At 64.1% G+C, this 112,565-nt stretch carries 109 protein-coding genes, 1 tRNA gene, 1 other RNA gene and 3 riboswitches (1 of these 114 only partly in view); of the genes, 37 read left to right on the top strand and 74 right to left on the bottom strand.

The genetic code is table 11. The features are described from left to right. A protein-coding gene (gene folD / locus ECTHA_RS0110305) for a bifunctional methylenetetrahydrofolate dehydrogenase/methenyltetrahydrofolate cyclohydrolase FolD (protein WP_025280819.1) crosses the window boundary here: on the bottom strand, window positions 1-695 show its 5' portion. 178 nt of this gene lie to the left of the window's left edge; only the first 695 of its 873 coding nucleotides appear in the window; its start codon is at window positions 693-695; its stop codon lies beyond the left edge, outside the window. 93 nt (window positions 696-788) lie between these two features. Beyond that, on the bottom strand, window positions 789-2,174 hold the full coding sequence (gene cysS / locus ECTHA_RS0110300) for a cysteine--tRNA ligase (RefSeq protein ID WP_025280818.1): 1,386 nt from the start codon (window positions 2,172-2,174) through the stop codon (window positions 789-791). 261 nt (window positions 2,175-2,435) lie between these two features. Here cysS and ECTHA_RS0110295 point away from each other — a divergent pair, with 261 nt between their 5' ends. Then, entirely contained in the window at window positions 2,436-2,948 is a 513-nt protein-coding gene (locus ECTHA_RS0110295; protein WP_274520797.1) for a peptidylprolyl isomerase, read from the top strand. A 9-nt stretch (window positions 2,949-2,957) separates the two neighbouring features. Further along, window positions 2,958-3,677 carry a UDP-2,3-diacylglucosamine diphosphatase gene (locus ECTHA_RS0110290; RefSeq protein ID WP_025280816.1) on the top strand — a complete coding sequence of 240 codons (720 nt, stop codon included), beginning with the start codon at window positions 2,958-2,960 and terminating at the stop codon, window positions 3,675-3,677. A 304-nt stretch (window positions 3,678-3,981) separates the two neighbouring features. Here ECTHA_RS0110290 and ECTHA_RS0110285 read toward each other — a convergent pair whose 3' ends face one another. The 14 genes from ECTHA_RS0110285 to rpsF all read right to left on the bottom strand — a co-directional run bounded on the left by ECTHA_RS0110285 (window position 3,982) and on the right by rpsF (window position 18,752). Further along, window positions 3,982-5,217: a glycerate kinase type-2 family protein gene (locus ECTHA_RS0110285; protein ID WP_025280815.1), complete on the bottom strand. Its 1,236-nt coding sequence runs from the start codon at window positions 5,215-5,217 to the stop codon at window positions 3,982-3,984. Window positions 5,218-5,229: 12 nt separating this feature from the next. Continuing rightward, window positions 5,230-5,829, bottom strand: a complete 600-nt coding sequence (locus tag ECTHA_RS17950; RefSeq protein ID WP_051582636.1) for a nitrogen fixation protein NifQ — start codon at window positions 5,827-5,829, stop codon at window positions 5,230-5,232. Window positions 5,830-5,896: 67 nt separating this feature from the next. Further along, window positions 5,897-6,964 carry a molybdenum ABC transporter ATP-binding protein gene (gene modC / locus ECTHA_RS0110275; RefSeq protein WP_025280813.1) on the bottom strand — a complete coding sequence of 356 codons (1,068 nt, stop codon included), beginning with the start codon at window positions 6,962-6,964 and terminating at the stop codon, window positions 5,897-5,899. Continuing rightward, window positions 6,964-7,653 (bottom strand): molybdate ABC transporter permease subunit, encoded by a 690-nt coding sequence (gene modB, locus ECTHA_RS0110270; protein WP_025280812.1) that lies wholly within the window; start codon window positions 7,651-7,653, stop codon window positions 6,964-6,966. The genes modC and modB overlap by 1 nt, the downstream gene beginning before the upstream one ends. A gap of 21 nt (window positions 7,654-7,674) precedes the next feature. Continuing rightward, window positions 7,675-8,448 (bottom strand): molybdate ABC transporter substrate-binding protein, encoded by a 774-nt coding sequence (modA, locus tag ECTHA_RS0110265; protein WP_025280811.1) that lies wholly within the window; start codon window positions 8,446-8,448, stop codon window positions 7,675-7,677. A 315-nt stretch (window positions 8,449-8,763) separates the two neighbouring features. Further along, the gene (gene katG / locus ECTHA_RS0110260) at window positions 8,764-10,950 is read right to left on the bottom strand and encodes a catalase/peroxidase HPI (protein ID WP_025280810.1); all 2,187 of its coding nucleotides are present in this window, start codon (window positions 10,948-10,950) and stop codon (window positions 8,764-8,766) included. A gap of 263 nt (window positions 10,951-11,213) precedes the next feature. Then, entirely contained in the window at window positions 11,214-12,419 is a 1,206-nt protein-coding gene (locus ECTHA_RS0110255) for an O-succinylhomoserine sulfhydrylase (protein ID WP_084307101.1), read from the bottom strand. 45 nt (window positions 12,420-12,464) lie between these two features. Beyond that, window positions 12,465-12,540, bottom strand: a riboswitch (SAM riboswitch). Window positions 12,541-12,594: 54 nt separating this feature from the next. Then, window positions 12,595-13,833, bottom strand: coding sequence for an EAL and HDOD domain-containing protein (locus tag ECTHA_RS0110250; protein ID WP_025280808.1), 1,239 nt, complete (start codon window positions 13,831-13,833; stop codon window positions 12,595-12,597). Between the two features lie 70 nt (window positions 13,834-13,903). After that, complete coding sequence (gene alr, locus ECTHA_RS0110245) at window positions 13,904-14,986, bottom strand: alanine racemase (protein ID WP_025280807.1); 1,083 nt, start codon at window positions 14,984-14,986, stop codon at window positions 13,904-13,906. Beyond that, window positions 14,983-16,380 carry a replicative DNA helicase gene (gene dnaB, locus ECTHA_RS0110240; protein WP_051582635.1) on the bottom strand — a complete coding sequence of 466 codons (1,398 nt, stop codon included), beginning with the start codon at window positions 16,378-16,380 and terminating at the stop codon, window positions 14,983-14,985. The genes alr and dnaB overlap by 4 nt, the downstream gene beginning before the upstream one ends. Before the next feature lie 234 nt (window positions 16,381-16,614). After that, a complete protein-coding gene (gene rplI / locus ECTHA_RS0110235) occupies window positions 16,615-17,064 on the bottom strand; it encodes a 50S ribosomal protein L9 (protein ID WP_025280805.1) in 450 nt (149 codons plus the stop codon). A gap of 53 nt (window positions 17,065-17,117) precedes the next feature. Further along, window positions 17,118-18,038, bottom strand: coding sequence for a DUF2232 domain-containing protein (locus ECTHA_RS0110230; protein WP_025280804.1), 921 nt, complete (start codon window positions 18,036-18,038; stop codon window positions 17,118-17,120). Window positions 18,039-18,086: 48 nt separating this feature from the next. After that, window positions 18,087-18,311, bottom strand: a complete 225-nt coding sequence (rpsR, locus tag ECTHA_RS0110225) for a 30S ribosomal protein S18 (RefSeq protein ID WP_025280803.1) — start codon at window positions 18,309-18,311, stop codon at window positions 18,087-18,089. A 36-nt stretch (window positions 18,312-18,347) separates the two neighbouring features. Beyond that, window positions 18,348-18,752, bottom strand: a complete 405-nt coding sequence (gene rpsF, locus ECTHA_RS0110220) for a 30S ribosomal protein S6 (RefSeq protein WP_025280802.1) — start codon at window positions 18,750-18,752, stop codon at window positions 18,348-18,350. Window positions 18,753-18,898: 146 nt separating this feature from the next. On the opposite strand from rpsF, the gene ECTHA_RS0110215 reads away from it, so the two are divergent. Next, on the top strand, window positions 18,899-19,582 hold the full coding sequence (locus tag ECTHA_RS0110215) for a rhomboid family intramembrane serine protease (RefSeq protein WP_025280801.1): 684 nt from the start codon (window positions 18,899-18,901) through the stop codon (window positions 19,580-19,582). A 25-nt stretch (window positions 19,583-19,607) separates the two neighbouring features. Here the strand turns inward: ECTHA_RS0110215 and rlmB are convergent, their stop codons facing one another. After that, window positions 19,608-20,354 (bottom strand): 23S rRNA (guanosine(2251)-2'-O)-methyltransferase RlmB, encoded by a 747-nt coding sequence (gene rlmB / locus ECTHA_RS0110210; protein ID WP_025280800.1) that lies wholly within the window; start codon window positions 20,352-20,354, stop codon window positions 19,608-19,610. 4 nt (window positions 20,355-20,358) lie between these two features. Next, on the bottom strand, window positions 20,359-22,722 hold the full coding sequence (rnr, locus tag ECTHA_RS0110205) for a ribonuclease R (protein ID WP_025280799.1): 2,364 nt from the start codon (window positions 22,720-22,722) through the stop codon (window positions 20,359-20,361). Between the two features lie 95 nt (window positions 22,723-22,817). On the opposite strand from rnr, the gene ECTHA_RS0110200 reads away from it, so the two are divergent. Next, a tRNA-Leu gene (locus tag ECTHA_RS0110200) sits at window positions 22,818-22,904 on the top strand. 244 nt (window positions 22,905-23,148) lie between these two features. Here the strand turns inward: ECTHA_RS0110200 and ECTHA_RS0110195 are convergent. The 13 genes from ECTHA_RS0110195 to ECTHA_RS0110135 all read right to left on the bottom strand — a co-directional run bounded on the left by ECTHA_RS0110195 (window position 23,149) and on the right by ECTHA_RS0110135 (window position 38,872). Beyond that, on the bottom strand, window positions 23,149-25,851 hold the full coding sequence (locus ECTHA_RS0110195) for a cation-transporting P-type ATPase (RefSeq protein ID WP_025280798.1): 2,703 nt from the start codon (window positions 25,849-25,851) through the stop codon (window positions 23,149-23,151). A gap of 94 nt (window positions 25,852-25,945) precedes the next feature. Then, window positions 25,946-27,238, bottom strand: a complete 1,293-nt coding sequence (locus ECTHA_RS0110190; protein WP_025280797.1) for an adenylosuccinate synthase — start codon at window positions 27,236-27,238, stop codon at window positions 25,946-25,948. A gap of 2 nt (window positions 27,239-27,240) precedes the next feature. Then, a complete protein-coding gene (locus ECTHA_RS0110185) occupies window positions 27,241-28,425 on the bottom strand; it encodes an ATP phosphoribosyltransferase regulatory subunit (RefSeq protein WP_025280796.1) in 1,185 nt (394 codons plus the stop codon). Between the two features lie 56 nt (window positions 28,426-28,481). Continuing rightward, complete coding sequence (locus ECTHA_RS0110180) at window positions 28,482-28,670, bottom strand: DUF2065 domain-containing protein (protein ID WP_025280795.1); 189 nt, start codon at window positions 28,668-28,670, stop codon at window positions 28,482-28,484. Between the two features lie 27 nt (window positions 28,671-28,697). Next, window positions 28,698-29,576, bottom strand: coding sequence for a protease modulator HflC (gene hflC, locus ECTHA_RS0110175; RefSeq protein ID WP_025280794.1), 879 nt, complete (start codon window positions 29,574-29,576; stop codon window positions 28,698-28,700). Next, complete coding sequence (hflK, locus tag ECTHA_RS0110170) at window positions 29,576-30,754, bottom strand: FtsH protease activity modulator HflK (RefSeq protein WP_025280793.1); 1,179 nt, start codon at window positions 30,752-30,754, stop codon at window positions 29,576-29,578. Before hflK ends, hflC begins: the two co-directional genes overlap by 1 nt. Window positions 30,755-30,844: 90 nt before the next feature. Next, window positions 30,845-32,128: a ribosome rescue GTPase HflX gene (gene hflX, locus ECTHA_RS0110165; protein ID WP_025280792.1), complete on the bottom strand. Its 1,284-nt coding sequence runs from the start codon at window positions 32,126-32,128 to the stop codon at window positions 30,845-30,847. A 66-nt stretch (window positions 32,129-32,194) separates the two neighbouring features. Then, complete coding sequence (gene hfq / locus ECTHA_RS0110160; RefSeq protein WP_025280791.1) at window positions 32,195-32,443, bottom strand: RNA chaperone Hfq; 249 nt, start codon at window positions 32,441-32,443, stop codon at window positions 32,195-32,197. Between the two features lie 103 nt (window positions 32,444-32,546). Next, window positions 32,547-33,458, bottom strand: coding sequence for a tRNA (adenosine(37)-N6)-dimethylallyltransferase MiaA (gene miaA, locus ECTHA_RS17945; RefSeq protein WP_025280790.1), 912 nt, complete (start codon window positions 33,456-33,458; stop codon window positions 32,547-32,549). A gap of 45 nt (window positions 33,459-33,503) precedes the next feature. Then, window positions 33,504-35,441, bottom strand: coding sequence for a DNA mismatch repair endonuclease MutL (gene mutL / locus ECTHA_RS0110150; protein ID WP_025280789.1), 1,938 nt, complete (start codon window positions 35,439-35,441; stop codon window positions 33,504-33,506). 7 nt (window positions 35,442-35,448) lie between these two features. Continuing rightward, window positions 35,449-36,822: an N-acetylmuramoyl-L-alanine amidase gene (locus ECTHA_RS0110145; RefSeq protein ID WP_084306919.1), complete on the bottom strand. Its 1,374-nt coding sequence runs from the start codon at window positions 36,820-36,822 to the stop codon at window positions 35,449-35,451. A gap of 68 nt (window positions 36,823-36,890) precedes the next feature. After that, on the bottom strand, window positions 36,891-37,373 hold the full coding sequence (tsaE, locus tag ECTHA_RS0110140) for a tRNA (adenosine(37)-N6)-threonylcarbamoyltransferase complex ATPase subunit type 1 TsaE (protein WP_128571848.1): 483 nt from the start codon (window positions 37,371-37,373) through the stop codon (window positions 36,891-36,893). Beyond that, complete coding sequence (locus ECTHA_RS0110135) at window positions 37,370-38,872, bottom strand: bifunctional ADP-dependent NAD(P)H-hydrate dehydratase/NAD(P)H-hydrate epimerase (protein ID WP_029762256.1); 1,503 nt, start codon at window positions 38,870-38,872, stop codon at window positions 37,370-37,372. The genes tsaE and ECTHA_RS0110135 overlap by 4 nt, the downstream gene beginning before the upstream one ends. A gap of 125 nt (window positions 38,873-38,997) precedes the next feature. Here ECTHA_RS0110135 and queG point away from each other — a divergent pair, with 125 nt between their 5' ends. Next, window positions 38,998-40,062: a tRNA epoxyqueuosine(34) reductase QueG gene (queG, locus tag ECTHA_RS0110130; protein WP_025280785.1), complete on the top strand. Its 1,065-nt coding sequence runs from the start codon at window positions 38,998-39,000 to the stop codon at window positions 40,060-40,062. Window positions 40,063-40,102: 40 nt separating this feature from the next. Here the strand turns inward: queG and fbp are convergent, their stop codons facing one another. Beyond that, window positions 40,103-41,134: a class 1 fructose-bisphosphatase gene (gene fbp, locus ECTHA_RS0110125; RefSeq protein WP_025280784.1), complete on the bottom strand. Its 1,032-nt coding sequence runs from the start codon at window positions 41,132-41,134 to the stop codon at window positions 40,103-40,105. Window positions 41,135-41,336: 202 nt separating this feature from the next. Between fbp and ECTHA_RS0110120 the strand changes: the two genes are divergently transcribed. Then, the gene (locus ECTHA_RS0110120; protein WP_025280783.1) at window positions 41,337-42,833 is read left to right on the top strand and encodes an SLC13 family permease; all 1,497 of its coding nucleotides are present in this window, start codon (window positions 41,337-41,339) and stop codon (window positions 42,831-42,833) included. A gap of 24 nt (window positions 42,834-42,857) precedes the next feature. On the opposite strand, the gene pgi is transcribed toward ECTHA_RS0110120, so the two are convergent. Beyond that, on the bottom strand, window positions 42,858-44,516 hold the full coding sequence (gene pgi, locus ECTHA_RS0110115; RefSeq protein WP_026623713.1) for a glucose-6-phosphate isomerase: 1,659 nt from the start codon (window positions 44,514-44,516) through the stop codon (window positions 42,858-42,860). A gap of 211 nt (window positions 44,517-44,727) precedes the next feature. Here pgi and glgA point away from each other — a divergent pair, with 211 nt between their 5' ends. The 3 genes from glgA (at window position 44,728) to ECTHA_RS0110100 (ending at window position 49,411) form a co-directional block, all read left to right on the top strand. Next, the gene (gene glgA / locus ECTHA_RS0110110; RefSeq protein WP_025280781.1) at window positions 44,728-46,176 is read left to right on the top strand and encodes a glycogen synthase GlgA; all 1,449 of its coding nucleotides are present in this window, start codon (window positions 44,728-44,730) and stop codon (window positions 46,174-46,176) included. Continuing rightward, window positions 46,176-49,022 carry a phosphoenolpyruvate carboxylase gene (ppc, locus tag ECTHA_RS0110105; RefSeq protein WP_025280780.1) on the top strand — a complete coding sequence of 949 codons (2,847 nt, stop codon included), beginning with the start codon at window positions 46,176-46,178 and terminating at the stop codon, window positions 49,020-49,022. Before glgA ends, ppc begins: the two co-directional genes overlap by 1 nt. A gap of 191 nt (window positions 49,023-49,213) precedes the next feature. Beyond that, a complete protein-coding gene (locus ECTHA_RS0110100; protein ID WP_025280779.1) occupies window positions 49,214-49,411 on the top strand; it encodes a hypothetical protein in 198 nt (65 codons plus the stop codon). A gap of 227 nt (window positions 49,412-49,638) precedes the next feature. Here the strand turns inward: ECTHA_RS0110100 and panD are convergent, their stop codons facing one another. The 7 genes from panD to ECTHA_RS17935 all read right to left on the bottom strand — a co-directional run bounded on the left by panD (window position 49,639) and on the right by ECTHA_RS17935 (window position 55,121). Beyond that, the gene (panD, locus tag ECTHA_RS0110090; protein ID WP_025280770.1) at window positions 49,639-50,019 is read right to left on the bottom strand and encodes an aspartate 1-decarboxylase; all 381 of its coding nucleotides are present in this window, start codon (window positions 50,017-50,019) and stop codon (window positions 49,639-49,641) included. Between the two features lie 67 nt (window positions 50,020-50,086). Then, the gene (gene panC, locus ECTHA_RS0110085) at window positions 50,087-50,947 is read right to left on the bottom strand and encodes a pantoate--beta-alanine ligase (protein ID WP_025280771.1); all 861 of its coding nucleotides are present in this window, start codon (window positions 50,945-50,947) and stop codon (window positions 50,087-50,089) included. A gap of 2 nt (window positions 50,948-50,949) precedes the next feature. After that, a complete protein-coding gene (gene panB, locus ECTHA_RS0110080) occupies window positions 50,950-51,765 on the bottom strand; it encodes a 3-methyl-2-oxobutanoate hydroxymethyltransferase (protein WP_025280772.1) in 816 nt (271 codons plus the stop codon). Between the two features lie 49 nt (window positions 51,766-51,814). Next, window positions 51,815-52,477 (bottom strand): deoxynucleoside kinase, encoded by a 663-nt coding sequence (locus ECTHA_RS0110075; RefSeq protein ID WP_026623712.1) that lies wholly within the window; start codon window positions 52,475-52,477, stop codon window positions 51,815-51,817. Between the two features lie 88 nt (window positions 52,478-52,565). Beyond that, window positions 52,566-53,057, bottom strand: a complete 492-nt coding sequence (folK, locus tag ECTHA_RS0110070) for a 2-amino-4-hydroxy-6-hydroxymethyldihydropteridine diphosphokinase (RefSeq protein ID WP_025280774.1) — start codon at window positions 53,055-53,057, stop codon at window positions 52,566-52,568. Next, on the bottom strand, window positions 53,054-54,406 hold the full coding sequence (gene pcnB / locus ECTHA_RS17940) for a polynucleotide adenylyltransferase PcnB (protein ID WP_025280775.1): 1,353 nt from the start codon (window positions 54,404-54,406) through the stop codon (window positions 53,054-53,056). The genes folK and pcnB overlap by 4 nt, the downstream gene beginning before the upstream one ends. Window positions 54,407-54,497: 91 nt before the next feature. Continuing rightward, window positions 54,498-55,121 (bottom strand): TetR family transcriptional regulator, encoded by a 624-nt coding sequence (locus ECTHA_RS17935; RefSeq protein WP_084306915.1) that lies wholly within the window; start codon window positions 55,119-55,121, stop codon window positions 54,498-54,500. A gap of 107 nt (window positions 55,122-55,228) precedes the next feature. On the opposite strand from ECTHA_RS17935, the gene ECTHA_RS0110055 reads away from it, so the two are divergent. Beyond that, window positions 55,229-56,377, top strand: a complete 1,149-nt coding sequence (locus ECTHA_RS0110055) for an efflux RND transporter periplasmic adaptor subunit (RefSeq protein ID WP_025280777.1) — start codon at window positions 55,229-55,231, stop codon at window positions 56,375-56,377. Between the two features lie 5 nt (window positions 56,378-56,382). Continuing rightward, a complete protein-coding gene (locus ECTHA_RS0110050; RefSeq protein ID WP_025280778.1) occupies window positions 56,383-59,517 on the top strand; it encodes an efflux RND transporter permease subunit in 3,135 nt (1,044 codons plus the stop codon). Window positions 59,518-59,662: 145 nt separating this feature from the next. On the opposite strand, the gene ECTHA_RS0110045 is transcribed toward ECTHA_RS0110050, so the two are convergent. From ECTHA_RS0110045 to ECTHA_RS0110020, 6 genes are all read right to left on the bottom strand, one after another. Next, complete coding sequence (locus ECTHA_RS0110045; RefSeq protein WP_025282520.1) at window positions 59,663-59,953, bottom strand: sll1863 family stress response protein; 291 nt, start codon at window positions 59,951-59,953, stop codon at window positions 59,663-59,665. A gap of 162 nt (window positions 59,954-60,115) precedes the next feature. Then, window positions 60,116-61,621, bottom strand: coding sequence for a peptidoglycan DD-metalloendopeptidase family protein (locus ECTHA_RS0110040; RefSeq protein ID WP_025282521.1), 1,506 nt, complete (start codon window positions 61,619-61,621; stop codon window positions 60,116-60,118). A 434-nt stretch (window positions 61,622-62,055) separates the two neighbouring features. Continuing rightward, complete coding sequence (phbB, locus tag ECTHA_RS0110035; protein WP_025282522.1) at window positions 62,056-62,802, bottom strand: acetoacetyl-CoA reductase; 747 nt, start codon at window positions 62,800-62,802, stop codon at window positions 62,056-62,058. Between the two features lie 56 nt (window positions 62,803-62,858). Further along, window positions 62,859-63,227: a phasin family protein gene (locus ECTHA_RS0110030; protein ID WP_025282523.1), complete on the bottom strand. Its 369-nt coding sequence runs from the start codon at window positions 63,225-63,227 to the stop codon at window positions 62,859-62,861. Window positions 63,228-63,361: 134 nt separating this feature from the next. After that, window positions 63,362-63,934 carry a polyhydroxyalkanoate synthesis repressor PhaR gene (gene phaR, locus ECTHA_RS17930; RefSeq protein WP_025282524.1) on the bottom strand — a complete coding sequence of 191 codons (573 nt, stop codon included), beginning with the start codon at window positions 63,932-63,934 and terminating at the stop codon, window positions 63,362-63,364. Window positions 63,935-64,052: 118 nt separating this feature from the next. Further along, the gene (locus ECTHA_RS0110020) at window positions 64,053-65,240 is read right to left on the bottom strand and encodes an acetyl-CoA C-acetyltransferase (RefSeq protein ID WP_025282525.1); all 1,188 of its coding nucleotides are present in this window, start codon (window positions 65,238-65,240) and stop codon (window positions 64,053-64,055) included. 322 nt (window positions 65,241-65,562) lie between these two features. On the opposite strand from ECTHA_RS0110020, the gene phaE reads away from it, so the two are divergent. Then, window positions 65,563-66,768 carry a class III poly(R)-hydroxyalkanoic acid synthase subunit PhaE gene (gene phaE, locus ECTHA_RS17925; protein WP_025282526.1) on the top strand — a complete coding sequence of 402 codons (1,206 nt, stop codon included), beginning with the start codon at window positions 65,563-65,565 and terminating at the stop codon, window positions 66,766-66,768. Window positions 66,769-66,782: 14 nt separating this feature from the next. Further along, complete coding sequence (locus tag ECTHA_RS0110010) at window positions 66,783-67,856, top strand: class III poly(R)-hydroxyalkanoic acid synthase subunit PhaC (protein WP_025282527.1); 1,074 nt, start codon at window positions 66,783-66,785, stop codon at window positions 67,854-67,856. Window positions 67,857-67,905: 49 nt separating this feature from the next. Here ECTHA_RS0110010 and ECTHA_RS17920 read toward each other — a convergent pair whose 3' ends face one another. Beyond that, window positions 67,906-68,316, bottom strand: coding sequence for an NUDIX domain-containing protein (locus ECTHA_RS17920; RefSeq protein ID WP_029762614.1), 411 nt, complete (start codon window positions 68,314-68,316; stop codon window positions 67,906-67,908). 7 nt (window positions 68,317-68,323) lie between these two features. Beyond that, entirely contained in the window at window positions 68,324-68,716 is a 393-nt protein-coding gene (locus ECTHA_RS0110000; RefSeq protein ID WP_026623709.1) for an RNA-binding S4 domain-containing protein, read from the bottom strand. A gap of 50 nt (window positions 68,717-68,766) precedes the next feature. On the opposite strand from ECTHA_RS0110000, the gene ECTHA_RS0109995 reads away from it, so the two are divergent. After that, a complete protein-coding gene (locus ECTHA_RS0109995) occupies window positions 68,767-69,438 on the top strand; it encodes a glutathione S-transferase family protein (RefSeq protein WP_025282530.1) in 672 nt (223 codons plus the stop codon). A gap of 36 nt (window positions 69,439-69,474) precedes the next feature. On the opposite strand, the gene ECTHA_RS0109990 is transcribed toward ECTHA_RS0109995, so the two are convergent. Further along, window positions 69,475-69,927, bottom strand: a complete 453-nt coding sequence (locus ECTHA_RS0109990) for a YcgN family cysteine cluster protein (protein ID WP_025282531.1) — start codon at window positions 69,925-69,927, stop codon at window positions 69,475-69,477. An 8-nt stretch (window positions 69,928-69,935) separates the two neighbouring features. Then, window positions 69,936-70,616, bottom strand: a complete 681-nt coding sequence (locus tag ECTHA_RS0109985) for a hypothetical protein (RefSeq protein ID WP_025282532.1) — start codon at window positions 70,614-70,616, stop codon at window positions 69,936-69,938. 259 nt (window positions 70,617-70,875) lie between these two features. Here ECTHA_RS0109985 and ECTHA_RS0109980 point away from each other — a divergent pair, with 259 nt between their 5' ends. From ECTHA_RS0109980 to ECTHA_RS0109960, 5 genes are all read left to right on the top strand, one after another. Beyond that, window positions 70,876-71,112, top strand: a complete 237-nt coding sequence (locus ECTHA_RS0109980; RefSeq protein ID WP_025282533.1) for a hypothetical protein — start codon at window positions 70,876-70,878, stop codon at window positions 71,110-71,112. A 16-nt stretch (window positions 71,113-71,128) separates the two neighbouring features. Beyond that, window positions 71,129-71,650 carry a hypothetical protein gene (locus tag ECTHA_RS0109975; RefSeq protein WP_025282534.1) on the top strand — a complete coding sequence of 174 codons (522 nt, stop codon included), beginning with the start codon at window positions 71,129-71,131 and terminating at the stop codon, window positions 71,648-71,650. 109 nt (window positions 71,651-71,759) lie between these two features. Continuing rightward, complete coding sequence (gene apaG, locus ECTHA_RS0109970) at window positions 71,760-72,143, top strand: Co2+/Mg2+ efflux protein ApaG (protein ID WP_025282535.1); 384 nt, start codon at window positions 71,760-71,762, stop codon at window positions 72,141-72,143. Window positions 72,144-72,221: 78 nt separating this feature from the next. Then, window positions 72,222-72,884: a class I SAM-dependent methyltransferase gene (locus ECTHA_RS17915; protein WP_084306913.1), complete on the top strand. Its 663-nt coding sequence runs from the start codon at window positions 72,222-72,224 to the stop codon at window positions 72,882-72,884. Next, window positions 72,884-73,714, top strand: coding sequence for a symmetrical bis(5'-nucleosyl)-tetraphosphatase (locus ECTHA_RS0109960; protein ID WP_025282537.1), 831 nt, complete (start codon window positions 72,884-72,886; stop codon window positions 73,712-73,714). Before ECTHA_RS17915 ends, ECTHA_RS0109960 begins: the two co-directional genes overlap by 1 nt. 9 nt (window positions 73,715-73,723) lie before the next feature. On the opposite strand, the gene ECTHA_RS17910 is transcribed toward ECTHA_RS0109960, so the two are convergent. Next, window positions 73,724-74,527: a lysophospholipid acyltransferase family protein gene (locus ECTHA_RS17910; RefSeq protein ID WP_084306911.1), complete on the bottom strand. Its 804-nt coding sequence runs from the start codon at window positions 74,525-74,527 to the stop codon at window positions 73,724-73,726. Window positions 74,528-74,605: 78 nt separating this feature from the next. Between ECTHA_RS17910 and ECTHA_RS0109950 the strand changes: the two genes are divergently transcribed. The 4 genes from ECTHA_RS0109950 (at window position 74,606) to ECTHA_RS0109935 (ending at window position 77,612) form a co-directional block, all read left to right on the top strand. Next, a complete protein-coding gene (locus ECTHA_RS0109950; protein WP_025282539.1) occupies window positions 74,606-75,121 on the top strand; it encodes a protease complex subunit PrcB family protein in 516 nt (171 codons plus the stop codon). A gap of 363 nt (window positions 75,122-75,484) precedes the next feature. Next, entirely contained in the window at window positions 75,485-76,270 is a 786-nt protein-coding gene (gene lgt / locus ECTHA_RS0109945) for a prolipoprotein diacylglyceryl transferase (protein ID WP_025282540.1), read from the top strand. Then, a complete protein-coding gene (locus ECTHA_RS0109940; protein ID WP_025282541.1) occupies window positions 76,267-77,100 on the top strand; it encodes a thymidylate synthase in 834 nt (277 codons plus the stop codon). Before lgt ends, ECTHA_RS0109940 begins: the two co-directional genes overlap by 4 nt. Beyond that, complete coding sequence (locus ECTHA_RS0109935) at window positions 77,097-77,612, top strand: dihydrofolate reductase (RefSeq protein WP_025282542.1); 516 nt, start codon at window positions 77,097-77,099, stop codon at window positions 77,610-77,612. Before ECTHA_RS0109940 ends, ECTHA_RS0109935 begins: the two co-directional genes overlap by 4 nt. A gap of 31 nt (window positions 77,613-77,643) precedes the next feature. Here ECTHA_RS0109935 and znuB read toward each other — a convergent pair whose 3' ends face one another. Then, window positions 77,644-78,456, bottom strand: a complete 813-nt coding sequence (gene znuB, locus ECTHA_RS0109930; RefSeq protein ID WP_025282543.1) for a zinc ABC transporter permease subunit ZnuB — start codon at window positions 78,454-78,456, stop codon at window positions 77,644-77,646. Beyond that, window positions 78,456-79,259 carry an ATP-binding cassette domain-containing protein gene (locus ECTHA_RS17905; RefSeq protein WP_025282544.1) on the bottom strand — a complete coding sequence of 268 codons (804 nt, stop codon included), beginning with the start codon at window positions 79,257-79,259 and terminating at the stop codon, window positions 78,456-78,458. Before ECTHA_RS17905 ends, znuB begins: the two co-directional genes overlap by 1 nt. A gap of 376 nt (window positions 79,260-79,635) precedes the next feature. On the opposite strand from ECTHA_RS17905, the gene ECTHA_RS0109920 reads away from it, so the two are divergent. Then, window positions 79,636-80,691, top strand: a complete 1,056-nt coding sequence (locus ECTHA_RS0109920) for a zinc ABC transporter substrate-binding protein (protein ID WP_025282545.1) — start codon at window positions 79,636-79,638, stop codon at window positions 80,689-80,691. A 311-nt stretch (window positions 80,692-81,002) separates the two neighbouring features. Here the strand turns inward: ECTHA_RS0109920 and ECTHA_RS0109915 are convergent, their stop codons facing one another. The 13 genes from ECTHA_RS0109915 to ECTHA_RS0109855 form a co-directional block, all read right to left on the bottom strand. Further along, window positions 81,003-81,506: a GlcG/HbpS family heme-binding protein gene (locus tag ECTHA_RS0109915; RefSeq protein WP_025282546.1), complete on the bottom strand. Its 504-nt coding sequence runs from the start codon at window positions 81,504-81,506 to the stop codon at window positions 81,003-81,005. A gap of 116 nt (window positions 81,507-81,622) precedes the next feature. Continuing rightward, entirely contained in the window at window positions 81,623-81,985 is a 363-nt protein-coding gene (locus tag ECTHA_RS0109910; protein ID WP_025282547.1) for a diacylglycerol kinase, read from the bottom strand. After that, window positions 81,985-83,478, bottom strand: coding sequence for an aminomethyl-transferring glycine dehydrogenase subunit GcvPB (gene gcvPB / locus ECTHA_RS0109905; RefSeq protein ID WP_275260085.1), 1,494 nt, complete (start codon window positions 83,476-83,478; stop codon window positions 81,985-81,987). The genes ECTHA_RS0109910 and gcvPB overlap by 1 nt, the downstream gene beginning before the upstream one ends. Before the next feature lie 232 nt (window positions 83,479-83,710). After that, entirely contained in the window at window positions 83,711-84,211 is a 501-nt protein-coding gene (gene tpx, locus ECTHA_RS0109900) for a thiol peroxidase (RefSeq protein WP_026623708.1), read from the bottom strand. Between the two features lie 360 nt (window positions 84,212-84,571). After that, window positions 84,572-85,927, bottom strand: coding sequence for an aminomethyl-transferring glycine dehydrogenase subunit GcvPA (gcvPA, locus tag ECTHA_RS0109895; protein WP_026623707.1), 1,356 nt, complete (start codon window positions 85,925-85,927; stop codon window positions 84,572-84,574). Between the two features lie 66 nt (window positions 85,928-85,993). Then, window positions 85,994-86,386 carry a glycine cleavage system protein GcvH gene (gcvH, locus tag ECTHA_RS0109890; RefSeq protein ID WP_025282552.1) on the bottom strand — a complete coding sequence of 131 codons (393 nt, stop codon included), beginning with the start codon at window positions 86,384-86,386 and terminating at the stop codon, window positions 85,994-85,996. 99 nt (window positions 86,387-86,485) lie between these two features. Beyond that, window positions 86,486-87,595, bottom strand: a complete 1,110-nt coding sequence (gene gcvT / locus ECTHA_RS0109885) for a glycine cleavage system aminomethyltransferase GcvT (protein WP_025282553.1) — start codon at window positions 87,593-87,595, stop codon at window positions 86,486-86,488. 52 nt (window positions 87,596-87,647) lie between these two features. After that, window positions 87,648-87,746: riboswitch (glycine riboswitch) on the bottom strand. Window position 87,747: 1 nt separating this feature from the next. Beyond that, window positions 87,748-87,836: riboswitch (glycine riboswitch) on the bottom strand. Between the two features lie 100 nt (window positions 87,837-87,936). Beyond that, complete coding sequence (locus tag ECTHA_RS0109880) at window positions 87,937-88,539, bottom strand: class I SAM-dependent methyltransferase (RefSeq protein WP_025282554.1); 603 nt, start codon at window positions 88,537-88,539, stop codon at window positions 87,937-87,939. Between the two features lie 238 nt (window positions 88,540-88,777). Beyond that, a complete protein-coding gene (locus tag ECTHA_RS0109875) occupies window positions 88,778-89,977 on the bottom strand; it encodes a UbiH/UbiF/VisC/COQ6 family ubiquinone biosynthesis hydroxylase (RefSeq protein ID WP_025282555.1) in 1,200 nt (399 codons plus the stop codon). A gap of 34 nt (window positions 89,978-90,011) precedes the next feature. Then, a complete protein-coding gene (gene ubiH / locus ECTHA_RS0109870; protein ID WP_026623706.1) occupies window positions 90,012-91,214 on the bottom strand; it encodes a 2-octaprenyl-6-methoxyphenyl hydroxylase in 1,203 nt (400 codons plus the stop codon). Further along, entirely contained in the window at window positions 91,211-92,536 is a 1,326-nt protein-coding gene (gene pepP / locus ECTHA_RS0109865) for a Xaa-Pro aminopeptidase (RefSeq protein WP_084306909.1), read from the bottom strand. Before pepP ends, ubiH begins: the two co-directional genes overlap by 4 nt. A gap of 15 nt (window positions 92,537-92,551) precedes the next feature. Further along, window positions 92,552-93,100, bottom strand: coding sequence for a UPF0149 family protein (locus ECTHA_RS0109860; protein ID WP_025282558.1), 549 nt, complete (start codon window positions 93,098-93,100; stop codon window positions 92,552-92,554). Window positions 93,101-93,204: 104 nt separating this feature from the next. Then, a complete protein-coding gene (locus ECTHA_RS0109855; protein WP_025282559.1) occupies window positions 93,205-93,507 on the bottom strand; it encodes a hypothetical protein in 303 nt (100 codons plus the stop codon). Window positions 93,508-93,675: 168 nt separating this feature from the next. Between ECTHA_RS0109855 and ECTHA_RS0109850 the strand changes: the two genes are divergently transcribed. The 5 genes from ECTHA_RS0109850 (at window position 93,676) to ECTHA_RS0109830 (ending at window position 95,649) form a co-directional block, all read left to right on the top strand. Beyond that, window positions 93,676-93,909, top strand: coding sequence for a TIGR02449 family protein (locus ECTHA_RS0109850; RefSeq protein WP_025282560.1), 234 nt, complete (start codon window positions 93,676-93,678; stop codon window positions 93,907-93,909). Further along, complete coding sequence (locus tag ECTHA_RS0109845; RefSeq protein WP_025282561.1) at window positions 93,906-94,208, top strand: cell division protein ZapA; 303 nt, start codon at window positions 93,906-93,908, stop codon at window positions 94,206-94,208. The genes ECTHA_RS0109850 and ECTHA_RS0109845 overlap by 4 nt, the downstream gene beginning before the upstream one ends. A gap of 92 nt (window positions 94,209-94,300) precedes the next feature. Beyond that, window positions 94,301-94,486, top strand: a non-coding RNA gene (gene ssrS / locus ECTHA_RS19515) — 6S RNA. Window positions 94,487-94,561: 75 nt separating this feature from the next. Then, window positions 94,562-95,173, top strand: a complete 612-nt coding sequence (locus tag ECTHA_RS0109835) for a 5-formyltetrahydrofolate cyclo-ligase (RefSeq protein ID WP_025282563.1) — start codon at window positions 94,562-94,564, stop codon at window positions 95,171-95,173. Between the two features lie 14 nt (window positions 95,174-95,187). Further along, window positions 95,188-95,649 carry an EVE domain-containing protein gene (locus ECTHA_RS0109830; RefSeq protein WP_025282564.1) on the top strand — a complete coding sequence of 154 codons (462 nt, stop codon included), beginning with the start codon at window positions 95,188-95,190 and terminating at the stop codon, window positions 95,647-95,649. Window positions 95,650-95,665: 16 nt separating this feature from the next. Here ECTHA_RS0109830 and ECTHA_RS0109825 read toward each other — a convergent pair whose 3' ends face one another. Then, window positions 95,666-95,947 carry a BrnA antitoxin family protein gene (locus ECTHA_RS0109825; RefSeq protein WP_025282565.1) on the bottom strand — a complete coding sequence of 94 codons (282 nt, stop codon included), beginning with the start codon at window positions 95,945-95,947 and terminating at the stop codon, window positions 95,666-95,668. Further along, window positions 95,925-96,200, bottom strand: a complete 276-nt coding sequence (locus ECTHA_RS0109820) for a BrnT family toxin (RefSeq protein WP_025282566.1) — start codon at window positions 96,198-96,200, stop codon at window positions 95,925-95,927. Before ECTHA_RS0109820 ends, ECTHA_RS0109825 begins: the two co-directional genes overlap by 23 nt. A 132-nt stretch (window positions 96,201-96,332) precedes the next feature. On the opposite strand from ECTHA_RS0109820, the gene ECTHA_RS0109815 reads away from it, so the two are divergent. After that, the gene (locus ECTHA_RS0109815; protein WP_025282567.1) at window positions 96,333-96,656 is read left to right on the top strand and encodes a hypothetical protein; all 324 of its coding nucleotides are present in this window, start codon (window positions 96,333-96,335) and stop codon (window positions 96,654-96,656) included. 120 nt (window positions 96,657-96,776) lie between these two features. Here ECTHA_RS0109815 and ilvA read toward each other — a convergent pair whose 3' ends face one another. Next, complete coding sequence (ilvA, locus tag ECTHA_RS0109810) at window positions 96,777-98,291, bottom strand: threonine ammonia-lyase, biosynthetic (protein ID WP_026623703.1); 1,515 nt, start codon at window positions 98,289-98,291, stop codon at window positions 96,777-96,779. A gap of 104 nt (window positions 98,292-98,395) precedes the next feature. Here ilvA and rpiA point away from each other — a divergent pair, with 104 nt between their 5' ends. Further along, a complete protein-coding gene (gene rpiA, locus ECTHA_RS0109805) occupies window positions 98,396-99,055 on the top strand; it encodes a ribose-5-phosphate isomerase RpiA (RefSeq protein ID WP_025282569.1) in 660 nt (219 codons plus the stop codon). A gap of 10 nt (window positions 99,056-99,065) precedes the next feature. Continuing rightward, entirely contained in the window at window positions 99,066-99,266 is a 201-nt protein-coding gene (locus ECTHA_RS0109800; RefSeq protein ID WP_025282570.1) for a DUF2905 domain-containing protein, read from the top strand. A 9-nt stretch (window positions 99,267-99,275) separates the two neighbouring features. Here ECTHA_RS0109800 and ECTHA_RS0109795 read toward each other — a convergent pair whose 3' ends face one another. From ECTHA_RS0109795 to ECTHA_RS0109780, 4 genes are all read right to left on the bottom strand, one after another. Continuing rightward, window positions 99,276-100,133 carry an undecaprenyl-diphosphate phosphatase gene (locus ECTHA_RS0109795; RefSeq protein ID WP_025282571.1) on the bottom strand — a complete coding sequence of 286 codons (858 nt, stop codon included), beginning with the start codon at window positions 100,131-100,133 and terminating at the stop codon, window positions 99,276-99,278. 156 nt (window positions 100,134-100,289) lie between these two features. Continuing rightward, complete coding sequence (locus ECTHA_RS0109790) at window positions 100,290-104,135, bottom strand: DUF3683 domain-containing protein (RefSeq protein ID WP_025282572.1); 3,846 nt, start codon at window positions 104,133-104,135, stop codon at window positions 100,290-100,292. Between the two features lie 392 nt (window positions 104,136-104,527). Continuing rightward, window positions 104,528-105,574, bottom strand: a complete 1,047-nt coding sequence (locus ECTHA_RS0109785; protein ID WP_026623702.1) for a porin — start codon at window positions 105,572-105,574, stop codon at window positions 104,528-104,530. Window positions 105,575-105,879: 305 nt separating this feature from the next. Next, complete coding sequence (locus tag ECTHA_RS0109780) at window positions 105,880-107,280, bottom strand: sigma-54 interaction domain-containing protein (protein WP_158407572.1); 1,401 nt, start codon at window positions 107,278-107,280, stop codon at window positions 105,880-105,882. Window positions 107,281-107,657: 377 nt separating this feature from the next. Between ECTHA_RS0109780 and ECTHA_RS17900 the strand changes: the two genes are divergently transcribed. From ECTHA_RS17900 to ECTHA_RS19040, 5 genes are all read left to right on the top strand, one after another. Next, entirely contained in the window at window positions 107,658-108,932 is a 1,275-nt protein-coding gene (locus tag ECTHA_RS17900) for a tyrosine-type recombinase/integrase (RefSeq protein WP_025282575.1), read from the top strand. A gap of 417 nt (window positions 108,933-109,349) precedes the next feature. Further along, entirely contained in the window at window positions 109,350-109,547 is a 198-nt protein-coding gene (locus ECTHA_RS0109770; protein WP_025282576.1) for a helix-turn-helix transcriptional regulator, read from the top strand. Between the two features lie 185 nt (window positions 109,548-109,732). Further along, window positions 109,733-110,170 (top strand): hypothetical protein, encoded by a 438-nt coding sequence (locus tag ECTHA_RS0109765; protein WP_025282577.1) that lies wholly within the window; start codon window positions 109,733-109,735, stop codon window positions 110,168-110,170. Beyond that, the gene (locus tag ECTHA_RS0109760; RefSeq protein WP_025282578.1) at window positions 110,160-111,242 is read left to right on the top strand and encodes an AAA family ATPase; all 1,083 of its coding nucleotides are present in this window, start codon (window positions 110,160-110,162) and stop codon (window positions 111,240-111,242) included. The genes ECTHA_RS0109765 and ECTHA_RS0109760 overlap by 11 nt, the downstream gene beginning before the upstream one ends. A gap of 362 nt (window positions 111,243-111,604) precedes the next feature. Next, window positions 111,605-111,937 carry a hypothetical protein gene (locus ECTHA_RS19040; protein ID WP_128571953.1) on the top strand — a complete coding sequence of 111 codons (333 nt, stop codon included), beginning with the start codon at window positions 111,605-111,607 and terminating at the stop codon, window positions 111,935-111,937. Window positions 111,938-112,077: 140 nt separating this feature from the next. On the opposite strand, the gene ECTHA_RS17890 is transcribed toward ECTHA_RS19040, so the two are convergent. After that, window positions 112,078-112,565, bottom strand: a 488-nt coding sequence (locus tag ECTHA_RS17890) for an ATP-binding protein (protein WP_035369563.1), incomplete at its 5' end; no start/stop codon positions are given.

The raw sequence follows: 112,565 nt of genomic DNA, 5'->3' as shown, positions 1-112,565 counted from the left end.
ATACCCACGTCGATCACCGTGGCACCCTCGCGGATCCAGTCGCCCTGAATCAGGCCCGGACGCCCCGCAGCGGCCACCAGGATATCCGCCCGCCCCACATGCAGCTGCATGTCGTGGGTGAAGCGATGACACACCGTGACCGTGGCCCCGGCCAGCATCAGCTCCAGGGCCATGGGGCGACCGACGATGTTGGAGGCCCCGATGATCACGCCGTGACGCCCCTTGTAGGTCTCGCCGGTTTCGTCCAGCAGTCGTTTCACACCATAAGGAGTACAGGGCCGTAACCGGGGCACACGCAGGGCCAGACGGCCCATGTTGTAGGGGTGAAACCCGTCCACGTCCTTGGCGGGGTCGATGCGCTCGATCACCTGCTCGGGGTCGATGTGCCGGGGCAGCGGCAACTGCACCAGAATGCCGTCAATATTGGGATCGGCATTGAGGTCATCGATCACGTCCAGCAGATCGCCCAGCGAAACATTGTCCGGCAACTCGAAGTACTGGGAGACCATGCCAATGGCCTCGCAGGTGCGGCGCTTGTTGCGCACATAGACATGTGAGGCCGGATCCTCCCCCACCAGCACCACCGCGAGGCCGGGTACGCGACGGCCTGCTGCCACGCGCACCTCCACCGCCTGGCGGACCTCTTCTTGAACGGTTTTGGCAATGGCGCGGCCATCGATGATCTGCGCAGGCATCGGGGGTCATCCTGGGGGGTGGGAGTGTTGCTGCGATTTTCCCATTCTATGGCGCTCTAGTCCAACCATCCCGACCCGGGCATCGCGTGCCCATCATTCGCGACGCCAGGTGGTCCCGCCCGGGCCGTCCTCCAGGATGACTCCCTGGGCCTTGAGTTCGTCGCGAATGCGATCCGCCTCGGCAAAATCCTTGCGCTTGCGGGCCTCCAGGCGGGCCTGGATGCGCTCTTCAATCCCGGCCTCGTCGGGACCCTCATCGGAACCGCCCCCCTTGAGGAAGGCCTCCGGGTCCGACTCCAGAATTCCGAGCGTGGCGCCCAGTTCCTTGAGCAGCCCAGCCAGACTGGCCGCCTCATCCAACTGCTCCTGGCGCAGCCGGTTGATCTCATGGGCCAGATCGAACAGCACCGCCAGGGCCACGGGTGTGTTGAAGTCGTCGGCCATGGCCGCATGGAAACGGGCACGGTATTCGGCGCCGCCATCTTCAACCGGCTGGACCGGGACCCCTCTCAGGGCCGTATACAGACGCGACAGGCCGTTGCGGGCGCTTTCCAGGGCCTCGTCGTTGTAGTTCAGCGGACTACGGTAATGGCTGCCCAGGATGAAATACCGCACCACTTCGGGCCGGTAGTGCTCCAGCACCTGGCGCACGGTGAAGAAATTACCCAGGGACTTGGACATCTTCTCTTCGTCCACCCGCACAAAGCCGTTGTGCATCCAGTAGTTGACGAAGTGCTCGCAGGTGGCCGCTTCGCTCTGGGCGATCTCGTTCTCGTGGTGGGGGAACTGCAGGTCCTGCCCGCCGCCGTGGATGTCGAAGTGATTGCCAAGGAAATGTGTGGACATGGCCGAGCACTCGATGTGCCAGCCCGGACGCCCCGCGCCCCAGGGCGAGTCCCAGGCGGGCTCACCGGGTTTCGCCGCCTTCCACAGAACGAAATCCATGGGGTCGCGCTTGGCCTCATCCTGAGCCACCCGCTCGCCAGCGCGCAGGTCTTCCAGGCGCTTGCCGGAGAGCTTGCCGTAATCCTCGAAGCGGGACACGCTGTAGTACACGTCCCGATTATCGCCCTGATAGGCGTAGCCGCGTTCCATGAGGCGCTGGATCATGTGCAGGATCTCGTGCACGTGCTCCGTGGCTCGTGGCTCGGCCGTGGGCCGCAACACCCCCAGGGCCTCGGCGTCCTCGTGCATGGCCTGGATGAACCGATCCGTGAGGGCTTCGATCCCCTCCCCGTTCTCCGCGGCGCGGCGAATGATCTTGTCGTCGATGTCCGTGATGTTGCGGATATAGGTCACCTCATAGCCCAGGGCCTTGAGGTAGCGATAGACGATATCGAAGACCACCAGGACCCGCGCGTGGCCCAGGTGGCAGTAGTCGTACACGGTCATGCCACACACATACATGCGCACCCGGCCCGTTTCCATGGACTTGAAGGGTTCTTTGCGGCGGGTGAGGGTGTTGTATATGTTCAGCATGTCACAGGTCTGGCAGATCAGAATGGGGCAGGCAGCAAAGCATACCAAGCCCCACGATACACCAGAAAGGCCGGCCGCGAAGCCCGGTAAGGACCGCTCCACACCCCGTCAGGGCGGGGCGAACTTTCCCGGGACGCCTGCAACGGCTATCATCACCGAACACCAACGGGTAACCCCGACGGACAAAATCGCATGAAATCAATGATCCGACAGTGTGTAGCGCTCCTGGCGCTGCTGTCCTTAACCATGGGAAACCAAGTGATGGCCGAAACCGACAACCCCAAGGTCCAGATTGAAACGACCAAGGGCACCCTGGTCCTGGAACTCTACGCGGACAAGGCACCCGAAACGGTCGAGAACTTCCTGGCCTATGTGCGCGACGGCTTCTACGACGGCACCATCTTTCACCGGGTGATCCCTGGGTTCATGGTGCAGGGTGGCGGCTTCACCCCGGACATGCAGCAAAAGCCCACCCGCGATCCCATTCGCAACGAGGCCAATAACGGCCTGAGCAACGAGGTGGGCACGCTGGCCATGGCCCGCACCCCCAACCCCCACTCCGCCACGGCGCAGTTCTTCATCAACGTGGAGCACAACCGCTTCCTGGACTTCACCGCCGAGACGCCCCAGGGTTGGGGCTATGCCGTGTTCGGCAAGGTGGTGGAGGGCATGGACGTGGTCGAAAGTATCGTGGCGGTGCCCACCGGCAGTCAGGGTATGCATCAGGACGTGCCCAAGGAGCCCATCGTGCTCAATAGCGTGACCGAGCAGTAAGCCTGCCCGGTGCCTCAAACGCTGTTCATTTCCGATCTGCACCTGGACAGGGATCGTCCACGCACCCTGGAGCAGTTCGCCCGGTTTCTTACCGAGCGGGCTCCCGGGTCTGACGCGCTTTATATACTGGGTGATCTGTTCGAATACTGGATCGGCGATGATGATCCCGCGCCGCACCTGGATAAAATTCTCGACATCCTGCATCGGCTGAGCCGTGAGGGTCTGCCGGTGTATTTCGCCCATGGCAACCGGGATTTCCTGGTGGGCGAGGCCTTTGCCGAGCGTTGCGGCTGCACGCTGCTGGAGACGGAGACCGTCGTGGATCTCTATGGCACTCCCGTGCTGCTGATGCACGGCGACAGCCTGTGCACCGACGATGAGGAATACATGCAATTTCGTCGCATGGTGCGCACCTGTCAGTGGCAGTCGGCCTTTCTGGCCCGCCCACTGGCAGAGCGCCATGCGGAGGCCGAGGCCATGCGCGCCCAGAGCCAGGCCTCCACCCGAAGCAAGTCCGACCGGATCACGGACGTGAATCCGGGCGCAGTCGAGGATGCCCTGCGCCGCAACGGCGTACACACCCTCATCCACGGCCACACCCACCGCCCCGCCGTGCACGATTTCGAACTGGACGGCCACCCGGCCCGCCGCATCGTGCTCCCGGACTGGTACGGCGATGGTGGCGTACTGACCTGCACGCCGCAGGGGATGGCACTGCAGGAAATCTGATACCCCCCGCGCCCCCAATGAGAGCAGCCCCCCGTGGGAGCGGCCCTCGGCCGGGAATGCTGCGGCTCCGGTCACCACCGCCCCCAGGGCTTGGCACCGGGGTGCAGAACCTTGGCGGGGGGTGTGCCTGTCCGCGGGACGCCGTGAATACCTCCCTGTAGGCTTGATCGCCGCATCCATGCGGCGAACACCCGCTCCCAGGCACACCCCCCGCCAAGGTTCGGACGCTTTGATGGCTTTCGGTGGAGAAAGGCATTCGCGGCCGAGGGCCGCTCCCACAAAGGGCGTAAGCTCCCACAAAGGCTCAGGAGATGTGGGCGATCACCAGGTCCATGACGTTGGTGCCGGTGGGACCGGTCTCCAGGAGGTCGCCTGAGGCCTGGAGGCAGGGGTGGGCGTTGGCGGTGGACAGGGCCTGGTCCGGATCAAGGCCGTGAGCGCGGATGCGCTCCCAGGTGCCACCGTCCACCAGGGCGCCGGTGGCACTCGTGACGCCATCAGAGCCATCCGTGCCCGCCGCCAACAGGGTCACATACGGGCAACCGGACAACACCCTTGCCGCCGCCAGGGCCAGGTGCTGATTGCGTCCGCCCTGCCCCGGGTTCTCCGGCAGGGTGACCGTGGTCTCGCCGCCCCAGACATGCACCCCAGGAGTGGCCCTGCCCTCGTGCATCAACCAGTGGGCCAGGGCCGCACCCCGCTCGGCGGCCTCACCCTTCAGGAACTCGCCATGAACGGTGACAGGACAATGCCGCTGGCGTGCTGCATCCCCGGCTGCGCGACAGGCATCCTCCAGTGTGGCCAGCACCCGGGCGGGCACCGAGGGGGCGGAAGGTGACGGCGTGGCATGGGCGGCCATCGCCCGGTGCACCATCTCCGACAGACCGGCGGGCAGGGTGGGCAACGGCGAGGGTTCCCGGGGCGGCGTGAGCAGGCCCGAGCCGATCACCGCGGGGTCATTGCCGGGCACGTCCGAGATCAACCAGACCTCGGCGGGACGCGGCCCCAGATACTCCCGTAAACGGCCGGCCTTGATGCGGGAGAACCCGCTTCGCACCCGGTTCATGGCCTGGATGGCCAGCCCGGATCCCAGTAGCCAGCCATTGAGGCGTTGCAAGTCCGCCAGGGTCATCCCCTCGGGCAACGCCTCCACCAGGCTGGACGTGCCGCCGCTGATGAGAAACAACAGGCATGCATCGGGCGGCGTTTCCTCGATGAACGCCAGCAACCGCCCCCCCGCCGCCAGGCTGGCCTCACCGGGCAGCGGGTGGTCTGATTCCAGGCACAAGAAACGCCCATCACGAGACAGGGCTTCATCACCATGCCCATGACGGGTGATCACCAGTGCTCGCTTGAGTTTGCCACCCAGCCCTGCCCGTGCCCCCTGAGCCATGGCGGCGGCCGCCTTGCCGATGGCCACTGCGTGCACCGCACCCTTCGGCTTGTTGATGACCAACTGCCGCCGCACGACTTCCTCGCCGTTCACGGCCTCCAGGGCCTCGCGGAAACAATGCAGCAGGACGTCTCGATGGGGATTCATGGGAACCTGGGACTACTCATCGCACACAAAACACGCCCGGTAATCCGGGCAATCACCACACACGGGGGACTTGCAGATGGGTATGCCTTCCCGGCCGCATAGCTGACGATAGAAGAACTTCTTCCAGCGCATGTTGTGGATATTCTGTTGTGCCAGGGTAGCAAAATGTCGTGTCATCAACCGGGAGAGCTCCGAGCGCTCGTCAAGCCCCAGACCTTGCCACAGATGGCCTGGCTTGAGGGCGCGACGCGCGACGATATGCGCCAGCCACGTGGTCACCTCGCCCTGATGCGAAGCATGCTCAAGCAGCAAGCAGCGAAGGTCCGCCTCCTCGATGGCGCCCTCGCCCGTATCACCTTCCCGGGTAACCCCTGGCTCCAGTGGCTCCAGGCCGGGAAAACACTGATCCAGCAGGCGGCTCAGGCTGTCGGCATGCAACCCCAGGCTGGCGTGCAGGCAAGGGGCCTGTGCCTGCTCCACGTCTTCCATGGCCACCACCAGGGCACAGGACAACACATGACGGTCGAACGGATCGCCCCGCCCGGGCAATGCCAGCAAGCGGTCACGTCTTTGAGTGTTGGGGCGGGCATGCACTTGAGAGGTTGAAGTCATGACGGAACCTCGTCGGCCCTGGTTGATTCCAGAGCCCCTTCGGTCATGGATAATGGGATCGCGACACTCATGCGACAGCAACCCCCTTGACCATCGCCCACACGGACTGTCCGGGGGACAGGTCCAGTTGCCTGCGAGAGCGCGCGCTGATCCGGGCCAACAACTGATAATCCCCCACCACCAGGTTCAGGATGACATGTCCGGGATGGGGATCGTCACTGATCTGCGTGATCCTGACCGGAATCGGGTTGAGCACACTACTGGAATCCGGGCGATTCAGGGCCACGGACACATCCCTTGCCAGGATGCGCACCCTCAAGGGGGCACCGATGGGCCGGTCCTGCTGGGAGACCAACAGCCGGCCGCCGGAAAAGGCCAGCTCCGTGAGGTGATCATCCGCGTGATGGGCAGCCACCGTGCCCTGGATCACCGCCGAGGCCTGCTCGCTGTGGGCCAGGGGCAGGTCCGTGCGGGTGAGCAGGGTCTGCAACGGTCCCTGTGCCAGGGCGCGCCCATTCTCCATCAGCACCATGTGATCCGCCAGGCGGGCCACCTCCTCGATGGAGTGGCTCACATAAACCACCGGGATGGACAACTCATCCCGCAGCCGCTCCAGATACGGCAGGATCTCCCCCTTGCTGGTCACATCCAGTGAGGCCATGGGCTCATCCATGAGCAACAACCGCGGGCTGGTGAGCAGCGCCCGGCCAATCGAAACTCGCTGACGCTGACCTCCGGAAAGCTCATCCGGATAGCGTGCCAGCAGATCCGCAAGACCCAGCAGGTTCGCCACCTCGTCCAGCTCCAGACGGCGCTGCTCGGGGGCCAGGCGCTTGAAGCCGTAGAGCAGGTTGTCCCGTACCCTGAGATGGGGGAAAAGACTGGCCTCCTGAAAGACATAACCCAGGGGTCGCTTGTGTACGGGCAACCACTGAGTGTCATCCTGCCAGGTCTCGCCGTTGAAGGTGAGTCGGGCCTCACGAATACGTTCCAGACCCGCCAGACAGCGCAGCACCGTGGTCTTGCCGGAACCGGAGCGACCGAACAGGGCGGTCACGCCTCGTCCGGGGATCTCCAGGTCCACATCCAGGGTGAAGTCGCCGCGATCCAGGAAAAATCGTGCATGGATGCTCATCACGCCACCCCCACGACCTTGAAGCGTCGATTAAGCCCATACACGCTCATCAACAGGAGGAACGCCAGCACCACCAACAGCAGGGACAGGGCATGGGCCGAGGCATAGTCCATGGCTTCCACGTGATCGTAGATGGCGATGGAGGCCACTTGCGTCTGGCCAGGGATGTTGCCGCCGATCATCAGGATCATGCCGAATTCCCCAAGAGTATGGGCAAACGAGAGCACCGCTGCGGTGAGGATGCCCCGTCGCGCCAGGGGGAGCACCACCGTCAGAAAACGGTCCAGGGGACTGGCCCTGAGGGTGGCCGCCGTCTCCAGTACGCGCCCCCCGGTGGCAGCAAAGGCATTCTGCAGGGGCTGCACCACGAACGGCAGTGAATAGATCATGGAGCCGATCACCAGACCGGTGAAGGTGAAGGCCAGATGCCCCACCCCGATATCCTCCAGAAAGCCCCCCACGGCGCCCCGCGGCCCCAGCAGAACCAGCAGGTAAAAGCCCATCACCGTGGGCGGCAGCACCAGCGGCATGGCCACCAGCGCCTCGATCATCACCTTGCCCCGCCACCGGGTGTGGGCCAGCCACCAGGCCAGCGGGGCACTCAGCACCATGAGGATACTGGTGCTGATCACCGCCAGCTTGAGGGTGATCCACAGGGCGGTCAGGTCACTGTCGCTGATGCCAAGCATGTGTCCGGGGTTCCCGCTGGATCAGGGGACCGCGTAACCGGCGGCCTCGATGATCCGGGCGGCATCCTCGCCCCGCATCCAGGCCATGAAGTCCCGGGCCACCTCCAGATCGCCCGCCCGCTTCAGGATGACGGCCTGCTGTTCAATGGGATCGAACAGTTCCGCCGGTGGAATCCAGTAGGAACCGGGGATGTTCCCCGAGGCATCCTTGACCTGTGAAAGCGCCAGGAATCCCAGCTCAGCGGCGCCGGATCCGGTCTGGGCGTAGACCTGCGTGAGATTTTGTGCACGGATCAGACGGCCCTCTGCGTTCAACCTGTCCCAGACACCCAGGGTTTCCAGGATCTGCTGAGCCGCAACCCCATAGGGCGCATTACGCGGATTGGGGATGGAAAGAAAACGATACTCTCCCTCCGTCAGTACCGCTTCCGGGTCCTGCAGCCAATCCTGCCGGCTGGACCACAGGACCGGCACCCCCAGAGCATAGGTGAACCGGGAGTCTTCATGCGCCAACCCGTCACTCACCAGGGTTTGGGCACGCAGCACATCGGCGGAGAAGAACAGATCGAAGGGCGCTCCATTGGTGATTTGCGCGTACAGCGCCCCGGATGACCCGCTGCTGATGCTGAAGCGATGCCCGGTCTGTTCCTCGTAGCGGGCGGTGAGTTCCTGAAGCGTGCCCAGAAAGTTGGCGGCGGTGGCAATTCTCAAATCGCTTGCGGTCGCCAAAGGAGAAAGGACAAGCAGACACAGCACCGTAATGAGGCAGTGGGTCAGTCGGATTTTCGTGATCATGTCGTTGCCGGCTCTCGTGTTGTTGCCCCGTATATACCGCATGACGTGCCAACGGGAAAATCCGCTGCCCGCCGCGAATGGATCATGCAGGTTCGGGGCCAGGCCGAACTCTATCGGCTAATCACCTGTTTTCGAATGGGGAACCGGCAGGATTCCACCGGGCGACGCGTGTAGGCTTTGCGACAATCCCGTGCCTGGCGGACAGAAAGACAGGGCACAAAAAAGGGCGGATGAGCTTGCATGGTGCAATCCTCATCCGCTCTTTGATTCGCCCCCTCCCGCCATCGGGAGAGGGTTTTCAGGTAGGAGAACGACTTACTTCAGATCAAAACGATCGCCGTTCATCACCTTGGTCCAGGCCTTCACGAAGTCCTTGACGAACTTCTCCTTCGAATCGTCCTGGGCATACACCTCGGCGTAGGAACGCAGGATGGAGTTGGACCCGAAGACCAGATCCACCCGGGTGGCCGTCCACTTCACGTTGCCGCTCTTGCGATCGACAATCTCGTAGAGGTTGTTGCCCTTGGGCTTCCAGGTGTTGGCCATGTCGGTCAGGTTCACGAAGAAGTCGTTGGTCAGCACCCCTTCCCGATCCGTGAACACACCGTGCTTGGTGCCGCCGTGATTGGTGCCCAGTACCCGCATGCCGCCCACCAGCACGGTCATCTCGGGTGCTGTCAGCCCCATCAGCTGGGTGCGATCCAGCATCATCTCCTCGGCAGAGACCACGTAGTCCTTCTTCAGCCAGTTGCGATAGCCATCGTGCAGGGGTTCGAGCACGTCGAAGGATTCGGCGTCGGTCATCTCCTCGGTGGCATCGCCGCGACCCGGCGCGAAGGGCACCGTGACATCGAAGCCGGCGTCACGGGCAGCCTTTTCCACCGCGGCCGTGCCGCCCAGGACGATCAGGTCGGCCAGGCTCACCGGTTTGCTCAGGCCGGACTGAATGTCTTCCAGCACACCCAGCACCTTCTTCAGTCGCTCGGGCTCATTGCCCTCCCAGTCCTTCTGCGGGGCCAGACGGATGCGGGCACCGTTGGCACCGCCCCGGTAGTCGGAATAACGGAAGGTGCGGGCGCTGTCCCACGCGGTGCTGATCAATTCCGAAGCACTCAGGCCGCTGTTGAGCAGCTTGTCCTTCAGGTCCGCCACCTCGGCATCGCTCAGGGTGTAGTCCACCTTGGGCACCGGATCCTGCCAGATCAGGTCTTCCTGGGGCACTTCAGGGCCAAGATAACGACTCTTGGGTCCCAGGTCACGGTGGGTCAGCTTGAACCAGGCGCGGGCAAAGACCTCGTTGAAATACTCCGGATCGTTGTAGAACCGCTCGGAGATCTTGCGGTACTCCGGATCCTTGATCATGGCCATGTCGGCGTCGGTCATGATGGGGTTGTAGCGGCGGGAAGGATCCTCCACATCCACCGGCTTGTCTTCTTCCTTGATGTTCACCGGCTCCCACTGCCAGGCTCCGGCAGGGCTCTTTTTCAACTGCCAGTCGTGCTCGAAGAGCATCTTGAAGTAGCCGTTGTCCCACTGGGTGGGATGGGTGGTCCAGGCACCTTCGATACCGCTGGTGATGGTGTCGGGTCCACAGCCCTTGCCCTGCGGGTTGCGCCAGCCCAGGCCCTGCTCTTCCACATCGGCGCCTTCCGGGTCGGGGCCCAGCTTGGAGGCATCGCCATTGCCATGGCATTTGCCCACGGTGTGACCGCCGGCGGTGAGGGCCACGGTTTCCTCGTCGTTCATGGCCATGCGCGCAAAGGTGGTGCGCACGTCCTGGGCGGTTCTCAGCGGATCGGGGTTACCGTCCACACCCTCCGGGTTCACATAGATCAGGCCCATCTGCACGGCGGCCAGGGGGTTTTCCAGGCTCTCGCGATCGTCGCTTTCATAGCGGCTGGAACTCTCGGCCAGCCACTCCTTCTCGGAACCCCAGTAAGTGTCCTTTTCCGGATGCCAGATGTCGGCCCGCCCACCGGCGAAACCAAAGGTCTTGAACCCCATGGACTCGTAGGCGACGTTGCCGGCGAGCACGATCAGATCGGCCCAGGACAGCTTGTTGCCATATTTCTTCTTGATGGGCCACAGCAGACGGCGGGCCTTGTCCAGATTGCCGTTGTCCGGCCAGCTGTTGATGGGGGCGAAGCGCTGGTTGCCCGTGCCGGCACCGCCACGACCATCTGCAATGCGGTAGGTGCCCGCGGCATGCCAGGCCATGCGGATCATCAAACCGCCGTAATGGCCCCAGTCCGCCGGCCACCAGTCCCGGCTCTCGGTCATCAGGTTACGCAAGTCCTGCTTGACCGCCGCCAGGTCCAGTTTCTTGAATTCCTCGGCGTAGTCGAAGTCCTCCCCCATTGGGTCGGACTTCGTGTCGTGCTGGTGAAGGATATCCAGGTTCAGTGCGTTGGGCCACCAATCCATGTTGTCGTTACCGGTTGCGGTATTGCCACCATGCATGATGGGGCACTTGCCTGCACTCTTGACGTCATTTCCGCCCATTTTTTCCTCCGTTTATTGCGAGATGGTTGTGTACTGAACCGTCACCCCGGCTGGCCCGCATCGCATCCGACGCCCGGCTCCCGAGGTGCCTGGCAGACACTCCCTTGGAGGGGGAGAGCCTGCCGATCGTTCAACCGCTTGGCCCTTACAGTTATAGGGGATGGGCGTGATAAATTCAAATGGAGGGTATGGATTAATTCAATAGATTATTACTATCATCGACGTGAAAGAACCAAGGTTCAGCTACAACCCCCCCTTCCCCCTCAGGGGAACCGATCGAGCCCGCGTGCCAGATCCCGCTGGATGTCCTCGATGTCCTCAAGCCCCACCGCTACACGGATCAGTGATTCACTGATCCCCTGGCTCTCCCGTTGCTCTGGTTTGATGCGCCCGTGGGTGGTGGTGGCCGGATGGGTGATGGTGGTCTTGGCATCCCCCAGGTTGGCGGTGATGGAGAGCAGGCGTGTACTGTCGATCACCTGCCACGCCTGTTCCCGCCCTCCCTTCACCTCGAAGGCGACGATACCGCCAAAGGCGGCCTGCTGGCGGGTGGCCAGGGCATGCTGCGGGTGGGACGCCAAGCCAGGATAATGGACGCGCGCCACACCCGGCTGCGCCTCCAGCCACTGGGCCAGGGCCAGTGCGGATTCACAGTGGGCCCGCATGCGCAACCGCAGTGTTTCCAGGCCCTTGAGGAACACCCAGGCATTGAAGGGGCTCATGGTGGGGCCGGCGGTGCGCAAGAAGCCGAATACCTCCTTACCCACCCGCTCGGCATCGCCCACCACTGCACCCCCCACGCATCGTCCCTGGCCATCCAGGTACTTGGTGGCGGAGTGAATCACCAGGTCGGCCCCCAGGTCCAGCGGGCGTTGCAGGGCCGGGGTACAAAAGCAATTGTCCATGGCCAGCAGGCAGTCATGGGCGTGCGCCAGGTCCGCCAGGGCGCGGATATCCACCAGTTCCGTGAGGGGGTTGGAGGGGGTTTCCGCGAACAACAGGCGGGTCTCGGGCCGGATGGCGGCCTCCCAGGCCTTAAGGTCTCCCAGCGGGACGTAGGTTACCCGGATACCGAAGCGGGTGAGGTAATTGCTGAACAGGTTGGTGGTGGAACCAAATACCGAGCGCGAAGAGACGATGTGATCACCAGCCTTGAGCAGGGAGAGACAGGTGGACAGGATGGCCGACATGCCAGAGGCCGTCGCCACGCAGGCCTCCCCCCCTTCCAGCGCCGCCAGGCGATCCTGAAAGGTTCGCACCGTGGGGTTGGTGAATCGGGCGTAGATATTGCCTGGCTCGTCACCGGCAAAACGGGCCGCGGCCTCGGCGGCACTGGAGAACACGAAACTGGACGTGGCATAGATGGGGTCGGAATGTTCCTGCTCGGGTCCACGCCGCTGGCCGGCGCGGACGGCCCGGGTATCAAAGCCCTCGGTGGGATCGCCGGGATCGTTCAGGGGATGTTCCATGGTTGTATTGCCCTCACCCGCCCCGTCGGGCACAAAAAAACCCGCCAAAACGGGTCGTCACCCGCTTTAGCCGTATTTTTAAGGCGCCCGCAAGCTGGATCAAATCGGCGCCGTCAGAGTGTCAGCGCCTGGCGCTGACTGACCTTTATCAATTTAAGAGGCTCACATGTTGCTGTCAACGCCGCACCGTGCCGGAGATGGAGACTGACTGAACCTCATCCGCCCACTGACCGGCCTCCAGCATGGCGTTCATGATGTCTTCCCGGAGCAGATCGGCAAAGACCACGCTCTCCACCTGGTCGGTTTCACAGGCCCGGGCACAAGCCACCACCTCACCCAGTTCGCCTTCCCCCTCCAGCAAGGCTCGCTTGATTTCATCGTCCAGGGGCAAGGGGCCGATCACCTGAGGCAAGGGGCGCTCCATCACCAGGTCCAGGGCCGAGAACAGACCGGCCGTGAAATAACGCTCCACCGGGCGACGACCGGCCATGCGGGCGATGCGCTCGCACAGGCCGGCGCGCTGCAGGCACAGGTGCACGAGTCCGGCGGGGCGGTCCTCAAGGCCGCTGAGCACCAGCATACAGGCCCAGGTGACCAGCTTGCGATGCCCCAGGATGAGGATGGCCCGGGCCAGGGAGTCCACCTGCCGGTTGAGGCCGAAGAAGGGAGAGTTGATCAGCTTGAGCAGCTTGAAGGCCAGCCCCGGATCCTGTGCGATCAGATGCTGCAGTTCGTGGACATCCATCTCCGGCTGCTGCAAACGCGCCAGCAGACGAAGCACGGTGAGCTTGCCGGTGGGCAGGTTCACCGCGCGAAACACCCGGGGCCGGCTGAGGAAGTAGCCCTGGAAATAATCGAAACCCAGGTCCCGAAGGAATTCATAATCTTCCAGGGTCTCCACCTTCTTGGCCACTTTTTCCACCTGGGTCGTCTTCAGCCCCCTGAAGATGAGACGCAGTTCATCCGGCCGGGAGCTGGCCGTGTCGATCTTCACCTGATGCACCACGGGCAGCAGGGCATCCCGGGATGTACCGGGGACATAGTCATCCAGGGCCAGCACATAGCCCTGTCCGGAGAGCCCGCGCAGCAATTGCACCGCGTCTTCATCGCAGGGCAACGAGGGCGGGAGGTCCAGGATCATGCGACCCGCAGGGACGGCCAACTCCCGTAATTCCTCCATCAGGCGCCAGGTCATGTTGATGGCAGCCAGGCGACTGCCGACCAGCGCATCCAGGCCGATCTCGCCGAAGGCACTGAGCATCACATGGGAGGTGGCGGCATCACTGGCTGTCGCACTGTCCGGGGAGGTGGCCGTGCGGAATAGCAACTCGTAGGCGTGGACGCCCAGTTGCTGGTTGTAAATCGGTTGCCGGGCGATGTAGGTGCCCGTTTCAAGATGCCGTGCTGGGTCCATGCCTGCCCTCCCCTGGGTGGTCTACAGGCTATCAGCAAGCGGGTCCTCGGAAAAGTCGGATGGCCCCGGTTCAGGGCTGCGTGGTCACCTGCACGCGATCGGCCACGGCGCAAAGCAGATCGTAGCTGATGGTCTCGGCGGCCGCCGCGATCTCATCCACCGGCAGGCCCTCGCCCCACAGGGTGACGGGATCGCCCACCGCCGCCTGGGGATGGTCGGTCAGATCCACGGTGATCATGTCCATGGAAACCCGGCCGATCAACGGGGCACGACTTGCGCCCACAAGGACCGGGGTGCCATTGGGCACATGCCGGGGGTAACCATCGGCATAGCCAATGGCCACCACACCCACCCGGGTAGGCCTCGGGCACTGGAAGGTGGCGCCATAGCCCACGGTATCCCCCAGAGACCGATCCTGTATGGCCACCAGGGGTGCCTGCAGGTGCATCACCGGCTCAAGGCCATGCCGGGCGGGGTCCCGGTCGGCCAGGGGCGACGCCCCATAGAGCATGATGCCGGGGCGTACCCAGTCCCCGTGACTTCGTGGCAGGGCGAGGATGGACGCGGAGTTGGCCAGACTGCGTAGACCTGACAGCCCCTGGGTGGCCGCTTCGAAGCGGTTCAACTGGGCAGCGTTCTCCGGACGTTCGGGCTCATCGGCACAGGCCAGATGAGTCATCCATACCGGTGGTTGCACCACCTGGGCACATCGCTGCAGCCCTCCATGCAAGGCGGCGGCGCGCGTGGCAGAGAAACCCAGGCGCCCCATGCCGGTATCAAGCTTGAGCCAGACCTGCAGTGGGCTGGAAAGCGGCGTGGTTTCCAGGAGGCGAAGCTGGCTCTCGTCGTGGACCACCACGGTGATATCTTCACGCGCGGCCTGGCGCAGTTCCCGGTCATTCTTGAAGCCCTGCATCACCAGCAGAGGCAGACGAAAACCGGCGCCACGCAAGGCCTCCGCCTCGTCCATGCAGGACACGGCAAACCCATCCGCCAGCGGCGCCAGCACATGGGCCACTCGCAGCAGACCGTGCCCATAAGCCTCGGCCTTGATCACGGCCATCACACGCCGTCCCGGCGCAGCCTCCCGCACCCGCCCCAGGTTATGTTCCAGGGCACCCAGCCGCAGATGCGCCCGGGCAGCGCGCTTCACGAAAAGGCCTCGTTGGAATAGATTTCCGGCACGTAGTTCTCGAAACGGGTGTACTGCCCCAGGAAGGTCAGCCGCACCACGCCGATGGGACCGTTACGCTGCTTGGCGATGATGATCTCCGCCGTGCCCTTGTCGGGGCTGTCCTCGTTGTAGACCTCATCCCGATAAATGAAGACGATCAGGTCCGCATCCTGCTCAATGGCGCCTGATTCGCGCAGATCCGACATCACCGGGCGCTTGTTGGGGCGCTGCTCCAGGCTGCGGTTGAGCTGGGAGAGAGCGATCACCGGCACGTTCATTTCCTTGGCCAGAGCCTTGAGCCCGCGGGAGATTTCCGAAATCTCGTTGGTCCGGTTCTCGGCGCTGCCCGGCACCTGCATGAGCTGCAGATAATCCACAACGATGAGCCCCAGCTTCTTGTGCTCGCGCATGAGTCGTCGCGCGCGCGCGCGCAGGTCGTTGGGCGACAGGGCCGGACTGTCGTCAATGTAGAGCTGGGCCTCGGAGAGCATGGACACGGCGCTGGAGAACCGGGGCCAGTCATCATCCTCCAGGCGACCGGTGCGCAGGCGTTGCTGATTGATGCGTCCCAGGGATGACAGCAGCCGCATGGCCAGCTGCTCGCCGGGCATCTCCATGCTGAAAACGGCCACCGGATACTGCTGCTTGAGGGCGGCATATTCGGCCATGTTCATGGCGAAGGAGGTCTTGCCCATGGAGGGACGCCCGGCCATGATGACCAGATCCCCGGGTTGCAGCCCCGAGGTCATCTCGTCGAACTCATCATAGCCGGTGGGCAGACCGGTGATGGGGGTGTCCTGCTCGAAGAGCATCTCGATGTGTTCGACGGTGGACTTGAGCAGGGTGCGCATGCCGCGAAAACCCTGACGGGAACGCTGGCCCTGTTCAGCGATCTTGAAGACCTTCTGTTCCGCCTCATCCAGCAGCTGCTGGCTGTCACGGCCCTCGGGCTTGAAGCCGCTATCGGCAATGCCGGTGCCCACACTGATCAGCTGGCGCACCACCGACCGTTCGCGCACGATCGCCGCATACGCGGAGATATTGGCGGCGCTGGGCGTGTCGCGGGCCAGCAGGCCCAGATAGGCCAGCCCACCCGCCTCCTCAAGCTCGCCGCGGGATTCCAGACGTTCGGAGATGGTCACCACGTCGAAGGGGGCATTGCGGCCCGCCAGCTCGGCGATGGCGCGGAAGATCAGCCGGTGATCGTGTCGATAGAAGTCCACCTCGGCCACGGCGTCGGCCACCGTGTCCCAGGCCTCATTCTCGAGCATGAGGCCGCCGAGAACGGCCTGCTCTGCCTCAATGGAATGGGGTGGAATCTTGAGCGAAGAGGTATCGGTGTCGTAATGGGGCGGTGGGGGTGTTTCGTACATGGAGTTCTACCGGAAGGAGTCGAGCAACCGAAGCACGGATGGGCGGTGCCTCATCGAAACAATAGCATGATTTCGAGGCCACCCCATGTGGGAGCGGCCCCGGACCGCGAAGGCAGCAAACGGCCCCCGGTCGGGGCCAAGCCATCCCTTCGCGGCCCGGGGCCGCTCCCACGCGAGACACTTCCGTCACCACGCCCCTGCCTCAGACACCGGTGGGGCGTGGCATGGCAGTGCTTATTCTTCGCCTGCCACCACGACCTTCAGAGTGGCCTTCACGTCGGTGTGCAGTTGCAGGGCAATCTCGTACTCGCCCACCACCCGCAGCGGGCCATCAGGCATGCGCACTTCGCGCTTTTCCAGTTCACCGCCAGCGGCGGTCACTGCATCGGCGATGTCGGCGGTACCCACGGAGCCGAACAGCTTGCCTTCACCACCCGCCTTGGCCGTCACGGTGACCGTCATGGCCTCCAGCTTGTCACGACGGGACTCGGCGGCAGCCAGCGACTCGGCGGCGGCCTTTTCCAGTTCGGCACGGCGAGCCTCAAACTCGGCCAGGTTGGCTTCGGTGGCAAACTTGGCCTTGCCCTGGGGCAGCAGGTAATTACGGGCATACCCGGCACGCACGCGCACCTTGTCACCCAGGTTGCCCAGGTTTTCCACCTTTTCCAGGAGAATGACTTCCATCGGTTTTTACCTCAATCAAGAATCAAATGCGTTGCCCGCCGAGAGGTCGGGCATCAGGTATCGTCGGACTTGTCTTCGGGCTGGGCCCGGGTCAGTCGGCCGCGCAGGTTCAGGAAGCTGTCCATCACCCCCAGGGTAGCCAGCAGGATCACCATCTGCGGCAGGGCCAGCGCCAGCAACACGTAGGTGAACACCAGCCAGATCCGGCTCAAATTCATCCGGGCATTGGTGCCATGGATGACCGCCAGCCCGTGCAGGAAGAAGGCCATCAAGAACACCAGCGACAACTCGAACAGCAGGTAGGAATCGGCAAGCCACGCCACCAGCAAGAGCCCCACCAGCATCATGGCCGGCACACGGCCCAGGCTCAGGGCATGAAACTCCTCCCTGAAACCACCGGGGTTGTACAACACCGCCTGCCAGTAACGGGCCAGGATGAGTGCCGCGCTCAGGGCCAGCAGCGATACCGCCGCCAGCATGCCGGTCATCAGCGAGGCCGCCTGCAGGAAGGCCTGCTGGCGTTCACTGCCGGTCACCCCCGACTGCTCGAACAACGGACCCACAGCCTGCTCCAGCACCGCCAGCCACATCTGCGGCAGGTTGGGCACGGTCGCGTGCAACAACAGAATGACGCCGCAACCGATGCCGATACCCACCGACAGGGTGATGGCCCAGGAGAACGTCCTGCGCAGCACCTCGGCCAGCACCAGGGCCGGCAGCCATTGCACCAGGGCAGTGATCATCCCCACAGCGGGGTGCAGACCCGCCACCCAGGCGATCAGCGCAAGCACCAGGGCGGCCAGGGCCGCCACGGCCACGCCCTGGGCCGCGCCCAGACGCAAGGTCACCAGGGAGACAGCCGAGCTGCTGACCAGGGCCAGCGGCGGGAGCAACAGACCAGCCACACCGAATCCGGCGGTGGCCGTGGCGGCCCGCAAGCGGCCCTGCATGATGAATGACGCCAAAGGCTTCATGGGATCCTGCCACTGGTACCCAGGGAGGGTACCGGACGGCCAGCCAACTCAGTGGTTGTCGGAGTAAGGCAGCAGTGCCAGGAAGCGCGCCCGCTTGATGGCGGTGGCCAGCTGACGCTGATAACGGGCACTGGTACCGGTGATCCGGCTGGGAACGATCTTGCCGGTTTCGGTGACATAGTTCTTCAGGGTGTTGAGGTCCTTGTAGTCAATGAACTCAACGCCCTCGGCGGTGAAACGGCAATACTTGCGACGGCGGAAGAAACGGGCCATGGTCTTACCTCGGAATACGTTGGAACGGGGAGATGATCAGTCGGCGGAAGCGGAACGGCTGGAGTCGTCGTCGCTGTCGTCGTCGTCAGAGGACCGGGCGCTGCTGTCGCTGTCGTCGTCATCCCGGTTCTTGGCCAGGGGGGAGACGTCGGTGAAGGCACGATCCATGGACATCACCAGGTGACGGATCACGGCATCGTTGAAGCGGAAGGCGCTGACCAGTTCTTCCAGGGCCGCTTCAGGGCATTCCACGTTCATCAGCACATAGTGGGCCTTGTGCAGCTTCTGGATGGGATAGGCCAACTGGCGACGGCCCCAGTCTTCCAGGCGGTGGATCTCACCCTCGGCGGATTCGATGATCCCCCGATAGCGTTCCATCATGGCGGGCACTTGCTCGCTCTGGTCCGGGTGGACCATGAAGACGATTTCGTAATGACGCATTGTGATTTTCCTTTCGGGTATCAGCCTCCCGGCGATCCGGTGAGGCAAGGAGAGACGCCGGGCAGGCCCGGCAAAAGGCGGAATCTTAACCGCTTGGGCGGCTCTAAGCAATCGGCGCGAGCAGTGCATGCAAAAGGGACGGACGGATGATCCCCATCAATGACGAGAATCCCACCGAACGACCGCCGCTGATCACCTGGACCCTGCTGATCGGCTGCGTGCTGGTGTTCTTCTGGCAGCTCACCCTGGACTCCCAGGCCCTGCTCCACGTGGTCTACGGCCTGGGCTTCGTGCCGGCGGTGCTGCTGCAGGGGGCCCGCTTGCCCGAGGACGTGCAGGTGGTGGCCCCCTGGATGACGGTCTTCACCAGCCAGTTCCTGCATGGGGGCTGGCTGCACCTGATCAGCAACATGCTGTTTCTGTATGTGTTTGCCAACAACGTGGAAGACGCCATGGGTCACGGACGTTTTCTGGTGTTCTATCTGCTGGGCGGCGCGGTGGCGGCCCTGGGGCACGGCCTGTTCGCCCCCGGTTCGGAGGTGCCCATGATCGGCGCCAGCGGCGCCATCTCGGCGGTGCTGGGGGCCTATCTGCTGCTGCATCCGTCATCGCGGATCACGGTGCTGATCCCACTGGGCCTGATCCTTTATCCGGCGCGATTGCCAGCGGCGGCCGTGCTGGTGCTGTGGTTCGTGATCCAGCTGTTTCAGGCGCTGCTCACACCGCCGGATCAGCCTGGGGTGGCCTTTCTGGCCCACGTGGCCGGGTTTGCCGCCGGCGTGGCGCTGCTGTTCGTGTTCAAGCGGCGGGATGTCCGGCTGCTGCAATGATCCGGGGCGCGGCGGCCCTCACCCCTCACCCCCGCTGCCGGACCGCCTCGTACAGGCACACCCCCGCCGCCACCGACACGTTCAGGCTCTCCACCTGCCCACGCATGGGCAGACGCACCAGCGCGTCGCAACGCTCGGCGGTGAGGCGGCGCATGCCCTTGCCCTCGGCACCCAGCACCAGGGCCGTGGGGCCCGTCAGGTCCGCGTCATACAAGCCCGTGTCGGCCTCGCCCGTGGTGCCCACCGTCCACACCCCCAGATCCTTGAGCAGATCCAGGGTGCGCGCCAGGTTGGTCACCTGGATGAAGGGCACCGATTCGGCCGCCCCGCAGGCCACCTTGCGCACCACCGGGGTGAGGCCCACGGCCCGGTCCCGGGGGGCGATGACCGCGGTCACGCCGGCGGCATCGGCGGTGCGCAGGCAGGCCCCCAGGTTATGGGGATCGGTCACGCCATCCAGCACCAGCAGGAGCACGGGAGCCCCTTCCCCGGGGGCCATGACCACATCCGGCAGATCCTTCTCCCCCAGGGAGGCCACGGGCTGCGCCCGGGCGATCACCCCCTGGTGAGTGGCGCCGCCGGCCTGGGCATCCAGATCCCGACGGGGCAGGCGCGTGACCGGGATGCCCGCCCGGTCCGCCTGATCCAGGATGGCCTGCATGCGGGCATCCACGCGCCCCGACTGCACCCGCAGGGATTCCACCCGCCCGGGGGACTGGCGCAGCAGGGCCTCCACCGCGTGAAGCCCGAAGACCTCGTCATGAGCCGCCATGACCTCAGGCCTCGCTGCGCTTGCGGCTGCGGCGCCGACCGGAACGACTCTTGCTTTTGCCCTTATCCTTGTCCTTCGACTTACCCTCCTCGTGGGCCGTGGCAGCCGCCTTTTCGGCCTTGTCCTTCCTGCGGCCACGACTCTTGCCGCCTTTGCCGCCTCCCTTGCCATCTCCGGGCTCTTCCTCACCCGGCGCGGGGATGAAGTCGATCTTGCGGTCATCCAGATTGACCTGGGCCAGTTGCACACGAATGGGATCACCCATGCGGTAACGACGGCCGCTGCGTTCACCCTTGAGACAGTGGGTGGCCGGGTCGAAGTGGTAATAGTCGTTGGAGAGGCTCGTCACGTGCACCAGGCCCTCCACGTAGATGTCCTTGAGCTCCACGAACAGACCAAATGAGGTGACGGTCTTGACCACGCCATCGAACGCCTCGCCCACACGGTCCTGCATGTACTCGCACTTGAGCCAGGCCTCCACGTCCCAGGAGGCTTCGTCGGCACGACGCTCTGCCATGGAGCAGTGCTCACCCATGGCGACCATATCCGCCTTGGTATAGGTGAACTCCTTGGGCTTGCCGCCCTGAAGCACATGGCGGATACCCCGGTGCACCAGCAGGTCCGGATACCGGCGAATCGGCGAGGTGAAGTGCAGATAATCCTCGTGGGCCAGACCGAAGTGACCCAGCCGCTCCGGGCTGTACACGGCCTGGGACAGAGAGCGCAGCAGCGCCATCTGCACCAGGTGGGCATCGGGCCGCTCCTTCACCGAGTCCAGCAGTTCGGCAAAGTCTGCCGGGCTGGGTTCATCACCCCCGCCCAGGGACAGACCCAGGCCACCCAGGTATTCACGCAGATCGTTGAGCTTCTGGGCGCGCGGCCCTTCGTGCACCCGGAAAAGTGTGGGCATGCGATGCCGCCGCAGGAACTTCGCCGTGGCCACGTTGGCCGCGATCATGCACTCCTCGATGATCTTGTGGGCGTCGTTGCGCTCGTAGGGCACGATGCGCTCGATCTTGCGATCCTCACCGAAGATGATGCGGGTCTCGGTGCTCTCGAAGTCGATGGTGCCCCGGTTGTCCCTAGCCTTGCGCAGCAGCTTGTAGAGGCCGTAGAGGTTTTCCAGGTGCGGCACCACGGCCTCATGACGCTCCACCGCCTTGGGGTCACGATCCACCAGCACCCGGGCCACGTCGGTATAGGTGAGCCGGGCATGGGAGCGCATCACCGCCTCGTGAAAATCGTAGTCCGTGATGCGGCCACGGGAATTGATGGTCATTTCGCAGACCATGCAGAGACGATCCACATCCGGATTCAGGGAACACAGGCCGTTGGAGAGCACTTCCGGCAACATGGGAATGACCCGATCCGGGAAGTACACGGAAGTGCCCCGGTTATAGGCCTCCTTGTCCAGGGCATCCTCTGCCTGCACGTAGTGAGAGACATCGGCGATGGCCACCCACAGCTTGTAGCCGCGTCGCCCAAGGGATTCGCAATACACGGCATCGTCAAAGTCCCGGGAGTCCTCGCCGTCGATGGTGACCAACGGCATCTCGCGCAGATCCAGACGAGCCTTCTTGGCGGATTCCGCCACCTGGGCGCCGAAGGCATCGGCTGCCTCGGTCACCTCTTCCGGCCATTCAAAGGGCAGACCGTAGTTGCGCACGGCGATGTCGATCTCCATTCCCGGCGCCATGTGCTCGCCCAGCACCTGAACGATCTGGCCGATGGGACGGGTGCGCTTGGAAGGCTGTTCGCGGATATGCACCACGACAATCTGACCCGGCTCGGCACCGCCCAGGCATTCCGGCGGTATCAGGACATCCTGAGGCAGTCGCTTGTTGTCCGGGTCCACAAAGCCGATACCCCCCTCCACCGTGAGACGCCCGACGATCTGCTGGGTGTTGCGCTCCAGCACTTCGATCACAGCCCCTTCCCGGCGGCCGCGGCGGTCGATGCCGATCACCCGGGCCACGGCCCGGTCACCATGCATCAGGGCCCGCATCTGCCGGGGAGAGAGGAACAGATCGTCCTTGCCTTCGTCAGGGATCAGAAAACCGAAGCCGTCCGGGTGAGCGGAGACCCGACCACGTACCAGATCGCACTGGTTCACCGGCAGCCAGCCGCCAGCCCGGTTGCACACCAGCTGGCCATCCCGCTCCATGGCACGCAGACGACGCGTCAGGGCCTCGAGATCCACGTCTTCCTGGAGCTGCAGGCGTTCGGCCAGGGGTTCGAAGTTGATGGGGCCGTCGGCGTCGTCGATCACCTGGAGGATCAGTTCACGGCTGGGGATGGGGCGTTCGTATTTCCTGGCCTCTCTGTCGAAGTTGGGGTCCTGGGGAATCGTTTTTTTCTTTCTTGTCATGTAGTCGCCAAATAATTTTAAGCTGGGGTGTTGACAAACATCCCCGATCGTTTAGAATGCGCGCTCATCTGAAACGCAGGACACACCTGCCTCAGGCCGAGGTGGCGGAATTGGTAGACGCGCTAGTTTCAGGTATTAGTGGGGGAGACCCCGTGGAGGTTCAAGTCCTCTCCTCGGCACCATCTTTGTGATGAAACGGCCCGCGAAAGCGGGCCGTTTTCGTTTGAAGGGGCGAATTGTACGCCTTTTGTCCGGTAATTCCCAGCGCCATGCGGGGCATGCCCGTGCCGGCGCACCCCCCCGCCCTTCCTGTCCGAACCATACGCTTCAGACGCCACCCTGGGTATCCGCCACGTTCCCGAACGCCCCGGACCCGGAATGGGGTCCAGGAGGCAGTCGGAAATCGTCCATTGCGGGAGGCAACACCTAGCTTCTGGATTGGGCGATACGGTTGCGCACCGCCTTCTCCAGTTCCAGGATGATGAAGAGCACCACACCCACGCCGAGCATGATGCCCCAGGCGTACAGACCCACCGCCGTGCTGTCGAAGAAGAACTGCATGAACGGCGCGTAGGTGAAGATCATCTGCAGGGTCACCACCACCAGGATCGCGATGGCCACGGCACGGGTACCGATGAGCCCCTTGAGGGTGAGGGAGCGCACCTTCAGGGAGCGAACGCTGAGCAGGTAGAACACCTCCATGATCACCAGAGTGTTCACTGCATGGGTGCGGGCCGCATCGATGCTGTAGCCGGCCTGGATGGACCACAGGTACATGCCGAAGATACCGGCCAGAAACAGGACCGAGACGAACAGGATGCGCCACACCAGGAACAGGGAGAGTATCGGCTCCCCGGGTTTGCGCGGCGGCCGGCTCATCACATCCTTCTCCGCCGGCTCGAAGGCCAGGGCCATGGCCAGGCCCACCGAACTGACCATGTTCACCCACAGCACCTGCAGGGGCGTGATGGGCAGGGCCATGCCCAGCATGATGGCAGCAATGATGGAACCCGACTCTCCGCCGTTGATGGGCAGCAGGAAGGTGATGGCCTTCTTGAGATTGTCGTAGACCCGCCGCCCTTCGCGCACCGCATGGGCGATGGAGGCAAAATTGTCATCCGCCAGCACCATCTCCGAGGCCTCCTTGGCCGTTTCGGTGCCGTTGCGCCCCATGGCCACACCCACGTCCGCCTGCTTGAGGGCCGGCGCATCGTTGACTCCATCCCCGGTCATGGCCACCACATAGCCGTGCCATTGCAGGGCGCGAACCAGGCGCAGCTTGTGCTCGGGCGCCGCTCGGGCGAACACATCCACCCGAGGCACGGCCTCGCGCAGGGCCTCGTCGTCCATGCTGTCGATATCCCGGCCGGTGAGCACCTCGTCGGCATGGGCCAGGCCCAGCTGCCGGGCGATGGCCTGGGCCGTGCCGGCGTGGTCACCGGTGATCATCTTCACCCGGATACCCGCCTGCTGGCACTCTGCCACCGAGGTGATGGCCTCCTCGCGGGGCGGATCGATCAAGCCGAACAGTCCCAGGAACTCGAACTCAGAGCCCAGCTCGTCGAACTTGATTTCCCGCTGACCGTTATCACTCTTGCGCCGCGCCACCGCCAGGATCCGTTCCCCCCGATTGGCCAGTTCGTCCACCTTGGCCAGCCAGTGATCCTTGTCGAGCGACTCTTCTCCGGACACCCGGGAACACATCTCCAGAATCTGCTCCGGGGCCCCCTTCACATAGATCATGCCGTTGCCGTCATGATCATGGTTCAGGGTGGCCATGAAGCGGTGTTCGGATTCAAAGGGCACCACGTCCGTGCGCGGCCAGTGCTTGTTGAGCTGTTCCATGTTCAGGCCGGCCTTCATGCCGGCGGTGAGCAAGGCCCCCTCCATGGGATCGCCTTCCACCACCCACTGGTCATCGCGCTTGTACAGACTGGAGTCGTTGCACAGGACCATGGCGCGGATGACCTCGCCCAGGGCAGCGTCATCATCCGGGTCCACCTCTGCACCGTCTCGCTCAAAGGCCCCATGGGGGTCGTAACCCACACCCGTGACTTCGTAAAAGCCCCCCGCCAGGGCCAGGGAGCGCACCGTCATCTCGTTACGGGTGAGCGTGCCGGTCTTGTCGGAACAGATGATGGACACCGAGCCCAGGGTCTCCACCGCAGGCAGTCGCCGGATGATGGCATTGCGTGAGGCCATGAGCTGCACGCCAATGGCCAGTGTCACGGTGAGGATGGCCGGCAGCCCCTCGGGGATGGCGGCCACCGCCAGGGCCACGGCGGCCATGAACATCTCCACGGCGCTGTAATCGCGCACCAGCAGACCGAAGCTGAACACCATGGCCGCCAGCATGACGATGGCCAGGGTGAGCCAGCGGGCGAAGGTGTTCATGGCCTTGATCAAGGGGGTGGTGAGGGTCTGCACCTCAGAGAGCATGCCGCTGATGCGACCGATCTGGGTGCGAGCGCCCGTCTCCACAACAACACCGGTGGCTTGTCCGGCCGTGACCAGGGTGCCGGAAAAGGCCATGGACAGCCGGTCACCCAGTTCTGCCTCAGACTCCACCGGATCGACGCCCTTGTCCACGGGCACGGACTCGCCGGTCAGCACCGCCTCCTGAACCTGAAGGCCCTTGACCTTGATCAGGCGCAGGTCCGCCGGCACCTTGTCACCCGGCTCGATCAGCACCAGATCGCCGGGCACCAGCTCCTCGGCCGGCACCGTGGAACGATGACCTGCGCGACGCACCGAGGCATGGGGGGAGAGCATGTCGCGGATGGCGTCCAGGGCCTTTTCCGCCTTGCCCTCCTGCACGAACCCGATGATGGAGTTGAGCAGCACCACCGCCAGGATCACGCCGGTGTCCACCCAGTGGCCCAGCAACGCCGTGACCAGGGCGGCACCCATGAGCACGTAGATCAGCAGGTTATGGAACTGCGCCAGGAAACGGCGCAGCGGACCCCGGGTGCGGGGCGACGGGAGACGGTTGGACCCATGGACCTCGCGTCGCCGCTCCACCTCGTCTTCAGCGAGACCCTCTTCGGGTGTCTCCAGTGTCTTCAGGACGTCTTCCGGCTCCAGATGATGCCAGGAGCGCTGCTCGGGGGATTCCTGTTCCTCGGACATGGCGGGACTCTTTTGAGAATGGGCGGCCCAGGGCCGCACCCACACGACCTCCCGGGGCATGACACCCCGGGAGGCGTGGGACTATACGAAGGAGTTAAGCGAACGGATGGCGCTTGAGGATGGTCTGACCGCGGTCCGGGCCAGTGGAGATCATGTCCACGGGAACTCCTGACACCTCCTGGATACGCTCCAGATAGGTCCGGGCGTTGGCGGGCAATTGGTCATAGTCGGTGACCCCGACGGTGGACTCCTGCCAGCCCGGCAGCTCCTCGTAGATGGCCTCGCATTCGGCGTAGGCATCGGCGCCTGCTGGCGGCTCGGTGTGAACCACGTCACCACAGCGGTAGCCCACGCAGACCTGCAGGGTTTCCAGGCCGTCCAGCACGTCCAGCTTGGTGACGCACAGGCCACTGATGCTGTTGATGGCCACCGCGCGCTTGAGGGCCACGGCATCGAACCAGCCACAACGACGTGGCCGACCCGTAGTGGAACCGAATTCATGGCCACGATGGGCCAGGTGCTCGCCCATGGCATCGAACAGTTCGGTGGGGAACGGACCGGCGCCCACACGGGTGGTATAGGCCTTGGTGATGCCAAGCACGTAATCCAGATCCAGGGGACCCACGCCACTGCCGGTGCACACGCCACCGGCAGTGGTGTTGGAAGAGGTCACGAAGGGATAGGTGCCATGGTCGATGTCCAGCAGGGTGCCCTGGGCCCCCTCGAACATGACCGATGCCCCCTGCTCGCGCAGCTGGCGCAGGCGCTCGGGCACATCCATGATCATCGGGGCCAGCTCTTCGGCCACTGCCAGGGAGTGTTCCAGCACCGCCTGGAAGTCCAGGGTCTCGGCCTTGAAATAGTGCTTGAGCACAAAGTTATGATAGTCGAGCACCTCACCCAGCTTGGCGGCGAAGCGCTCCCGGTGGAACAGATCCCCCAGGCGCAGACCGCGGCGCGCCACCTTGTCCTCGTAGGCCGGGCCGATGCCCCGACCAGTGGTACCGATGGCGGCATTGCCACGGGCTTTTTCACGAGCCTGGTCCAGCATGACATGGTAGGGCAGGATCAACTGGCAGGATTCGGACAGGCGCAGGCGCTCACGCACCGGCACGCCGTTCTTCTCCAGCATGGCCATTTCCTTCATCAGCGCCTCGGGGGAGAGCACCACGCCATTGCCGATCAGGCACTGCACATTGTCGCGCAGGATGCCCGAGGGGATGAGGTGCAGCACCGTCTTGCGACCGTCGATCACCAGGGTATGGCCGGCATTGTGCCCACCCTGAAAACGCACCACGGCAGCGGCTTCCTCGGTGAGCAGATCCACCACCTTGCCCTTGCCTTCATCGCCCCACTGACTGCCCAGGACCACCACGAATTTACTCATGTTCAAGCGTCCACCACTGTCCACTGATTATTGGATTTGACCAGCACCCGGTCACAGCCCATGGCGGCGGCATCCGCCGTCTGACCGGATAAGCCCTGAATCACCCGTTCCCCCTCCCGGCGCAGACGGGTGACCGTCGCTGCCAGGGAGGTATCCGGGTCTGCCGGTGCGAAAATGGCCCGTGCCGGGGTACTCTCCGGCTGCCCGGAGAGCCGCACCAGGGTCTTGAGATCGGCACTGAAACCGGTGGCCGGGCGGGCTCGACCGAACACCCGGCCAATATCGTCATAGCGCCCCCCGCGTGCCACTTCCTGGCCGTTACCGGGCCTGTAAGCGGCGAATACCAGGCCGGTGTGATAATGATAGCCCCGCAATTCGGCCAGATCGAAATGCAGCAGGACGGCCGGATATCGGGCGCGCAGACCCTCGGCCAGTTGCTCCAGGTCGTCCAGGGCACGGCTGACGAGATCCCCTGCCCCGGCCAGCACCTCACGAGCACGCGCCAGGGTCTCGTCGCCCCCATTGAGTTCCGCGAGGGCCGAGAGGCGACGGCGCGGCGCATCCTCCATGGCCAGTCCGCCAAGGTACTCCCGAATCTCCGGCAGTGCCTTGCGTTGGAGCATGTCAAACAGGGTTATTTCCTGGTCCGGGTCCATACCTGCCTGGACTGCCAGTGCCCGATAAATCCCCACATGCCCCAGGTCCACCAGAGGTGTATCCACCTGGCAGACATCCAGGGTCTCCAGCATGAGGCTGAGGATCTCCAGATCCGAGTCCAGGCCCGAGTGGCCGTACAGCTCAGCGCCCACCTGCAGCAGGCTGCGGGAACCGGCAAAGCCGTCGGGTCGAGTGTGCAGCACCGTGCCCATGTAGCACAGGCGAGAGGGGGCTTCACACTTGAGCCGGTGGGCATCAATCCGGGCCACCTGGGGCGTCATGTCTGCCCGCACACCCATCAGCCGACCGTTGAGTTGGTCGGTGAGTTTGAAGGTTTGCAGATCCAGGCCCCGTCCCGTCCCGGTCAGTAACGATTCCAGGTATTCGATGAAGGGCGGCATGACCAGCTGGTAGCCCCAGCCATGGTAGAGATCCAGCAGTTGACGTCGGCAGGTTTCAAGGCGTTCCGCCAGGGGCGGCAGGGCCTCTTCCACACCTTCGGGAAGCAGCCAGCGATTGGAATCGGTCATGTCACTCAATCAAGGTCATTTGAAATTCCGGGTGCGTGCGGCATTGGGGATGACGTTCAGCCACGCACCCACCAAAGCAACAAGGCCCCCAGTACCAGACTGGCGAGACCCACGCCGCGCAGCACCGAATCGGGCAGCTGCGCCACCTCAAGCAGGGTGCGGCGCAGCCCGGCGGGGTTGATAAACGGAAGCAGGCCCTCGATCACCATCAGCAATGCGAGGGCCGCCAGCAGATCAGACCACATGGGAGGTCGAGTCAGATCGGGTCGTGATTAATCCCCAGCTCGCGCCTGGTTCCCCAAGGGATCCCGGAAGTAACGGAAGAACTGGGAGTCCGGCTCCAGCACGAAGACATTCTCCGGGCCCGCCATGGTGTTGCGGTAGGCCAGCAGGCTCCGGTAGAAGGCGAAGAACTCCTCATCCTGCTCATAGGCCTCCGCAAAGGTGGCCGCGGCACCGGCATCACCCTCACCCCGGATGCGTTCCGCATCCCGATAGGCGTTGGCGATGATCACCGTGCGATCACGGTCGGCACGAGCCCGGATGCGCTCGCCCTCTTCACGGCCGCGGGCACGGAAGTCCTGGGCGATACGTTCACGCTCGGCTCGCATGCGGGCAAACACGGATTCGCTCACCTCGTCAGGGAGGTCCATGCGCCGGATGCGCACATCCACCAGCACCACACCCAGCTCCGCTGCAGTATCCAGCGCCTGCTGACGCACGGCACCCATGATGGTGATGCGCTCACCGGAGACCACTTCTTCCAGTGTGTACTTGGCAAACTCGTTACGCATGCCGTCCCGGAGGATCTGGGTCATGCGTTCCTGCGCATTGCGCTCGTCCCCCCGGGTGGCCCGGAAGAACTGACCCACGTCATCGATGCGCCATTTGGCATAGAAGTCGACGATGACGTTCTTGGCCTCACTGGTCAGAAAACGGTCCGGGGGGATATCCAGGGTCAGTACACGGGCATCGAACTTGCGCACGTTGTTGACGATGGGAAACTTCAAATGCAGCCCCGGCTCCGGGTCCACACGCTTGATTTCACCCAGGCTGAAGACGATGACCCGCTCTCGTTCATCCACGGTAAAGGTGGACAGGGCCACAATCACGGCCGCAACGGCTAAGACAATCGCTGCGATCCTAAACATCAACGCACCTCCCGTGAACGGGGATCAGGACCAGACCGCTGGCCAAGGCTTGGCAACGGCGTCGTCGGTCGGGTAGACAAGCTGGACGCGCCCGAGCGGGAACCCCCTTCCGCCTGTCCGGCGGACATCTCACCCCGCAGGATCTTGTCCAGGGGCAGCATCATCAGATTGTTGCTGCTGCTCACATCAAGAAAGACCTTGCCCGTGGAGCCCAGCACCACCTCGGTGGTCTCGATGAACAGACGTTCGCGGGTCACCTCCGGGGCATTCTGGTATTCGGCCAGCAACTGGGTGAAGCGTGACGCATCACCCTCGGACTGAGCGATCACCTGTTCCCGATAGGCCTCGGCCTGCTCGGTCAGTCGGGCAGCCTCACCACGCGCCTGAGGCAGGATGGTGTTGGCGTAGGCCTCCGCCTCGTTACGGAAACGCACCTCGTCCTCACGGGCACGGATGGCATCTGCGAAGGCCTCCTGCACCGGCTCAGGCGGCTGAGCCTGCTGCATGCTGACAGCCGTGACCGCAATGCCGGTGCCGTAGGAATCCAGGGCATCCTGGATCACCACTCGCGCGGAGGTGGCCACTTCCGCGCGCCCCTCACCCAGGATGAAATCCAGGCGGTTCTTGCCAATCCGCTCGCGGATGGCCGATTCCATCACCTGGCGGGCGGTGGAGTCCGGGTTACGCACGTTGAAGAGGAAGTCCACCGGATCCATCACCCGGTATTGCACGGCGATGTCCACGTCGATGATGTTCTCATCGCCGGTGAGCATCAGGGCGCGGTGCTGGATGGAACGGATGTTATCCACATCCACGATTTCCACCCGTTCGATGGGATAGGGCAGATGCCAGTTGGGGCCCGGGGTGGCCACGGAGGTGAAGGAACCAAAGCGCAGCACCACGCCGCGCTCCCCTTCACTCACGATGAAAAAGCCCGAAGCCAGCCAGATGACCAGGGCCAGGATGACAGCAAGGCTGATCCCGGCCGAGGCATGCTTGCCCAGACCGCCACCGCCGCCGCCTTCCCCGCCACTACCACCGCCGAACAGGGCGTTGAATTTGGAAGAGAGTTTCTTGAGGACCTCATCGAGATCCGGAGGGCCCTGATTCCCGCCGCCGCGGTTACCACCGCCGCCCCAGGGATCCTTGCCGTTGTTTCCTGGTTCATTCCAGGGCATGTGCTGACTCCGTCGAAAACGCGATCATTCGTCTGAAAGGTTGAGTGGCCCTGGCGTCCCTACCCCGGCCAGCCACGCAAGCGGCCCATTCTAGTCTTGTGACAGTTTCGGTGTGAACCCTGCATCCCGAAAAAGTTCATCCAGGCGGCGCTGCGGCAGACGGATCCGCAGCCGCCAGCCGCCGCTTTCGGTGACCTCTTCCTGCTCCACCGCATCCATCTCGAACAACCCGGCCCGTTCGCGACCCGCCGTGGGCGGCAGTTCAAGCCAGCCGCCCACGATGGACTCGGCATAGTGATCGGCCAGCATCTCCAGCAAGGCATCCACCCCTGCGCCGGTCTGGGCCGATAGCCACACCCGGGCGGGCTCTCCATGGTCGGCCGGCTCGATGCGCGGGGTTGCGCCAGGAATGAGGTCGATCTTGTTGAACACCAGGATCTGCGGCACTTCGCGAGCGCCAATCTCTTCGAGCACCTGATTCACCTGTTCCATGTACACATCCCGCTGGGCGTCGTGGGCATCCACCACATGCAGCAGCAACGAGGCTTCCCGGGTCTCGGTCAGGGTGGCCCGAAAGGCCGCCACCAGATCATGGGGAAGTTGCCGCACGAAACCCACCGTATCGGCGAGGATCATGGCCTGTTGCGAGGGAAGCTCCACACGCCGCAGGGTTGGGTCCAGGGTGGCGAAGAGCTGATCCGCAGCATAGACCCCCGCCTGGGTAAGCCGGTTGAACAGGGTGGACTTGCCCGCATTGGTGTACCCCACCAGGGAGATGGTGGGCACCTCGGCCCTCAGTCGCGAGCGTCTGCCCTGCTCCCGCTGCTGCTCCACTTTCTCCAGACGACGGGTGATCTGCTTGATGCGCACACCCAGCAGGCGCCGGTCGGTCTCGAGCTGGGTCTCACCGGGACCGCGCAGGCCGATCCCGCCTTTCTGGCGTTCCAGGTGAGTCCAGCCCCGCACCAGCCGTGTGGACATATGGCGCAACTGTGCCAGTTCCACCTGCAGTTTGCCCTCGTGGGAGCGCGCACGCTGGGCGAAGATATCCAGGATCAGCCCGGCACGATCCAGCACGCGGCATTGCAGGAGTTTTTCCAGGTTTCGTTCCTGGCTTGGGGAGAGCGGGTGATCGAAGATGGCCACCTCGGCCTCTTCGCTCTTCACCAGGTCGCGAACCTCCTCTGCCTTGCCGCTGCCCACAAAGTAGCGCGGATCCGGTGACTTGCGACTCCCGGTGATCAGGCCGACGGGCTCGGCGCCGGCGGAGCGCACCAGTTCCATGAACTCCTGGCAGTCCTCGTCATCATCCTGGGTGGGCAGATTCAGGTGCACCAGTACGGCGCGCTCGCCGCTGCGGGGTCTTTCAAACAAGATGTCGCTGAAACCTCAGTACAATAAAGGAGGCAACGGCCACCACAGGAGACCGTCGGAACGTGATCAGGACGGGCTGTCCTGTTCGGCATCATCGGCCATGGCCATCTTGACCGGTCGGGATGGCACGATGGTGGAGATGGCATGCTTGTAGACCATCTGGCTCACACTGTTCTTGAGGAGCACCACGAATTGATCGAAGGAATCGATCTGACCCTGCAGCTTGATGCCATTCACCAGGTAGATGGACACCGGAATGCGCTCCTTGCGCAGGGTGTTGAGAAAGGGTTCTTGTAATGTCTGCCCTTTTGACATGGCTTGCTCCCGGGTTGGGTCATCTTTTGTTGTTGTTCCGACAATCGGGCCGTCGGCCCGACGAAGCGTCGGAGCCCTGATTCTAGCACACGCCTCCCCACGGTTATCGTGGGTCGTTCACATGCGCGGCCACTGTCTGAAAGATCCCCTCATGGTCCAGCGTCTCAGGATCGTACTGACGGGTCTGGGGGTAACTTCGCAGCCAGGTCATCTGCCGCTTGGCCAGTTGACGGGTGGCAGTGATCGCCTTTGAGACCATGGCCTCGTCATCCAGTTCACCCTCCAGACAGGCCCATGCCTGGCGGTAGCCCACGGCCCGTATGGATGGCATCTGCGGGTTCAGGTCACCGCGGGCCTTGAGGGCACGCACTTCATCCATGAAGCCGGCCTCCAGCATGGCATGAAAGCGCCGGGCGATACGTTCCCGCAACTGGGTGCGATCCGCGGGCATGAGCGCCAGGCGCAGGACATCATAGGGGAGCTGCGAGGCCCGCGGCTGGGCATGAAACGAGGACAGGGGCCGCCCGGTGAGTTCGAACACCTCCAGGGCGCGCTGCAGTCGCTGCGGGTCATTGGGGTGGATGCGTGCCGCCGAAACCGGATCCACCCGGGCCAGGGCCAGATGCACACCCTCCCAACCCGCGTCGGCAGCCAGGGCATCAATGCGGGCACGCACCACTGGATCGGCATCGGGCAGGGTATCCAGGCCGAAATCCAGGGCCCGGAAATACAGCATGGTGCCCCCCACCAGCAGGGGCACTCGCCCACGGGCGGTGATATCCGCCATGAGCGTCAGGGCATCCTCGCGAAAGCGCGCCGCGGAATAGGTCTCGGACGGGTCCAGGATATCCACCAGGTGATGCGGTGCTGTCCGCAGGGTGTCCGGCGAGGGCTTGGCCGTGCCCACGCTCATGCCACGGTAGATCATGGCCGAGTCCACGCTGATGATCTCGCAGGGCAGGCGTTGCGCCCACTCCACCGCCAGCTCCGTCTTCCCGGTGGCGGTGGGGCCCATGAGAAAGATCGCCGGCGGTGCGGCGGGAGACAGTGTCCCTGTCACCTATCGACCCCGCATGAACAGACGATCCAGTTCGCCCATGGACAGGGCCACCCAGGTGGGGCGGCCATGATTGCACTGTCCGCTGCGTTCGGTGGCCTCCATGTCCCGCAGCAGGGCATTCATCTCCGGCAGGGTGAGCGTGCGGTTGGCGCGCACCGACCCATGACAGGCCATGGTACCCAGCAGGGCATTGATGTGTTCCTCCACCCGCGATGACTGGCCGTGGGCGTGCAGATCAGCAATCACATCCCGAACCAGGGAGGCGGCATCCCCACCCACCAGCAGGCTGGGGATCGCCCGCAGACGTAACTGCTCCGGCCCACTGCGGTCGATCTCCAGCCCCAGGCTGTCAAACGCCTCCTGATGGGCCTCGGCCAGGTCCGCCTCGGCACGACTCACCTGAAGGGTTTCGGGTATCAAAAGTGGCTGGGACCTGACCCCCTCACCCCAATAGGCCTTTTTCAGGCGCTCGTAGGTGATGCGCTCATGGGCGGCATGCATGTCCACCAACACCAGACCGTCACGATTGCGGGCCAGGATGTACACCCCGTGGAGCTGGGCCAGGGCGAAGCCCATGGGTGGCTCATCGGCGGGGGATTTCTCCGTGCCGGTGGCCGTGTCGTCCGTTTCTGCCCCGGTTGCGGCGTTCATGGCGGGGTCGACGACCGGCCCATCCGGATGCAGGCGGCGGTAGGCCTCCATGGACTCGGCCACATTCAGCGGCAGGCGAGCCTGCCGCCCCGCCCAGGCGGGCGCCGCCCCAGAGGGCCGGGCGTGATCCGCCCGAGACCCGGCAGGGGCCAGTGTCTCGTCGAGGCCATGGGCCCCGGGCACCTGGGCCTGGCCCGCTTGTCCGGCCTGGTCGACGCCCGATGCCCCGGTGGATAAAACTGCTTCCGCTTCCGCGGCGGACCCGGTGGGTGCCGACGATGCACCGGGTCGCAATTCCCCCAGGGCCCGATGCAGGCTGCGAAAGAGAAAGTCGTGCACCAGGCGGGACTCGCGAAACCGCACCTCATGCTTGGCCGGGTGGGCATTCACATCCACCAGGGCCGGGTCCAGCTCCAGAAACAGCACATAGGCCGGATGCCGACCGTGGTAAAGGACATCCTGATAGGCCTGGCGCACCGCATGGGTGACCAGCCGATCCCGCACCATGCGGCCGTTCACGTAGAAATACTGCAGATCGGCCTGACTGCGGGAAAAGGTGGGCAACCCCATCCAGCCCCACAGACGCAGCCCTGCCCCCTCCTGTTCCATGAAGGCCGCCTGTTCCAGGAAGGCCTCACCGCAGATCTGCCCCACACGGCGATCCCGGGTCGCGGCATCCTCGGCCGCAGGCAGGCGCAGGGTGGACTTGCGATTGTGGTTGAGATCAAACCCCACGTCGAAGCGGGACAGGGCCAGTCGGCGAACCACCTCTTCCAGGTGGCCGTATTCGGTGCGTTCGGTGCGCAGGAACTTGCGCCGGGCCGGAACATTGAAGAACAACTCCCGCACATCGATGGTGGTACCCACCGGATGGGGTGCTGGCTCGGGGGCCTCGAAGCGGTCGCCTCCATCCCCCTGCAGGGCCCAGCCGCTGTCCTCGCCCGCCACGGCGGAAGTGAGGGTCAGTCGCGATACCGAGGCGATGCTGGGCAGCGCCTCGCCCCGGAAGCCCAGGCTGCCCACCCGTTCCAGGTCATCCAGGCTGGCGATCTTGCTGGTGGCGTGGCGTGACAGGGCCAGGCACAATTGGTCCCGGGGGATACCGCAGCCATCATCCCGCACCCGGATACGCCGCGCCCCACCCTGCTCCACGTCCAACTGAATGCGCCGCGCTCCGGCATCGAGACTGTTCTCCAGCAATTCCTTGACCACGGACGCCGGACGCTCCACCACCTCACCGGCGGCGATCTGATTGATCAGTTGCGGGGGGAGTTCATGGATGGGCATGATCCCTTCAGCCCCCTCGCGGGATCTCCAGCACCTGCCCGACGCGGATCACATCACTGTTCAGGTTGTTATGGCGGCGCAGCTGCGTCAGCGACACCTGGTAACGACTGGCAATGGCCGACAGGGTCTCGCCGCTCTGGATCACATGGCGGCCACGGCGGTTCTCCGCCAGGATCGTCCCGGGCGGCGCGTGGCTGGAAAAATAATCCCTCAAGCCACCCAGCAGGGCCTCGGCCATGGACTGCTGGAACGCCGCCGTCTTGAGCTTGCGTTCCTCCTGGGGGTTGGAGATGAAGGCCGCCTCCACCAGCACGGAGGGCACATCCGGGGAGCGCAGGACGGCAAAACCGGCCCGTTCCACGCGGGCACGACGCACCTTGCCTACCCGATGCATCTCACCGATGAGGGAGTCCGCCAGGGTATTGCTGGCCTCCAGGGTGGCGGTCTGGGAGAGATCCAGCAGCACCGAAGCCAGAACGTCGTCCTTGTCGCTGATGGGCACGGCACCCAGCCGGCTGTCGGCCTCGTTCTCCCGCTGAGCCAGCCAGCGGGCCGCCTCACTGGTGGCGCCTCGTTCGGAGAGCATGTACACGGAGGAACCCTGGGCCCGGGAATCCGGCGCCGCATCCGCGTGGATGGAAATGAACACGTCGGCATGATTCTGGCGGGCGCGGCGAATACGCTCCCGCAGGGGCAGGAAATAGTCACCGGTGCGGATCATCACCGGCTTCATACCCGGCTCTTTTTCCACCAGCTTTTCAAGCCGCTTGGCGATGGCCAGCACCACGTCCTTCTCGTAGGTGCCTCCCGGACCGATGGCGCCGGGATCCTTGCCCCCGTGACCGGCATCGATCGCCACGATCACTTCCCGGGACCGTGGCCTCTCCTCGCCCACAGCTGGAGAGGCATCGGGCGTGCCCGCTCCCTCCTGTTGCAGGTCGATCACCAGGCGATGACCGCTGTCATCGGTGGGGCGGAGCAGAAAACTGCGGGGGTTGGCAGGGCGGCTCAGATCCAGCACCACACGCAGATCCTCGTCATTGCGGGTGGCATGACGCAAGCCCTCCAGGGGGCCCTTGGCCTCGTCCCGCAAACGCAACTCCCCGGTCAGACGGGCCTGACGCAGGTCGATGACCACCCGATCCGGGTCGCTCAAGGTGAACAGGGCATGGTCCACCGGCCCCGAGAGGTCAAACACCAGCCGCGTGACTTCGCCATCCATGGAAGTGCGCAGGGCCTGGACACGCGTCTGGCTGCTGGCCAGCACGGCGGCCGGCCACCACCCACCGGCGATGGTCGCACCCGAGGCGTACAAAAGGCACTGCAAGAACCGCCGCCGTCTGGCCTGATTGATCGAACCGGTCACAACCCTGACCCCCATGAGGAAACACTTCCACACTATAGTGTGGCTGAAACAGGGCCGATTGCAAGCCCGAAAGATCTGCAATATTAGCCAGATAAGCGTTCATTTTCGGGTGGATTCTCCAGGATGCGTGCCACCCATTCCCTGCCGGCATCGGTACCGGACGACAGTTCAAGGCGCCGACCCTCGCCGCTGGCCGACAGGCTCAGCACCAGATCCGGGACAGGCAGCCAACCATCTCCCTGGCTGGGCCACTCCACCAGATTGAGGGTGGCGTCGTCCATGTCCTCCCGCACCCCCAGGTACTCCAGTTCTTCCGGATCGGCCAGACGATACAGATCGAAATGCAGGATACGACGCCCGCCGATCTCATAAGGTTCCACCAGGGTGTAAGTGGGGCTCTTCACCGGGCCGACATGCCCCAGGGCCCGCAGGAAGGCACGCACCAGGGTGGTCTTGCCGGCCCCCAGATCCCCCTGGAGAAAGACCAGCCCCCGCAGCGGGCAGGTGGCGGCCAGGCGGGCACCGAAGGCCCGGGTAGCATGTTCATCGGGTAGTTCCTGCATCATGGGTTCACCGTGAATCGAAGAGCATCCAGAAGATCTGTCGCCAGCAGGCCCCGTTCGCCCGCCACGGCAGCCCGATCCGCTGCGGCGGCATGGACACACACGCCCAGGGTGGCCGCAGCTTCCAGATGGGACAGGGCCCCGCCTTGAGACATGCCCGCCTCAGGGAGTGCCTGGGCCACCAGACCGGCGATGACCCCGGTCAGCACGTCGCCCATCCCGCCACTGGCCATGCCCGGGTTGCCCGCATCACAGATCTGCAGGCCGGCTGGCCCGTGGACCAGGGTACCGGCACCCTTGACTACACAGGTGCCCCCGTAGCGCTGGCCCAGCAAGGCGGCGGCGGCGGGACGATCGCCCTGTATCCGGGCGCTGTCCAGGCCAAGAAGTCGGCCCGCCTCCCCTGGGTGGGGCGTCAGCACCCAGTCATCCCTGCGCAGCGGTCCGGCCGCCAGCAGGTTCAGGGCATCGGCGTCCACCACCAAGGGACCGCCCCATTGCGATACCCGTTGCCACAGGGCGCGCCCCCAGACCCCCTGCCCCAGACCCGGGCCCACGGCCACCACCGAAGCCCTGTCCAGGAGGGCATCCAGGTCCGGGACATTCTCGATGCCATGGCACATGAGTTCCGGGCGCGCCATGGGAATCAGGGCCGCGTGGGCCGGATGGGTGGCCACGCTCACCAGCCCCGCCCCAACCCGCGCCGCCGCTTCGGCCGCCAGGCGCACCGCGCCCGGCATGCCCGCATCGCCGCCCACCAACAGCACGTGACCGAAGTGCCCCTTGTGGGCACCACGGCGACGCGGGCCCAGGCATCTCAGGGTGCCCTCATCCCGGCGCCAGGCGCCGGGAACCTGGGACTGGTGCACGGCGGCGGGCACATCCAGGTCACTGTAATGAATGCGTCCGCATTGCTCGGGGCCTGAACCGGTGAACAGGCCCTGCTTCAATCCGATGAAGGTCACGGTGGCCTGCGCCTCGACGGCACAGCCCATCACCGCACCGGTGTCCGCGTTCAGGCCCGAGGGGATATCCAGGGCCAGCACCGGGACTGCGGAGGCATTCATGGCCTCGATCAGCTCCGCCATGCCCCCCTCCACGGGTCGCCCCAGCCCCGTACCCAGCAAGGCATCCACAATCACATCGGTTCCCCGCAAGGCTCCCGCCGCATCTGCCGCAAGGGGAGTGCCACAGGCCTGCCAGTCCTGCCAGGCCCGCGCGGCATCGCCTTTAAGGGCCTTGGGATCCGTGGCCGCCACCACGCGCACTCCCAGCCCCGCCTCCTGGGCCAGGCGGGCCACCACATAGCCATCCCCTCCGTTGTTGCCGGGGCCGCAGACCACGGTGATCACATGGGCCGCTGGCCATTGCGCACGCAGCACCGACAGGCTGGCGGCACCAGCGCGCTCCATCAGGGTATAACCGGCAATGCCATGATCCTGGATGGCGCAGCGGTCCATGTCGCGCACCTGTTCGGCGGTGTACAAGGCTATGGGAAGCATCGGGATGACTCTCGTGGGCACGGGCTCAATGGTAGGGCCGGCGAGCGCCACGCCGCAAACCAACTGTATCGCGGGTTCTCTCATGGCGTATCCTGTGCGTACAGTCGTTTCGCCCGGCCTGCGCCATGCCCCTGCCCCCTCACATTTCTCCCCAGAGCCTCGCCAATCAGATCAGGAACTGGGGCCAGGCACTGGGCTTCGATGCCGTGGGCATCAGTGACACGGCTCTGGGTGAACACGAAACGCATCTGATCAACTGGCTCGAACGCGGTCGTCACGGCACCATGGACTACATGCAGCGCCACGGTACCCTGCGTTCGCGCCCTGCGGAACTGGTGCCGGGCACCCTGCGAATCATCTCGGTACGGATGCAGTACCTGCCGGCCAGGGCCCGGGATGCCTGGGAGGTGCTGGAACAACCCGAGGCGGCCTTCATCACCCGCTATGCCCTGGGGCGGGATTATCACAAGCTGATGCGCCGGCGTCTGCAGACCCTGGCCACACGCATCGAAGAGGCCATCGGCCCCTTTGGTTACCGCGCCTTCGTGGACAGTGCCCCGGTGCTGGAGAAGGCCCTGGCCGAGAAGGCCGGCCTGGGATGGATTGGCAAACACACCAACCTGCTCAGTCGCGAGGCGGGCTCCTGGTTCTTTTTGGGGGAACTCTATACCGACCTGCCGCTACCGGTGGACCCGCCGGGATCCGAGCACTGTGGTCGCTGCCGCGCCTGCATGGACGCCTGCCCCACCGGCGCCATCGTGGCGCCCTTTGAACTGGATGCGCGGCTGTGCATCTCCTACCTGACCATCGAGCACTCCGGGTCGATCCCCGAGCCCCTGCGACCACTCCTGGGCAACCGCATCTATGGTTGCGATGACTGCCAGCTGGTCTGCCCGTGGAACCGCCGCGCCGCGCTGGGGGTGGAACCGGACTTCGAGGCTCGCCACGGGCTGGATGATGTCTCACTGGTGGATCTATTCGCCTGGGATGAGGCCACATTCCTCAAGCGCACCGAAGGCTCCGCGATCCGCCGCATCGGCCATGAGCGCTGGCTGCGCAACCTGGCCGTGGCCCTGGGGAATGCCGGACCTTCCGGGGAGGTGGTGGCCGCCCTGGAGGCCCGGGCGGGGCATCCCTCGGAACTGGTGCGGGAGCATGTGGCGTGGGGGCTGGAGCGGCAGGCGAAGTGAGGCGTGGTGCCCGCCGTCCCCCATCCCCGGCCCTTCTCCTTCACTCCCCCGGATGCTCCGCCAGCATCGCCTCCACATCCTCCACCATCGCCCGGGATCCCACATAGAAGGGCACCCGCTGATGCAGGTCCTTGGGCTGGATCTCCAGGATGCGGCCTACCCCGTCGCTGGCCTTGCCGCCGGCCTGTTCGGCGATGAAGGCGATGGGATTGCACTCGTAGAGCAGGCGCAGCTTGCCGCTGGGGGCCTTGCGGGTGGAGGGATACATGAAGACCCCGCCCTTGAGCAGATTGCGGTGGAAGTCCGACACCAGTGAACCGATGTAGCGAGAGGTGTAGGGGCGATGGGTGTCCGGGTCCACCACCTGGCAGTACTTGAGGTATTTCTTCACGCCCTGGGGGAAATGGGCATAGTTGCCCTCATTGATGCTGTAGATGGTGCCCTGCTGCGGCGTCATGATATTGGGGTTGGACAGGCAGAATTCACCGATGGTGGGGTCCAGGGTGAAGCCATGCACGCCCTTGCCGGTGGTGTACACCAGCATGGTGGACGAGCCGTAGATCACATAGCCTGCAGCCACCTGCTCGGTGCCCGGTTGCATGAAGTCCGACAGGTCCGGGTGCTCGCCCCGCTCCGTGACACGGCGATAGATGGAGAAGATGGTGCCCACCGAGACGTTCACGTCCAGATTCGAGGAACCATCCAGCGGGTCCATGCAGAACACATACTTGGCATCCCGGGAGAGCCCATCGTCAAACAGGGTGATCTCCTGATCCTCCTCCGAGGCAATGGCACAGCATTCGGAGGTGGCTCGCAGGGCGGCAATGAAATGGTGATTGGCGAACAGGTCCAGCTTCTGCACATCCTCGCCCTGAACGTTCACATCCCCGGCCCGGCCCAGGATATCCACCAGACCCGCCTTGTTGATCTTCTTGTTCACCACCTTGGCTGCCACACCCACATGGTGCAGCAGACGGGACAGCTCACCCTTGGCATAGGGGAAATCGGCCTGCCGCCGGATAACGAACTCGTTGAGGGTGGTGATGTTGTAACTGTCTGTCGCCGTTGTCATCATTTTGCCTGTCTGAATGCCTTGGAATCGACTCAGGATATACCAAGCAGCCCGGCGGTAAAGTCGTGAAAGGGAATTACTCGAGCCCAGTACAGCCTCCCCGACAATTCCCAATGGCCACCCAGAAAATGTTGCAATGCAACACCAAAGACCCAACCCGGTCTACAATCAACCCGACTGACACACGAACGGATACATCACCATGAGCGAATCCCAGGACACCACCGCGCCCGCGCCGCCCAAGCCGCAGCCCTCCCTGTGGCGTCCAAGGCTGGGTCTGGCACTGGGTCCGATCGTCTTTGCCAGCATGCTGCTGCTGGGCCCACCCGGCGACATGGCTCCCGAGACCTGGGCCGTGGCAGCGCTGACGGCGTTGATGGCCATCTGGTGGGTGAGCGAGGCCATTCCCATTCCGGCCACCGCCCTGCTCCCGGTGGCCCTGCTGCCCCTGCTGGGTGCCGGTACCATCTCCGAGGCGGCGGCGCCCTACGCCAATCCCATGGTGTTCCTGTTCCTGGGTGGCTTCATGATCGCCCTGGCCATACAGCGCTGGAACCTGCACCGGCGCATCGCCCTGCTGATCCTGGGCCTGGCGGGCAAGCGTCTGGATCATCTGGTGGCCGGTTTCATCGCTGCCACCGCCGGCCTGAGCATGTGGGTGAGCAACACGGCCACCGCGGCCCTGATGCTGCCCATCGGCATTTCCGTGCTGGTGCTGCTGGAAGACAAGGGCGTGGAGAGCGGACAGATCCGCAACGTGGGTCTGGCGCTGCTGCTGGGGATCGCCTTTGGCGCCAACATCGGCGGCATGGCCACCCTCATCGGTACGCCGCCCAACGCCCTGCTGGCGGCCTACATGACCGACAATTACGACATCAATATCGGCTTCGTGCAGTGGATGATGGTGGGTCTGCCACTGGCCACCGTCCTGCTGATCATCACCTGGTGGGTATTGTGCCGCTGGGCCTTCCCGGTCTCGCCGCGGCCCGTCCAGGATATCGAGAGTCTGCTCCAGCAGCAGCGCTCGCAACTGGGCACCATGACCACGCCAGAGAAGCGTGTGGCCCTGGTCTTTCTGGGTGTGGCCCTGGCCTGGATCTGTCGCCCCTTGCTGGAGAAGGCCTTCCCCGGCATGGCCATCACCGATTCCGGCATCGCCATTGCCGGCGCCCTGGCCCTGTTCCTGATCCCGGCCAATTTCAAGCGCCACCAGTTCCTGCTGGACTGGGAATCCACCCGACAACTCCCCTGGGGCGTTCTGGTGCTGGTGGGGGGTGGCCTGAGCCTGGGCTCAGCCATCGGCTCCAGCGGGCTGTCGGACCATGTGGCCACGGCCCTGAGCCAGCTCAGCAACTGGCCCACCTGGACGCTGGTGGGCACCGTCGCCCTGAGCGCCATGCTGCTCAGCCACGTGACCAGCAACACGGCCACGGCAGCCACGGTGCTGCCCCTGGCTGCCGCCCTGGCTGTCTCGCTGGGGCATGACCCGCTGCTGCTGGCCATCCCCGTGGCCCTGGCGGCCTCCTGCGCGTTCATGCTGCCGGTGGCCACGCCACCCAATGCCATCGTCTTCAGCAGTGAGCGCATCACCGTGCCAGACATGGTGAACGCGGGGTGGCGCCTGAGCCTCATCTCGATCGTGCTGGTCACCCTGGCGGTGTTCGGGCTGGCCATGCCGCTGCTGGGCAGCGGGGCATAAGCCCCGCCCACCGGGTTCGGGGGCCTACACCCGGCCCCCGGCCAGGCGTTTGTAATAGTTGATCAGGCCATTGGTGGAGGCATCATGCCCCTCCACCGGGTCGGGATCACGCAATTCCCGCAGCACCGTGCGGGCCAGTTGCTTGCCCAGTTCCACGCCCCACTGGTCGAAGGAATTCACGTTCCAGATAATCCCCTGGACAAAGATCCGATGCTCGTACAGGGCGATGAGCGAACCCAGGGTGCGGGGTGTCAGGCACTCGAACAGCAGGGAGTTGCTGGGCCGGTTGCCCTCAAACACCCGATGTGGCGCCAGCTCGGCGATGCTCCCCTCCTCCATGCCCGCAGCCCGCATCTCGGCAGTCACCTCATCCAGAGTGCGACCTGTCATCAGCGCCTCGGTCTGGGCGAAGAAGTTGGACATGAGGATGGGGTGATGCTCGCCCAGGGGGTGGTGTGACCGGCAGGGGGCGATGAAATCGCAGGGCACCAGCCGCGTCCCCTGATGGATCAACTGATAGAAGGCATGCTGGCCGTTGGTGCCCGGCTCCCCCCAGATCACCGGCCCCGTGTGCCAGCTCACCCGGCGCCCCTGACGATCCACCGACTTGCCGTTGCTCTCCATGTCCCCCTGTTGCATATAGGCAGGGAAACGGTGCAGATACTGATCGTAAGGCAGGATGGCCTGGGTATGAGCGCCAAAGAAATTCACGTACCACACGCCCAGCAATGCCATGATCACCGGCATGTTCTGCTCCAGCGGCGCGGTGCGAAAATGCTCGTCCATGGCGTGAGCACCCTCCAGCAGCGCCTCAAAACGATCCATACCCAGATACAGGGCAATGGGCAGGCCGATGGCCGACCACAGGGAATAACGCCCCCCCACCCAGTCCCAGAATACGAACATGTTGCGCGGGTCGATGCCGAAGTCACGCACCTGGGGCTCGTTGGTGGACACCGCCACGAAATGCCGGGCGATGGCCGACTCATCCCCCAGATGTTCCAGCAGCCAGGCCCGGGCGCTATGGGCGTTGGTCAGGGTCTCCTGAGTGGTGAACGTCTTGGAGGCGATGACGAACAGGGTGGTCTGCGGGTCCACCCGGGCCAGGGTCTCGGCCAGATGGGTACCATCCACGTTGGAGACGAAATGCATGGTCAGGCGCTCATGGCCATAGGGGCGCAGGGCCTCGCAGACCATCAACGGCCCCAGATCCGAGCCACCAATCCCAATGTTCACCACATGGCGGATGGGTTGCCCGGTATGGCCGGTCCAGGCCCCGGAGCGCACCTGCTCCGTGAACTCCCGCATCTGCGAAAGCACTGCGCGCACCCGGGGCATGACATCCTCCCCCTCGACGACCGTGGCGCGGTCGCTGCGGTTACGCAGGGCCGTATGCAGCACGGCACGGCCCTCGGTGGCGTTGATGGGTTCACCGGCGAACATGGCGTCCCGCCACTGGGGCACCCGTGCGGTGCGGGCCAGGTCCATGAGCAGCTCCATGGTCTCCTCGTTCACCCGGTTCTTGGAGTAGTCCAGCAGTATGTCCTCGAACTGAACGGTGAAGCGCTGAAAGCGCTGCGGATCACGCTCGAACAGCGTGCGCATGTGCACGTCGCGGAGGGCCTGGAAATGGCTCTCCAGTGCCTGCCAGGCCTGGGTCTTGTTGGGGGAGTGCGTGGTCATGGGGTGTCCCGGGATGGATTGAGAGCGTCTGGAACAAGATACAAGAGGCCCGTGACAGCGGCAAAACAGCGTGGCATCCGGGGGGGGCCGAGACACCATCCACGTGAACGGTTCACCCGTCCATCGTTATTTCTTTATGATGGGAGACAACATCAACCACCAACAGGGAGCCATGCCCACGTCACGCAGCATTGACGGGGCAGATACCACCATGCGCATCCTCTTCGCTTCCAGCGAGGCCCACCCGCTGATCAAGACCGGCGGGCTGGCAGACGTGTGCGGCAGCCTGCCGCCGGCCCTCAAACGATTGCGGCACGATGTGCGGCTCGTCCTGCCTGCCTATCCTGCAGCCGTAGCGGCGGCCGGCAAGACCAGCCCCGTGGCCGAACTCCAGCTGCCCGGCAGCGATGCTCCGGTGCGCATCCTGGAAGGGGTGCTGCCCAAGACCCGGGTCAAACTGTATCTGGTGGACTCACCCCTGCATTTCGACCGGGCCGGCGACCCCTACCGAGCCTCGGACGGTCGTGACTGGCAGGACAACCACCTGCGTTTCGGGGTGTTCGCCCGGGCCCTGGTCAAACTGGCCATGAATCAGGCGGGGCTGGACTGGCAACCCCAGATCCTCCACTGCAACGACTGGCAGACGGGCCTGGCACCGGCCTTGCTCAGCCAGCATCCCGATCGGCCAGCAACAGTGTTCACGATCCACAATCTGTCCTACCAGGGCCTGTTCCCGCGACATGCCATGGAGGATCTCACCCTGCCACCGGAATTCTGGGACCTTTTCGGTCTGGAATATCACGGTCAGCTGTCGTTCATCAAAGGCGGACTGGTGTTCGCCGACCATCTCACCACGGTGAGCCCCACCTATGCCCGGGAGATCCAGACGGCGCAGTTCGGCAATGGGCTCGACGGCCTGCTGAACGCGCGGGCCCATGACCTCACGGGCATCATCAACGGCGCCGACTATCGCCACTGGGACCCCGCCAAGGACAAACTGCTGCCGGCCCGTTACAACGCTGACGACATGTCGGGCAAGGCCACCTGCAAACAGGCCCTGCAGGAGCGCATGGGCCTGGAGGTGCTGCCGGACCGCCCCCTGCTGACCCACGTGGGCCGCATGGTGGCCCAGAAGGGCGTGGATCTCATCCTTGCCGCCTGCGAGCCGCTGCTGGCTGCAGGTCAGATTCAGCTGGCGATCCTGGGCAGTGGTGACAAGAATCTGGAGGCCCGCGCCCGGGCCATGGCTGCCCGCCATCCCGGACGCATGGGACTGCAGATCGGCTATGACGAGGGCCTGGCGCACCAACTGGAAGCCGGTGGAGACATGTTCCTGATGCCATCCCGCTTCGAGCCCTGCGGCCTCAATCAGATGTACAGCCTGCGCTATGGCACCGTGCCCCTGGTGCGTCGCACCGGTGGTCTGGCGGACACGGTGGTGGACACCAACGCCGAGACCCTGGCCGAGGGCACGGCCACCGGCCTGGTCTTCGAGGCCCCCACCATTGAGGCCCTGAGCGAGGCCATCGGCCGGGGGATCTCCCTGTACCAGGATCAGGCCCAGTGGAACGACCTCATGCGCCGGGGCATGAGTCAGGAATTCAGCTGGGATCGCAGCGCCCAGGCCTATCAGGAACTCTACCGGGAGTTGACCCGCTAATGACCCAGCACCCCGATCGCGTACAGGACAGCTCCACTGGAGACAAGCCCCTGCGGGCCCGCGTGAAACTCTTCGGCAAGCTGCTGGGCAACATCATCCGGCGCCTGGAGGGGCCGGAGGTCTTTCGTGCCGTGGAGACCCTGCGTCGCGGCTTCGTGTCCCTGCGCCAGCAGGACGACCCGGACAAGCGCGCCCGTCTGATGCGGTTGATCGACGAGATGGACCCGAAGCGCCTGGAGACCATCATTCGGGCCTTCAGTATCTATTTCAGTCTCGCCAACCTGGCGGAAGAGGACTTCCTCTACCGGGAGCGTCGGCGCCAGGTCACGCGGGGCGGTCCCCTGTGGCTGGGTTCCTTTGACCACACGGTGCGGGAATTCCAGGCGAGCGACGTGAGTGCCGAGCAGTTGCAGTTCCTGCTGGAGCAGGTGAAGTACATGCCCGTGTTCACCGCCCACCCCACGGAGGCCCGGCGCCGCACGGTCATGGAAGCGCAGCGACGCATCTTCCTGGCCGCCGAGCCCCTCAACAAGGGTCGTATCGGCCGGGAGGAACGACGCGAGGTGATTCGCCAACTGGAAACCCAGATTCAGGTGCTGTGGCGCACCAATGAGGTGCGGGTTACCAAGCCCGAGGTGCTCGACGAGATCAAGTACGGGCTGTTCTACTACGAAGAGAGCCTGTTCACCGCCGTGCCCCTCACCTACCGGCTGCTGGAAAAGGCCATTCGCCGCACCTACGGCACGGACGAGGCGGGCCGACCCAACGTGCGTATCCCGAGCCTGCTGCGTTTCGGCTCCTGGATCGGCGGGGACCGGGACGGCAATCCCTACGTGACCCCTGCGGTCACCGAGAGGGCCTGCCGCCTGGCCATGGAGCAGGTACTGTCGGAGTATCTGCGGCGGGTGCACGACCTGCGCTTCGTGCTCACTCACTCTTCCCTGATGTGCCAGCCCACCCAGGCACTGATGGACAGTCTGGCCGAGGATGACAGCATCTCCTCGGCGGTCTTCCGGGAGGGGCTCAATGAGATGAGGACCGAGCCCTACCGCCGCAAGCTGTATTTCATCCGTCACCGCCTTTCCGAAACCCTGAACACGGTGCGTCGCCGCCTGGCGGGCGAGACCGCCGTGCTGCCGGTCCAGTCCGCCTATCACGGCCCGGAGGAACTGCTAGGGGACCTCTACGTGATCCGGGACTCCCTGGAAAGCCATGGGGATGGCAATATCGCCGGCGCCGACCTGACCGACCTGATCCGGCTCGTGGAGACCTTCGGGTTTCACCTGCATCATCTGGATATTCGCCAGGAGTCGCTGGTGCACACGGCTGCCGTGGCCGAGATCCTTGCCAGCACGGGCGAGGAGGCCGATTACGACGCTCAGGATGAGCCGACGCGACTCACCCTGCTGGGACGTCTGCTGACCCGGGATGATTTCACCTGCGACATCGACGTGCTGTCAGAGGAGACACGCCAGACCCTGGCAGTCTTCCAGACCATGGCTCGTCTGCGCGGGGAAGTGGGCGGTGACGGCATCGGCACCTATGTGATTTCCATGACCCATGCCGCGTCCCACGTCATGGAGGTGATGCTGCTGGCCCGACTCGCGGACCTGGCAAAGCTGGGCCCCGGGGAGGAACTTGAGGCCGATGTCTGCCATGTACGGATTTCGCCCCTGTTCGAGACCATTGAGGATCTGCACCACGTGGAATCGGTGCTGGAGTCCCTGCTGGGTGACCCGGTCTATGCGCGTCTGCTCAAGGCCTCCGGCAATCGTCAGGAGGTGATGCTGGGCTACTCCGATTCCTGCAAGGACGGCGGCATCCTGGCCTCTGCCTGGAACCTCTACGATGCTCAGCGCAAGATCATCGACATTACCGAGGCCCATGGCGTGGAATGCCGGCTGTTCCATGGCCGGGGCGGCACCATCGGCCGCGGCGGTGGCCCCACCCACGAATCCATCATGGCCCAGCCGCCCGGCACCGTGCAGGGGGAGATCAAGTTCACCGAGCAGGGGGAGGTTCTGTCCTACAAGTACAGCAACGTGGAAACCGCCGTCTATGAGCTGAGTATCGGCGCCACCGGTCTGATCAAGGCCAGCCGGGGCCTGATCGGCCAGGGCGGCCAGGACAACCCCGACTTCCTGGGCGTGATGAATGCCCTGGCCGAGCATGGCGAACAGGCCTATCGGGGGCTGACGGATCAAACGCCGGGCCTGCTGGACTATTTCTACGAGGCCACGCCCGTGGAAGAAATCGGTCGCATGAACATCGGCTCACGTCCCTCCCACCGGCGCAAGGCGGATCGCTCCAAGAGTTCCATCCGGGCCATCCCCTGGGTGTTCGGCTGGGCTCAGTCCCGGCACACCGTCCCCGCCTGGTACGGTATCGGCACGGCCCTGCAGACCTGGCATGGGGAGGATCCTGAGCGACTGGCTCAACTGCAATCCATGTACCGGGAATGGCCTTTCTTCCATTCACTGCTGTCCAACTGCCAGATGTCCCTGTCGAAGGCGGACATGGGCATTGCCCAGGAATACGCGGAGTTGTGCCAGGATCAGGACCAGGCTCAGCGGATCTATCAGGTGATCCGGGATGAGTACCAGCGCACGGTGGCTCAGGTGCTGGCGGTCTCGGGGGCCGGATCATTGCTGGAGGAAAATCCCACCCTGGCCCTGTCACTGACCCGTCGTGACCCCTATCTGGATCCCTTGAACCACATCCAGATCATCCTGCTCAGGCGGTATCGTGCCCTGCACGCCCAGGGCGAGAAGGCCGAAGACCCCTGGATATCGCCGCTGTTACGCTCCATCAACGCCATTGCCGCGGGCATGCGCAACACGGGTTGATCATCGGACCTGAAAAACCGACGAATGACATGGGGATAGGAGGGAAAATCCTGGCGTCGACGGGAGAAAAAGCCATACTCACCCATGGCAATCAAGACTCTCGCCCATGCCACCCGCCCCGGTGGGGCGCATCCTGAGACAGGGTGCCATCTCGGCGAGGCAGGCTCACCGTCATTGAGGATGCCCGACCCATGAACCTTGCCACCGTTCGTTACATTGCCCAGAACAAAGGGGTTACACCGGGTTCGCTGTGCAAGCAGGAGCTGATCCGGACGATACAGATCAACGAGGGCAATGCGCCCTGCTTTGCGACCGCCGAGGAAGGATTCTGCAGGGAGGTGGAATGCCACTGGCATGAGGACTGCCTGAGGCGGTCACGGCGTCGCTGAGTTACACTGAACATCGTGCCCGCCGCCCCCCCTCATCCCCGGCCCTTCTCCCCCAGGGGGAGAAGGGAGAGGGCGTGCCCGCTGCTCATAAGCCAAGCGCCAGGGAAGCCCTCCTCCTCCGGAGAAACAATCATGAGCCCCTCTCCCCTCCGGAGAAATCATCATGAGCCCCTCTCCCCTCCGGGGAGAGGGGTTGGGGTGAGGGGCAGGAAAGGAAAGAGAACCCCTCAGGCCGCCTGGGTGGCGATCTCGTCGCCCGTCCCCGTCACGTGATTGGATTCGTTCATGTAGATCAGCGTCGGCTTGAACAACTCTGCCTGTTCCTCGCTCATCTGCGCGTAGGCACAGATGATCACCCGGTCCCCGGGGCTGGCCTTGTGGGCGGCAGCGCCATTCACCGAGATCACCCGGCTGCCGGCCTCGGCACGGATGGCATAGGTGGTGAAACGCTCACCATTGGTGACGTTGTAAATCTGGATCTGTTCATAGGGACGGATGCCGGACATCTCCAGCAGATCCGAGTCAATGGCGCAGGAACCTTCATAATCCAGTTCCGCATGGGTGACCGCGGCGCGGTGGAGCTTGCACTTGAGCAGGGTCAGAAACATGGGTAAACACATCCTCCAGGTCTTCGGCCCCCTTGGTGATCCGCGGGGCCCACGTGATGCCGGGTGTTCAGGCCCCGGTCTGCACGTCCATCGTCAGGTTGTCGATCAGGCGGGCCCGGCCAAGCCAGGCTGCAGCCAGCACCACCAGTTGAGAATCCTGTGCCCCGGGGGGCAACAGGTCGGCGCTTCGCCGCACTGCAACATAATCAGGCTCAAAGCCTCGTATTTCAAGCCCTTTCATCGCTTTGGCCTCCAGAAGGTCGTAATCCCTCGCCCCTGAGGTCACCTGCCCCGCCAGTTCGCAGAGCACCTGATACAGCCCCGGAGCCCGTTCCCGCTGGGCCGCATCCAGGTAGGCATTGCGGGAACTCAAGGCCAGACCGTCAGGCTCACGCACCGTGGCGCCGCTGAGCACTTCGACCGGGATATCCAGATCGTCCACCATGCGGCGGATCAGCATCAGTTGCTGAAAATCCTTTTCTCCGAAGATGGCCAGGTCCGGCTGCACCAGATTGAAGAGCTTGCACACCACTGTGGCCACGCCGGCAAAATGCCCGGGCCGGTGGGCGCCTTCCAGCAGATCCGACAGGCCGGCCACCTCCACTCGGGTGATTTCGCTTCGGGGGCGACGATAGAGTTCCTCATCCCCGGGGGCAAAGACCAGATCCACGCCCTCCTGGGCCAGCAGTTCACAGTCCTCGGCCAGGGTGCGCGGGTAGGCGGCCAGGTCCTCCGGACGGTCAAACTGGAGGGGATTGACGAAGATGCTCACCACCACCCGATCCGCCTGATGACGGGCCTGACGCACGAGCGCCAGATGCCCCGCATGCAGGTTGCCCATGGTGGGCACCAGGGCAACGGACTCACGCGCGTCGCGCCAGCCGTTGCGCACCTGGCGCAGTGATGTCACACAATGAATGATATCCATGGTCAGGAGGAAAAAGCGTGTTCCGCCGTGGGGAATTCGCGACGCTTGACCGCCCACACATAGGCGGCCAGGGCATCCTGAATGCTGTTCTGACCGGCCAGGAAGTTGCGGGAGAAACGGGGCGCGCGCGCCGTCATGCCCAGCACGTCCTGCAGCACCAGGATTTGCCCGTCACAGTCGGCGCCGGCACCGATCCCGATCACCGGAATGCGGGCCATGGAGCGGATCTCGGCGGCCAGTTTCGAGGGTACGCACTCCAGCAGCAGGATATCGGCACCGGCCTCTTCCAGGGCCATGGCGTCCTTCAGCATCCGTTCCGCCTCGGGGGCGGCGCGACCCTGCACCCGATACCCACCCAGCTTGTGAACCGATTGCGGCCGCAGGCCCAGATGCGCGCATACCGGAATGCCGTGATGCGAGAGCGCACTGACCACGGCCACCTGCTGGGCGTCGCCCTCCAGCTTGACCACTTGTGCACCGCCCTCCTGCATGAGCCTGGCGGCGGTGGTCACCGCCTGATCCACGCTGGCGTAGCTCATGAAGGGCATGTCTGCCATCAGCAGGGCGCGACTCAGCCCCCGGGACACGGCCCGGGTGTGGTAGATCATGTCATCCACGGTGACGGGGATGGTGGTGTCATGGCCCAGCACCACCATCCCCAGGGAGTCACCCACCAGAACCACGTCCACTCCCGCCTCATCCAGCAGACGGGCCTGGGTGGCGTCATAGGCGGTAAGACTGGCGATGGGCTCGGCCTGTTCTCGCAGGCCTTGCAGGTCGCGCAGGGTCAGTCGCTTTGTCTGAGTCTGTACGCTCACGCTTTATCCGCGGGTTATGAACTTTGAAGGGGCGGTACCCCGGGGCCATTCAGACGGCAGAAGGCAGGGGATTGAAGTAGTGACGCCCCGCACGGATCGTGCGCATGAAATCCAGCAGTTGCTGAAAATCCTCATCCCGCTTGACCCAGTCGATCTCTCCGGCGTTCACGATCAGCAGGGGCGCCTCTGCATAATGATAGAAGAAACTCGCATAGGTATCACTCAGCCGCTGAAGATACACGCTATCCATGAGCTTTTCATAGGATCGCCCACGCTGTGCAATGCGTTCCCGAAGGATTTCCACGGGGGCCTGCAGGTAGATGACCAGATCAGGGCGGGCAACATCCCGCTGAAGCCCCTGACGGATACGCTGGTAGAGGCGATATTCCTCCTCCTCCAGGGTCACCTGGGCAAAGAGGTCGTCCTTGTCCAGCACGAAGTCGGTCACGCGCAGGGCCGGCGCGTCACCCGCATCCCGTCGCAGCCCCTGCCATTGGTCCAGACGCTGGGTGAGGAAGAACAACTGTGTGGCCAGGGCCTGATGACGAGGGTCCTGGTAAAAGCGCTCAAGAAAGGGATTGTGGTCCGGGGATTCCAGCACCAGTTCGGCCCCGAGGGTATCGGCCAGGCGTGTGGCCAGGCTGGTCTTGCCCACACCAATAGGGCCTTCCACCGCAATCAGGCTCGGTTCCGTCAATTCAGTCTGGTTCATGGCAGGGGGTATCGGGGCGTTATTGGCACGAGGGGTCTATGGGGCGGATCTTACTAGGCATGCGCGGGGCAAAGCCAGCCCGCCCTGTTCAACCGCGAATGGGTTGCAGTCCATCCCGCGGACAGCATCGCAACAACCCCTGCAGCGTGCCAAGCCCGGGCACGTTCAGATCCGGGGCGATCTCCGCCAGGGGGTAGAGCACGAAGGCGCGCTCGGCCATGCCCGGATGCGGAACCTTGAGGTGCTCTGCCTGAATCGATTCGTCTCCATAGAGCAGGATGTCCAGGTCCAGGGTGCGCGGCCCCCAGCGGGTCCCGTCCCGGAGGCGGCCATGCTGGGCCTCCAGGGCCCGCAGGGCATCCAGCAGGGCATCGGCGCACAGACCCGTGCTGAGGGCGCACACGGCATTGATGTAGTCAGGTTGATCCGGTGGACCCATGGGGGCACTGCGGTACAGAGCCGAACGACTCACCAGAGTTGTGTCAGGCAGCTGGCCCAACTCATCCAGGGCCCGACTCACATGGGCGATGGGGTCATCCAGGTTGGCGCCCACGCCCACATAGGCGGTCACCGGGCTCATGTGGCAGCAGGCTTGCGGCGCCGCCGGCGGCGCTTGGAGCGGCCGGACTTGCCCTGGGGCTCGGCCATGCGCCGCTGCTCCGCCTCGCTCACTTCCTGCAGGCGCGTCCACCATTCACATCCATCCTCCAGGGCCTCACCGGAGCGGCCACGCAGGCAGTAGAAATCATAGCCGGCGCGAAAACGCGGGTGAGTGAGCAGTTTCAGTGGTCGCACGCCCTGGCGTATCTCGAAACGGGGCTGCATTTCCCAGATTTCGCGCACGGGCAGGGAAAAGCGCTTGGGGATGGAAATGAACCGGGCCTGTTCGGCCAGGATCTGACCACCCGCCCGCTGCAGTGCGGGTAGTTCGGAAACACCGTCATCCATGAACTGTTCCGCCAGGTGGCGCACCGGCTCCCACAGCAGCACCGCATAGAGGAAGGCCGGATTGACGCCTTTCCCGGACTGGATGCGATCATCCGTGTTGCTCAGGGCATTGGCCACGAAGGTGATGGGAAAACCCTGCTCCTCGTGTTCCAGGGACTCTTCGGTGAGGGGAAACAGGTACTGGAACAGATCATAGTGGCGCAGCATCTCGAAGGTCTGCAACGCATGACCACCGTGAAAGAGCTTGACCACCTCGTCGAACAGCCGTGCCGGTGCCACGTCTTCCAGCAGATCACCCAGCTTGACAATCCCCTGCTCGGCCGCGGGGTCCAGGCGGAATCCGAGTTTGGAGGCAAAACGTACCGCCCGGAGCATGCGCACCGGGTCCTCCCGGAAGCGTACCTCCGGGTCACCGATCAACCTCAGGGCCCCTTCCTTGAGGTCCTCCATGCCGTCGGTGTAATCCACCACGGAGAAGTCGCTGATGTCGTAGTACAAGGCATTGATGCTGAAATCACGACGCCAGGCATCCTGCTCGATGGTGCCGTACACGTTATCGCGAATGATGCGGCCATCCTCCACCAGGGCCTGACGGCTGCCGGCGTCGTCGGATTCCAGATCCGGATCGTCGGTGGAGTCTTCGTGGGGCGCACGGAAGGTGGCGACTTCGATGATTTCGCGGCCGAAATACACATGGGCCAGGCGAAAGCGACGTCCAATGAGGCGGCAGTTGCGAAAGACCTTGCGCACCTCTTCCGGATGGGCGTCGGTGGCCACGTCGAAATCCTTGGGCTCTCGTCCCAGGAGGAGATCGCGCACCCCGCCACCCACCAGGCAGGCGCGAAAGCCCGCATCCTTGAGGCGGTAGAGGACCTTCAGGGCATTGTCACTGATATTGGCGCGGGAGATGCCGTGTTCGGCGCGGGCGTACACCCGGGGGGAGCGCTGTTCAGAGGGATTGGAGCGGGATTCTTCGGGCACGCATGTCATCGTGATGCTTATGGACTTACGCATGATAACAGCTTCGGGCTTTCTTGAGGATTGCGCGGTGTTATCGAATGCAATACCGGGGCTAGGGTCGGGAGGCTGGGCGAATCATGCCTTCCAGAAACACGCGAAACAGCGGCCGCGCCTGGTCGGCCATGTTCATGCTTCCCGCCTCCAGCAACCAGCGGTAGATCAGCCCTGTGAAGAAGGCCATCAGGCCATCCACTGCCGCATCGACGCTCAGCAGGGGATGCAATCGTCCGGCACGCTCCACGGATTCAAAGCAATGGCGGAATAATTCCTCGCCCTGCTGGCGCTTTTCCACCTCGCCTGCCGGCTGCGGCTCTCCGGGGCAGCGTTCCTGGCGGTGCAGCACGATGGTGTAGACCCGACGGGCGCGCGCGTCGGTCAGCAGATGAGTGATGCCCGACAGGCACACCTTCTCCAGTGCGGCTACGGGATCGCAGCCCACGTCCCGGGCATAGGCAGCGTCGATGGCCTCCAGGGGAAAGACCACACGACGCACCATGGCGTTATACAGATCGTCCTTGTCCTGAAAGTGCCAGTAGATGGCCCCTCGGGTCAGACCTGCCTCCTCGGCGATATTGGCCAGGGTCGTGCCCGACACACCCTTTTTCAGGAACATCCGTTCGGCGGCATCCAGCAATTGCTGACGAGTCTGTTCTGCCTGTTCTTTGGTTCTGCGCATAATGAGTATTCTGCCACGATCGAGGGGGCGTAGTTCATACCTTCATGGTTGTATGTTAAAATCGAAAGCTTCCTCTGTCGCGCCAGCCCCCTCCCGAGGCATCCACTATGGTTCCATATCGCCCCCCCTACCCGCGTTCCCGGCACCTGGCAGCCCTGAGCCTGTGCGTGGCGTTGATTCTGACGATGGCCCCGGTCGCCGCCCAGCAGGGGGACCGCCCACCGCCGCCCGTCACGCTGCAACCCGCCCAGGTGGACTCGGTTGAAGTGCAGGGCGTATACGCCGGTCGAGCGCGCGGGTCCCGGGAGGTGGAGGTGCGTGCCCGGGTGGGTGGCATTCTGGAAGAGCGTCTCTACGTGGAGGGGCAGGCCGTTGACCGGGGTGAGGCCCTGTTCCGGATCGAGGAGGAGCCCTACCAGATCGCCCTGCAGCATGCCCGTGCCCAGCAGGCCAATGCCCAGGCCGCGCTGAACCAGGCCCAACGCGAATGGGACCGGATATCCTCCCTGTATGCACGCGATGCCGTGAGTCAGCGGGAGCGCGACCGGGCCCTGTCGGAGAAGGAACTGGCCGAGGCACAGATGGAAGTGGCCGCCGCCGCCGTCAACGATGCTCGCCGCAACCTGAGCTACACCCGTGTGGAGGCCCCCATCACCGGGGCCACCGAACTGGAGGTCCTGCCCGAGGGCAGCCTGGTGGAGCGCGGCACGCTGCTCACGATCATCACCCAGCATGACCCGATACACATCCGTTTCGCCCTGCCCGAAGGGGATGCTGCCGTGCAACGGGCGGCCCGCCAGGCCCGCATTGCTGCCGGGGAGCACCATCGCTACGAGGCCACACTGCGGCTGGCGGATGGCAGCGATTACGAACACACGGGCACCGTGGACTTCACCGCCGGTACCATCGAACCGCGCACCGGCAGTGTGACCGCCCGGGCCGTGTTCCCCAACCCGGACCGTCGCGTCGTGCCCGGTCAGTTCCTGCGGGTTCGCCTGGTGCTGGAGCGGCTGGAGGATGTCGTGGTGGTGGATGAGACCGTGGCCAGCGAGGGACATGAGGGCCCGCGGGTGTTCGTGGTGGACGAGGACAACGTGGCCCATGCACGCAACGTCACCCTGGGCCCGGTGCACGAGGGGCGCCGGGTGATCCTGGAGGGCCTGGAGCCAGGCGAGAAAGTGGTGGTTCGGGGGCACGTGGCCGTGGACGACGGCATGACCGTGAATCCCGGTGATGCCTCTGGCGACGAGGAGTAACCGGCATGCTGCGTTTCTTCATTGACCGGCCGATCTTCTCCTCGGTCATCTCACTGATCATCGTCTTTGCCGGGCTGGCGGGGTTGCGCGCCCTGCCGGTTGAACTGTATCCCGATGTAGTGCCCCCGGAGATTGTCGTCAGCGCCCAGTATCCGGGCGCCAGTGCCGATGTGCTGGCCGATGCCGTGGCGGCGCCGCTGGAGCAGGAGATCAACGGCGTGGACGACATGATCTACATGCAGTCCACCAGCACGGATGCGGGCACCCTGCAGATCGCCGTATCCTTCGCCATGGGCACCGACCCGGATCAGGCCGAGATCAACGTCAACAACCGGGTGCAGGCCGCCCTGCCCCGCCTGCCCCAACAGGTTCGCGAACAGGGCGTGCGCGTGGAGGCCCGCTCCACCAACATCCTCATGGTGGCCGTGCTGCGCTCCCCCGATGGCAGTCATGACACCATCAGCCTGAGCAACTATGCCCTGCTCAACGTGATCGATGAACTGGTCCGCCTGCCAGGCGTGGGGGATGCCTCCCTGTTCGGCGCCCAGGACTACTCCATGCGCGTGTGGCTGCGTCCGGATGCCCTGGCCCAGTACGACCTCACGCCCAGCGACGTGGCCAGTGCCATTCGCGAGCAGAACGCCCAGTTTGCCGCCGGGCGGATGGGTGCCGAGCCTGCGCCCGCCGGCCAGGCATTCACCCTCACCGTGACCACCCGGGGCATGCTGGCGGATGTGGAGGAGTTCGAGAACATCATCCTGCGGGCCGACGACAGCGGGGGCACCCTGCGTCTGAAGGACGTGGCCCGCGTGGAACTGGGGGCCCAGAACTATGCCTTCTCGGCCACCATGAACGGCGAGCCCACCGTGCCCATCGGCATCTACCAGGCGCCCGGCGCCAACTCCCTGGATGCCGCGGAGCGCGCCCGGCGTGCCTTCGAGGAGATGTCCGAACGCTTCCCCGAGGGCATGGAGTACGTCATCCCCTATGACACCACCGAGTTCGTGGAGGTCTCCATCCGCGAGGTGTTCATCACCCTGTTCATCGCCATCGTCCTGGTGGTGGCAGTCACCTTCCTGTTCCTGCAACACCTGCGGGCCACCCTGATTCCGGTGGCGGCGATCCCGGTGTCGCTCATCGGCACCTTCGCCGGCATGCTGGCCCTGGGCTTTTCCATCAACCTGCTGACGCTGTTCGGCCTGGTGCTGGCCATCGGCATTGTGGTGGACAACGCCATCATCGTGATGGAAAACGTGGAACGCCTCATGCGGGAAAAGGGCCTGCGCGCCCGGGAGGCCTCCATCGAGACCATGCAGCAGGTGGCTGGGGCCGTGGTGGCTTCCACCCTGGTGCTGGTGGCCGTGTTCGCACCGGTGGCCTTCCTCGAAGGCCTCTCCGGCGAACTCTACCGGCAGTTCGCAGTGACCATCGCCGTATCCGTCGTGGTCTCGGGGGTGGTGGCCCTCACCCTGATACCGGCCATGTGCGCCATGCTCCTGGACAAGCAGACCCATCACGTTGCCAAGCCCTTCGAACTGTTCAACCGGGGCTTTGAGCGCATCACCGGCGCCTTTGTATGGGCCGTGGGCTTCCTGCTGCGCAACCGCACCCTGGGCGTCGGACTGTTTGCCCTGTGCGTGGGCGCGGCGGTCCTGATGATGGATCGCCTGCCCTCGGGTCTGGTGCCCCAGGAGGATCAGGGCTTTGCCCTGGTGGTGGCGCAATTGCCTCCCACCTCGGCCCTGGCGCGCACGGAACAGTTCCGCGACGAGCTCTCCGCACAACTCACCTCCCTGGAGGAGGTGGATATGTTCACGGCCTTTGCCGGCTTCGACATCATGGCGGGTTCACTGCGCACCAACGCGATGGTGGGCTTCATGAACCTCACCGATTGGTCCGAGCGACGCCGCCCCGACCAGCACGCGTCGGCCCTGGCCCAGCAGGCCATGGGCATGGGCTTTGGTCATCAGGATGCCAACGTGTTTGCCTTCGTGCCACCGCCCATCCCGGGGCTGTCACTCACCGGCGGCGTGGAGGGTTTCCTGCAGGTTCGCGATGACATGTCCGCCCGGGAGATGGACAACCTGCTTCAGCGCATGGTGCAAAAGGCCAATGAACGTCCCGAACTGGCCAATGTGCGCACCACCCTGGACACCCGCATCCCCCGCTACCGTGCGGAGGTGGACCGGGAAAAGGCCAAGGCGGCGGGTGTACCCATCAACGCGGTGTTCAACACCATGCAGGCCACCTTTGGCTCCATGTACGTGAACGACTTCACGCGTCAGGGCCGGCTCTGGCAGGTGAACCTGCAATCAGAAGGGGATTTCCGCAGCCATCCGGATGATCTGCGGCATGTGTTCGTCCGCTCCGACTCCGGCGATATGGTGCCCATCAGTTCCCTGGTCACCCTCACGCGGGAATCAGGCTCCGACATCATCAACCGATTCAACCTGTTCCCCGCTGCCCGCATCATGGCCGACCCGGCGCCGGGCTTTACCACCGGGCAGGCCAAGGATGCCCTGGACCAGGTTGCCCTGGAGATGCAGGACGAGGCCAACACCGTGATGGGATGGATCGGCGAGGCCTATCAGCTGGAGGTGGCCTCGGGGGCCGGCGGCGCAGCCTTTGCCATGGGGCTGCTCTTCGTGATCCTGATCCTGGCGGCCCAGTACGAGCGCTGGACCCTGCCGCTGGCGGTGGTATCGGCCGTACCCTTCGGGGTGCTGGGGGCGGCCCTGTTCGCGCTGATCAGGGACTTCCCCAATGACATCTACTTCCAGGTGGGGTTGCTGGTGCTCATCGGCCTGGCGGCCAAGAATGCCATCCTGATCGTGGAGTTTGCGGCCCAGAACCGGGCCCAGGGCATGACATCCACCGAGGCGGCCCTGGCAGCGGCCCGACAGCGTTTCCGGGCAGTGATGATGACGGCGCTGACCTTCATCATCGGCACCCTGCCCCTGGTATTCGCCACGGGGGCGGGTGCAGCCAGCCGCCAGGAGATCGGCACCGTAGCCGTGGGCGGCATGCTGGGCGCGAGCACCCTGGCCCTGCTGTTCGTGCCGTTGTTCTACAAGCTGCTGGACGATGCCGCCACCTGGCGCAGGGAGCGGCGGGATCGCAAGCGAGCTGAGGCGGGCTGATGGCGGGTGTGGTGCCCGCCGCCCCCTCATCCCCGGCCCTTCTCCCCCTCGGGGGAGAAGGGAGAATCGGTACCTGAATACAGGGGATGAGAGCCCCTCTCCCGCCAGCGGGAGAGGGGTTGGGGTGAGGGTGGTGAGGGATCCCCTACTTGTTGAAGCGCTTCATGGCGTCCTTGAACGCCTGGCTCATGCTATCCCAGGCCGACTCCATGCCCTCCCGCATGCGATCCCAGGCATCCTCGCTGGCGTCCTGCATCTCACGAAGCTTTTGCTTGCCCTCTTCCTGCTGCTTCTTGAGTTCTTCTATCTGCTCTTTGTACTTCATTTTGGCATCTGCTTCGGCCTGCTCCGCCTTGGCAGACAGCTTGTCGATTTCGGCCTGCCATTCATCCAGCTTGGCCTGCATCTTCTGAACCCACTCGTCACGTTCACTCATCCTGTATCCCTCCGATCTGGTTTGAATGAAACATCCGGACTCTGCGGGTAGAAGAACTTTTGATCCCCGCGTTCGTCCTGACGAGGAACATAGGGGCGCGTCCGCAGGAGTGTCAAGCCTTCACACGCCATCTCAATTGAGCCGTAACGGATCGCAGGCCCTCTACATGGCCATATCGGAGAAGGGGGACATGGCCACTCTGCGAGTTTCGCCGGATTGCTTCACCTCGGCCAGCAGCGCACTGCTGATTTCCTTGAAGCGCCTGAGCTCCTCTCCAGCCAGTGAATCACTTTCTGGCAACTCGGCACGCATGGCGTCCACCGGGCGCCCGTTCACATGCAACTCGTAATGGAGATGCGGCCCGGTGCTGCGGCCCGTGTTGCCGGAGAGGGCAATGCGATCGCCTCGCTCCACCGTCTGCCCCGGTCGCACCAGGGGGCGGCTCAGGTGCAGGTAGCGAGTGGTGTACCCCTGCCCGTGTTCAATGACCAGGAAACGCCCGGCCAGGGGATGACTGTCCACACGGGTCACTCGACCGTCCGCCGGTGCCAGGATGGGCGTGCCGATGGGCATGGCGAAGTCGGTACCATGGTGGGGCGCCACGCGACCGGTCACGGGATGCCGGCGGCGGGTGTCAAAGGGTGAACTGATACGATAATGGCCCGCAAAGGGACGACGGTCGAACGGTGGCAACAGGCCCTCGCCATCCGGGGTGTAAAAGCGACCATTGGTATGCCGAGCCGCCGTGGTGTTCAACTGCTCCCCGTTGTAATCAAAAGCCAGCAGACGCAGCTGATGGGGCTCATCCTCACCCGGGAGCGTTTCCTGTTCAACCAGCAGAGTGAAGGTGTCGCCCGTGCGAGCACGGGCGCGCACCGGCAGGTGTCGATCCAGCAATACGGCCAGCGCGCCAGCGGCCCGCCCGGACAGTTCCTGGCGCTGCGCCAGCGCGGCGGAGATACTGCCATCCACACGGGCAGTAATCACCAGGTGACTGATTTCGCCCTGGTTTTCAACCGTGCTTCGGGTGAAGTCCCAGCCATCTTCCTGCCGCTGCCACTCGGTGCCCTCAGTACGGGATGTCCAGATGCGCAGGCGGGTGAGATAGCCCTCCTCATCCGTCTGCCACTCCACACGCTGACCGTCACGCACCCGGTTGAGCACCCGTGCGTTGTCCTTGTCGTTGAGCAGGCGGTACAAGGTGGCCCGGGGTAGATCCCAGTCATTCGTCCAGAGCGCGGAGAGACGATCCCCGCGCCGCACCGTATATTCGTTCCATGCCGGTCGTTCACCTTCCGCCGCCTCCAGTTCGAAGGATTCGTACGAAGTCGGGTTCTCCGGCGCACCCAGGTCTGTATGGATGTCATCCTGCTGAATCATGGCCGTCTGCTGCGCACGTGCGGGATTATCCAGAGAACCGGAGGGTCTGTGCAGGGCTGTCTGATCCCGGGCCGAACGGGCCACGGCCACCTGGGCGTGAGCACTGGCGCCCGCCCCTTCCACGGGCAACGCCAGGGACTGGACCATGCGCTCGGACATGTCCGATTCGTCCACACCGAACCCGGAGAGAATCTTGGGATAAACCGCTGTGATGATGAGGCCGACGGCCAGCGCGGCCATGACGGTCTTGAAGCTTGGCGCCTTCAGACGCGATTTGGCAAACGGCATGGTGCCCCCGTTGTTCTTGGAATCAACCGTCTGGGGTCCACTTCGGGCAGCCGAATACACCGCCCCGGGCAGATCCCGACCGGAACCGCAGCACCATGGCCTGACTCTTCGGCTGCCACGTGGGTGAGCAGTCAAATACCCCAAGACAGGCCGGAGAATAACACTAAGGCCCCATGAATGAGAATAATGATCCTCAAATCAATTGCGACCAAAACCTTTTTATCAGACGACTTTCACTTTTTTGAACAAAGTTTTTCAGGTAAAGAGGCGCAGGAAGGGGAAAATTGCTCGGTGCCGCCCAGGGTCCCAACGGGAGCAGGTCCTTTGGATGCACAGAGAGAAGGCGGGGGAGGCAACGGACAACGGGCCCCATCAGGGGCCCGTTGCCGAACAGACTGGCCAACGCGGATCAGCGTCGACCGAACAACCACGACTCAGAAGGACGTGAACAAGCCGCCATTCACCGGGAGGTTGGCACCGGTGATGTAGCCGGCGTCCTCATCACACAGCATGGCCACCGCAAAGGCGATGTCCTTGGTGCTGCCCATGCGACCTGCCGGCACCTGCGCGATGATGGCATTGCGCACATCTTCGGGCATGGCATCCGTCATGGCCGTGGCGGTGTAGCCGGGGGACACGGTATTCACGGTCACACCCTTGGCGGCAGTCTCCTGAGCGACAGCCATGGTAAAGCCGTGCATGCCTGCCTTCGCGGCCGAGTAGTTGGCCTGACCGAACTGACCCTTCTGACCATTGACGGAAGAGATATTGACGATGCGACCGAAGCCGCGGGAGGTCATGCCTTCCACCACCTGACGCGTCGTGTTGAACACGCTGTTCAGGTTGATGTTGATGACGTCCGTCCACTGCTTCTCTTCCATCTTGCGCAGGGTCTTGTCCCGGGTGATACCGGCACAATTCACCAGGATATCGATGGGACCGACGCGGGACTCCACGTCCTTGACCATCTCGGCGCAGGATTCGAAAGAGGACACGTCGCCAGAGGCGATATCCATCTCGAACCCTTCATCCTTCATCTGCTTCTGCCAGGCCTCTGCCTCGTCCTTCAGGGCAGGCAGGTAGTTGGCCACTACCTTATGGCCCTGCTGGGCCAGCTTCTTGCAGATTTCGCCACCGATACCACCGGTACCGCCGGTCACTAATGCTACTCGTTTGCTCACGATTTCAGGCTCCTAGTCTTTGGGGTTATGGCCATCAAGGCTGACGGTCACCGTGCTCAGGCAGCCTTCTTGATGCTCGTGGCCTGCTTGACGGTCTCTTCAGCGGACTTCACGGACTCGTCCATCAGCTTGGTCATGGATTCACGAGCCTCATTGAGGACATCGTGGCCATTCTTGTAGCTGGTCATCAGGGTCTGGCTGCAATCGCGGGCCAGATCGGCCTGGCCACTCAGGAGTTCCTGATAGCCCTTGGCCTTGGAGACCAGCTCGACGTTCTTCATGCTCACATCGACCATGGCCGTGGTCAAGTCCAGTTGCTGGGACAGCAGCTTTTCCAGGGCCTTCTGGTTGATGTCGTTCACCTTGCGCAGGGTGTCGAACATGGACTGGTTGGCCTTGTTGAAGGTTTCGAACATTTCATTCATGGGTCAAGCCTCCTGTTTGCTGAAAGGGGCGCGGGCTGCTTTTGCTGCACCGCGTCATTACTGCAGTGCAACATATAACCTTACTCCCCCTTCCCGTCAAGCCCAACAGCCGGCCTGAACTCCCGATTTGCGGACTAATTCCTGTTATTCGAACCCGGGGGCTTCCCACTCTTGTCCTCAGCCGACGCATCCTTGCCGCCATCCTTGCCGCCATCCTTGCCGCCGTCCTTGGCCGACTCGCCAGAGCCTTGATCCTCGTCCTTGAAGACCCTCGCGCTGAAGAACTGCCCCTGCATGTCCTTCCAGAACTCCAGGTTGCGGCGCGTCATTTCGGCCATGTCCCAGGCGGCCCGTCCACCCAGGACGTCGCGCATCCGCTCATTGAATTCCCGCTGCTGATCGGCAAAGAACTTCAGGCTGTGATCCAGGTAGTTGGAGAAGGCGCCGTGCACGGCCTCGTCGTAAAAGCGTATGAAGCGGACCAGCATCTCCGTTGTGAAAAGGGGTTCCCCCCCGGTCTCCTGCTCCGTAATGATCTGGATCAGAATGCCCCGGGTGATATCGTTGCCCGACTGGCTATCGATCACCTTCACCTCGACCCCACGCCGCACCAGTTGCTGCACATCGGCCAGGGTGACATAACGGCTCTCTTCCGTGTCGTACAGGCGCCGGTTGGGGTACTTCTTGACTATTCGCGGCTCGTTCACCGGCCTCTCCCATCTACAGATTGGTTTTGCAAAAAGACGTTGACGGGCGGCACCCGCAAGCACCGCCCGTCGTGGCGGCCAGGCCGCCCTTGAAACAAGGTTTTCACAAGGCCTGGAATCAGACGCTCTCCACCGCCAGCGCCACGCCCTGACCACCGCCAATGCACAGGGTTGCCAGACCCTTCCGGGCGCCGGTGCGCTTCATGCCATGCAGCAGGGTGACCAGCACACGAGCACCGGAGGCACCGATGGGGTGGCCAATGGCGATGGCGCCACCACTGACGTTCACCTTGGACAGGTCCCACCCCATGGTCTTGTTGACGGCAATGGCCTGAGCTGCAAAGGCCTCATTGGCTTCCACCATGTCCAGATCTGCAGGCTTCCAGCCGGCCTTTTCCAGGCACTGGGTGGCTGCCGGGATGGGGCCGGTGCCCATGATGGCCGGGTCCACACCCGCCGAGGAGAAAGACACGATGCGTGCCAGCGGGGTCAACCCCCATTCACGGGCCTTGGATTCAGACATGACGATCACGGCGGCGGCGCCGTCGTTGATGCCGGAGGCATTGCCGGCGGTCACGGTACCATCGCGACTGAAGGCGGGGCGCAGCTTGCCCAGACCTTCGGCGGTGGTGCCATGCCGGGGGAACTCGTCGGTATCGAAAGTCACGGTTTCACCCCGCTTGCGACCGGGCACCTCCACAGGAATGATCTCATCCTTGAAATGACCGGCCTTCTGGGCCGCCTCGGCCCGCTGTTGCGACTGAGCGGCAAAGGCGTCCTGCTCCTCGCGGCTGATCTTGAACTCGGTGGCCACGTTCTCGGCGGTGGTGCCCATGTGATAGTCATTGAAGGCACACCACAGGCCATCGCGGATCATGGTATCCACCATCTTCCAGTCGCCCATCTTGGTGCCCTGACGGGAGTTCGGCAGCACGTGCGGCGACGCGCTCATGTTCTCCTGACCTCCAGCGATGACGACGCCGGCATCGCCGCAGCGAATGGCCTGCCAGGCCAGTTGCACCGACTTCAGGCCGCTACCGCACACCTTATTGATGGTCATGGCCGGGGACGTATACGGGATGCCCGCCTCCACTGCTGCCTGACGGGCAGCGTTCTGGCCCACGCCGGCCTGCAGCACCTGCCCCAGGATGAGCTCATCCACCTGCTCAGGGGACATGCCCGACCGTTCCAGCAACCCCTTGATGACCAGCGCCCCCAAAGTGGAAGCGGGAATCTTCGCCAGGGAACCATTAAACGTACCAACGGGGGTGCGGGCGGCACCGACGATGACCGTGGAATCAGCCATAAATCCTCCTGCTCTGGAATCGTTATCGAAAAATTCGCAACACGACACACACCGCGCGAGCGAACATCTACAATGTTGTCGTGCACAACAGGCTGTTTATACCAGAACCGGGACGCGCGTGACCAATGAACCCACGATCGGCGCAAGTGGAATTGTTGCAGTGCACAACCAGTATGCTAATCTTGACTGACCAAGCCGGGTAAGCGTTGGGTTCCTGGCTTTTGCCGTTATGCTTGGCGACTGACCAATGGCTTCATACACTCGCAAACCCGACCCGCCGGGGCCTTTCCCGGCGATGACAGGATCCACAGGAGAACACTGAATGGCTGATTCGAACCCTTTTGCTCCCGATGAATGGCTGGATGCTCAGCGCAAGTACTGGGACGCCTGGCTGGACATGAGCCGCAAGGCCATGGGCGGCCAGAGCAACCAGCCCAATTGGCCACAGGGGCTGGATCAATGGTGGCAGATTGCCTCCCAGGGCATGCCCGGCGGCAATAATCAGATGATGGATCAGATGATGCAGATGAGCCGCAACTACTTCGCCATGGCGGAGAACTTTTACAAGGGCGCCAACGGCCAGACAGATGCCACCCAGGCCGTCACCCAGTGGCTGGACCAGATGACCAGCGCCTTCAAGAACATGGGCCTGGGGCAAGCACCGGGCAAGGACATCAACCCCTTCTGGCAGATGCCCATGGACACCTGGAGCCGCGCCGGTTCCAGCTTCATGCCCATGCCGGGCGACTTCATGCAGGCTTTGCGCCCTGCGGCACGTCCGCCCTACGGCGATGTCGTGCAGGAACAGATGGACCGTTTCCTCTCCGTGCCGGGTGTGGGTTACACCCGCGAGTCCCAGGAACAGTATCAGGACCTTGCCAAGCTGATGATGGAGTACCAGCAGGCCATGCAACAATACCAGCAGGCCTTCGCCAAGGTGGGCCTGGATTCGGTGGACCGGTTCCGCGCTCGCCTTGACGACGCTGGCCGCCAGGACACCCCCATCACCTCCATGCGCGCCCTGTACGACGAATGGGTGGATGTGAGTGAAGAGGTCTATGGCGAGTTCGTCATGTCCGAGGAATACGCCAAGGTGTATGGCGACATGGTGAACAGCCTCATGGCCGTGAAACGCCAGGGCACCCGCCTCATGGATGAGGTCACCGAAAGCCTGAACATGCCCACCCGCCGTGAGGTGAACACCCTGCACCGTCGTCTGCAGGAAAGCCGTCGCGAGATGCATCAGATCAAGGCGGCCCTGCGCGAGATGCAGCACGAAGAGAAAAAGGAAAAGGCCAAGGCCAGTTCCAGCCGCAAGTCCTCATCAACCCGGTCCAGCGCCGCCAAATCCAGCAGCGCCGGTACACAGGAAAAGGCCGCCAGCACCCAGTCCTCGGCCAAGGCGGACAGCACCAGCACCGGTAGCTCCAGCGCGGGCAGCTCCAGCGCCAGCAACACCAGCGCATCCTCTACCGCCAAGACACCGAGTGCGAGCACCACCAAGAAGGCCGACGAGCCCAAGAAGTAAAGGAGAGACAGGACATGATCCCGATTCAGATCCGCCCCGATCAGGTGCTGGATGAGATTTCCACGTTCCAGAAGAAACTCACCACCGGTCTGCAGAACCTGGCCGAGGCCGACGACATCCCCAGTGGCGTCACGCCCAAGGAGGCCATCTATCGCGAAGACAAGCTGACCCTGTACCGTTTCCAGCCCTCCACGTCGAAGGTGCAGAACCCGGTACCGGTGCTGATCGTCTACGCCCTGGTGAACCGCCCCTACATGACCGACCTGCAGGAGAACCGCTCCACGGTGCAGGGCCTGCTGGATGCCGGCATGGATGTATACCTCATCGACTGGGGCTACCCGGACCGGGCCGACCGGTTCCTGACCATGGACGACTATCTAAACGGCTATGTGGATCGCTGCGTGGACGAGATCCGCTGGCGCCATGGCGTCGACAAGGTGAACCTGCTGGGCATCTGCCAGGGTGGCACCTTCAGCCTGTGCTACAGCGCCATGAACCCCGAGAAGGTGCAGAACCTGATCACCATGGTCACTCCGGTGGACTTCCACACCCCGGGCAACATTCTCTCCCACTGGGTGAAGCATGTGGACATCGACACCCTGGTGGACACCATGGGCAACATCCCGGGTGAACTGCTCAACTGGACCTTCCTCAACCTCAAGCCCTACCAGTTGATGGGGCAGAAGTACCTGGACATGGTTGAAGTGCTGCAGGACAAGGACAAGCTGGACAACTTCCTGCGCATGGAGAAGTGGATCTTCGACAGTCCCGACCAGGCCGGTGAGACCTACCGCCAGTTCATCAAGGATTTCTACCAGCAGAACAAGCTGATGAACGGCGGGCTGCACATTGGCGATCACGAGGTGGATCTGGCCAACGTGACCATGCCCGTGCTCAACATCTTCGCCGAGCAGGATCACCTGGTGCCGCCCGACGCCTCCAAGGCCCTGGGCAAGAAGGTGGGCTCCAAGGACTACACCGAGCTGTCCTTCCCCGGTGGCCACATCGGCATCTACGTGAGTGGCAAGGCTCAGAAGATGGTGCCCCCGGCCATCGGCAAGTGGGTGGACGAGCGCACCGAGAAGTAAGCAGGCAAAGCCTGATGAGTGGCAGCACGGGCAACACCCGCGCTGCCACTCAACGTGTTCGCTGAGCCAGATAATCGGCCAGTATGCGAGCATGATCGAAGGCCAGCGGCACCCCTGGTGCCGCTGGATCCACCCACCTGACCGACGCCGCGTCGTCGGCCGCCTCGGGCTCACCCCGGGCACTGGCCAGGTAAACGGCACTGACGGTATGCCCCCTGGGATCCCGCCCGGGATCCGAATACAGCCCCAGCAATCCCTCCAGACTCACCTCAAGGCCTGTTTCCTCCAGGGCCTCGCGGACGGCTGCCTGCTCCACGGTTTCCCCCACATCCACAAAGCCTCCGGGCAAGGCCCAGCCATGGGGTGGATGACGACGCTCGATCAGCAGGATGCGCGCGCCACCATCCTCGCGACGAATGATCAGATCGGCGGCAATCAGCGGTGTGACGGGTCTGGGCATGATGATCTCAGTCCTTGCCAATGAAACGGCGTATATGGCGGCGATCCCGGCGGTCCGGGCGGTGGTCGGTGTGGGGCGTGGCCAGACGTGCCAGACGCCGGGCCTCGGCCTCCTGCTCCCGTGTGGCCCGCCCTTCCGGGGTTTCTTGATACAACTGTTGTGCCTCGGCGGCCGGGCGACGCTTGTCATTGAGCCCCCGCACGTCCACGAGCCAGGTCTCCCCCGAGCGGTTGATGCGCAGGCGATCCCCCACACGCACGCTGCGGGAGGGTTTCACGCGATCGCCATTCACATGCACGCGCCCGCCACTGACCGCCTCGGCGGCCAGGGAACGCGTCTTGAAGAAACGTGCGGCCCAGAGCCATTTATCCAGGCGCACTGAAGTTCCGGGTTCGTTCATGGATTCACCTTTGCGGCTGCTAGACTGTGGTGCCACACCCAAACCCCGTGTTGCCCATGCCCTTGAAACTCATCAGCTTCGACCTCTGCCCCTTCGTGCAACGCAGCATCATCACCCTGCGGTACAAGCAAGCCCCCTACGAGATCGAATACATCGACCTGGAGAGCCCACCCGCCTGGTTCCTGGAGATTTCACCCACGGGCAAGGTGCCGGTACTGGAGGTGGACGGCAACACCCATCTGTTCGAATCGGCCGTGATCAACGAGTACGTGGACGACATCACCCCGCCCAGCCTCAAACCCACCGACCCCCTCACGCTGGCCTTCAATCGAGCCTGGATCGAGTTCGGCTCGGGCGCCATCATCGACCAGTACCGGATCATGATGGCCGAGACCGAACAGGACATGGAAGACCACCTGGCCTCTGCCCTGGCCGGACTGCGCCGCCTTGAGGGGCAGTTGGGGGACGGCCCCTGGTTCAATGGCGCCGACTTCTCCCTGGTGGATGCCGCCTTCGCCCCGCTGCTGATGCGTTACCGCTTGATGAACGCCCGAGAGCCCCTGTTCGAGGAGGACGAGTTCCCACGCATCAAGGCCTGGGCAGAGCAGTTGCTGGCCCTGGATGCCGTTACCGGTTCGGTGCCCGCCGATTTCCCAGAGCGGCTGAGCCGCTATCTGGCCGGCAAGGACGGCTACGGGCCCGAGCGTTTCAGCCACCTCTAGGGGCCATGTCTCGACCCCATCGTCATGACCCGCGGTTCAGGCGGGCCACTCGACGATGTGATCCTCCCAGTCCCCGGTCATGACCTCCTCATCCACGATGCGCCCCCGCACGGAGATCCCGGCAACATGCACGCTGTCAGGATCTCCGGTGATCAACGGGTGCCACTGGGGCAGGGGCTTGCCTTCCGCCAGCAGCCGGTAGGCGCAGGTGTGCGGTAACCAGGGGATCTGCTGCACCTCCCCGGCAGTGAGCGAGACACAGTCGGGCACCTGCCGGGCCCGGTGGGCATAATCCCCACAGCGGCACGAATGCGCATCCAGAAGGCGGCAGGCCACATCCGTGTAGTAGATTTCGTCGGTATCCTCGTCCTGGAGCTTGTGCAGGCAGCAGCGACCACAGCCGTCACACAGGGCTTCCCATTGCTGCGAGTCCATCGCCTCCAGGCTCAACTCCTCCCAGAATCGGTACCCATCCGTCGGCGCAATCATCGCCTTGCTCACGGTAGCGGCCTTTGAAGGGACTCGCCCTCCTCGATGCGGGCACGCAAATCATCGAAATTCCGGGGAGAAATGAAATGCAGGGTATCCCGTCCACGCGCCGTCAACAGGATCGCCACCCCGGTATCGGGATAAAGGTAATACTGGCGCCCATCGTCCATGAGCAGCTTCTGCGGGTCCCGGCCAAAGCGTTCCAGCACGGTCTGTTCGTCATAGCGGGCGCGCGGCACATAGGAGAGTTCGGCCACCGGCAACTCCAGGGCCCGACGGGTGTCCTGTTCCGAAAGCTCCAGTCGACGCGCGCCACTGGGCATGGGCTTGTCGTTCACCGAGCGCGCGACCATGGCGTCCAGGGTGTCCTCATCCGCCATCAGGCGCGCCAGCAGATTGGTCTCGAAGGGGCCCAGCTTCACCGAACCGAAATAGGCCTCCAGACGCCGGTCGCCATTGGGGGAGACGAACAGCCCCAGACTGGGGAAGAGTCTCAGGCGATCGCGCAATTCATTCAGCGGCGTCTGTTCCAGGGTCACGCCGAACACACTCGAATTGCCCCCATCCAGCACTTCCACGTTCCACGGCAACTCATCCTCGCTGGGCTGGGGCGGCGGCCCCGTCAACAGCATGGACAGGCCGAAAAAGGGGATGGCCAGGGCCAGGAAAATCAGGATCTTTCTAAGCATGAGGGGTTAACCGATGGTCAAGGAGAAAAACACGGCAGGCTAGATTATCACCCCCAACCAGGGAACGCAGCGGCCCACAACCCGGTCAGAGTTGGGCAGATGCCTTTGGCTTGCCACTTCAGGAGAATATCGTTCCGGCAACGGCCAACCCAACGGCGGCGCTTGACCGCCGGACGGGCTGCATGGACGCTGTGTATCTTCTATACTTGTTAGTAGGCACGGATGTAACAGCATCAATGCACATTTTTACGAGGAGGCCATGACCGTCTCAATCACATCCGGTTACGCACTGTCGGGAATTCAGTCCGGCATGCAGGGGTTGCGCAGCAATGCAGCCGAGATCGCCAGCGCCGACAATCTCAGCGGCCAGGGCACTCGGGGCGTGGCACAGCCTCTGGTGGAGCAGCGCCTTAACGCCAATCAGGTGGAGGCCTCCGCCAAGGTGCTGCAAACGGAGAACCAGATGCTTGGCACACTGATTGATATGAAGGTCTAGGCAAGAGGTGGATACCATGAACGTCAACATGCCCGCATTCAACCCGGTGATGCCCGCCACCACCAACGCGGTGATGCCGACGCCGACCGACCGCCTGGAAGGCGGTGGCACCGCTGTGGAGATGGAAACCACGCGCCCGGTCTCGGACGCCCGGCAAACCGAACAGGGGAACGCCAACCCGGGGCAGAACACGACTCAGAATCCTCCGGAAGCCACCAATGATCAGGCCGTGGTTGAGCGCAGTGATGCCGAACTCGCAGCCCAGGCCCGCCTGGAGGCGGCTCCTCGCGAAGGCACCCCGACACCTGAAGGTTTCGGGGCGGATCAGGCCGGCCTGAGCCAGGGGGCTGCCAACGAAGCACCTCAGGCTCAGCCCGGTGAGACTCAGGGCGGCCAACGGGGCCCGGACAACGCGGCCGGCCGACCCGATGCTGAACAGATGGCCTCACGACAACAGCAGGAAGATCTGCAAAGAGCTTTCGATGTGGCCAGCACCCAGGCCCAGGGCGCTCAGAGCACCGTGAACGAAATGGTCTGACGGACACCCTCCCCGGCTGGACCGATGGCCGCCCCCGCACATGCGGGTGGCGGCTTTTTTTGTGATACCGTGGGACATCCCCAATCCAGGCTGGAGGCTTCCCCGTACCATGCCGGCAAGCAGCGAACACCCGATCCGGGTCGATGTAAAGAGCACCTATGTGGAATCCCAGTCCGACCCCATGCACGGACGGTTTGTCTTCGCCTACACGGTGACCATCCACAACCAGGGCCAACAACCCGCCAAGCTGATCAGCCGCCACTGGATCATCCACGACTCCAACGGCAAGGTGCAGGAGGTGCGCGGAGAGGGCGTGGTGGGTGAACAACCCCATCTGCAGCCGGGCCAGGGCTTCAAATATACCAGTGGCGCCATGATCGAGACACCGGTGGGCACCATGCAGGGCAGTTACCGGATGGTTGGAGACGATGGTGTGGAGTTCGATGCCCCCATTCCCTCCTTCACCCTGTCGGTCCCTCGCGTATTGCACTGACCCTTGACCCTACTTTAGACAGGGAGATTCACCAGGACTACAATCGGCAAGGTCAAACCCCAACCACAGGCAATCCACATGCGCATTCCATACACCATCTGGGCCCCCATCTACGATCGTGTTGTCGAAAAACCCACTCTCAACGTCCGGCGGCGCAGTCTGGAAAGACTAGGCAACGTGGAGGGTCAAACCATCCTGATTGTCGGCCTTGGCACGGGCCTGGACCTGCCGCACCTACCCCAGGGAGCCGATTACCATGGCCTTGACCTGACCCCCGCGATGCTGAAAAAGGCCGAGGAACGCGCAGCCAACCTGAATCTCTCCATCAACATGCGCCAGGGCAACGCCATGGACCTGCCCTACGAAGATGAAAGTTTCGATGTGGTGATCCTGCACACCATCCTGGCCGTGGTTTCCAAGCCCCATCTGGCCCTGGCCGAAGCCTCCCGGGTGCTCAAGCCTGGCGGCCGCATCCTGATCATGGACAAGTTCCTCAAGCCTGGCGAGAGCGCCCCCTTCCGCCGCCTGCTGGGCCTGGTATCCGGGCCAGTGGCCTCCCGCACCGACGTGGTCTTCGAGTCCCTGATGAAAAAGCGCAAGGAACTCAAGGTTCTGGAAGATAGCCCGGCCATGATGCGCGGCTGGTTCCGGCATATCACCCTGGAAAAACCCGCCACAGGGGAAACCACTCCCGAAACGGCACCTGAGCCCGCCGCGACCCAGGACAATCCGGCCGCGTAATGGCGCTGTATGCCGTCGGCGACCTGCAGGGCTGTCTTGACCCCCTGAAACGCCTCCTGGACCGGGTTGACTTCGACCCGGCCCAGGACCGGCTCTGGCTGGTGGGTGACCTGGTCAATCGGGGACCCGAGTCCCTCGCATGCCTGCGTTTCGTGCGGAACCTGGGCGATGCAGCCGTCAGCGTTCTGGGAAACCATGACCTGCACCTCCTGGCCATCCATGCCGGCCTGCACAAGCCGCGTCGCAAGGACACCGTCCAGTCCATTCTGGACAGCCCGGATCGCGAGGAACTGATGGAATGGCTACGCCACCGGCCGGTCCTCCATCACGACGCCTCATTGGGCTGGACCATGGTGCATGCCGGCCTGCCACCCCAATGGGATCTGGAGACTTCCCTGGCCTGCGCCGATGAGCTCCACCAGGTTTTGCGTGGCCCCGAGCACACCCGACTGCTGCAGCGCATGTACGGCGACCAGCCGGATCGCTGGGATCCCGCCCTCACCGGCTGGTCACGACTCAGATTCATCACCAACAGCTTCACCCGGATGCGCTATTGCACCCGGGATGGCCGCCTGGACATGGACTACAAGGGCGCCCCGGGCAAACAACCTGCGCACCTGGTCCCCTGGCACGCCGTGGAGGGTCGTCTCACCCGCGACCATCGTCTGGTGGTGGGCCACTGGTCCACCCTGGGTTACCGTTTCGAGCACAACGTGCTCTCACTGGATACGGGCTGCATCTGGGGCGGCAAGATGACCCTGGCACGCCTGGATACCCCGGAGCCGGAAGTCAGCCAGCTGCGCTGCCCCACACACCAGCCGCCGGGATGATCCTCCGCATCACCGGTCGGCGCCGTTGCCACTGTCCCCCGACGGGGACAGCCGCCCGGCTGCCTGCTGACCGGCCGTGACCACCTCCGCCACCGCCTGCTCCGCCGTGCGCGCCAGCGTTCGCCGATCCGCGCCCTCCACCGGGATCAACGGCTTGAATACCAGGTCCACTTCCAGTCTTTTCTCCCCCAACACGCGCCAGGTGTGAGGCACCAGCTTGTCATTGTTGACAAAGGGCATGGGCGAGTCGCTGCCGTCAGGCAGGGGGCGGTAATACAGTCCCACCGGCTGCACCGGGCACTGCGAGCGCTGTGCAGCGGAGAACAGGCGATAGTGGAACCGGCGCACCGACTCGCCCACCGTCGTGGTGCCCTCTGGAAAGACATGCACGCTCCCGCCCGCCTTCAGGTGGTCGGTCATCTTGTCCGTCACCTCATTGGCGGCCCCATGCTCCCCACGGCGAATGAACACCGTACCGTTACGCTGCGCCAGCCAGCCGATCACCGGCCACTGCCGCACCTCGGACTTGGAGAGAAACCCGGCGGGCACATGCGCCCCCAGCACAGGAATATCCAGCCAGGACACATGATTGGAGACCGACAGCACCGTCTGCGCAGACGGCTCGCCCTGCACATGGATACGCAAACCCATGATCCGGCAGAAAGCCCGATACCAGAGCAGGATGGCGCGGCGAAATCGGGGCCGGGGCAGGCCCGCCTCGTCAGGCCGCCCCAGGGCCAGGGTGATCAGCACGCCGAGCGGCACGTGGAGCAGGAGGAGCAGGATGCGGTAGAGTCGTCGGATCAGTCTCATGGGCGGCGCTTCAGTGAGGATTTATACTGAATCGTACTAAGGAGACCGCAACCAAAGCCACCATCGACGAGGGGCAACATGACCCGTATCCGCCAGATCCTGCTGCTCGCCGCCTGCCTGGTCATCCTGCCCGCGCTGACCGGCTGTCCCGGTGCATTCACAGAAAGCGCCCCATCCCAGACGACGCCGGTGCGCATGCTCGCCTCGGGGGCCCATTGCGACCATGACCAGCCCGAGCCTCGCCTCCAGATCCTCCGGGATCCTGCTGCCTTGCAACAGGTCCTGGATCATACAGGCCTGCGTATCACGGAGACCGAGCCGCCGGATTTTCAGCGTGAGTCGGCCATACTGATCCACCAGGGCCTCAAGCCCACCCTGGGCTACAGCCTGGAACTGGCCGACACCTCGGTCCGCATGGTCAACGGCGTCGGGCGCCTGCAGGTCCTCAACCGCGAGCCTCCCGCGGACGCCATCGTGGCCCAGGCCCTGAGCAGCCCCTGCCTGCTCCTGGCCATGGAACATCACCCCATGGAATCCCTCCAGATCAGAGACCAGCACGGCACCCTCCTGGACGAAGCCCCCCTCGAACCCTGAAGAGGAACAGTCCTCTTTTCTCCCATTGCTCCGACATGGATTCCGTGGGAGCGGGCCTGCCCGCGAATGGACTCTCGAAGCCCATGCGGCAACCGAACCTTGGTGGGGGGCACTTCCGGGAGCGGGTGTCAGCCGCATGGATGCGGCTGCCAAGCCTACATGGACGTATTCACGGCGTCCCGCGGACGGAGGTGCCCCCCACCAAGGTTCCCCCGGATGCCTGAACCCGGGCACCGCATCCATGCGCGCCCATTCGCGGGCAGGCCCGCTCCCACGGGGGCAACTGTATCGGTCATCGGTTCATGTTAAGATCTTCCCGCTCAAGACCTCCCCGCTCACAGTCCAGAGAGCGTTCCTTTTCTCATGTATCCCACGCACCCCTTCATCGACCCCGTCGCCATCAGCCTCGGGCCGCTGGATATCCACTGGTACGGCCTCATGTATCTGGTGGGCTTCGCAGCCTTCTGGCTGCTGGGCATGGCCAAGGTACGCCAGCCCTGGAGTCCCGTGAACGCCACGCAACTGGGCGATCTGCTCTTCTACGGCGTGATCGGCGTCATCATCGGTGGGCGACTGGGCTACGTGCTGTTCTACAACCTGGAGGCCCTGGCCAGTGATCCCCTGCTGCTGATCCGCCTGTGGGAGGGGGGCATGAGCTTCCATGGAGGGCTGATCGGCGTGCTCGTCGCCAGCGCCCTGTTCGCCCGCAAGCTGGGCGTTTCCTTCTTCCAGCTCACCGACTTTGTGGCCCCGCTGATCCCCATCGGCCTGGGGGCTGGACGCATCGGCAACTGGATAAACGGGGAACTCTGGGGCAAGCCGGCCGAGCTGCCCTGGTCCATGATCTTCCCCGCCGTCGACATGCTGCCCCGCCATCCCTCCCAGCTCTACCAGGCCTTCCTGGAGGGCGTGGTGCTGTTCCTGATCATCTGGCTCTTTGCCCGGCGCTGGCATCCGGTGGGCGCAGTCTCGGGGCTGTTCCTGATCTTCTACGGCCTGTTCCGCTTCCTGGTGGAATTCGTGCGTGAACCCGATGCCCATATCGGCTATCTGGCCTTCGGCTGGGTCACCATGGGTCAGGTACTCAGCCTGCCCATGATCCTGGGCGGTATCGCCATCATGGCCTGGGCCTACCGGGGGTCGAGATGAAACCCTATCTGGACCTGCTCGAACACCTGCTGCACCACGGCACGGAAAAGGGGGATCGCACCGGCACCGGGACCCGCTCCCTGTTCGGCCACCAGATGCGCTTCAACCTGGAGGACGGCTTTCCCCTGATCACCACCAAGAAGCTGCATCTGCGCTCCATCGTCCATGAACTGCTGTGGTTCCTGCGCGGCGACACCCGAACCGACTATCTACGGGAACACGGCGTACGCATCTGGCATGAATGGGCCACCGAGGAAGGTGACCTGGGGCCCATCTACGGGGCCCAGTGGCGCGCCTGGCCCACGCCCGACGGGCGCCATGTGGATCAACTGAAGGAAGTGGTGGAGCAGATCCGCACCCGCCCCGACTCCCGGCGCCTGATCGTCAACGCCTGGAACGTGGCCGATCTGCCGGACGAGGGCATCTCGCCCCAGGACAATGCCCGGGCCGGCCGCATGGCCCTGGCCCCCTGTCACTGCCTGTTCCAGTTCTACGTGGCCGATGGGAAACTGTCCTGCCAGTTGTACCAACGCAGTGCGGACATCTTCCTGGGCGTGCCCTTCAACATCGCCTCCTATGCGCTGCTCACCCATATGGTGGCCCAGGTCACGGGCCTCAAGCCCGGGGACTTCATTCACACCTTCGGCGACGTGCATCTGTACCTGAACCACCTGGAACAGGCCCGGGAGCAACTCACTCGTGCGCCCTACCCCAGGCCCCGAATGGTGCTGAATCCGCAGGTCACCTCGCTGTTCGATTTTTGCTACGAGGACATCACCCTGGAGGGCTATCAGGCCCATCCCCACATCAAGGCAGCGGTGTCCATATGACGATGCAGCAACAGCCCGTTCTGACCTGCGTGGTCGCCATGGATCGCCAGCGCCTGATCGGGGCAGACAACCGCCTGCCCTGGCATCTGCCGGCGGACCTGGCCCATTTCAAGCGCCTTACCCTGGGGGGGACGCTGCTCATGGGGCGGCGCACCTTCGAATCCATCGGCCGCCCCCTGCCCCAGCGGCGCAGCATCGTGCTCAGCCGCGACCCAGGCTTTCAGGCCGAGGGTTGCACGGTGGTGGATTCTGTGGAGGCGGCCCTGGACGCCGCTGGTGATATGCCGGAGGTCTTCGTGATTGGCGGCGCCCGGCTGTTCGAACAGCTGTTGCCCCAATGCGGGCGCCTGCACCTGACCGTGATCGATCACGAATTCCAGGGGGACACCTGGATGCCGGAACTGGACGCGGGCTGGCAGGAGGTCAACCAAGAGGCGCACGAGCCGGATGCGCGCAATGCCTGGCCTTACCGGTTCATCACCCTGGAACGATCCGCAATGGCCCGAGGCTGATCCGTCGCCTCACCGTGCCAGGGCGCGCCCCTCAACGGCGCGCAGCCCCCCGACGCAACATGTCCATCCCGGGCATGGCAAAGATCACCGCAAACAACGCCGCCGCCGCCACCACGATGGACGGGCCCGTGGGGGTATCCCACTCCAGGGAACCCCAGATCCCACCGGCCACCGCCAGCGAGCCGATCACGGCAGCCAGCAGGGCCATCTGCTCGGGAGTGGATGACAGACGACGGGCGGCCGCCGCCGGGATGATCATCAGAGAGGTGATCAGCAGGATACCCACCACCTTCATGGCCACGGCGATCACCAGGGCGATGAGCAGCATGAAACCGATGCTCACCAGGCTCACCCGTACCCCCTCCACCCGGGCCAGATCCTCGTGCACGGTCACCGCCAGCAGCGGACGCCAAAGCACCAGCAGCAACACCAGCGCCAGCAGGCCGCCCCCGAAGATCCACCACACATCGTTCCAGGACACCGCCAGGATGTCACCGAAGAGATAGGCCATCAGGTCGATCCGCACGCCTTCCAGGAAGGAAATGGCCACCAGACCCAGGGACAGGGCGCTGTGAGCCAGGATGCCCAGAAGCGTATCCGAGGCCAGCCTTCGCTGGCGCTGCAACAGCACCAGCAGCATGGCCAGGGATACGCACAGCACAATGACGGTGAGATTCACGCTGATGCCGATGAGAAAGCCCAGGGCCACTCCCAGCAGGGCCGAATGGGCCAGGGTATCGCCGAAATAGGCCATGCGCCGCCAGACCACGAAAGAGCCCAGCGGACCGGCCACCAGGGCCACGGCCAGCCCCCCCAGCAGGGCCCGGAAGATGAAATCGTCCATCAACATTCCTCGTGCTCCTTCACAGCATCCTTGACCACATCTCCATGCAGGTCATGGCGATGATCATGATGATGGGTGTACACCGCCACGCCGGGCGGGACGGAATGCCCGAACAGGCGCAGATAGGCCGGATCCTGACTGACCGCCTCCGGGCGCCCCGTGCAGCACACATGCTGATTCAGGCAGATCACCGAGTCGGCCGCCTCCATCACCAGATGCAGTTCATGGGACACCATCACCACGCCGCAGCCGTAACGATCCCTCAGGGCGGCGATCAACTGAAACACCTCCCCCTGCCCGGACACGTCCACACCCTGGGCCGGTTCATCCAGTGCCAGCAGATGGGGCCGGCGCAGCAGGGCCCGCGCCAGCAGGATCCGCTGCATCTCCCCCCCGGACACCGATTGCACCGGCTGCTCCAGCAGGTGTTCCACCCCCACTTCGGCCAGCACCCGGCGAAGCTCATCCCGAGGCGCCCGGCCGCCCAATGCCATGAAACGCCGCACGGTGATGGGCATCACATCGTCCACCACGATGCGCTGAGGCATGTAGCCGACGCGCAGCCCCGGGCGACGCAGCAGCCGCCCCGCACTGGGGGTCTGCAGCCCCAGCAGGATGCGCAGCAACGTGGTCTTGCCGGCGCCATTGGGGCCGATGATGGTGGTGATCTGCCCGGGCTCCACCGACAGGTCCACATCTTCGAGGACACGCCGCCCGCTGAGCTGCAGGCTGATCCCCCGGGCATCCAGAAGACGGCCCTGCAGGGCTGTTTTTGGCTGAGGCTTCCTGAAAAATTCAAACACTGGATGACAACCGGTTTCCTGCTGACTCGTTATAGTATATCGTTTTCAAGACTGAAGAATGATAGTGTAAATACCATCGGTCTCCCCGTGGGAGCGGCCCTTGGCCGCGAAAGGCCTTTCCGGGCATCCGGCTGCCCGGGCTTGGGCATCAAAGAAAGGGGACGGCCCTTTTTTTGATGCCCAACATCGGCTGCCCGGGTTCTGGCATCGGGGTGAACCTCGACGGGGCCGTGTCTTCGTCCGCGGGACGCCGTGAATTCATCCCTGAAGGCTTGGCAGCCGCATCCATGCGGCTGACACCCGCTCCCGAGGACACGGCCCCGACGAGGTTCGGATACATCCGGGTTTCGCCTGAAAAAAGACAAGAGGAATCAACATGAAACTGTCACGCCTGACGATCTCTGCTGTCCTCGGTGCCCTGTTGATCGGGCCGGTTACGGCCTCTGCCGCCCCCCAGGTGGTGGTGAGCATCCCGCCCATCCATAACCTGGTGAGTGGCGTGATGGATGGCGTCGGGGAACCCACCCTGCTGGTGCCGGCGGGCGCCTCGCCGCACAGCTACAGCATGCGCCCATCGGATCGGCGACAAATGCAATCCGCCGATGTCCTCGTCTGGGTCGGCCCCCACCTGGAAACCTTCCTGGAGCGCCCGATCGCGACCCTGCCAGAGTCGGTCCGAAAAGTCACCCTGCTCAAGGACGCGGATCTGACCGTGCACTCAGGCCGAGAGGGGGGCGTCTGGGAAGCCCATCGCCATGACCATTCCTCCCACGATGGAGATCACGGTCACGACCACGGGCATGAGCATGAGCATCATCACCACGACAACGATCATGGCCACGATGACCACCACGATCACGCCCATGGCGATGAGGGTCATCATGATCATGGTCACTCCCACGGCCATCATGTGGATGCCCACATCTGGCTGAGCCCGGACAATGCCGCCGCCATCGTGCGTCAGGTGGCCCAGGTACTGGCCGACGCGGATCCGGACAATGCCGGTCGCTATGAGGAAAACCGGGATCGGATGCTATCGCGCATGGAGGCCCTGGACGAGGAACTCAAGTCACGGCTGGATCCGGTCAGTGATCGTCCCTTCATCGTCTTTCACGATGCCTACCAGTATTTCGAGAAGCACTACGGCCTCACCCCCGCCGGCTCCATCACCGTGGACCCGTCCCGCAGCCCCGGTGCCCAGCGGGTTCAGGCGCTTCGGGAACGCATCCGCGAATCCGATGCCATCTGCGTGTTCACCGAACCGCAGTTCCGCCCGGCCATCGTGGAAACCCTGACCGAGGGCACCGGGGCCCGGGTGGGTGAGCTGGATCCCCTCGGCGCCCGACTGCCGGCCGGCGAAGAGAGCTATTACCGCCTGCTGGAGAATCTGGCGGACAGCCTCGTGGAATGTCTGAGTCCAGGCCAGTCGTGATGGCTGCCAGAGAGCATTTCAAGCCCAGGAGCATCGGGTTTCCAGTGGGAGTGTAGCGGCATCCGGTGCCTGCTGCTCCGTGCAGACCTCGTGTGTGGGAGCGGACCTGCCCGCGAAAGGGAGCTCCGGAGACAGCGGCATTCGCGGCCAAGGGCCGCTCCCACGGGGGCTTGCGCCGCATCCGGTGCCTGCTGCTCTGTGCAGACCTCGTGGGTGGGAGCGGGCCTGCCCGCGAAAGGGGGGCTCCGGAGACAGCGGCCTTCGCGGCCAAGGGCCGCTCCCACAAGAATGTGCCTTTACAGGGTGAAGCCCTACTGGATCATCTCCAGATCCATCTGCACGGCGTCGATACCCGCGCGGGCGCACATCTCGTCGGTCTCGCCCGAGGGGGCGCCACTCACACCCACGCCACCGACGATGCGGCCCGCCGCGTGAATGGGCAGACCACCGGCGGAGAACACCAGGCCCTCCACCTTGCCCACCTGGAAGGGCTTGGTGAAGCGATCCTCCATCTCGGAGAGCGGGCCATTGAATGACATGGCGGTGTAGGCCTTCTGCTGGCTGATGGCCAGGGTGATGTCCATGGCCAGGGTGTCGCGCAGGACCACCTGCGTGTTGCCGCCACGATCCACGACGGTCACGGCCACATTGACGCCCTCCTCCCGGCAGGCCTCCAGGGTGGCCCGCGCCAGCTCATAGGCCGTATCCAGCGTCATGATCTTGAAATCAATGGCGGGGGATTCCTGAGCCTGAGCGACGGAGCCCATCGCCAGGGCGAGCGAGGCAGCAGCAAGGGTTGCCGAGATGCGTTTCATGTTGTTCTCCTCTGGGTGTAGGTCAGATGGGCACCGATGCATGGCCGGTGCCTTCACATGCCTGACAGAGTGTAGACGGGAACGCGTCACTGAGAAAGATCAATCTCTCCAGGACATCATCCCCACAACACCAGCACCCAGACCACCACCGCATGGGCGATGGCCAGGAAGACGGCCGCCGAGCCCATATCCTTGGCCCGGGCCGAGAGCGGATGCAACTCCTCGCCGATGCGGTCGATGGCGGCCTCCACGCTGCTGTTGAGCAACTCCACGATGAGCACCAGCAGCAAGGACCCCAGAAGCAGGGCCCGTTCCACCCCGGTGTCCCCCAGCCAAAGGGCCAGGGGTACCAGGATGAGCATGGCCATCAATTCCTGGCGAAAGGCGGCCTCGTGCTTGAAGGTGCTGCGCAGCCCCTTCCAGGAATAACCGGCGGCCTTGATGATCCGTGTCAGGCCCCGGTGGCCACTGTGGGCCATCAGCCGGCTGCCGCCTCGCGTGTCGAGCCCGTCCAGGCCAGGTCCAGTTCCTTGGCGGCGCGCACCTCGTCAAAACGCCGATTGGGCTGGGTGTAAGGGGCACCCTTCACCTTTTCGGGATCGTTACGGGCCTCGTCCAGGATCTGCCCCATGGCCTCCACAAAGCCGTCCAGGGTCTCCTTGCTCTCCGTCTCGGTGGGCTCCAGCAGCAGACATTCGGGCACCAGCAGCGGGAAGTACGTGGTGGGCGCATGGAAACCGTAGTCCAGCAGGCGTTTGGCCACATCCATGGCAGTCACCCCATTCTCCTTGGCCTGACGGCGCAGGGTGACGATGAACTCGTGGGTGGCACGGCGGTTGGGGAAGGCCAGATCGAAACCCTTTTCCTTCAGGCGGGCCATCACATAGTTGGCATTCAGGGTGGAGAAGTCTGCCACCCGGGGCATCCCCTCCCGACCCAGCAGGCGCATGTACACATAGGCCCGCAGCAGCACACCGGCGTTGCCGGCAAAGGCTGACAGGCGACCGATGCTCTGAGGCAAATCCTTCTCCGTCAGCCAGCGGTATTCATCACCCTGCTTGTCCACCACCGGCACGGGCACGAAAGGACGCAGGCGATCGCTCACGCCCACGGCGCCAGCACCCGGACCACCGCCCCCATGGGGGGTGGAGAAGGTCTTGTGCAGGTTCATGTGGATCACGTCAAAGCCCATGTCGCCCGGGCGCACCTTGCCCAGGATGGCATTCAGGTTGGCGCCGTCGTAATACAGCAGGCCACCGGCATCGTGGACCACCTGGGCGATCTCCTTGATACGCCGCTCGAACACACCCACGGTGGAGGGGTTGGTGAGCATGATGCCTGCCGTGGTCGGCCCGACGGCTTCCTTCAGGGCCTCCATGTTCACATCCCCGTCGGCATCGGTGGGGATTTCCCGCACCGTGTAGCCACACATGGTGGCGGTGGCCGGGTTCGTGCCGTGGGCCGCGTCGGGGACAATGATTTCCGTGCGGGCATCGTCCCCACGGGACTGGTGATAGGCACGGATCATGGCCACACCAGCAAATTCACCCTGGGCGCCCGCCATGGGGGTCAGCGAGACCTGACGCATGCCGGTCACGTCCATGAGCATTTCCTGCAGTTCGTACATGCAGGCCATGAAGCCCTGGCTCACCTGCTCGGGGGCATAGGGGTGACGGCGCATGAAACCCGGCAGCATGGCCAGGCTGTTGCAGGCCCGCGGGTTGTACTTCATGGTGCACGAGCCCAGGGGATAGAAATGGGTGTCGATGGAGAAGTTCTTTTGGGACAGCCGGGTGTAATGGCGTACCACGTCCAGTTCCGAGACCTCAGGCAAAGGCACCCGGCTGCCCCGCCGGAAACGTTCGGGCACCGCCGGCGCGGCGGGCTCGGCCAACGGCGCCTGGCTGGTGGCCCGACGCCCGGGACGGGAGAGTTCAAAGATCAACATACCTTGCTCCTGAGTCTGGGAAATAATGTTCGGTACAGGGGGCGGTGATGGCACTGTGCCCACCGCTCCCCCCTCATCCCCGGCCCTTCTCCCCTGAGGGGAGAAGGGAGTACAACCGTCTGGCCCCTCTCCCCTCAAGGGAGAAGGGAGTGCAACCGTCTGGCCCTTCTCCCCTCAAGGGAGAAGAGAGTGCAACCGTCTGGCCCCTCTCCCCCCAGGGGAGAGGGGTTGGGGTGAGGGGCATGCGGCGGCCCGCTCACCCAAGGGCGGCGTAGGCCTTGTCATAATCCGGCTCCTGGGCGATCTCCGGCACCAGTTCCGTGTGGACCACGGTATCTTTCTCATCCAGCACCAGCAGCGCCCGGCTGGTAATGCCGGCCAGGGGGCCATCCACGATCAGCACGCCATAGTCCTTGGCGAAATTCCGCGACCGCATCATGGAAAGGGTCTTCGCCCGTTCCACACTCTCACTGCCACAGAACCGACCCTGGGCAAAGGGCAGGTCCGCCGAAACGGTCAGCACCACCACGTCGTCGCGTTCGGCAACCCATGCATCGAGTTTCTTGGTGGCCAGCGCGCAGACCGGTGTATCAAGGCTCGGCGTGATATAGAGAATCTTCCTCTTGCCATTGAAGTCGCTGAGCCTCACGTCATTCAGGTCGATGTCCACCAGGGTGAACGCGGGTGCCTTGCTGCCCACCTGGGGCAGGTCGCCGCTGGTGTTGATGGGATTGCCCTGCAGGGTGATCTTGGCCATGGAGAGTCTCCTCCGGTCTTTTGGTCTGCTTGGGGGGCTTGCCCCCGATCTGTGCCGCATACCCTCCCCAAGCCAGCCCATTGCCGGCATGGGGGCGGGAATGCAGCGGTCAACCTTGCTCAGGTCTTGGGCAATCCCGGCCCGACCCGGGTTCAGTGGGCCCGCCCTAACTCTCATGCATCAGGGTGGTGAGGCACCCCCGATGATGAAAGATACATTACGAGCCCCTCTCCCCTCAGGGGAGAGGGGTTGGGGTGAGGGGCGAGGACCGGCACAGTGCCTCCCCCGCCCCCTCATCCCCAGCCCTTCTCCCCCAGGGGGAGAAGGGAGCTTCCGTAGCTGAACCTGGGTTCTTTCACGTTAAGAGACCGCCTTCTCCAAGGCCTCCACGTGGGCATCCAGATCCGCCTCGGTCTTGGTCTCCGTCACGCACAACAGCAGGACATCCTTGAGATCCGGATAATCCCGGCCCAGAGGATACCCGCCCAGTACGCCTTCCTCGGACATGCGCTGCATCACCTTCTCGGCATCGGTGCCCAGACGGATGGCCGCTTCGTGGAAGCGCTCAGCGGAGAAGGCAACATCGAAGCCCCTGGCCTTGAGCTTGTCCACCAGGGCGGCGGTGTTGTTCATGCAGGTGCTGGCCACCCGCTCCAGGCCCTCCGGCCCCAGCAAGGCCATGTGGATGGTGGCAGCCGTGACCACCAGCCCCTGGTTGGTGCAGATATTCGAGGTGGCCTTGGAGCGGCGGATGTGCTGCTCCCGGGCCTGCAGGGTGAGCACGAACCCCTCGCGACCGTCGGCGTCCTTCGTGCGGCCCACCACGCGCCCCGGCATCTGGCGGACATGCTCCTTGCGACAGCACATGAAGCCAAAATAGGGCCCGCCGGAGGACAGCGGCGCGCCCAGGGGCTGGCCGTCACCCACCACCATGTCGGCCCCCTTGGTACCCCATTCACCGGGGGCCTTGAGCAGGGCCAGGGAGACGGGATTGACCACGCCAATGGCCTGGGCGCCCTGGGCATGGGCCCAGTCAGTAAGGGCATCCACTTCTTCCATCACACCAAAGAAGTTGGGTTGCGGGATCACCAGGGCGGTCACATCCCCGCCCTCGAAGTCGCACAGGGAGGCCACGTCCACTCGACCGGTGTCTGGATCGAAAGGCACCTCCACCAGATCGATTCCCTGACTGCCGACGATGCTGCGGGTCACCGCACGATAGGCCGGATGCACGCTGGTGGGCATGAGCACCTTGCGGGCCTTGGACTTGCGGTTGGCGCGCACCGCCATGAGCACTGCCTCGGCCAGGGCCGACGCCCCGTCGTACAAGGAGGCATTGGACATGGGCAGCCCGGTGAGCCGGCTCATCATGGTCTGGTATTCGTAAATGAGCTGCAGGGTTCCCTGGCTGGCCTCGGCCTGGTAGGGGGTGTAGGCGCTGTAGAACTCGCCGCGGGTGGCGATCTGCCACACGGCCGCCGGGATATGGTGCTCGTAGGCACCAGCCCCGATGAAGTTCAGGCAGGTGGCGTCCTCGCCAGCCCGGGCCTCCATCAGCCGGGTGACCTCCATTTCGCTCATCGCCGGCGGTACGCCCCGCAGGCCGTCCACGCGCAGGGCGGAAGGGATTTCGTCGAAAAGGGTTTCGACGCTGTCGGCGCCAATGGCGTCGAGCATCTCGCGCACATCGGATTCAGTATGGGGAATGAAGGGCATGGCTTGTCGAGGGTCTCCGGGCTGCTGGCGGCGGGTTTGGGGGCAAGCGGCGCTGACTGGCCCGCCTCAGCCCTCGGCCTCCAGGTGCTGATTGTAGGCGTCGGCGTCCATCAGGGCATCCAGTTCGCTGGTGTTGGCGGGCTTGACGCGAAAGATCCAGCCCTCGCCGTAGGCATCACTGTTCACCAGTTCCGGGCTATCGCCCAATTGTTCGTTCACGGCCACCACGTCGCCGCTCACGGGGGCGTACACATCCGAGGCGGCCTTGACGGATTCCACCACGGCACAGGCGGCACCGGCCTCCAGGCTGGACCCCTCTTCCGGAGTCTCCACGAAGACCAGATCACCCAGTAGTTCCTGGGCATGATCGGAGATACCCACGGTCAGGGTGCCGTCGGACTCCTGGCGTACCCATTCGTGGGACTTGGCGTATTTCAGTTCAGCAGGGACATTGCTCATGGGATCTTCTCCGAAGGATGAAATCGAGGATAAGGTGACAAAGGGACAACGAGAGAGGCCGGCAATGGCCCCTCCCGGGAATATAAACCGTCTGGGGGCTCAGTGGATCTCGACCAGGGCCTGACCGTTGCGCACGAACGGCGGCTTGACCACCCGGGCCGGCACCTGCTTGCCGCGGATCTCCACCTGAACTTGCTCGCCGGCGCCAGCGGGGATGCGCGCCAGGGCGATGGCCACCCCCAGCGTGGGGGAGAAACTGCCGCTGGTGGTCTCACCCTGACCGGCCTCACCCGCCGATACCGGCATGTGGCCACGCAGGACGCCACGCCCCTCAAGCACCAGACCCACCAGACGATGCGGCACGCCCTCGGCCTTCTGCTTCTCCAGGGCGGCACGCCCCATGAAATCACGGTCGGCGGGTGCCAGAGCCACGGTCCAGCCCAGGCCGGATTCCAGGGGACTCACCTGCTCATCCATGTCGGTGCCATAGAGGTTCATGCCGGCCTCCAGGCGCAAGGTGTCGCGGGCACCCAGGCCCGTGGGGCGCACACCGGCGGCGGCCAGGGCATCCCACAGGGCGCGGGTTTCGCCCTTGGGCAGCACCACTTCGAATCCATCCTCACCGGTGTAGCCGGTGCGGGCCACGAACCAGTCCTGCCATTCGCAGGCTCGAAACGGCGACAGGGCCTCCACGTCGGAACGCAGGGCCTCCGGCAACAGCGGCAGGCAAAGTTCCCGGGCCTTGGGGCCCTGAACAGCGATCATGTCCAGGTCGTCCCGTTCCTGCACGGACACCTGGGGCGCACCCGGCATATCCCGGGCCACCTGCTGCATCCAGGCCAGATCCTTGTCGCGGGTAGCGGCATTCACCACCACCCGGTAGCCCTGTTCACGGCGATAGGTAATCAGGTCGTCCAGAACCCCACCCTGCTCGTTGAGCATGCAGCTATACAGGGCGCGCCCGTTTTCCTTGAGCTTGTCCACATCATTGGCCAGCAGGTAGCGCAGGTAATCCCGCGCCCCGGAGCCGGCCACGTCCACCACGGTCATGTGGGACACATCGAACATCCCGGCCTCGCGGCGTACACCGTGGTGCTCTTCCAGTTGGGACCCATAGTGCACCGGCATGGACCAGCCGGCGAAATCCACCATGCGGGCGCCAGCGGCGACGTGGGCGTCATGGAGTGTTGTCTGCTTGAGTGTGGTCATCTTTTCGGCTCCCGGAAAACAAAAAAGGGGCGGCCGACACGTGTTGTGTGTCGACCGCCCCTCTGTCCTGAAACCTGAGAGATTAAACCGGTGCAAATGCCCGATTATCCCCTTCGGTGGGCCTGAAAACAGGCCACTCTCCAGAGTCGATATGTGGCAGCGCGGTCCTTTTGCCTGAGCGTTTCCGGGCGGAAGTTGCGCCTTCGGCGCCCCCTGTGGGGGTCTCTCCCGCACTGCCTGGGCACCGTGGCACCCGAATCAATGACCTCACTATAACCCAGCGGCCCCGGGTTCGGAAGGACTTATGGACATATAAACTTCATATGGGGGATAGACTGAGGCTATTCAGGACGACGAATCAAGGCACGGGTCACTGCAGCCCGGCCCCGGTGGCCCGGCCCCTCATCCAGTTGAATCGCCAGTTCGGCCAGCTCCATGAATTCGGCGCCGGCCAGATCTTCCCGCAGCATCACGCTGCTGTAGAGCATGTCGGGTTCACGGGGGCCACCGCTTTCGTGATGGATCTGTTCGGGATGAAAGGCCTCCAGCAGTAACCAGCCGCCAGGTTTGAGGGCTTCCAGCATGGACTGGTGCACCTGGCGACGCTGAGCGGGAGGCAGATGCACGTAGATGGAGATCACGTGGTCGAATTCGCCCTTGGGCCACTTCCAGCCCACCAGGTCTGCCCAGACCGTTTCCAGGATCACGCCCTGATGCTGTGCCAGGGCCTGGGCCTTGGCCAGTGCCTGCTGGGAGAAGTCCACCGAGGTGACCGACAGCCCCCGCGATGCCAGCCAGACGCCATTGCGCCCCTCTCCATCGCCCACGGCCAGCGCCGTCTGCCCGGCCTGGTACAGGCCGTGGTGCGCCAGCAGATAGGCATTGGGGGCCGTGCCGTAGACGTACTCCGAACCGGAGTAGCGGGTATCCCAGAATTCTTTCATGACGAATCGTCCCCGTGGCACCCAGTGGTGAAAAGCCCATTGTACAGCTTGCCGGCGAGTCGCGGAGACCGCGGTGGCCCGTTTAAAACGCTTCGCGGCCAAGGGCCGCTCCCACAAGGACGAGCCACCCCCCCCGTGGGAGCCGGCCTGCCGGCGATGCGCCGCGACAGCGGCGCCCTGCCTGAAAAGCATCGCGGCCAAGGGCCGCTCCCACAAAAAAAGCATCAGTACAGATGGGTCAGGTTCGGTGCTCGCCCAGGCCCAGGGCATGGCGCATCAACAGGTGCTTCAGCGGCGTCACCTGATGGGCCAGGTTCAGGCCCAGCCCCCGCAGGGCCGCCAGCGGGGGCTGTTCGCTACCGAAGAGATACCTGAAACCCTCCATGGATCGCATCATGATCAGATTGTCGCCGCGACGGGCCCGCTCATAACGACGCAACACCCGAAGCTCTCCGGCATCAGTCACACCCGGGGCACAGACCGCACTGACCAGGGCATGGGCATCCTGAAAACCGAGGTTGGCCCCCTGCCCCGCCAGTGGGTGGATGGTATGGGCCGCATCCCCCACCAGAGCCACACGGGGCCGCACATAATGCTCCGCCTGGGAGCCGCGCAGGGGAAAGGCTGCCCGCCTGGATGTCTCAAGCACCTGCCCCAGACGATAGTCCAGCCCGTCTGCAAGGGCCTGGCAAAAGGCCTCGTCATTCAGATCCCGAAGCTCCTCCGCGCGGGCATCGTCCGCCGACCACACAATGGAGCAGCGTCCATCCCCCAGGGGCAGAAAAGCCAGTGGCCCCGTGGACAGGAAGCGTTGCCAGGCCGTGTCCTCATGGGGAAGGGCCGTACGCACGGTGGCCACCAGAGCCTGTTGACCGTAGTACCGGCTGTTCACGCGAATGCCCGCCAATTCCCGCAGGCGCGAGCGGGCGCCATCGGCACCCACCACCAACAGGGCCTTGAGACGACGCCCGCTGGCCAGGGTGATCTCTGCATGGCTGCGCCGCACATCCAGCCCCATGAGGGTGTCGGGGGCGATGATTTCAACCATGGGGTCCTGCTCCAGCCGATCCCACAGGGCGCGCTGCACGACGCGGTTCTCGATGATGTGCCCCAGGTCCGGCTCTGCCAGATCCCTGGCCTCGAAGCGGATGCGCCCCGACCCGGCGGCATCCCACACCTCCATGGCCTGATAGGGGTGTGCCCGCAGGGCCATCATGCCCTCCCAGGCACCCAGGGACTGGAACACCCGCTGCGCCGCACGATTGATGGCGGACACACGCAGATCGTGGTCGCCTCCGGGGTCAAACGCCCCTGGCGGCTGGACCTCCACCAGGGCCACCCGATGCCCGGACTGGGCCAGTTCAGCCGCCAGGGCAGCGCCCACCATGCCGCCGCCAACGACGATGGTGTGAAACTCCGGGGTCTTCGCGTGGGACATGCGTGTTCTCTCCGTATCTTCCGCCAGGACGGCGTTACAAACCCATTCCCTTCCTGGCCACCCGCCGACGCAGGGGCCCGCAAAGGTCCAGCAGCATCAGGCCGGCACCACGCAGGTGGGCCAGCGGCGAAAACGGGGTGGCGAACAATCGCGCCAGGGCATCGGTGGCCTGGATCACGGTGTTCAGATCCCCCTCGCGGCGGGATGCATAGTCACTCAGCAAGGCCGGGGAGCCCGGATCCTCGCCATCCACCCGGGCCTGGGCCAACAGATCCGCCAGGGTGCGCACATCCCGCAGCCCCAGATTGAACCCCTGCCCCGCCACCGGATGAATGGTGTGGGAGGCATTGCCCACCAGCACCACACGGGGGGCCGTATCCCGTTTCGCCCGGATCAGACTCAGCGGATAGGCCGCCCGTTGCCCCACCTTGCGAAAACATCCAAGGCGATGACCAAAACGCTCCTGCAACCGGGCCAGAAACTCCCTGTCACTCCAGCCCAGGGTCCGGGCCACCTGTTCCTGGGGGCGCACCCACACCAGAGAGCAGCGCCTTTCATGATCCGGCCCGCGGGTCAATGGCAGCAGGGCGATGGGCCCCTCATCGGTAAATCGCTCATAGGCCACCCCCTGGTGATCCTGACCCGGTGTGACATTGGCGATGATGGCTGATCCCTCGTAGGGGGATTCATGCACATCGATCCCGGCCAGGGCCCGAAGGCGCGAGCCGGTGCCATCGGCGCCCACCACGAGACGTGCCCCCAGGGACCGGTCCTCCTGCCCCTGGCGAATCTTGAGAATCAGGTGATCCTCACCCTCCTGGTAATCCAGCAGTTGCGCCGGGGTGGTCACGGCCGCGCCACTGGCCTCCAGGGCCTGATGCAGTACCGGTCCCAGATGCCGATTGATCAGCACATAGCCCAGGGCCTCCACACCAGAGTCATGATGATCCATGCGAGTGGCCCCCAGATAACCGCGCTGGGACACATGAATCCGGCGAATGGGTTCAGCGTGGGGCGCCAGGTCCGCCCAGATACCCAGGTCATCAAGCATCCGGCGACTGCCCCAGGAGAGCGCCGTGGCTCGATCGTCGTAACTGGGTTGGCCGTCCACCCCCGGCGGATGCGCCTCGATCACACGGACGGAAAACCCGGTACGGGCCGCTGCCAGGGCCAGGGTGGCACCCACCATGCCGCCCCCGATGACCGCCACATCCACGTCGGGCAGAGGCTGGGTCATGGCTGAGTCCCCACCAGGGATTCCAGTTCATCGGGTTCCTTCGGACACTCTGCCGTGAGCACTTCGTGCCCCTCCTTGGTCACCACCACGTCATCCTCGATGCGGATGCCGATATCCCGGTAGGCCTTGGGCACCCCCTTGAGGGCACGGCTCAGATACAGCCCCGGCTCAATGGTCATGACCATGCCCGGCTCCAGCAACCGCCAGGCATCTCCCAGCTTGTAATCGCCCACATCGTGCACATCCATCCCCAGCCAGTGACCGGTGCGGTGCATGTAGAACGGGCGATACGCTTCATCCTTGATGAGCCTGGCGGGTTTGCCCTTGAGCAGCCCCAGGCTCACCAGCCCCTTGGTGAGCACCTTGACCGCCGCCACGTGAGGGTCATCCCAATGATTGCCGGGGACCACCTGGGCGATGGCGGCCTTCTGGGCCTCCAGCACCAGTTCGTACACCTCCCGCTGAGGCCCGGAAAAGCGGCCGCTCACCGGAAAGGTGCGGGTGATGTCACTGGCATAGCCCTGGTATTCACAACCCGCATCGATCAGCAGCAGGTCGCCCTCCTTGAGCTGGGCCTCGTTCTCCGTGTAGTGCAGGATGCAGCCATTCTCCCCGCCCCCCACGATGGAGGGATACGCAGGCTCGGTGCCGGCGCGGCGAAAGGCGTAGAGCAGTTCCGCCTCCACCTGGTATTCCCAGGCGCCGGGGCGACAGGCCCGCATGGCCTGAACATGCGCCTCGCTGGTGATCCTGGCCGCCTGGCGCATGGCCTTGAGTTCGAAGGCGGACTTGAACAGGCGCATGTCGTGGAGCAGGTATTCCAGGGCCACGAACTCGTGGGGCGGACGTGCGCCCGAGCGCACCTTCTCGCGGATGTGGTTCACCCAGCCGATGAGCTTTCGGTCGAAGTCCGGGTCGCGACCGAGACTGGTGTACACCCGTTCCCGATTTTCCAGCAGGCCCGGCAGGATCTCCTCCATATCGCCAATGGGGAAGGAATCATCCGCGCCAAAGCCTTTCACGGCACCGTCCTGGCCGGCGCGTCGGCCATTCCAGGTCTCCATGGTCGGATCCCGTTCACGGCAGAACAGGATGAACTCGCCCTGCTCCCGGCCCGGCACCAGCACGGCTACGGATTCCGGCTCGATAAAGCCGGTCAGGTACCAGAAATCGCTGTCCTGCCGGTAGGGATATTCCACATCGTGATTGCGCGACCGCGTCGGGGCGGCGGGAATGATGGCGATGCCGCCCTCCCCCATGGCGCGCATGAGCTGGCGGCGGCGACGGGCGAATTCCTTTTGCTGGGTCTTGTTCAGGGGCATGGGGTTTGGTCCCGGTTACTGGATCCGCGATGGACCCTTCAAGGGTTGGAGTTCCTCGCTGACCAGCAGCACCCCCATGCGGATGTACTCCTGGATCTCCTGATAGGCCTCCTCGTTTTCCTCATCTTCCTCCACGTCGAAACCGGTGCCGGCGATCTCGGAAAGATCCTTGATGAATTCCGCCGAGTCTTCCGGCAGCTTGCCCGGATCGGTCACACCGGCCACGGCCAGGCCGTAGAGGAACCCCTGGCACCAGTGGCCCAGGGCCGACACGCGGCCATCCAGGTCGTCTTCATCTCCCGGCAGCAGCAGTTCAAAGCTCAGCAGGGCATCCGAGAGCTGCGTACGGGTCTCGTCGAACAGCTGACCCAGCAACTGCCGGGGCTCGCCGGTGGGCATCTCACCGGGCTGCTCCTCCGGGAAGAGTTCGCGCATCCAGGCCTCCACGCCGGCGCCCAGATTGGCACTGAGCATCCCGCACAGGGTGCCATGCACTTCGGCGGCGCCGGCGGTGGCACCCGCAGTCTGCAGGGCGTCTTCAACGGTCTGATATTGGGGCAACATGGGGCAATCTCATCACGGGATAGCGATCAGGACAACAATCGGTGGCAAGCGGTTCCGGGCCGATCAGTGTCAACAGGGTGTCATCGGCCCTGAGGCCGAGGCAGTCAGAAAGGCTCCAGCCGCGCCTCGTCGGGCAGCAGGATCAGACGGTACAAAGCTTCGTCCAGTTGCACGTGGGCAAACTGAGGTTCTCCCAGGTTGATCACCCCACTGCCCGCCTCCGACAACGCAGAGAGGCCGAAACGCCGCTCGGTGATCAGCTGTTCCAGCAGCGATGCCAGGAGATCCCGTGGAACCAACCCGGTGGTATCCACGATGCGACAGGGCTTACCCCCGCGGGTGACCGATTCGATCACCACAGAACCTTCAGGAGCCGGCGCGAAGTCGGGGGCGTCATCCGGGGGCATGTTCGCGAATCCGTGAAGACCTGGGGCCTTGGAGTCTAGCAAGCTCACGTGGCGCTAGGCCATCGCGGGCAGCGGGCGGAGCGCGTGCGCAGGGTCCGATCGTGATCGCGCAGGAGGGGCGGACCGGCCCCGTTGACGCCCCCCAGGGCACAGGCCTATATTGACCCCATGAACGCCATTCACCACAGCGCCGAGGCCGACCGCACCCTGCGCGATCTGGAAACCCGCATCGAGGCGCTGGCCCGTGCCTGCGACCGACTGCGGAATGAGAACAACATGCTTCGGCAGCAAAACGAGCAATTACTCACGGAACGGTCCATACTCACCGAAAGGGGGGAGCAGGCGCGCATCAAGGTGGAATCCATGATCAACCGTCTCAAGTCCATGGAGCAGGCCGTATGACGGAGACCGTTGCTGAACCGGTCACGGTTCAGATCCTGGGCAAGGAATACCGGGTGGCCTGCCCCGAAGAACAACGCCATGCCTTGATCGCCTCGGCCAACCTGCTGGACCGTCGCATGAAGGAGATACGGGACACAGGCAAGGTGGTGGGTGGAGACCGGATCGCCGTGATGGCGGCCCTGAACATCACCCACGAGCTGCTCACGCTGAAGGATCAGCAGGCAGACATGGACAAGCGCATTCAAGCCCTGCGGGCGCGGGTCGATTCGGCGCTGGACAAGGAAGCCGAAGGACACTGACAATCAGATGGGAGCGGCCCTTGGCCGCGAAGATCTGGCTCAGGGACTGTGGTATGGTGAAACCCTGCACCAACAACGATTTTACGGTTTGGGCACCTCTGCGGTGTTCGTGAGCGGCTGGGTATTATCCTTGAGCCTAATGAACTACCCCGGGAGCCACTCTGCAGTGATGTTGTGCATGTCCGCCCCGTAGCGGAAAGCCTTGATTCACTGCGTCGGCACCCACTTGAACCACTGGTTCAAGGTCGAAAGTCTGCCACGGCATTCGCGGAGTGTGTCCTCTTGCAAGCAAGGCCGGGCCTGTCACGGGTCCGGCCTTTTTCATGGGATTCCACTTGCACTCACGCCAGGCCATGAAAACCCTCCGACGCACCCTGCGGGCACAAAGACTCGCCCTGCCCCCTGCAGAGCGCGCGGCCCGTTCACGGTGTATTGCCCGCCAGGTGGTGCACACCCCCCTGTTCACCTCGGCCCGGCGCATTGCCGTGTACCTGCCGGATCGCGGTGAGGTGGACCCCACCCCCCTGATGGCAGCCGCCCGGGCGGCTGGCAAGCGGCTCTATCTGCCGGTGCTGGCGCCCATTCACCCCAGGCTGCTGTGGTTCGTGGCCTGGGACCCGGACACCCGCCTGATCCCCAATCGCTTCGGAATCCCCGAACCCCCGGTGAGCAAGCGCCACCGCGTGCCGGCCCGCGCCCTGGACCTGATCATCACGCCTCTGGTGGGATTTGATGATAAGGGCACCCGTCTGGGCATGGGCGGTGGCTTCTACGACACCACCTTCGCCCACCGCAACCGTCATCGCCACTGGCATCGCCCCCGTCTGCTGGGCCTGGCCTATGATTTCCAGCAGGTGGACACCCTCCCCCGCCGTCCCTGGGACGTGAACCTGGATGCGGTGGCCACCGAGCGGGGCATGATTCGCTGGCCTGCCGGGGCCGGTCGCACTGGCATGATCACCTGAAGGAGCGCCACACCATGGCCAACTGGCTGATGAAATCCGAACCCGATGTCTTCGGTATCGACGACCTGGAACGCGTCCAGGTGGAGCCCTGGGAAGGCGTGCGCAACTACCAGGCGCGCAACATGATGCGGGACGACATGCAGGAGGGGGATCGGGCGTTCTTCTATCATTCCAACTGCAAGGTGCCCGGTGTGGTGGGCATCATGCGCATTGCCCGGGCCGGCTACCCGGACGAGGCCGCCTGGGATCCGGAGCACAAGTATTACGACCCCAAGAGCCCGCCGGACAACCCCCGCTGGTACCGGGTGGACGTGGCCTTCGAGCGCAAGTTCGACCGGGTGATCCCCCTGGCCGACCTGAAGCAGGCTCCAGAACTGGCCGACATGCCCCTGGTACGCAAGGGCAACCGCCTGTCCATCATGCCGGTATCCGAGGCGGAGTGGGATTTCATCCTGTCGATGGCGGAAGAGGCTTAGAAGCTTTGGGTGGGCATCAGGGACGGCTTTTGCCTTCGCCATGCTCCTGAATGTACTGCTTGAGTGCCTGGTCTATACGACTTTGCCAGCCGTGACCTTCGGCCCTGAAATGCTCCACCACCTCTGGTGACAGACGAATGGAGGTCTTCACTTTTGCGGGTCTGCGCTGATGGCCCCGCTGGCCAATGGAGCGCTGCAGGGCTTCCGGTAAAGCCTCTTTCAAAGGGCGCATCCGGCTCACGTCATCATCCGTCAATTCCCGCACCTCACCGTCCTTATCCGTCAATGGCGTTTTCATAGCGCCTCACCTCCCGCGGGTTGGCTTTTCTCCGGCTGGTCACGCGAATGCCGCCCTCAACGGGCGTAAAGCACACCACATGCACACGCGTCCCGATTTTGCCGAGACCGATGAAACGCATTTCGGGGTAGTCGAAGCGCTGATCTTCGCAGAAGACCGCGTTTTCCCAATCGAAATGTTTCACGGCCGTGAATGGTAACCCACGCTCCCTGGCATTCCGCTCGCTCTTGCATGGGTCGAAGTCGATCCTCATGAGCTTATTGTATGGACAAGTTTCCAACCGGACCAGTTCAGGCGGCGATTGACCGGCAAATCCCGTGGTTGAATCGTGCCGCGCCTCGTGCCATGTTCGGGGCCAGACAGATGCAACCGGGAGCGCCCTGCCATGACCCTGAGCGAACTGCTGAGCCACCTGGATGCACACACCGGGCTGGGGCTGCTGGATGGCTCGCCCCAGGAGACCCTGGACAAGGCCCGGGATGGGGAACACACGGGCCCCATTGCCGGGGAGATCGTCAAGGCCCTGGGCGGAGACGGTGAACGGGATGCACAGACCCTCATCGAACGGGCCCAGGCGGTGAAGGCCCTCGGACCCCTGCGGCTCAAGTACATGGGGGACGATGCCCCGGTGGAGGGTTTCCGGATGGTGGAAAAGACCATCACCGGGATTGATGACGCCTTCAATGAGGAGGCCTTGAAGGCAAAGTGACCAGAGCCCCTCTCCCCCTCCGGGGAGAGGGGTTGGGGTGAGGGGCAAACCCAGGCACCCTGCCCACCGCCACCCCTCATTCCCAGCCCTTCTCCCCAAGGGGGAGAAGGGTGTCCTTCCTCAACCCAGGAACAACCGGTACACCGGATTCTCCGTTTCTTCCCAGTGGGTATACCCCAGCTCCTTCAAGAACCGCCGAAACCGCTGCTTGTCCCCGGGCGGGACCTGGATGCCCACCAGCACCCGCCCGTAGGCAGCCCCGTGATTACGGTAGTGGAACAGACTGATGTTCCAGTCCTGCCCCATTTGTGACAGAAAACGCATCAACGCCCCCGGCCGCTCGGGAAACTCGAAGCGGTAGATCATCTCATCTCCCGCATGACCGGCGTGCCCGCCCACCATGTGGCGCAGGTGCACCTTGGCCATCTCGTTGCCGCTCAGATCCTCGATGGGGTAGCCCTTGGCCCGCAGGTCCTCCAGCAGGGCCCGGCCCTCCGGCTCGCCGCCGCTGAGCTGCACCCCCACGAAGATATGGGCCTCGTTCCGGTCCGCATAGCGATAGTTGAACTCGGTGATGCCGCGCTTGCCGATGGCCTCGCAGAAGGCGCGAAAGCTCCCGGGGCGCTCGGGAATCGTGGCCGCGAACAAGGCTTCCCGATGCTCACCCAACTCCGCCCGCTCGGTCACATGCCGCAGGCGATCGAAATTGATGTTGGCGCCGCTGAGCACCGCCGCGTAGCGGCCATCACGCACACCCTCACGCTCGATGTATTTCTTGAGCCCTGCCACCGACAGGGCACCGGCCGGCTCGGCCATCACCCGGGTGTCGTCAAAGACATCCTTGGTGGCGGCGCAGATCTCGTCGGTGGTGACCAGGATCACCTCGTCCATGTGCTCCCGGCAGATCCGGTAATTCTCCTTGCCTGCCTGGCGCACGGCCACGCCGTCGGCAAAGATGCCCACCTGATCCAGGATGATGCGCCGTTTCTTCTCCAGGGCATCGTGCATGGAGGGGGCGTCCTCGGGCTCCACGCCGATCACCTTGATGTCCGGGCGCAGGGCCTTGATGTACACCGCCATACCCGCCGCCAGGCCACCGCCACCCACGGGAATGAACACCGCGTCCAGGGGGTCGGGGTGCTGGCGCAGCAGTTCCATGGCCACCGTGCCCTGGCCTGCGATCACATCCGGGTCGTCGAAGGGATGGATGAAGGCGTAGCCATGCTTTTCCATCAACTCCTGGGTGAGCTGGTAGGCATCATCGTAGGAATCCCCGTGCAGGATGGTCTCCCCACCCAGGGCGCGCACGGCTTCCACCTTGATGGAGGGCGTGGTCTGGGGCATGACGATCACCGCCTTGATGCCCAACCGTTTCCCCGCCAGCGCCACCCCCTGGGCATGGTTGCCGGCCGAGGCACAGATCACCCCCTTTTCGCGGACTTCCCTGGGGAGGTTGACGATCTTGTGGTAGGCGCCGCGCAGCTTGAAGGAGAAGACCGGTTGCAGGTCTTCCCGCTTGAGCAGAATCTGGTTACCCAGGCGGCGTGTGAGGGTGGGCATGGGGTCCAGCGGCGTTTCGCGCGCCACATCGTAGACCCGGGCTGTGAGGATCTTCTGCAGGTAGGGATAGGACATCCCCTCAAGATACAGCGGGGGGTTCAAGGGCCGCAAGGCGGGCTGGCTTATCCTCCCGTCTCCTGCGTAGAATCCCCTCACAAAACCAGAGGAGAGACCCGAGCATGAGCAATGCCGACCAACTGAAAAAGGCCGCCGCCGAAGCGGCCCTGCAATACGTGGAAGACGACATGATCGTGGGCGTGGGCACCGGTTCCACGGCCAACCACTTCATCGACCTGCTGGCCGGCATGAAGGCCCGCATCGAGGGCACGGTGGCCTCCTCGGAGGTGAGCGCCGAGCGTCTGCGCAAGCACGGCATCCCGGTGATGGACCTCAACAGCGCCGGGCAGCTGCCCCTGTACGTGGACGGCGCCGACGAGGCCACCGAGCACCTGCACCTGATCAAGGGCGGCGGCGGCGCCCTCACCCGGGAAAAGATCGTCGCCGCGGCCAGCGAGAAGTTCGTCTGCATCGCCGACGAATCCAAGCTGGTGGGCATGCTGGGGGCCTTTCCCCTACCCGTGGAAGTCATCCCCATGGCCCGCAGTTTTGTGGCCCGGGAAATCCTGAAGATGGGCGGTCAGCCGGAACTGCGCCAGGGCTTCACCACCGACAATGGCAACCTGATCCTGGACATCCACAACCTGCACATCGCCAACCCGGTGGAGCTGGAGGGTCAGTTGAATCAGATCGCCGGGGTGGTCACCGTGGGGATCTTCGCCAGACGTCCGGCGGACGTGCTGATCCTGAGCGGGAAGGATGGCGTTCGGACCTTGAGGTGATGTCCACCCCATGGCACGCACACTCATCATCCTGGGCATCATCCTGATCGTCGTGGGCCTCGCCTGGCCCTGGATCAGCAAGCTGGGGCTGGGGCGGCTGCCCGGGGACATCATCATCCAGCGGGAGAACTTCAGCTTCTACTTCCCCATCACCACAGCCATCATCGTCAGCGTGCTGCTGTCGGTGGTGCTGTGGTTCTTCAACCGCTGATCGCGCCGATCATACCCCCAGCCACCCCATGGCCACCGCCAGGGCCAGGAACCAGACGTAGAACGAGAACACCTTCAACTGCGCCCGATACAGGAAGTAGATCACCAGCTTCAGGGAGATGATCCCCACCACCGCCGCCACCACGAAGCCCACCGCCAGGGGCGCCAGGCCGATGACCACGGGCTCGTCGGCCCGATGGACCTGGATGGCCTGCACCAGCGTGGCGGCGCAGATGGTGGGGATGGCCAGGAAGAAGCTGTACTCCGCCGCCCAGCGTCGCTTGAGGCCGGCGAAGAGGGAGAACATGATGGTCATGGCACTGCGCGACAGCCCCGGCATCAGGGCCAGCCCCTGGGCCAGACCGATGACCCCGGCCACCCGCCAGTTGATGCCCTTGAGGCCCCGCTTTCGCGGCGACAGGCGATCCGTCCACCACAGCAGGATGCCGGTCAGGGTGAGGGTGATGGCGATCATCCAGGGATGGGCGAATATCTGCTCGAAGGCGGCCTTGAAGGCCAGGCCCAGCAGGCCGGTGCAGAGCACCGAGAACATCCCCAGCCAGAACAGGCGCCAGTACAGGGGCGCCGGCCCCCGCCCCCCCTGCCCTGCCCACTGCCAGGCCCCGCCCAGGGCCCCCAGAGTGAAGCGCCACAGGCTGGTCCAGAAGACCACGATGATGGACACCAGGGTACCCACATGCACCACCAGGGCGAACAGGATCATCTCCGGGCTGTCCGGTGGCGGCAGGGATTCCCCACGGCCGATGAGCCAGTGTTCCGCCAGCACCATGTGGGCGGTGGAACTGACGGGGAGGAACATGAACACGCCCTGGATGATGCCCAGGAGCACGGCTATCCATAGAGCCATGTGGGATCCTGCTGTCTTGGTTGTTGGTATGAAACTCCCTTCTCCCCTCCGGGGAGAAGGGCCGGGGATGAGGGGCGGCGGCGGGCGTGGTGCCGGGTTTGCCCTCCCCTCACCCCAACCCCTCTCCCCTTAGGGGAGAGGGGCTCTTGGTTTTGGTTACAGAAGCACTTTTTCGATCCCGCCGCTGCGCGCCTTCTGGATGAACTCCTGCTGCCAGCTCTGGCCCATCAGGGCATTGGCCATCTCCACGACGATGTAATCCGTCTCCGTCCCCGTATCCTCACGATAACGGGACAGGCCCTGCTGACAGGCCGGGCAGGCGGTGAGCATCTTCACGTTGCCGCCCACGGCCACGGGCTCGCCGCTGAGCTGGGTGACGCCCTTGTGGATCTCCTCCTGCTTGCGGAAACGCACCTGGGTGGCCACGTCCGGGCGACTCACCGCGAAGGTGCCCGCCTCGCCACAGCAGCGATCCGACAGGGTCACGGGCTGACCCAGAAGGTCGCCGGCCACCTCGGTGGGGGTGTAGGTCTTCATGGGGCTGTGGCAGGGGTCGTGGTAGAGATACTGCACCCCTTCCACGCCCTCCAGCTTCACGCCCTTCTCCATCAGATACTCGTGGATGTCCAGCAGACGGCAACCGGGGAAGATACGCTCGAACTCGTACTTGAGCAACTGATCCATGCAGGTACCGCAGGACACCACCACCGTCTTGATGTCCAGATAGTTCAGGGTGTTGGCCACCCGGTGGAACAGCACCCGGTTCTCGGTGGTGATGGCACGCCCTCGGGCCTTGTCACCGGCGGCTTCCTGGGGATAGCCGCAGCACAGGTAACCCGGAGGCAGCACGGTCTGGGCGCCAGTGCGATAGAGCATGGCCAGGGTGGCCAGGCCCACCTGGCTGAACAGCCGCTCGGAGCCGCAGCCGGGGAAATAGAACACCGCCTCGCCGTTCTCTTCCACCTGGGCCGGATCGCGGACGATCGCCACCTGGCTCGGGTCTTCCAGACCCAGCATGGCCCGGGTGGTCTGCTTGGGCAGCCCCGCCGGCAAGGGGTTTTTCACCATGTGGATGACCTGCTCCTGGATGGGCGCCTTGCCGGTGGTGGCCGACGGGCGCTTGTTCCCATTGAGCAACCCGAGGCGACGGAACACCTGATGCCCCATGCGCTGACCGGCAAAGCCCCATTGGGCCAGGGCCTTGCGCATCACCTTCACTGTGGACGGGTCCTTGATATTCAGGAAGGCCATGGACACCCGGGCCGCCAGGCTGGTCTTGCGCTGACCACGATCCATGAGGATGGCGCGCATCCGGGAGGTGACTTCGCCGAAGTCGATGTCCACCGGGCAGGGCGTGAGGCACTTGTGGCAGACGGTGCAGTGATCCGCCACATCGTTGAGTTCATCGAAATGCCGGAAGGACAGGCCGCGGCGGGTCTGCTCCTCGTACAGAAAGGCCTCGATGATCAGCCCGGTGGCCAGGATCTTGTTGCGCGGCGAATACAGCAGATTGGCCCGGGGCACATGGGTGTTGCACACGGGCTTGCACTTGCCACAGCGCAGGCAGTCCTTGATGTCATCGTTGAGGTCGCCCAGCTCGCTCTGCTCCAGGATCAGGGCCTCCTCCTGCACCAGCCGTAGCGACGGGGTGTAGGCGGTGGTCAGGCCGGAGCCAGCGCGCAGCTTGCCGCGGTTGAAGCGGTCCTGGGGATCGACGCGGCGCTTGTACTCGGCAAAGGCCTCCACATCCTCGGGCTCCAGATACTGCATCTTGGTGAGCCCGATGCCATGCTCACCGGAGATCACACCGCCCAGATGGCGGGCCAGGTCCATCACCTGATCCACGATGCGCTCGGCCTCGTGCATCATGGCGTAGTCGTTGGAGTTGACCGGGATGTTGGTGTGCACGTTGCCGTCGCCGGCGTGCATGTGCAGGGCCACGAACAGGCGACTGGTGAGCACCCGGTCATGGATCTGCTGGATGTTCTGGCGCACCGGGTCCAGATCGCGGCCATCGAAGATCTCGTAGAGTGGATCCTCGATCTCGCGCCGGTAGGAGATCACCAGGCTGCGGCGCAGGATGAGCTGGATCAGTCGATCTCCGGGCCGCAAGTCTTCCCTGGCCTTGTCGTCCAGCAGGACGTCATGTTCGCGGGCATCGGATTCCAGGTGATCCCGGATCGCCTGCCAGCGGTCGCGTACCGCGGTCACCAGGTCTTCGGCGGCGCGACGACGCTTCTCGAACCAGGTGCGGGCCTCGTCGTTGTCCAGTCCCAGTTTATCCACCAGGGCCTTGTGGTCCTTGGCCAGGCAGGCCAGGATCTCCTCGGCCATGCGCAGCTTGTTGGCCATGGACTGCTGGATGTTGATGCGTTCAATCCCCTCGCTGTACTCGCCCAGTCGATCCAGGGGAATCACCACGTCCTCGTTGATCTTGAAGGCGTTGGTGTGGGCGGCGATGGCTGCGGTGCGGGAGCGGTCGGCCCAGAAACGCTGACGGGCCTCGGGGCTGATGGCGATGAAGCCGTCGCCGTTGCGGGCATTGGCCAGGCGCACCATGCGCGACGCGGCCTCGGCCACCGCCTTCTCGTCCTCGGAGGCCAGATCGGCCACCAGCAGCATCTTGGGGCGTTCGCGGCGGGCCCCCTTGGGGGTGTAGCGCACGGCGCGCACATAGCGCTCGTCCAGGTGTTCCAGCCCCGCCAGCTGCACCTTGGGATCGGCCTCCAGGGCATCCTTGATCTCGACGATGGCGGGCACCGCCTCGTGCAGGTCGGTGCCGTAGAACTCCAGGCACACGGTGCGCATATGGGCGGCCATCTGATGGACCACGAACACGGCCGAGGTGATCAGGCCGTCGCAGCCTTCCTTCTGCACCCCGGGCAGGTCCTGCAGACGCTTGTCGGTCACATCCTTGCCCAGCCCCTCCTTGCGGCAGGTCTTGCCGGGGAAGGACAGGATCTGGGGCTCGCCGTCCAGGGTGCGCCCGTCGGCCTGGTAACGGCTCACCCGGAAGGTCACCTCTTCCTGGTCGTGGATCTTGCCCAGGTTGTGGTTCAGGCGTTCCACCTCCACCCAGCGGGCATCGGGAGTGACCATGCGCCAGGAGACCAGGTTGTCCAGGGCGGTCCCCCAGAGCACGGCCTTCTTGCCGCCGGCATTCATGGCGATGTTGCCGCCGATGGTGGAGGCATCCTGGGAGGTGGGATCCACGGCGAACACATGCCCCCCCCGAGCCGCGGATTCGGCCACCCGGCGGGTGACCACCCCGGCCTCGGCGCGAACGGTGGCCACCTGTTGATCCACGCCGGGCAGGCGCAGGAATTCCACCTCGCCCACGGCATCCAGCTTTTCGGTGTTGATCACCGCGGCATCGTCGGTGAGTGGCACGGCGCCGCCGGTATAGCCGGTGCCGCCGCCACGGGGAATGACGGTCAGCCCCAGTTCCAGGCAGGCGGCCACAATCGCGGCCATCTCTTCCTCGGAATCGGGATTCACCACCACAAAGGGCAGCTCCACACGCCAGTCGGTGGCATCGGTCACATGGGACACCCGGGCCAGGCCATCGAACTGAATGTTGTCCTTGCGGGTGTACTTCATCAAGCGCCGGCGCACCCGGGCGCGCAGTTCGCGCTGCGCCGGGAACCAGGCCTCGAACCGGCGCACGGCCTGACGAGCCTCTTCGGCCAAGGCAAGGGCACGCTCATTGCCCTGGGCCCGGGCGATGATCTGATCCACACGATGGTCCATGGCGCCCACCAGATTGCCCAGGCGCTTGCGGTCGGCCATCAGGTCGTCCTGGATGTAGGGATTGCGGGTAACCACCCACATGTCCCCGAGCACTTCGAACAACATGCGGGCGGACACACCGGTACGGCGCTCGCCGCGCAGTTCATTGAGGACATCCCACATGGGCTGTCCGAGAAAACGAAGGACGATCTCGCGATCGGAATAGGAGGTGTAGTTGTAGGGAATCTCGCGAATGCGGGTGGTTGAGGTCATGGGTGCGGGGAGGGGGATTGCGGAGAGAACTGAGCAGAGTAGCAGGGGGAAGCCGGGGGTGACAAGCTGGGGCCGGCGTTGGCCAGGACTCTCTCGGCAACCCCAAGCCACGTACGGGTCGTTCGCGAACGACCCCCGGCGGGGTGGCTCACGTGGATGGCCTGACGGGTGGGGATTAGGTGGCATCGTTGGCGGCGGCCGGGCGCTTCTCGAAGCGCCCCTACGGGGGGATGGGGGGATTGCTACGGGGGGATGGGGGATCAGTTAGGAGAGAGATCCACGGGGACAGCAAAAAAAAAGCGTGACAAGGGAGAACCCTGCCACGCTCTGAGTGCTTCTTGCATCCCGCCGGCAAGCGGCGGGTATGCGGGTCGGTTGTTGGGACCGACTTCTTAGAAGTTGTGGGTCACGCCGAGCTGGAAGCCCTTGACGTTCTGATCGACACCATCGGGGGTAACGCCCTTACCCTTGCCGGAACCCGCCAGACCATAAGCGCCGAAGTCATCGTTGTTGACCTGAGCATAGACAGCGTAGATACCGGTGCGACGGGTAAAGTCATAACCACCGCCGACGGCAAACATCTGGGCTTCGTCATCGTTTGACAGTTCACCCGCGTGCGTGTAGGAACCCATCACATAGGCCTGACCCAGCTGATACTTCAGACCCAGGTGGAAGGCATCCCGATCATCAAAATCCAGATCGATGTTTTCATACATGGCCGCCAGGGTCAGATCCTGAATCTGATAGGTTCCACCCACTTTCCAGGCCTTGATGTCATCGCTATCCAAGTTGTGCTGCTCATAGGCGACCGCCAGATACATGGGCCCTTGATTGAACGTGGCTGCCAGCGAGAAGGCGTCGAGGTCATTGGCCGTGTCAGAGGGAGTATCATCGTTACGATCAGTGGTGTAGGAGCCCATGAAACGCAGACCGTCCAGATCCGGGGACATGTACAGCAGCGTGTTATCCAGTCGACGATAGAACGTACCCTCGGCACCGGCGCCAGCAGCACCAGCGCGACTGACCACGTGATGCTTGTCACCCAGGGTATCCGCAAAGAAATTCAGGGGCAGCGTGGCCATTTTGTAAGGCGTGTCGTGCTTACCAAGACGGACTTCACCGAAATTGCCGGCAAGGCCAAGGTAGGTGTTGCGAGCGGTCAGATCGCTACCGCCAAAAGCGCGGTTGACGTCATCTTCTGCACCCTGCAGTGCGGCCTCAATTTGGTACACGCCGCGCAGACCAGCAAATCCCAGATCCTCCGAACCACGAACACCCAGACGGGAAGAGTTGGAAGCCAACTGCGCGGAAGAGTCTTCACCGTTATCCACAAAATCCAGGGACACGTTCAAACGGCCATACAGGGTGGTGTCGGCAGCAGCGGCGGCGGGCACGCCCACGGCGGCGGCGACTGCAAATGCGAGTACGGTTTTTTTCATTGGAATGAGTCCTCTGCAGGGAATTCTTGTGTATTTGTCTGAGCTTGTCAGCCAACCACAACAATGCAGGTGCCGTGCCAAGTGCTAAGTGACTGATTCATGGGCTGCATAATTACAACACTCGCCCAACACAACTGCCGTTAACATGACAATGACATGACATTGCATGCTTGTTGTGTTTTTGATACAGACCCCACCGGCAGGAGGGCGAGACCCGGAAGAGGGTCAGGGCTCGCTTTCGCGGGCAGGATCCGCCCGCACGGGGCGGGCGCGGGCAGGAGGGAGACTCACGAAACCGTGGGACGTCAGTCCACCTCGGAGAGCCGTTGCAGGTGTCGGTACAGGGTGCGCTCGCTCACCCCCAGGCGCTGAGCGGCCTCGGCCCGATGGCCGTCACTGGCCTCCAGGGCGGCGCGGATGCGTTCCCGGGTGAGGCCGTTGCGGGTGCGGCGCGGCGGCGGGAAAGGCAGGGTGTTGCCATCGGCCCGCATCTCGCGATCTTCACGGGCAGGTGGAGCAGCAGGGCCCTGGCGGGACTGAAAGGCAATGTGTTCGGGCAATACGGGCCCGGAGCCGGCCAGGATGGCGGCGCGGCTGATGATGTTCTTCAGCTCCCGGACATTACCGGGGAACGGATACTCGGTGAGCAGCTCCGCCACCGACCGGGACAGGGGCAACTGGTGAGCGCCGCCGGCCTGTTCGAGGAAGTGCTCGGCCAGGGCCACGATGTCCTCCCGACGCTCCCGCAGCGGCGGGATGTCCACGGGGAAGGCGGCCAGGCGGTAGTAGAGGTCTTCACGGAATTCGCCCCGGGCCACCATCGCGCCCAGGTCCCGATGGGTGGCGGCCACCACCCGGGCGTCCACATCGATGTAGTCCGTACCCCCCACGCGACGGATGCGGGAGGCCTCCAGGGCACGCAGCAGCTTGCTCTGCATGGCCAGGGGCATCTCCCCTACCTCGTCGATGAACAGGGTGCCACCCTGGGCGGCCTCGAACAGTCCGATCTTGCGCCGGTCGGCGCCGGTGAAGGCCCCCTTTTCGTAACCGAACAGCTCGGCCTCGATGAGTTGCTCACCCAGGGCCGAGCAGTCCACCACCACCAGGGGGCCGTCGGCGCGCTCGGAGCAGCGATGCAGGTGCTCGGCCACCCGCTCCTTGCCGACGCCGCTTTCCCCCAGCAGCAGGACGGTGGCGCTGGTGGGTGCCACGCGTTCCACCACATGCATGAGCCTGGACATGGCGCTGGAGCGGCCCACCACCTGAGATGTCTCCGCACCCTTCGACTCCTGCCCACCGTTCTCCGCCAGGAGTTGCAAGCCCACCAGACCCTCGGCATCGCCCGCCATGCGGCTCAACCGGATCTTCAGCGGGCGTGACCGCCCTTGATGGTTGCGGGCCTCAACCCGCTGCTCACTCACCCTCACCTCGCCGGGTTGTAGAGTTAGCGGACAGGCATCGTCGCCGGGACAGGCGCCGGACAGACCAAAGAGCAGTTCCTGGCACCCCTGCCCCATCAGCATGCCACGGGTCTGGGAGAACAGGTCGGCCGCGGCCTGGTTGGCCGCCACCACCCGATGGTCGCCATCCAGGATGAGAAAGGGTTCGGGAATGAGTTCCATCACCTGCTGGCCATCCGGGTGCACCAGTGGCGGCGGTGATTGATGCAGTGAAAACATGTGGCCCGAGGATGCGGGCGGTTTCACGGGTGATGTCATGGACAGAACGATAGCAACCCGGGGACAGACGGACAACTGGGGAACAGAAAAGGGGACAGACACCTTTTCTCCGGCGCCGCTACGCGGCGCTCGTCGAACCTTCCAGGTTCAAATCCTGGGGCCTCTCAAACGGATATGCACAAGAAAGGCCCCACGCGGGGGCCTTTCTTGTGCATATGGCTGGGGGACCAGGATTCGAACCTGGGTTGACGGAGTCAGAGTCCCCCGAGGCACCTTTGCCTACAATCTATGTAAGCACATGATCCTTTATCTGGCAAGGCTTTAGCGTCTTTCTTGTTCGTTGACCATCTATGTTTTTTGATCCATGATGCTTTCCATTCGAGTACACGGAACGCATCGCACACATGAATCTCGGGAGCAAAAAGGCGATCGAGTCGGCACCCATCCCCGAATCCGGCCAGGCCCTGTACTGGGATGACAGGCTGCCGGGATTCGGGTTGCGCGTGACAGCGAAAGGCGCCCGGTCGTTCATCGCTCAAGGGCGGGTGAACAGGACCGTAAGGCGCGTCACGCTGGGCCGCTATGGTGTGCTGATGCCTGATGAGGCGCGCAAGCGGGCACGGGCCGCACTGGTGCAGATGACCGATGGTGAGGATCCGAACCAGACAAAGCGCAGGGAGGCCGCTCTCGGCACCACACTGGCCCAGGCCGCCGAGGACTACTGTCGGAACAAGCGCCGCAGGGATGGCAAGGCGCTTGCGGATCGCACCCAGGCCGACATTCGCCGGCATGTCCGTGGATCATTTGGGGACTGGCAAGACCTGCCCCTGCGGGAGATCACCCGAGACATGGTGGCCAGGAGATACGGGAAGCTTGCGGATGCCAGCCTGGCCCAGGCGAACCAAGCCATGCGGATCCTCGCCGCCATCTTCCGATTCACCCGCGCAACGACGAAAGGCCCGAGCGGGGAGTATGTGCTCCTCGACAATCCTGTGGACGTGATCCTGGATGCCGGTCTGTATCGCGGAGATGTGCCAGGGCGAAGAACCAGGATCCCGATGGACAAGGTGGGTACGTTCCTGGCGGCACTGGATGATGCGCGCACTTCGCCCGACTCCCATCCCGGCATCGTCATCAAGGCCAGCGCAGCAATGGCGCTGATGCTCACCGGGCTGCGCCTGGCGGACTTACTCGAGCGCAGGTGGGTGGACGTGGATCTGGATGATGGAACCCTGCATGTTGCAGACACCAAGCACCGATCACCCAGGACATTCCCGATTGCCGACCAGGTGGTGGAGGTGCTGCGGGATCTTCGACCCCTCACCGGGAGCGGGGACTTTCCTTTCGCGGCGCTGTTCTCGGGAGCCAGGCAGGGACACATCCGCGAGATCCGAGACGGCATGGCCCCAGGCTGCAATGCCATCGGGATGCACATCACCCCGCATGACCTGCGCAGAACCTGGATTGATGGCGTCAACGCCGTGGGAGTGGATCCGCTGGCCGCCGAGCTGCTGGCGAACCGCAAAGGCGCTCAGTTCACCGCGTTGAGCACACGGATGGAGCACTACGACGACACCATCGACCTGACCCGCTACCGGCCCGAGGCGCAGCGACTGGCCGACTGGTTCACCGATCAGGCCGCCAAGGCCAGGTCACCACAAGACGGGAGGCCTACCTAGCCATGCAAGGCTGCATTCGCATTTTTTTTGGAAATTGCGAGTCCGTGCGAGATAAGGTCTATCCAGTGCTGCCATGTTGCAGGCAAATAAGCGGCCCACTAGGATGATCTACGTCAAGGGGTCACATAGTGATCCACTACAGAAGGAGCTAGGTGATCCCATTCAAAAAGTTGACCCCCGGGGAGGTGAGAGTCCCCGAGGGTCAGAACCCGGCCAGGCACGACCGGGAGGCAAAAACGGAAGCAGGCGGATGATACCGCTACCGCTTCCGATCGTACGCAACAACGAGGATACATGCGTTCCACAGTGCGTTCAATGTCACACACGATCACAGACGTTGATATAACTGTATAGACTAACAGTATCTTTTGCCGCCCTACCCCGCCTGGCCATCAACCTTCGAGGTCAATGATGGCTATGAAAGCGCAAACCCCGGTCCTCAACCCCAAAGAGGCCGCGACCTATGTCCGCTCGACCGAGCGGACCCTTGCCTGCTGGCGCAGTCTTGGGCGAGGCCCCAAGTTCGTGAAGGTGGGCCGATTCGTCCGCTACCGGGTCACCGACCTGGACGACTGGCTCGAGGAGCACACCCGCCAATGCGTTACCGGGGGGTGAGCCATGAGCAAAAAAAAGGGCAACCGCCAAAGCAGTCACCCCAAGTTCCACTCGCAAGTCTACCAGAAGCCTAGCCGAGCGTCCCGCCGCCCGAAACGATCCTGGAAGCGCCGCAAGGCTGCCCCTGTGGGTGCGGGTTATCTGGACGCCCTGGACCGGCTGATGGGCCGTGGGGAGGGTGACCAATGACCCGCCCCGTTGAGAACATTCTCGCCCGCGCCGATGGCGTGAAGCGCAGCGGTCCCGGGAGGTGGATGGTTCGCTCTCCGCTGATCCCCGACCAGAAAACTGGGAGCGTGTCCGTCCGCGAATTGGACAATGGCCGCGTACTGCTGCATGACTTCGCCGGGCATGACACCACCGACATTCTGACCGCGTGGGGCCTGGAGATGGGGGATTTATTCCCCGAGGCCCTGGCAGCCCCTGACAGCCCTCACAAGCCCATCCGCCGCCCCTGGCTGGGCCGCAACGCCCTGAGCGCCCTGGAGCACGAGACGTGGCTCGTCATTGGTGTGTTGGAGGACGTGGCCGAGGGCCGCACCCCTCCCGCCGAGGTCATGGAGTATGCCCTGACATCGGCATGCCGGCTGCGCGCAGCCCTGGAGGTGTGCGATGGGATCTGAAAAGAACCCCCTCGACCTGGCGGCTGAGTATGTCGAGCGCGCCAAAGCAGGGAAACGTCCACCGCGCCGCCACGGGGATGACCATGTGGTGCGCATGCCGACGGCAGGCCGGGAGGCGCCGCAGCCCGAGCTGGAGGATGAGCGCGGGCGCCCCGTCAAACTCATTGGCTTGCGTGACTTCCTGACCCAGGAGTTCCCGCCCCGGGAAAATCTCCTCACGCCATGGCTGCCGTCTCAGGGGCTTTGCATGGTCTTTGCTCAGCGAGGCATCGGCAAGACCCACTTCGCCCTCGGGGTGGCCTACGCCGTGGCATCTGGTGGGGACTTCCTTGGATGGAGAGCGCCCGAGCCAAGGGGAGTGCTCTACCTTGACGGAGAAATGCCCGCAGGGGCGATGCAGGAGCGCCTGGCGGCCATCGTGGCCAGTGCTGAGCACGAAGCCGCCGCACCCTTCGACATTCTCACCCCCGACCTGCAACCCGAAGGGATGCCGCGCCTGGATTCCGCGCAGGGTCAGGATGAAATCGAGGCCATCCTCGCCCCTGAGCACAAGCTGATTGTCGTGGACAACATCAGCACCCTCACCGCGACACGCGAAAACGAGGCTGATGGCTGGAGCACCACCCAAGCGTGGGCACTGCGTCAACGATCAGCGGGGCGGTCTGTGCTGTTCATCCACCATGCCGGCAAAGGGGGAGCGCAGCGCGGGACCAGTCGCCGGGAAGACGTGCTCGACACGTCTATAAGGCTTTCCCGTCCGCAGGACTATGACCCCAGGCAGGGCGCCTGTTTCGAGATCCACTTTGAGAAGGCCCGGGGCATTCTCGGGGAGGACGTGAGCAGCCTGGAGGCCACCCTGACCACAGGCCCCGATGGGAGCCAGACGTGGGTTACTCGCACTGTGGAGGAGAGCACCTTTGACAAGGTGGTTGATCTCCTCAACGAAGGGCTTTCTCAGGCCGAGGTGGCGACCGAGCTGGAGTTGAACAAGTCCACCGTTTCGCGGCATGCCAGGAGGGCAAGGGAGGGAGGATTCTTGACGGCTGAGCAGTCGGGAGGGAGGCGCAAATGATGGCCAAAACCACGCCCCGCAACTCCTCGAGTTGCATGGTTGCACCCCCTAGTAGATGCAACATGCAACTTTCCACCCCTGAGAGCGCAACCACCGATGCAACTCCAGTGCAACCCACAGGCCTCAAAGCCTTGGCAATCAAGGCATTAAAGCGCAACCACGCATGCAACTCGAGCGCAACTCAGGGCCAGCAACCCATGCAACTCGGGGCCTCAAAAAGCACCCCAAAAGTTGCATCGTTTCCGGGGGAAGTTGCATGCCCCAAAGCCGTTGGCCGGCAGCGCCTGGAGGCTGCCTGTGACCGCCATGGTGCCTGCCTCGAGTCCGCTCTCGACTGGTACACCGAGGACTGTCTCGAGGACATGGCGGATAACCCAGACCTGGCCGACCTGGCCGTGGCCGACGCCCTCCAGCAAGGGATGATCCGGGAGGCCTCACCGCCCGAACCACCCCCTCCTCCAGAACGCGAAGATCCCGGGCCGCTGGCAGACCTGCCGATGCTTCACGGCGATTGGACGTTCGTCCTGGCTCGAGTCCAGGGCCGCAGCGACCGGGCCGAGCTGCTGAAGGAGTACGCCAACCGCTGGTTGGAGGCATCCGCCGCTGAGCCTATCCCGCACAAGCGCGACAACCGAGGCCGCAGGGCCGCCAATATCTGGCTGAGAGAGGAAACCGATCATGGCCGACACAACTGAGATTGCATGGACCGATCACACCTTTAACCCCTGGTGTGCGTAGACCGCTGAAGGTTGCCACCCATTCCACGTGAAGCCTGCCACCCGGACCGGGGCAAAGCTGCCACCCATCGGAGCGTAGCGACGCGGGGTTTTCCTTCTTACTCCGACGTTGCGGTGTCGGTCAACTTGGACTGGGTTTTTCGCATGGACTCCCCTCTGAGATTGATCTTGTAGGCGTTGTGAACCAAGCGATCCAGAATGGCATCAGCCAGGGTGGCATCACCGATGACGTCGTGCCATTGGTCCATGGGCAGTTGGCTGGTGGCGATGGTGGATCGTCTGCCGTGGCGGTCTTCCAACACCTCCAGGAGGTCACGGCGGTTTTCAGCATTGAGGTTCATGAGCCCCCAGTCGGCGAGAATCAGGACATCCACTTTGGCCAGGGTGGCCAGAAGCTGTGCGTACTGACCATCCCCCTGGGCGATGCTCAGGTCCCGCAACAGACGGGTTAGACGAACGTAGTGGGCGGTGTGTCCCTCTCGGCAGGCCTTATGGGCCAAGGCACAGGCCAGCCAGGTTTTGCCAACCCCGGTGGGGCCGGTGATGAGGATATTGAGGTGTTCCTTCACCCACTGGCAGGCCGCCA

Source organism: Ectothiorhodospira haloalkaliphila ATCC 51935 (assembly GCF_000633935.1).
Lineage (GTDB): Bacteria > Pseudomonadota > Gammaproteobacteria > Ectothiorhodospirales > Ectothiorhodospiraceae > Ectothiorhodospira > Ectothiorhodospira haloalkaliphila.
This window is presented reverse-complemented; position numbering and strand designations above follow the sequence as displayed.

Bases quoted from the DNA above. Each gene is read 5' to 3' on its own strand.
- ECTHA_RS19040 (WP_128571953.1), top strand. From the start codon at position 111,605: ATGGCGGATAACCCAGACCTGGCCGACCTGGCCGTGGCCGACGCCCTC.
- fbp (WP_025280784.1), bottom strand. From the start codon at position 41,134: ATGACAACGGCGACAGACAGTTACAACATCACCACCCTCAACGAGTTC.
- ECTHA_RS17935 (WP_084306915.1), bottom strand. From the start codon at position 55,121: ATGCGCAGAACCAAAGAACAGGCAGAACAGACTCGTCAGCAATTGCTG.
- ECTHA_RS0110295 (WP_274520797.1), top strand. From the start codon at position 2,436: ATGGCCGAAACCGACAACCCCAAGGTCCAGATTGAAACGACCAAGGGC.
- hfq (WP_025280791.1), bottom strand. From the start codon at position 32,443: ATGTCAAAAGGGCAGACATTACAAGAACCCTTTCTCAACACCCTGCGC.
- tsaE (WP_128571848.1), bottom strand. From the start codon at position 37,373: ATGATGCAGGAACTACCCGATGAACATGCTACCCGGGCCTTCGGTGCC.
- ECTHA_RS0110120 (WP_025280783.1), top strand. From the start codon at position 41,337: ATGAGCGAATCCCAGGACACCACCGCGCCCGCGCCGCCCAAGCCGCAG.
- pgi (WP_026623713.1), bottom strand. From the start codon at position 44,516: ATGACCACGCACTCCCCCAACAAGACCCAGGCCTGGCAGGCACTGGAG.
- znuB (WP_025282543.1), bottom strand. From the start codon at position 78,456: ATGGACGATTTCATCTTCCGGGCCCTGCTGGGGGGGCTGGCCGTGGCC.
- folK (WP_025280774.1), bottom strand. From the start codon at position 53,057: ATGAGCCCGGTGACCGCCTATGTGGGCGTGGGCGCCAACCTGGATGAC.
- panD (WP_025280770.1), bottom strand. From the start codon at position 50,019: ATGTTTCTGACCCTGCTCAAGTGCAAGCTCCACCGCGCCGCGGTCACC.
- rplI (WP_025280805.1), bottom strand. From the start codon at position 17,064: ATGGAAGTCATTCTCCTGGAAAAGGTGGAAAACCTGGGCAACCTGGGT.
- ECTHA_RS0110255 (WP_084307101.1), bottom strand. From the start codon at position 12,419: ATGGAACATCCCCTGAACGATCCCGGCGATCCCACCGAGGGCTTTGAT.
- ECTHA_RS0109830 (WP_025282564.1), top strand. From the start codon at position 95,188: ATGGCCAACTGGCTGATGAAATCCGAACCCGATGTCTTCGGTATCGAC.
- hflC (WP_025280794.1), bottom strand. From the start codon at position 29,576: ATGTTTAGGATCGCAGCGATTGTCTTAGCCGTTGCGGCCGTGATTGTG.
- ECTHA_RS0109935 (WP_025282542.1), top strand. From the start codon at position 77,097: ATGACGATGCAGCAACAGCCCGTTCTGACCTGCGTGGTCGCCATGGAT.
- rpsF (WP_025280802.1), bottom strand. From the start codon at position 18,752: ATGCGTCATTACGAAATCGTCTTCATGGTCCACCCGGACCAGAGCGAG.
- ECTHA_RS0109825 (WP_025282565.1), bottom strand. From the start codon at position 95,947: ATGAAAACGCCATTGACGGATAAGGACGGTGAGGTGCGGGAATTGACG.
- phaE (WP_025282526.1), top strand. From the start codon at position 65,563: ATGGCTGATTCGAACCCTTTTGCTCCCGATGAATGGCTGGATGCTCAG.
- ECTHA_RS17915 (WP_084306913.1), top strand. From the start codon at position 72,222: ATGCGCATTCCATACACCATCTGGGCCCCCATCTACGATCGTGTTGTC.
- ECTHA_RS0110075 (WP_026623712.1), bottom strand. From the start codon at position 52,477: ATGAACCAGACTGAATTGACGGAACCGAGCCTGATTGCGGTGGAAGGC.
- tpx (WP_026623708.1), bottom strand. From the start codon at position 84,211: ATGGCCAAGATCACCCTGCAGGGCAATCCCATCAACACCAGCGGCGAC.
- ppc (WP_025280780.1), top strand. From the start codon at position 46,176: ATGACCCAGCACCCCGATCGCGTACAGGACAGCTCCACTGGAGACAAG.
- modA (WP_025280811.1), bottom strand. From the start codon at position 8,448: ATGATCACGAAAATCCGACTGACCCACTGCCTCATTACGGTGCTGTGT.
- ECTHA_RS0109820 (WP_025282566.1), bottom strand. From the start codon at position 96,200: ATGAGGATCGACTTCGACCCATGCAAGAGCGAGCGGAATGCCAGGGAG.
- ECTHA_RS17910 (WP_084306911.1), bottom strand. From the start codon at position 74,527: ATGAGACTGATCCGACGACTCTACCGCATCCTGCTCCTCCTGCTCCAC.
- panC (WP_025280771.1), bottom strand. From the start codon at position 50,947: ATGGATATCATTCATTGTGTGACATCACTGCGCCAGGTGCGCAACGGC.
- ECTHA_RS0110040 (WP_025282521.1), bottom strand. From the start codon at position 61,621: ATGCCGTTTGCCAAATCGCGTCTGAAGGCGCCAAGCTTCAAGACCGTC.
- ECTHA_RS0109990 (WP_025282531.1), bottom strand. From the start codon at position 69,927: ATGATTGCGCCGACGGATGGGTACCGATTCTGGGAGGAGTTGAGCCTG.
- apaG (WP_025282535.1), top strand. From the start codon at position 71,760: ATGCCGGCAAGCAGCGAACACCCGATCCGGGTCGATGTAAAGAGCACC.
- ECTHA_RS0110020 (WP_025282525.1), bottom strand. From the start codon at position 65,240: ATGGCTGATTCCACGGTCATCGTCGGTGCCGCCCGCACCCCCGTTGGT.
- lgt (WP_025282540.1), top strand. From the start codon at position 75,485: ATGTATCCCACGCACCCCTTCATCGACCCCGTCGCCATCAGCCTCGGG.
- ECTHA_RS0110045 (WP_025282520.1), bottom strand. From the start codon at position 59,953: ATGAGTGAACGTGACGAGTGGGTTCAGAAGATGCAGGCCAAGCTGGAT.
- ECTHA_RS0109875 (WP_025282555.1), bottom strand. From the start codon at position 89,977: ATGTCCCACGCGAAGACCCCGGAGTTTCACACCATCGTCGTTGGCGGC.
- ECTHA_RS0110230 (WP_025280804.1), bottom strand. From the start codon at position 18,038: ATGAAGCCTTTGGCGTCATTCATCATGCAGGGCCGCTTGCGGGCCGCC.
- ECTHA_RS0109845 (WP_025282561.1), top strand. From the start codon at position 93,906: ATGACGGAGACCGTTGCTGAACCGGTCACGGTTCAGATCCTGGGCAAG.
- ECTHA_RS0110050 (WP_025280778.1), top strand. From the start codon at position 56,383: ATGCTGCGTTTCTTCATTGACCGGCCGATCTTCTCCTCGGTCATCTCA.
- ECTHA_RS0110180 (WP_025280795.1), bottom strand. From the start codon at position 28,670: ATGTGGTCTGATCTGCTGGCGGCCCTCGCATTGCTGATGGTGATCGAG.
- ECTHA_RS0109850 (WP_025282560.1), top strand. From the start codon at position 93,676: ATGAACGCCATTCACCACAGCGCCGAGGCCGACCGCACCCTGCGCGAT.
- ECTHA_RS0110010 (WP_025282527.1), top strand. From the start codon at position 66,783: ATGATCCCGATTCAGATCCGCCCCGATCAGGTGCTGGATGAGATTTCC.
- glgA (WP_025280781.1), top strand. From the start codon at position 44,728: ATGCGCATCCTCTTCGCTTCCAGCGAGGCCCACCCGCTGATCAAGACC.
- modC (WP_025280813.1), bottom strand. From the start codon at position 6,964: ATGAGCATCCATGCACGATTTTTCCTGGATCGCGGCGACTTCACCCTG.
- ECTHA_RS0110190 (WP_025280797.1), bottom strand. From the start codon at position 27,238: ATGAGTAAATTCGTGGTGGTCCTGGGCAGTCAGTGGGGCGATGAAGGC.
- ECTHA_RS0109835 (WP_025282563.1), top strand. From the start codon at position 94,562: ATGAAAACCCTCCGACGCACCCTGCGGGCACAAAGACTCGCCCTGCCC.
- ECTHA_RS0109765 (WP_025282577.1), top strand. From the start codon at position 109,733: ATGACCCGCCCCGTTGAGAACATTCTCGCCCGCGCCGATGGCGTGAAG.
- katG (WP_025280810.1), bottom strand. From the start codon at position 10,950: ATGGGCGGAAATGACGTCAAGAGTGCAGGCAAGTGCCCCATCATGCAT.
- ECTHA_RS17900 (WP_025282575.1), top strand. From the start codon at position 107,658: ATGAATCTCGGGAGCAAAAAGGCGATCGAGTCGGCACCCATCCCCGAA.
- rlmB (WP_025280800.1), bottom strand. From the start codon at position 20,354: ATGGCGGCTCATGACGAGGTCTTCGGGCTTCACGCGGTGGAGGCCCTG.
- gcvH (WP_025282552.1), bottom strand. From the start codon at position 86,386: ATGAGCAATGTCCCTGCTGAACTGAAATACGCCAAGTCCCACGAATGG.
- ECTHA_RS0110145 (WP_084306919.1), bottom strand. From the start codon at position 36,822: ATGGGGGTCAGGGTTGTGACCGGTTCGATCAATCAGGCCAGACGGCGG.
- mutL (WP_025280789.1), bottom strand. From the start codon at position 35,441: ATGCCCATCCATGAACTCCCCCCGCAACTGATCAATCAGATCGCCGCC.
- dnaB (WP_051582635.1), bottom strand. From the start codon at position 16,380: ATGTACGAAACACCCCCACCGCCCCATTACGACACCGATACCTCTTCG.
- ECTHA_RS0109950 (WP_025282539.1), top strand. From the start codon at position 74,606: ATGACCCGTATCCGCCAGATCCTGCTGCTCGCCGCCTGCCTGGTCATC.
- rpsR (WP_025280803.1), bottom strand. From the start codon at position 18,311: ATGGCCCGTTTCTTCCGCCGTCGCAAGTATTGCCGTTTCACCGCCGAG.
- rpiA (WP_025282569.1), top strand. From the start codon at position 98,396: ATGAGCAATGCCGACCAACTGAAAAAGGCCGCCGCCGAAGCGGCCCTG.
- cysS (WP_025280818.1), bottom strand. From the start codon at position 2,174: ATGCTGAACATATACAACACCCTCACCCGCCGCAAAGAACCCTTCAAG.
- ECTHA_RS0110100 (WP_025280779.1), top strand. From the start codon at position 49,214: ATGAACCTTGCCACCGTTCGTTACATTGCCCAGAACAAAGGGGTTACA.
- gcvT (WP_025282553.1), bottom strand. From the start codon at position 87,595: ATGACCACACTCAAGCAGACAACACTCCATGACGCCCACGTCGCCGCT.
- ECTHA_RS0110030 (WP_025282523.1), bottom strand. From the start codon at position 63,227: ATGAATGAAATGTTCGAAACCTTCAACAAGGCCAACCAGTCCATGTTC.
- ECTHA_RS0109790 (WP_025282572.1), bottom strand. From the start codon at position 104,135: ATGACCTCAACCACCCGCATTCGCGAGATTCCCTACAACTACACCTCC.
- ECTHA_RS0109920 (WP_025282545.1), top strand. From the start codon at position 79,636: ATGAAACTGTCACGCCTGACGATCTCTGCTGTCCTCGGTGCCCTGTTG.
- ECTHA_RS0109910 (WP_025282547.1), bottom strand. From the start codon at position 81,985: ATGGCCCACAGTGGCCACCGGGGCCTGACACGGATCATCAAGGCCGCC.
- ECTHA_RS0109800 (WP_025282570.1), top strand. From the start codon at position 99,066: ATGGCACGCACACTCATCATCCTGGGCATCATCCTGATCGTCGTGGGC.
- ECTHA_RS0109795 (WP_025282571.1), bottom strand. From the start codon at position 100,133: ATGGCTCTATGGATAGCCGTGCTCCTGGGCATCATCCAGGGCGTGTTC.
- ECTHA_RS0109960 (WP_025282537.1), top strand. From the start codon at position 72,884: ATGGCGCTGTATGCCGTCGGCGACCTGCAGGGCTGTCTTGACCCCCTG.
- pepP (WP_084306909.1), bottom strand. From the start codon at position 92,536: ATGCCCCTGAACAAGACCCAGCAAAAGGAATTCGCCCGTCGCCGCCGC.
- ECTHA_RS0109760 (WP_025282578.1), top strand. From the start codon at position 110,160: ATGGGATCTGAAAAGAACCCCCTCGACCTGGCGGCTGAGTATGTCGAG.
- ECTHA_RS0110215 (WP_025280801.1), top strand. From the start codon at position 18,899: ATGATCCCCATCAATGACGAGAATCCCACCGAACGACCGCCGCTGATC.
- hflK (WP_025280793.1), bottom strand. From the start codon at position 30,754: ATGCCCTGGAATGAACCAGGAAACAACGGCAAGGATCCCTGGGGCGGC.
- gcvPA (WP_026623707.1), bottom strand. From the start codon at position 85,927: ATGCCCTTCATTCCCCATACTGAATCCGATGTGCGCGAGATGCTCGAC.
- ECTHA_RS0109855 (WP_025282559.1), bottom strand. From the start codon at position 93,507: ATGCCCCCGGATGACGCCCCCGACTTCGCGCCGGCTCCTGAAGGTTCT.
- ECTHA_RS0110195 (WP_025280798.1), bottom strand. From the start codon at position 25,851: ATGTCCGAGGAACAGGAATCCCCCGAGCAGCGCTCCTGGCATCATCTG.
- ECTHA_RS0110055 (WP_025280777.1), top strand. From the start codon at position 55,229: ATGGTTCCATATCGCCCCCCCTACCCGCGTTCCCGGCACCTGGCAGCC.
- ECTHA_RS17950 (WP_051582636.1), bottom strand. From the start codon at position 5,829: ATGACTTCAACCTCTCAAGTGCATGCCCGCCCCAACACTCAAAGACGT.
- ECTHA_RS0109975 (WP_025282534.1), top strand. From the start codon at position 71,129: ATGAACGTCAACATGCCCGCATTCAACCCGGTGATGCCCGCCACCACC.
- ubiH (WP_026623706.1), bottom strand. From the start codon at position 91,214: ATGACCCAGCCTCTGCCCGACGTGGATGTGGCGGTCATCGGGGGCGGC.
- ECTHA_RS0109940 (WP_025282541.1), top strand. From the start codon at position 76,267: ATGAAACCCTATCTGGACCTGCTCGAACACCTGCTGCACCACGGCACG.
- ECTHA_RS0110135 (WP_029762256.1), bottom strand. From the start codon at position 38,872: ATGCTTCCCATAGCCTTGTACACCGCCGAACAGGTGCGCGACATGGAC.
- ECTHA_RS0110250 (WP_025280808.1), bottom strand. From the start codon at position 13,833: ATGGACCCAGCACGGCATCTTGAAACGGGCACCTACATCGCCCGGCAA.
- ECTHA_RS17920 (WP_029762614.1), bottom strand. From the start codon at position 68,316: ATGCCCAGACCCGTCACACCGCTGATTGCCGCCGATCTGATCATTCGT.
- ECTHA_RS0110285 (WP_025280815.1), bottom strand. From the start codon at position 5,217: ATGAATCCCCATCGAGACGTCCTGCTGCATTGTTTCCGCGAGGCCCTG.
- ECTHA_RS0109860 (WP_025282558.1), bottom strand. From the start codon at position 93,100: ATGTTGCCCCAATATCAGACCGTTGAAGACGCCCTGCAGACTGCGGGT.
- ilvA (WP_026623703.1), bottom strand. From the start codon at position 98,291: ATGTCCTATCCCTACCTGCAGAAGATCCTCACAGCCCGGGTCTACGAT.
- ECTHA_RS0109815 (WP_025282567.1), top strand. From the start codon at position 96,333: ATGACCCTGAGCGAACTGCTGAGCCACCTGGATGCACACACCGGGCTG.
- rnr (WP_025280799.1), bottom strand. From the start codon at position 22,722: ATGACAAGAAAGAAAAAAACGATTCCCCAGGACCCCAACTTCGACAGA.
- ECTHA_RS0110000 (WP_026623709.1), bottom strand. From the start codon at position 68,716: ATGAACGAACCCGGAACTTCAGTGCGCCTGGATAAATGGCTCTGGGCC.
- ECTHA_RS0109915 (WP_025282546.1), bottom strand. From the start codon at position 81,506: ATGAAACGCATCTCGGCAACCCTTGCTGCTGCCTCGCTCGCCCTGGCG.
- ECTHA_RS0109785 (WP_026623702.1), bottom strand. From the start codon at position 105,574: ATGAAAAAAACCGTACTCGCATTTGCAGTCGCCGCCGCCGTGGGCGTG.
- queG (WP_025280785.1), top strand. From the start codon at position 38,998: ATGCCCCTGCCCCCTCACATTTCTCCCCAGAGCCTCGCCAATCAGATC.
- ECTHA_RS0109980 (WP_025282533.1), top strand. From the start codon at position 70,876: ATGACCGTCTCAATCACATCCGGTTACGCACTGTCGGGAATTCAGTCC.
- modB (WP_025280812.1), bottom strand. From the start codon at position 7,653: ATGCTTGGCATCAGCGACAGTGACCTGACCGCCCTGTGGATCACCCTC.
- ECTHA_RS0109985 (WP_025282532.1), bottom strand. From the start codon at position 70,616: ATGCTTAGAAAGATCCTGATTTTCCTGGCCCTGGCCATCCCCTTTTTC.
- ECTHA_RS0109880 (WP_025282554.1), bottom strand. From the start codon at position 88,539: ATGAAAGAATTCTGGGATACCCGCTACTCCGGTTCGGAGTACGTCTAC.
- ECTHA_RS0110185 (WP_025280796.1), bottom strand. From the start codon at position 28,425: ATGACCGATTCCAATCGCTGGCTGCTTCCCGAAGGTGTGGAAGAGGCC.
- ECTHA_RS0109770 (WP_025282576.1), top strand. From the start codon at position 109,350: ATGAAAGCGCAAACCCCGGTCCTCAACCCCAAAGAGGCCGCGACCTAT.
- miaA (WP_025280790.1), bottom strand. From the start codon at position 33,458: ATGGGCCCCACCGCCACCGGGAAGACGGAGCTGGCGGTGGAGTGGGCG.